Genomic DNA, 113215 nt, shown 5'->3' on the forward strand with positions numbered 1-113215 from the left:
ATATTGGCAGCTGTTCAGAAACGACTTCCTGCCGCGCTGGTATGCCACGTCCGGCGACGCCAAGCCGAAAATGCTGGCGAATACCGACACCGAAAACCTGGACCAGTTTGTGGCGCCGTTCACCGGCGACCAGTGGAAGCGCACCAAGGACGACAAAAACATTCTGATGACGCCGGCTTCGCGCTTTGTCAGCAATGCCGATCTGCAGACGCTGCCTGCCGGCGCGCTGCGCGGCCAGATCGTGCCGACGCCGATGCAGGTGAAGGTTCACGCGCAGGACGTCGATTTGCGCAAAGGGGTATCGCCGGATCTGAGCACGCTGGTCAAGCCGGCGGCGGACGTCGTCAATCAGCGCTTCGCGCTGCTGGGTGTGCCGGTTCAGGCCAACGGCTATCCGATCAAGACCGACATCCAGCCGGGCAAGTTTAAAGGCGCGATGGCGGTGCCGGGCGCCTATGAGCTGAAAATCGGCAAGAAAGAGGCGCGGGTGATCGGCTTCGATCAGGCCGGGGTGTTCTACGGGCTGCAGTCGATCCTGTCGTTAGTGCCGAGCGACGGCAGCGGCAAGATCGCCACGCTGGACGCCAGCGATGCGCCACGCTTCCAGTATCGCGGCATTTTCCTCGACGTAGCGCGCAACTTCCATAAGAAGGACGCGGTGCTGCGCCTGCTGGATCAGATGGCGGCCTACAAGCTCAACAAATTCCACTTCCACCTGAGCGATGACGAAGGCTGGCGCATCGAGATCCCCGGTTTGCCTGAGCTGACGGAGGTCGGCGGCCAGCGCTGCCACGATCTGAGCGAAACCACCTGTCTGCTGCCGCAGTACGGCCAGGGGCCGGACGTCTACGGCGGCTTCTTCAGCCGTCAGGACTATATCGACATCATCAAATACGCCCAGGCACGCCAGATTGAAGTGATCCCGGAGATCGACATGCCGGCACACGCCCGCGCCGCGGTGGTCTCGATGGAAGCGCGCTATAAAAAGCTGCATGCCGCCGGGAAAGAGCAAGAGGCCAACGAATTCCGCCTGGTGGATCCGACCGATACCTCCAACACCACCTCCGTGCAGTTCTTTAACCGCCAGAGCTACCTGAACCCGTGCCTGGATTCTTCCCAGCGTTTTGTCGACAAGGTGATCGGCGAGATCGCCCAGATGCATAAAGAGGCCGGCCAGCCGATCAAGACCTGGCACTTCGGCGGCGACGAAGCGAAAAACATTCGCCTGGGCGCCGGCTACACCGACAAGGCGAAACCGGAGCCGGGCAAAGGCATCATCGATCAGAGCAACGAAGACAAACCGTGGGCCAAGTCGCAGGTGTGCCAGACGATGATCAAAGAAGGCAAGGTGGCCGACATGGAGCACCTGCCGAGCTACTTCGGCCAAGAGGTCAGCAAGCTGGTGAAGGCGCACGGCATCGACAGAATGCAGGCCTGGCAGGATGGCCTGAAAGACGCCGAGAACGCGAAGGCGTTCGCCACCTCGCGCGTGGGCGTCAACTTCTGGGATACCCTGTACTGGGGCGGTTTCGATAGCGTCAACGACTGGGCCAACAAAGGGTATGAAGTGGTGGTTTCCAACCCGGACTACGTCTACATGGACTTCCCTTACGAGGTGAACCCGGACGAGCGCGGTTACTACTGGGGCACCCGCTTCAGCGACGAGCGCAAGGTGTTCAGCTTCGCGCCGGATAACATGCCGCAGAACGCGGAAACTTCAGTCGACCGCGACGGCAACCACTTCAACGCCAAGAGCGATAAGCCGTGGCCGGGCGCCTACGGGCTGTCCGCTCAGCTGTGGAGCGAAACCCAGCGCACCGATCCGCAGATGGAATACATGATTTTCCCACGCGCGCTGTCGGTGGCTGAACGCGCCTGGCACCGCGCCGGTTGGGAGCAGGACTACCGCGCCGGCCGCGAATACAAAGGCGGGGAAACCCACTTTGTCGATACCAAGACGCTGGAGAAAGACTGGCTGCGCTTCGCCAATATCCTGGGGCAGCGTGAACTGGCCAAGCTGGACAAAGGTGGCGTCGCTTACCGTCTGCCGGTGCCGGGCGCACGCGTAGCGGGCGGCAAGCTGGAGGCGAATATCGCGCTGCCGGGATTGGGCATCGAGTACTCCACCGACGGCGGCAAGCAGTGGCAGCGCTATGACGCCAAGGCCAAGCCTGCGGTGTCCGGTGAGGTGCAGGTGCGTTCGGTTAGCCCGGACGGCAAGCGCTACAGCCGCGCCGAGAAGGTCTAAGCCCGGTGCAACGGCCTGCTGCCCTGGCGGCGGCCGTATAACGAAGGGGGAATGCGTTCGCCCGCGCGTGTCGGCGTAGGGCGGACGTTGTAGTGAGAGTAGTACGTGGAGTAGCAGTGCCGCTGCAATTGTGATATTTCATGACATGATTTTCCCCCGGCTTGTCCGGGGATTTTTTTGCCCTTTGCACGGCAGGCATAAAAAAACCGCCTCGGTGTGAGGCGGTTTTTCATAGCCGGTCAGGCTTATTTCTTGTCGTGCAGCGTTTCGTCTTCGCGACAGTCACCGGTTTCACAGTGGCCGTACAGGTACAGGCTGTGGTTGGTGAGCTTGATGCCGTGCTGCTTGGCGATGTCACGCTGCCGCACTTCGATGGATTCGTCGCTGAATTCGATCACTTTGCCGCAGTCCAGGCAAATCAGGTGATCGTGGTGATGCTGTTGGGTCAGCTCGAACACGGACTTGCCGCCTTCGAAATTGTGACGTGTCACAATGCCCGCATCGTCAAACTGGTTCAGTACGCGATAAACCGTTGCCAGCCCGATCTCTTCGCCCATATCAATCAGTTTTTTGTACAAATCTTCCGCACTGACGTGATGGCATTCCGGATTTTGCAGTACTTCCAGGATTTTGAGTCGCGGAAGCGTGACTTTTAAGCCGGCCTTCTTCAATGCGATGTTGTTGTCGGTCATGCGAATTCAGTCCTGTTACTATGCTAATCAAGTTGAGGCGTACTCGCCTGTGGCATCGGTCGGCACAAAGAGTTAATGCGTCTCATTATAGAACCGGTTGTACTAAATGGAAACCGCCGGTTGTTAACAAAGATATAATTGCACTATTGCATGTTTTGCATGCAACGCCTTGATGGATGGGATAAACCGATATCTCAGTCTACCGTGACGGGGTGGGAAGTTACAAATCTGTAGCTTCTATCGCAGCAATCCCTGCTGCCGATGACGGCCCTGTGGGCACACTATGCACTTTACAGGGCCTTTGTTCAACCTTTCGCCAGTGCCGGGGCTTAGCCGACGATATCGGCCAGGCTCAGCTCTTCGACGATTTGTTTGACCCAGGCGTCCACGCGCTCGTTGGTCAGCTCAGGCTGACGGTCTTCGTCGATCGCCAGACCGATGAAGTGATCGTCGTCCGCCAGGCCTTTGGAGGCCTCGAAGTGGTAGCCTTTGGTCGGCCAGTGGCCCACGATGGCCGCGCCACGCGGTTCGATGATGTCGCGGATGGTGCCCATCGCGTCACAGAAGTATTCCGCGTAGTCTTCCTGGTCGCCGCAGCCGAACAGCGCCACCAGTTTGCCGTTGAAGTCGACTTCTTCCAGCGTCGGGAAGAAATCATCCCAGTCACACTGCGCTTCACCGTAGTACCAGGTCGGGATACCCAGCAGCAGGATATCGAACCCTTCCAGGTCTTCTTTGCTGCTTTTAGCGATGTCATGCACTTCAGAGACGTCGTCGCCAAACTGTTTCTGGAGAATTTTCTGGATCATTTTGGCAATGTTTTCGGTATTGCCAGTGTCGCTGCCAAAGAAAATGCCTACAGTAGCCATATCGCGTATAACCTTTAAATTCAAGTAATTGCATTACTCGACGCCGGCACTGCCGCCGCTGACGCCGATTAAAATGATGCCATGGCAAGAGCCTTTCGCCTCCGGGGCGGGCGCCGACAGGCGCAGTCTCTTACCGGTAAATGCGTATCATGCCAGAAAGTGGCGCCGGGGTTTTATCGCATTTATGCGATGCCGGAGAATGAAGAAAAGCGTGGTCGATCCGGCGTTGTCCTTAACGCCGCGCCGCGCGTGCGGCCGAAGAGATCAATGTTCCGGCTGTTCTTCCGCCAGTTGTGCCAACAGCATCTGCTCGATGAGTTCGCTGCGGCTGATGTTGCGCTGTTCCGCCAGTTTGTTCAGGGCGTCCACCGCATCCGCGTTGATTTTCAGCTCTACGCGCCGCAATCCACGCACTTTATCGCGCCGTAACTGATTGCGCTTATTGATTCTAAGCTGTTCATCGCGGGAAAGCGGGTTGGTTTTCGGGCGCCCCGGACGGCGTTCATCTGCGAACAGATCCAGCGTCGTGCGATCCGTTTGTTCTTTTGCCATAGGTAGCGGTACTGCAAGGGAGTTTGCATCAAAAAGCGCTCGCACGCTTCCGGAGGCATCGGTTAACACACTTCGGGCCAATAAACCCTAACCCAAATTCACCCCCGAACCGGCGTTCGCGAACGCGCTGGCGCGGTGGCAAAATTATAGCGCGCCATATTACCCCAGCAGATGGAGCGACGACAATGCCTAACTGCGGGCTAAACGCGCTAAGCCGTTATCTTTAGCGCGTTTTTTCGCCAGGTGAGTGCGTTTTTCAGGCTTCGTCGAGGAAACGGTGAATGGCGCGCAGCACCGCTTCCGGTTTTTCGGCGTGCACCCAATGGCCGGTGCCGGCGACGACGTGCGCGCGGGCCTGCGGGAACTGGCGGGCGATGTCCGCACGGTAGCTGTCCTGCACGTACGGCGACAGGCCGCCGCGAATGAACAGGGTCGGATGCGGCCAGGCCGGGACTTCCTGCCAGCCGGTGATGTCTTCGTAGCGTTCGATCAGCACCGGCAGGTTGAAGCGCCATTCGCCGTTGTGGAAGGACTTCAGCAGGAACTGGATCACGCCTTCTTCCTGCAGGTAGTCGCGCATCAGCTGGGCAGCCGCCTGGCGCTGGGTGATGCCGGCGGCGCTGACGGCCTTCAGTGCGGCGAAGATCTCGTCGTGGCGGCGGGTCTGGTAATTCACCGGCGCGACGTCGATGACGATCAGCCTGGCGACGCGCTCGGGCGCGATGGCGGTCAGCGCCATCGCCGCTTTGCCGCCCATCGAATGGCCGATGACGATCGCTTTTTCCAGCTGCAGTTCGTCGAGCAGCGCCAGCAGATCCTGCGCCATGGCGGGGTAGTTCATGTCGTCGGCGCGCGGGGAGAGGCCGTGGTTGCGCAGATCGACCTTGATCACCGTGTGCTGTTTATGCAGATCGCGCGCCAGCACGCCCAGGTTGTCCAGATTGCCGAACAGCCCGTGGATCAGCAGCACCGGCAGCGCGTCTGACTCGGCGGCCAGCAGTTGATAATGTAATTTCATGGCGAAGTTCATACTGAGAGAGATTCAGATTAGGGTATCATGATTGAATCGCACGATGAATCATGCGGAATTTTCGCGGCGCGGGCTTGGCAGTGCCGGCTATAGGTATTAGTCTGCATTTTCCGTCCGGAGGCACATTGTTGTGTTCGCCCCAGCGCTTTTAACCTTATAATCCCATGGCTTGAATGCAGGATCTGGCTTCAGGTTCTAAGTAGAAAAAACAGTATTGGATAAAGATGAAAACTATTGAAGTCGACGAAGAGCTTTACCGTTATATTGCCAGCCACACGCAACACATCGGTGAAAGCGCGTCCGATATTTTACGCCGCATGTTGAAATTCACCGCCGGGCAACCGGTGCGCGCGTTGCCTGCCGCCAGTGCGCCGCAGTCCGTCGAGCTGGAAAAAACGGCGCCGGCGCAGCGTCCGCGCGATCGCGTGCGCGCCATGCGCGAGCTGCTGTTGTCGGATGAATATGCCGAGCAGAACAAAGCGGTCAACCGTTTCATGCTGGTGCTGTCCACCCTGTATACCCTCGATGCCGCCGGTTTCGCCGCCGCCACCGAGGCGTTGACCGGCCGTACCCGCACCTATTTCGCCGGCGATCAGCAGACCTTGCTGGCCAACGGCACGCATACCAAGCCGAAGCATGTACCGGGCACCCCTTACTGGGTGATCACCAATACCAATACCGGCCGCAAACGCAGCATGATTGAACACATCATGCAGGCCATGCAGTTCCCGGCGGAACTGATCGAGAAAGTTTGCGGTACCGTCTAATTTAGCGAACAGCCCGTCATGATGGCCGTGCGCGACGTATTTGCCCGGTCACCGACAGGGATGAGGGAGATATGTCGATGGCGAATAATCCACGTGCCGGGCAGCCCGCCCGCCAAAGCGATCTGATCAACGTAGCCCAGCTGACGTCGCAGTACTATGTGCTGCAACCGGAAGCCGGCAATCCCGCACATGCGGTGAAGTTTGGCACCTCCGGCCACCGCGGCAGCGCGCAGCGCCACAGCTTCAACGAAGCGCACATCCTCGCCATCGCTCAGGCGATCGCCGAAGTTCGTCATCAGCAGGGCACCACCGGCCCGTGCTACGTGGGCAAAGACACCCATGCGCTGTCCGAGCCGGCCTTCATTTCCGTGCTGGAAGTGCTGACCGCCAACGGCGTCGATGTGATCGTGCAGGAAAATAACGGTTTCACGCCAACGCCGGCGGTATCGCACGCCATTCTGTGCCACAACCGCCGCGGCGGCGCGCAGGCCGACGGCATCGTCATTACGCCGTCCCATAACCCACCGGAAGACGGCGGCATCAAGTACAACCCGCCGAACGGCGGCCCGGCCGACACCAACCTGACGTCGGTGATTGAAAAGCGCGCCAACGAACTGCTGGCGCAACAGTTGAAAGGCGTTCAGCGCCAGTCGCTGGACAAGGCCTGGAACAGCGGCCACCTGCATGCCAAAGACCTGGTGCAGCCTTATGTCGAAGGCCTGGTTGAGGTGGTCGACATGCCGGCCATCCAACGCGCCGGCCTGAAACTGGGCGTGGATCCGCTTGGCGGTTCCGGCATCGCCTATTGGCAGCGCGTGGCGGAGCACTACAAGCTGGATCTGACGCTGGTGAACGATTCCATCGATCAGACCTTCCGCTTTATGCACCTGGACCACGACGGCATCATCCGCATGGACTGTTCGTCCGAGTCGGCGATGGCCGGCCTGCTGGCGCTGCGCGACAAATTCGATCTGGCGTTCGCCAACGATCCGGATTACGACCGCCACGGCATCGTCACGCCGAAGGGCCTGATGAACCCGAACCATTATCTGGCGGTAGCCATCAACTACCTGTTCCAGCATCGCCCGCAGTGGGGCGCTGATGTCGCAGTCGGTAAAACGCTGGTGTCCAGCGCGATGATCGACCGCGTGGTGGCCGACCTGGGCCGCAAGCTGGTGGAAGTGCCGGTCGGCTTCAAGTGGTTCGTGGACGGCCTGTTCGACGGCAGCCTGGGCTTCGGCGGCGAAGAGAGCGCCGGGGCCTCGTTCCTGCGCTTCAACGGCAAACCGTGGTCGACGGACAAAGACGGTATCATCATGTGTCTGCTGGCGGCTGAAATCACCGCGGTAACCGGTGAAAACCCGCAGCATCACTATGACGATCTGGCCAAACGCTTCGGTGCGCCAAGCTACAACCGCATCCAGGCGCCAGCGACTGCGGCGCAAAAAACGGCGCTGTCCAAGCTGTCGCCGGAAATGGTCAAGGCCAATACCCTGGCGGGCGACCCGATCACCGCCCGTCTGACTGCGGCACCGGGCAACGGCGCGTCGATTGGCGGCCTGAAAGTGATGACCGACAACGGCTGGTTCGCGGCCCGTCCTTCCGGTACCGAAGACGCATACAAGATCTACTGCGAGAGCTTCCTTGGGGCGGAACACCGCGAGAAAATCGAGCACGAAGCGGTCGAGATCGTTAGCGAAGTGCTGGCTTCCGCCAAGTAATCGCTTTTCTTGATTGATAAAAAGCGCTGTTTTTACAGCGCTTTTTTTATGCCTGCAATTTAGATATATCTTTTTATCGGCGCACGCTTGCGCATTTAGATATATCGATCTAGATTAGCGTTATCGACGCTGTTTAGATATATCTAAACAACCTCGTATTGATGTTCACTGTTAAAGCGAGGTATCACCCTATGTTTCATCGATTAGGTTTACACCGGCATCACCACCATCATGAATGCGAAGAGGGCCGCCGTCATCGCGGTGGGCGCCATCACTTCGGCGGCGAAGGCGAAGAGCACGGCCGGGGTGGGCGCGGCGGCCGGGGCGGGCGTCACCGTCTGTTCGAGCACGGCGATCTGCGTCTGGTACTGCTGGCGCTGGTGGCGCGCAAGCCCAGCCACGGCTATGAGCTGATCAAGGCGATTGAGGAGGCGTCATCCGGCCTGTACGTGCCGAGCCCGGGGGTGATTTACCCCACGCTGACGCTGCTGGAAGAGCAGGATTTCCTTGAGCCGCTCACCACCGGCAACGGCCGCAAAAGCTACCGCATCACCGCCGCGGGCGAGGGCGAGCTGCAAAAGCATCAACAGGTGGTTGACGTCATTCTGGCGCGTCTGGCGGGCGCCGGCCGCGAGCATCATCGGCACGGCAATCTGGCGGAAGGCATCTACGACGCCATGAACCGCCTGCGCAGCCTGCTGCGCGGCAACGTGATGCGCGCCGATCTCACGCCGCAGCAGGTGGAGCGCATCAACGCCGCGTTGCTGACCGCCGTGGCGGCGATCGAAAGCGAAATGCATATTCAACCCACGCAGCAGGAGAAGAACTGATGCCCGGCCACCGTTTTACTATTACCGTTGAAGCCCTGAGCGATCGCCAGGGCAATCCCGTCGAGAAAGCGCCGCTGAGTTTTGAAGTGACCAACCACGACGATATTCTCGATATCGTCGAACGCATCCGGGCGCGTGACGATCTGAACTTCGGCCCCGAGCAGAGCGCGGCCTTCGCCGTAGGCTTGAAGCTGTTCTCCGAAGTGATGATCGAAAACCGCAAACACCCGGTGTTTGCTCCGCTGCGCGATGCGTTTAAAGAATTTATGGTCGGATTGAAGAAGGGGCCGGCGGCGTAAAGGCGCGGCAAACCGCGCCCGCCGGGGTTAAGGCATGAAGCGATAGCCGACGCCGGTTTCGGTCAGCAGGTGTTTGGGCCGGGCCGGATCGGCTTCGAGCTTCTGCCGCAGGTGGCCCATGTAGATGCGCAGATAGTGGCTGTGCTCCACGTAGTTCGGCCCCCAGACGTGGCTCAACAGTTGGCGTTGGGTGATCACTTTGCCGGCGTTGGCCAGCAGCTCCGCCAACAGGCGAAACTCGATCGGCGTCAGATGCAGATCTTCGTCGTTGCGCAGTACCCGGCGATTCACCAGATCGACGGTGATTTCCGAAAAGCTTATCAGCGGGCTTTCCTGTTGGCTGGCGGAGTGGCGACGCAGTGCGACCCGTACCCGCGCCAGCAGCTCGCCGATGCCGAACGGTTTGCTGAGGTAGTCGTCGGCGCCGGCGTCCAGCGCGGCGATTTTGTCCTCTTCGGCGTTGCGCGCCGACAGCACGATCACCGGAATGGCGCTCCACTGCCGCAGATCGCGGATGTAGCTCAGCCCGTCGCCGTCCGGCAAGCCCAAATCAAGAATGATCAGATCCGGTTTGCGCGTGCCGGCTTCAATCAACCCACGCTGCAGCGTTTCACTTTCAAATACCCGCAGGCCTTCGCTCTCCAGTGCGGTGCGCACGAAGCGGCGGATCTCTTTTTCATCTTCAACAATCAGAATGTTGGTTGGCGTTATGCTCACGTTTCCCCTGCGTTGATTACAGATCGAAGGCGTCGCCGTCGATCTCGGGCGGTTTTTCCAGCGGCAGCACGAAGCGGAAGCTGGCGCCGCCGTTGGCGCCGTTTTCCGCCCAGATGCGGCCATCATGCACTTCAATAATGGCACGGCAAATCGCTAACCCCAAGCCGACGCCGGGGATTGCCGACTCTTTATTGCCGCGTGAAAACTTGTCGAAAATCAGCTGCAGCTGATCGGCGGGGATGCCGGGGCCGTTATCCCAGACCTCGACTTCCAGCCACTCGGGCAGCGTGCGGGCGCGAATGCCGATGGTGGCCTCGGCGCCGGCGTATTTATTGGCGTTTTCCAACAGGTTGGTGAACACCCGCTCCAGCAGGCTGCCGTCGCAGTTGACCAGGATCTGTTCCGGCGGCAGTTCGACCACGATAGGATGCTGGCTGAGCAGCGGCTCCAGCATGTGCAGCGAGGCGCCGACGATCTCTTCCAGCGACTGCCACTCTTTGCGCAGGCTGAAACCGCCGGACTGGATGCGCGCCATATCCAGCAGGTTGTTCACCAGCCGGGTGGTGCTCAGCACCTGCTGGCGGATCTGGCTGGCCTGGGTGGCGTGATTGGAGCCTTCGGCCGCCAGATCCAGCGTGAGAATTTCCGCCTGGCCGAACAGCACGGTCAGCGGCGTGCGCAGATCGTGCGACAGCGCCGCCAGCAACGAGTTGCGCAGCTGTTCGCGCTCGGCGTCCAGCTTGGCTTCTTCGGCGCTGCGCGCCAGGTGCAGCCGCTCCAGCGCGCTGGCGATCAGCACCGCGAAGGTCTGCAGCAGCCGCTGCTGTTCCGGCACCATCAGCTGGCGCAGGTTGTTGGGTTCGATCGCCAGCAGGCCGAAGGTCTGCTTGGGGGTATTGAGTGGCAGCAGCTGGTAAGGCACGCCGGGCAGGGTGTCGGTGCCGGCGCCGGCCGGCAGGCCTTTGTCGAAGCTCCAGCGTGCGATGGCCTCGTCTACCGACAGCAGCCCACCTTCCTCGCCGACCATCTGTTGCAGGCGGCCGTCTTCCTGCGGCAGCAGCAGCACGGTTTTCGCCTGGAAACTGCTGGAGAGGAAGTGGCGGCTGGTGTTGGCGATGTCGGCCACGGTCAGCGCGCGGCTCAGCCCGCGCGACATTTCGTACAGGTGGCGCGCCCGCTGCTCGCGGTAGCGCGCCACCCGGGCCTGATAACGCACCCCGGCGGTCAGGTTGCCGATGATGATGCCGACGGCGAGCATCACGCCGAAGGTCAGCAGATACTGCATGTCGCTGACGGCGAACGACCATTCGGGCTGGACGAAGAACAGATCGAAACTGGCGACGTTGATCACCGCCGCCAGCACCGACGGCCAGCGGCCGAAGAACAGCGCGACGATCGCCACGCCGAGCAGATAAACCATCACCAGGTTGGCCTGATCGAAGCCCGGCAGCAGCCACTGCGAGAGCAGGGTAATCAGCGCGCACAGCGCCACCGCGACCACGCAACCGCGCAGCTGCATGCGCCATTTATCATTGAAGCTGCGGCCGTCGTGCTCCTTGCCCGGCGGCGGTTGTGCGGTGTCGCTCTCCAGCGCCACGATCACCAGATCGAGATCCGGGCCCAGCCGGCCGAGGCGATCGGCGAAGCTGCCGCGCAGCTTCCAGCGCTGCTCGCTGCGGCGGCCGATGATGATTTTGCCGAGGTTATGCTCGCGGGCATAGCGCAGCACCGCGCGCTCTTCGGACGGATCGGCCAGCGTGGCGGTTTCTGCCCCCAGTTCCTGCGCTAGCCGCAGCGCGCGCAGAATGGCGCGGCGCTGGTTTTCCGGCAGCCGGTGCAGCTTGGGGGTTTCCACATAGACCGCATGCCAGTGGCAGCCGAGCCGCGCCGCCAGCCGGGCGGCGATGCGCACCAGCTTTTCGTTGCCGCTGTTGTGGCCGACGCACAGCAGAATGCTGTCGCGGGTGTGCCACACTTTCTCGCGCCCCTGGGTGTCACGAAACTCGCGCATCTGGTCATCGACCCGATCGGCGGTGCGGCGCAGCGCCAGCTCGCGCAGGGCGATCAGGTTGCCTTTGCGGAAGAAGTGCTCGATGGCGCGCTCGGCCTGGCCGGGAATATACACTTTGCCTTCGTGCAGCCGCCGGCGCAGATCGTCCGGCGGCAGATCGACCAGCACCACTTCGCTGGCCTCGTCAAACACGTGGTCGGGCACCGTTTCACGCACCCGCACGCCGGTCACGCCGCCCACTACGTCGTTCAGGCTTTCCAGATGCTGTACGTTGACGGTTGTCAGCACGTCGATGCCGGCATCCAGCAGCTCTTCCACATCCTGCCAGCGTTTGGGGTGGCGCGAACCGTGAGCGTTGCTGTGCGCCAGTTCATCCATCAACACCAGCGCCGGGTGGCGCGCCAGCGCGGCGTCGAGATCGAATTCATGCACCAGCCGGCCACGATGCTGGATGCGTTTTTGCGGCAGCAGCGTCAGGCCGTCGAGCAGGGCGGCGGTCTCGCTGCGGCCGTGGGTTTCCACCACGCCGACCAGCACGTCCAGCCCCTGAGCGCGCAAACGCTGGGCTTCCTGCAGCATGGCGTAGGTTTTGCCGACGCCGGCGCAGGCGCCGAAGAATACTTTCAATCGGCCGCGCGGTTTTTCATTGGCCATCGCCAGCAGGCTATCGGGATCGGGGCGCTGCTGCTCTTCTTCGACCATGACAATTCCTTGTGTTACCAAGCAAAAAGGGGTTCGGCATGCCGAACCCTATCACTATGCTGAATACGGCGCGTTACTTCAACGCATCCAGCGCCAGGTTCAGCTTCAGTACGTTCACCACCGATTCCCCCATGAAGTTGGGCGTGGCCCGATCGGTGTTGTCTTCGATCAGTTTGGCGATCTGTTCCGGCGGCAGATGCCGTGCCGCCGCGACCCGTGCCAGCTGATACTGTGCGGCGGCGATCGAGATTTGCGGATCCAACCCGCTGCCGGAGGCGGTCAGCAGATCGACCGGGATCGGGCCGCTCATCGCAGGGTTGGCCTGGCGCAGCTGCGCTGCGCGCTCGGCGATAGCCTTATCCAGTGCCGGGTTGGTGGCCGCCAGGTTGCTGCCGGCAGAGGCCAGTGGATTATAGGCCGAATCGCCGGTGGCCGATGGGCGGCCCCAGAAATAGTCGGCGCGCGTGAAGTTCTGGCCGATCAGCGCGGAGCCGACCGCCTTGTCGCCCCGGTACAGCAGCGAACCGTTGGCCGCACCCGGAAACAGCAGCTGCGCCAGCCCGGTGGTCAGCAGCGGATAGGCGATGCCGGTGATCAGCGTCAGCAGGATCAGCATCACCAGCGCAGGTCGTAAATAAGTCATGTTCATTTCCCTCAATGGTTAACCGGCGACGTGCAGCGCGACCAGGATCAGGTCGATCAGTTTGATGCCGACGAACGGCACCAGCAGGCCGCCGACCCCGTACAGCCACAGGTTGCGGCGCAGCAGGGCCGCGGCGCTCATTGGTTTGTAGCTCACCCCTTTCAGCGCCAGCGGGATCAGGAACACGATCACCAGGGCGTTGAAGATCACCGCCGACATGATGGCGGAGGCCGGGGAATGCAGATGCATCACGTTCAGTGCGTTCAGCTGTGGATAGGTGGCCGCGAAGGCCGCCGGAATGATGGCGAAGTATTTGGCCACGTCGTTGGCGATGCTGAAGGTGGTCAGCGAGCCGCGCGTCATCAACATCTGTTTGCCGATGTGCACCACTTCGATCAGCTTGGTCGGGTTGGAATCCAGATCGACCATGTTGCCCGCCTCTTTGGCGGCCTGGGTGCCGGAGTTCATCGCCACCGCCACATCGGCCTGCGCCAGCGCCGGGGCGTCGTTGGTGCCGTCGCCGGTCATCGCCACCAGGCGGCCTTCCGCCTGGTACTGGCGGATCAGCGCCAGCTTGGCTTCCGGCGTGGCTTCCGACAGGAAGTCGTCCACCCCGGCTTCGGCGGCGATCGCCGCCGCGGTCAGCGGGTTATCGCCGGTGATCATCACCGTTTTGATGCCCATCTTGCGCAGCTCATTGAAGCGTTCCTTGATGCCGCCCTTGACGATATCCTTCAGCGCCACCACGCCCAGCACTCGGGCGCCTTCCGCCACCACCAGCGGTGTACCGCCGGTGCGCGCCACGCTTTCCACCAGATCGTCCACCGCCCGCGGGAAGTGCCCCTGATTGGATTCGACGTGACGGCGAATGGCATCCACTGCGCCTTTGCGGATCATGCGCTCCTGCACGTTGACGCCGCTCATGCGGGTCTGGGCGGAGAAGGGCACGAAGGTGGCGTTCAGCGCCTGCAGATCGCGTTCGCGCAGGTTGAATCGCTGTTTGGCCAACACCACGATGCTGCGGCCTTCCGGCGTTTCGTCCGCCAGCGAGGCCAGCTGCGCGGCATCCGCCAGCTCTTGCTCTTTCACGCCCGGTGCCGGCAGGAACTCCGAAGCCTGGCGGTTGCCCAGCGTGATGGTGCCGGTTTTATCCAGCAGCAGCACGTCCACGTCGCCGGCGGCTTCCACCGCGCGGCCGCTGGTGGCGATCACGTTGGCGCCGAGCATGCGGCTCATCCCGGCCACGCCGATGGCGGACAGCAGGCCACCGATGGTGGTGGGGATCAGACAGACCAGCAGCGCGACCAGCACGGTGATGGTGACCACGCTGCCGCTGCCGGCCGCTTCCACGCTGTATTGCGAGAACGGGAACAGGGTGGCGGTGGCCAGGACGAACACGATGGTCAGCGCCACCAGCAGGATAGTCAGTGCGATCTCGTTCGGCGTTTTGCGGCGTTTGGCGCCTTCCACCATGGCGATCATGCGATCGAGGAAGGTTTCCCCCGGGTTGACGCTGCACTGCACCACCAGCCAGTCGGACAGCACGCGGGTGCCGCCGGTGACCGAGGAGAAGTCGCCGCCGGACTCGCGGATCACCGGCGCGGATTCACCGGTGATGGCGCTTTCATCTACCGAGGCGCCGCCTTCCAGCACTTCGCCGTCGCACGGGATGGTGTCGCCGGCTTCCACCAGCACGATATCGCCCTTGCGCAGGCTGTCGGCGGCCACTTTCTCCGTGGCGCCGTCGCGGCGCGGGCCGGCCAGTTTTTTCGCCCAGCTGGTTTTCTTGGTGCCCTTCAGGCTTTCCGCCTGGGCCTTGCTACGCCCTTCGGCCAGCGCTTCCGCGAAGTTGGCGAACAGCACGGTGAACCACAGCCACAGGGAGACGCTGCCGGTAAAGGCGGCGGCGCCGTCGGTTTGGCCGGTGAAGATCGCCAGCCAGATGGCGGTGGTCAGAATGCTGCCGATATACACCACGAACATCACCGGGTTGCGCCATTGAACGCGAGGGTCCAGTTTTTTCACCGCATCGATCAGCGCGGTGCGCACCAGGGCCGGTTCAAACAGCGCGCGTTGTTTGCGAGTCATCTCTTATTCTCTCTCTGTGACGTCTGTTAGTTTGCCAACCAAAGCTGCAAATGCTCGGCCACCGGGCCCAGCGCCAGCGCCGGCACGAAGGTCAGCGCGCCCACCAGCAGCACGGTGCCGATCAGCAGGCCGATAAACAGCGGCCCATAGGTCGGCAGGGTGCCGTTGCCCGCCGGCTGGCGTTGTTTGGCGCTCAGCGAACCGGCGATCGCCAGCACCGGCAGGATCACCCCGAAGCGGCCGACAAACATGGCGAAGGCCAACAGCAGGTTGTAGAACGGCGTATTGACGCTCAACCCGGCGAAGGCGCTGCCGTTGTTGTTGGCGGCGGAGGACAGGGCGTACAGCACTTCGCTGAAGCCGTGGGCGCCCGGGTTGAGGATGCCGGCGCGGCCCGCGTCGGTGCCGATGGCCAGCGCGCTGCCCAGCAACACCAGCGTCGGCGTGACCAGGATCGCCAGCGCGGTCATCTTCATGTCGTAAACGTCGATTTTCTTGCCCAGATATTCCGGGGTGCGGCCGATCATCAGACCGGCGATAAACACCGTCAGCAGCACGAACAGCAGCATGCCGTACAGGCCGGAGCCGACGCCGCCGAACACCACCTCACCGATCTGCATCAGCCACATCGGCACCATGCCACCCAGCGCGGTGAAGGAGTCGTGCATGGCGTTAACCGCCCCGCAGGACGCGGCGGTGGTCACCACCGAGAACAGGCTGGTGGCAAGAATGCCGAAGCGCGACTCTTTGCCTTCCATATTGATATTGCTGTCGGCGCCCAGCGCGCTCAGGTGCGGGTTGCCCGCCAGTTCGGCGTACATCACCACGACCACCGCCACCACGAAGATCAGCGCCATCGCCCAGATCAGCGCATGGCCCTGGCGGTTTTCACCGGCCAACTGGCCGAAGGAGAAGCACAGTGCGCAGGGGATCAGGAAGATGGCCAGCATCTGCACGAAGTTGGTCAGCACGGTCGGGTTCTCGAACGGGTGCGCCGAGTTGGCGCCGAAGAAGCCGCCGCCGTTGGTGCCGAGCATTTTGATCGCTTCCTGCGAGGCCACCGGCCCCATCGGCAGCGTCTGCTGCGCGCCTTCGAGCGTGGTGACGTGCAGGTAAGGCAGGAAGTTTTGCAGCGTGCCCTGGCTGACGAAGAACAGGGCGATCAGCAGCGCGATCGGCAGCAGCACATACAGCGTGATGCGGAACAGATCGGCCCAGGCGTTGCCGACGGTGTTGCCGGCGCGGCGGGTAAAGGCGCGGATCAGCGCAAAGGCCACGGCGATGCCGGTGGAGGCGGAGACGAAGTTCTGCACCGCCAGCCCGGCCATCTGGCTGAAATAGCTGAGGGCGCTTTCGCCGCTGTAGGCCTGCCAGTTGGTGTTGGTGACGAAGCTGACGGCGGTGTTGAGCGCCAGATCCCAGGAGAGGCCCGGGAAGCCTTGCGGGTTGAGCGGCAGCGAGCCCTGCGTCATCAGCAGGGCGAACAACAGCGCCAGGCCGAGCAGGTTGAACGCCAGGATCGCCAGCGCGTACTGCCACCAGTTCATCTCGGTGGCGCGGATGCCGCAGGCGCGCCAGACGCCGGCTTCTACCCCGCGCAGCGCAGGCAACGGCTCACCTTCGATCAGGCGCGCCATAAAGCCGCCCAGCGGCCGGGCCAGCAGCAGAAGCACCAGCAGGAAGCTGGCGATCAGTAAAAAGGCTGAAGCCGCCATCAGAAATCCTCCGCGTTAAACAGGGCGTAGACCAAATAGGCCAACAGCAGCAGAACCAACAGCGCACCACCAATAACGCTGAAACTCACGGGACACCTCCAGAGGTGTTGTTTTTGATAGAGGCAGTGTAGGGAGAGGGGTAGAAAGAAGATGAAAAAATCGCGCGGGCGGGTGTAAAAAAAGTATAAAAATGGCTGAAATTTCAGCGGAAATTCAGCGCTTCAACCATCAGGCCGGTGGAGAGATTGCCCCTGATGGGGCAGGGCGAACGGGCGTAAGCGGGAAATAACCACCCGAATAATAACCACAATGTAACCCATGGTAAGTTAAAAATTAACTTGACTGTAACAAAATTACGGATCGCTGCGGCGATTAGCGATTTTTTGTGCGATTTAGTGGTCGGATGAGTAGTAAACTTTCATCAAGTGCGCTAAAATTTTGCTCAGTTACCAAATTACCGATTGTTCATTTGATACGCCGACGCCGTTTTCCCTGACAAATCAACGGCAGGCGTTTTTAAGGAGGTTCGCATGTCTACTACCTATCACGCTTATTCATTGCATCGGATTCTCCTGCGCCGCAGCGCAGTGGTTATCGCGGGCATTTTGGCCCTGCCGGTGATGCTGTTCCGCAGCGATCGCGGGCGTTTTTACAGCTACCTGCACCGCGTCTGGTCAAAAACCAGCGATAAGCCGGTCTGGCTGCAGCAGGCGGAATTGGCGTCCTGCGATTTCTACTGAGCCACTGTCGATTCACGAAAAAACCCTCGCCCTGCGGCGGGGGTTTTTTTATGCCTCTGGCCGCCCCTATCAAGCGCAAGGTCGTATTCGGCAAGCCATTCTTCTACACTTTCCTCATCGGCCAACAACACGGGAGAGCGGTATGAGTGACAAGATCCCTATCGGCATCAGCGCCTGTTTACTGGGCGAGACGGTGCGTTTCGACGGCGGCCACAAGCGGCTGGCCTTTGCGGTGGAACAGTTGGCGCCCTATGTGCGCTTTGAGCCCGTTTGCCCGGAAATGGCGATCGGGCTGCCTACGCCGCGCCCGGCGCTGCGCCTGGTGAAACAGGCGCAGCCGTGGCCGGCGATGCGCTACAGCAACGACGCCGGCGTGGATCTGACCGAGGAGATGCGCGGCTTCTCCGCGCAGCGCGTGGCGGCCTTGCAACATCTTTGCGGGTACATCGTCTGCGCCAAGTCACCGAGCTGCGGCCTGGAGCGGGTGCGGGTCTACAGCGAAAACGGCAAGGACTCGCGTAAAAACGGCGTCGGTCTGTTTACCGCCGAACTGCTGCGCCAGATGCCGTGGCTGCCGGTCGAAGAGGATGGACGATTGCAGGACGCGGCACTGCGGGAAAACTTCATTGAACGGGTGTATGCGCTGTACGAGCTGAACATGCTGTGGCGTCAGGGGCTGACCCGCGGCGGGCTGATCGCGTTTCACAGCCGCTATAAGCTGTCGCTGCTGGCGCATTCGCAGCCGGCGTATCGGGAGCTGGGGCGCTTCGTCGCCGATATTCACCGCTGGGACTCGCTGGAGGCCTTCGCCGTGGAATACCGCAGCCGCCTGATGGCGCTGTTGGCGCACAAGGCAACGCGCCGCAACCACACCAATGTGTTGATGCACGTGCAGGGCTATTTCCGCCGTCAGCTCAGTACGGCGCAGCGCCAGGAGCTGGCACACCTGATCGACCGCTACCGGCAGGGCATGCAGCCGCTGTTGGCACCGATCGCGCTGCTCAAGCATTACATGGCGGAATACCCCGATCGCTATCTGGCGGAACAACGCTATTTCGAACCTTATCCGGAGGCGCTGCGTTTGCGTTACGGCCATTGATTGACAAGGAGTTTTATGACCACGCATCTGGTCTGGTTGCGTAACGATCTGCGTATCACCGACAACAACGCGCTGCAGGCGGCCTGTAGCGATCCCGAAGCCCGGGTGCTGGCGGTGTTTATCGCCACGCCGCAGCAGTGGCGGCAACATGAGATGGCGCCGCGGCAGGCGGCGCTGATCCACGCCAGCCTGCAGGCGGTGCAGCAGGCGCTGGCGCACAAGGGCATTGCGCTGCATTGCCATGCCTGTGCGGACTTTGCCGCGTCGATCGACTGGCTGGCGGACTATTGCGAGCGGGAGCAGGTGGATGCGCTGTTCTACAATCGCCAGTACGAACTGAACGAACGCCGGCGCGATGCGCGGCTGGAACAGCGGTTGAGCGGCCGGGTGAGGTGCCACGGTTTCGATGACAGCCTGCTGTTGCCGCCGGGCAGCGTACTCACCGGCGGCGGCGAGATGTACAAGGTCTATACGCCGTTTCGCAACGCCTTTCTTCAACGCCTGACCGAGTCCGACGTGAGTTGCCTGCCGGCGCCGAAGATCCGTGCCGGTGGCGCGTTGCCTGCGCCTGAGGCGCCGGCGGCGTTCGATTACCCTACGGCGGAGACTGGGGATGGTTATCCCGCCGGCGAGGAGGCTGCGTTGCAGCGGCTGCGCGCCTTTTGCCGCGAGCAGGTGCAGGATTACCTCCGGCAGCGCGATCTGCCGGCCCTCGCCGGCACCAGTAGCCTGTCGCCCTATCTGGCGATCGGCGTGCTGTCGCCGCGCCAGTGCTTCAATCGCCTGCGCGCCGAATGCCCGCAGCTGCTGGAAGATCGCGAAAGCGGTGCCTTCGCCTGGCTCAACGAGCTGATTTGGCGCGAGTTCTATCGCCATCTGCTGGTGGCCTATCCCGATCTGTGCCGCCATCGGCCGTTTATTGCCTGGACGGACAAGGTGCGCTGGTGCGATGACGCGGCGAAGCTGCACGCCTGGCAGCGGGGCGAGACCGGCTACCCGATCGTCGATGCCGCCATGCGCCAGCTGAACGCCACCGGCTGGATGCACAACCGGCTGCGCATGATCAGCGCCAGTTTTCTGGTGAAGGATCTATTGATCGACTGGCGCGCCGGGGAGCGCTATTTCATGTCGCAACTGCTGGATGGGGATCTGGCGGCCAACAACGGTGGCTGGCAGTGGGCGGCCTCCACCGGCACCGACGCCGCGCCGTATTTCCGCATCTTCAACCCGACGACTCAGGGTGAACGTTTTGATCCACAAGGCACTTTTATCCGTAAATGGTTGCCGGAACTGGCGGATGTGCCCGACAATGACATCCATCACCCCCATCGCTGGGCGGAAAAGCAGCGATGCACGCTGAACTACCCGCTGCCGATCGTCGACCATAAGCAAGCCCGGCTGGAGACGCTGGCGGCGTTCGAGGCGGCAAAACGGGGAGAGTCTTGAGGCAACTGCAAGGAGCGATGCAATGATGAAAAAGGTGCTGGCCCTGTGCCTGAGCGGCTATTCGGCGCTGGCGATCGCCGGCTTTGACGTGGTGGCGCTCGGCGTCGACGGCGGCGTCAGCGACGGCAATCTGACCTCCTACCTGATCCGCAGCGACAATCAGCCGCGGTATGTGGCGCTGGACGCCGGTTCGCTGCTGCCGGGCATCGCCAAAGGGCTGGAGAAGGGCAGCTTCCCGCAGGTGACGCCCGAGCTGGCCGCGCCTTACACGCCACAGGGCTATGTGTTCCGGCAGTTGATCGGCAGCTACTTTATCAGCCACGGCCACCTGGACCACGTGGCGGGGCTGATCGTCGGCTCACCCGAGGACAATAAAAAAACCGTTTACGCCCAGGCGGACACCGTACTGACCCTGCGTAATCACTACTTCAACTGGAAGGCGTGGCCGAACTTTACCGACGCCGGCAACGGCTCGCGGCTGGGCACCTACCGGCTGCAAACGGTGCGGCCGCAGCAGCGGTTTACCCTCGGCCTGACCGGATTGACCGGCGTGATGTACCCGCTCAGCCACGATCGCTATCCGTCGTCGATGCTGCTGATTTCCAACGGCAGCGAGTTCTTCGCCTACTTCGGCGATACCGGGCCGGATAAGGTCGAGCAGTCGCGCGATCTCGATACCGTCTGGCGCGCGCTGGGGCCGCTTGTCGAGCAGAAGAAGCTCAAGGGCATGATTATCGAAACCTCTTACCCTAACGGGGTGGAGGATAAACATCTGTACGGCCATTTGACGCCGGCCTGGCTGCTGAAGGAGCTGAAGAACCTGACACAGTACAGCGGCGGCGATGGCTCGCTGAACGGTTTGCCGGTGGTGATCAGCCACATCAAGCCCAGCCTGAAGCAGGGCGAAGACACGCGCGCCGCCATTGCGCAACAGCTGGCGCAGGGCAACGATCTGGGCGTGAAATTTATCCTGATGGCGCAGGGCGACCGGCAGACATTTTGACTATGAAGAGAGAAGAGAATGCGTAACCTCGATCTGGAACAACTGATCAACACGGAACTGAACGCCGCGGCGTTTCAGGACTACGCCCCCAACGGATTGCAGGTAGAAGGCCGCCCGCACGTGCAGCGCATCGTGACCGGTGTCACCGCCTGTCAGGCGCTGCTGGACGCCGCGGTGGCGCATCAGGCCGACGCGATTATCGTGCACCACGGCTATTTCTGGAAAAACGAGGCGCCGGCGGTGCGCGGCATGAAGCGCAACCGCCTGAAAACGCTGCTGACCCACGACATCAACCTGTACGGCTACCACCTGCCGCTGGACGCGCATCCGGTGCTGGGCAACAACGCGCAGCTGGCGCAGGCGCTGGGCATTCGGGTGATTGGCGACGTCGAGCCGCTGGTGCCGCACGGCGAATTTGAACAGCCGCTGACCGGCGAAGCGCTGCAGCAGCGTATCGAAAGCCGGCTGGGGCGCGCGGTGCTGCACTGCGGCGATAACGCGCCTGAGCACATTCGCCGGGTGGCCTGGTGCACCGGTGGCGGCCAGGGCTTTATCGACAGCGCGGCGCGCTTCGGCGTCGATGCGTTCATCAGCGGTGAAGTGTCTGAGCAGACCATTCACAGCGCGCGCGAAATGGGCGTGCATTTCTTCGCCGCCGGCCACCACGCCACCGAGCGCGGCGGCGTGAAGGCGCTGGGCGACTGGCTGGCGCAGCACCACGGCTTTGATGTGACCTTTATCGATATCCCGAATCCCGCCTGATTTTTTTCTTCCCCGGATCCAGCCCGGCCTGTGCGCCGGCTGAATCCTTTTACCGCGCTATTTCCTTATTTTCCTTATGGTTGCGTTCTATTGACAGCCGGGGCCGCGTCACGCATAACTGGTGTGTTTTTCATCGCGATAATAATAAGGAGAATAAGGGTGCAACAAGCACGTTATTACCTGTTGGGTGAAAGAGCGGTAGTGCTTGAACTGTCGCCGCCGGTGACCTTACCGAGCCAGCAGCGCATCTGGGCGCTGGCGGAAAAGCTGAATCACCACCCCGACGTGCGGGAAGTGGTGCCGGGGATGAATAACCTGACGCTGTTGCTGCATACGCCGCAGGCCGACGCCGAAGCGATACTCGCATTGCTGCAGCAAGGTTGGGAAAGCAAAGAGAGCCTGACGCCGGAATCGCGCCAGGTGGATATTCCGGTGGTCTACGGCGGGGAGCAAGGCCCCGATCTGGATGAAGTGGCGCGCCATACCGGCATGACGCCGCGGCAGGTGGTGGAATGCCACGCGGCGGCAGCCTACGTGGTCTATTTCCTCGGCTTTCAGCCGGGTTTCTCCTATTTGGGCGGTATGCCGGAACAGCTGGCGACGCCGCGCCGCGCTGAGCCGCGTCTGGCGGTGGCGGCCGGCTCCGTCGGCATCGGCGGCGGCCAGACCGGCATCTATCCGCTGGTGACGCCCGGCGGCTGGCAGCTGATTGGCCGCACGCCGCTGGCGCTGTTCAATCCGCATGAAATGCCGCCGACGCTGCTGCGCCCGGGCGATAACGTGCGCTTCGTGCCGCAGAAGGAGGGCGTATGCTGATTATTCTGCGTGCCGGCATCTATACCACGGTGCAGGATTTGGGCCGCGAGGGATTCCGCCGTCTGGGCATCAGCACCGGCGGGGCACTGGATCAACCGGCGTTGAAGATTGCCAACCTGCTGGTGGGCAATGCGCCTGAGGCCGCCGGGCTGGAGATCACCCTCGGCCAGTTCAGCGCCGAGTTTACCCGTCCTGGCTGGATCGCCCTGACCGGCGCCGGCTGCGACGCGCAGTTGGACGGCAAGCCGCTGTGGACCGGCTGGCGCTACCCGGTGAAAAAGGGGCAGCGGCTGGCGCTGGGCACGCCAAAACGCGGCATGCGCAGCTACCTGGCGATCTCGGGCGGCATCGCCGTGCCGGAAATGCTGGGCTCGTGCAGCACCGACATGAAAGCCGCCTTTGGCGGCCACGAAGGCCGTAACCTGAAGGACGGCGATCGGCTGCCGCTGGGTAAATCCACCGCGCTGCCGCAACACCGCTGCGGCGTGAAGCAGCTGCTGTTCACCAACCGCATCCGCGCGCTGTCGGGGCCGGAGTACGCCGAATTCAGCGAAGAGGCGCAGGACACGTTCTGGCGCACCGCCTGGCAGCTCAGCCCGCAGAGCAACCGCATGGGCTACCGCCTGCACGGCGGCACGCCGCTGGAGCGCACCACCGACCGCGAGATGCTTTCGCACGGCCTGCTGCCCGGTGTGGTGCAGGTGCCGCACAACGGCCAGCCGATCGTGCTGATGGCCGATGCGCAAACCACCGGCGGTTACCCGCGTATCGCCTGCGTGATCGAGGCCGATCTCTACCACTTGGCGCAGATCCGTCTCGGCGAACCGATCCACTTCGTTCTCTGCTCACTGACGGAGGCGCAGCGCGCCAAAGCCGAGCAGGATCTCTTCCTTCGACAGATTGCCTGGGGGTTACATGATCGTTGATTTGAACGCCGATCTCGGCGAAGGCTGCGCCAACGACCAGGCGCTGTTGCAATTGGTGAGTTCGGCCAACATCGCCTGCGGCTTTCACGCCGGCGATGCGCAGACCATGCGTCAGTCGGTGCGCTGGGCATTGCAGTACGGCGTGGCGATCGGCGCTCACCCGAGTTTTCCCGATCGGGATAACTTCGGCCGCACCCGCATGCAGCTGCCGCCGGAAACGGTGTACGCGCAGGTGGTATATCAGCTCGGGGCGCTGGCGGCCATCGCCCGCGCCGAGGGTGGGGTGATGGTGCACGTTAAGCCGCACGGCATGCTGTACAACCAGGCGGCGGTTGAGCCGGCGCTGGCGGAAGCGATCGCCCGGGCGGTGCAGGCGGTCGATCCGGCGCTGCGGCTGGTGGGGCTGGCCGGCAGCGAGCTGATCCGCGCCGGGGAACAACTCGGTCTGACCACCCGGCAGGAGGTATTCGCCGATCGCGGCTATCAGGCCGACGGCACGCTGGTGCCGCGCGGTTTGCCGGGGGCGCTGATCGACGATGACGAACAGGCGCTGGCGCAAACGCTGGAGATGGTGCGCCATCACCGGGTGCGCAGCGTGGATGGCGTCTGGACCGCCGTTCAGGCGGAAACCGTCTGCCTGCATGGGGACGGCGAGCATGCGCTGGCGTATGCGCGCAAGCTGCGGGACAGTTTTGTTCAGCAGGGCATCCGCGTCAGCGCGGAGCAGTAAAGCAATAAAGCAAGACACAACATCACAAGCAAAAAACTATTAGAAAATATCGAGGGAAGACTATGGAACAGGCCGTGAATCTCTGGCCACTGATTGGCATCGCCGCCATCGTGGTCGGGTTTGTATTGCGTTTCAACCCGGTGCTGGTGGTGATCGCCGCCGGCATCATCACCGGTTTGGCGGCGCTGATGCCGCTGGACGTCATTCTGGAAAAGCTCGGCGAGGGCTTTCTCAACACCCGTAACCTGCCGCTGATCCTGCTGCTGCCGCTGGCGGTGATCGGCCTGCTGGAGCGCCACGGGCTGAAAGAGCGTGCGCAGGCGTGGATCGCCAAGATCAAAAGCGCCACCGCCGGCCGTTTGCTGATCGTATACCTGTTCGTGCGCGAGATTACTGCAGCGATGGGGCTGACCAGCCTGGGCGGGCATCCGCAAATGGTGCGGCCACTGCTGGCGCCGATGGCGGAAGGGGCGACGGAAAACCGCTACGGCGAGCTGCCGGAGCGCACCCGCCACCGTCTGCGCGCCATGTCGGCCGCGACCGACAACGTCGGGCTGTTCTTCGGCGAAGATATCTTCGTCGCCTTCGGCGCGATCATCTTCATGCACAACTTTATGCTGGAGTCCGGCGGCATTCAGACCGAGCCGTTGCATATCGCGCTGTGGGGCATTCCGACCGCGATTTTCGCTTTCCTGATCCACGCGTTCCGGCTGTATCGGATGGATAAGCAGCTGAGCGCCGAGCTGGCGCAGCTGAATCAGGCGGCGCTGCAGGCGAAGGGGGAGGTACGATGAACTTCCAGCAACAATATCTCTACTGGCTGGCCGGCGCGGTGCTGCTGATTGTGGCGGTGATGTCCTTCCGCGATCGCGCCAACCCGCGCCGCATCACCACCGGGCTGTTTTGGGGGCTGTACGGCCTGGTGTTCCTGGTCGGCGACTGGACTTACCGCCTGCTGGGCGACGTGCTGGGCGAAGGCAGCAACGAGAAACGCATGCTGCACATCATCGTTGGCGGGGTGGTGGTGGTGATGGCCCTGATTGCCGGCTTCGGCGGCGTGCGCCTCGGCAGCTATCACCAGCGAACGCCGCAGGAGCGCGAGGCCAGCGCCAAGCGCCTGGGCAATAAGCTGTTTATCCCCGCTCTGGCGATCCCGGTGGTGACGGTGATCGGCGTGCTGCTGTTCAACAACGTGCCGGCGTTGCAAACCGCGGTGTTCGGCAGCGGCAACCATGCGACGCTGATCACCCTGTTCTCGATGACCGTCGGCTGCCTGATTGGCCTGGCGATCGCGGTGAAAATGACCCACGAGAAGGCGCTGCAGCCGGTGCAGGAAGCGCGGCGCCTGCTGGATTCGATCGGCTGGGCGTTCATTTTGCCGCAGATCCTCGCCACGCTGGGGCTGCTGTTTACCGTCGCCGGCGTCGGCACCGCGATCTCGCATTTGACCCAGGAGTATCTGGCGGTCGATAACCGCTTTATCGCCGTGGCAGTCTACGCTATCGGTATGGCGGTGCTGACCATGGTGATGGGCAACGCCTTCGCCGCTTTCCCGATCGTTACCGCCGGCATCGGCATTCCGATCCTGGTGTTGCAGCACGGCGGCAACCCGGCGGTGATGGCGGCGATCGGCATGTTCTCGGGGTATTGCGGCACCCTGATGACGCCGATGGCGGCGAACTTCAACATTGTGCCGGCGGCGCTGCTGGAGCTGCCGGACAAGAATGCGGTGATCAAGGCGCAGGTGCCGACCGGCGTGCTGCTGCTGTTGGTTAACGTGTTCCTGCTGTATTTCCTGATGTTCCTGTAGGAGTAAGGATGCAAAAAGTATTGATTACCGGCTTTGAGCCGTTTGGCGGCGAGCGCCTTAACCCCTCCTGGGAAGTGGTGAAGCAGCTCAATGATATGGAGCTGGTCGGCGCGCGCATCGTGGCGCGCCAGCTGCCGTGCGTGTTCGGCGCGGCGCTGGACGCGCTCAATGCGGCGATCGACGAGGTGCAGCCGGTGATGGTGCTGGCTATCGGCCAGGCCGGCGGCCGCACCGACATCACGATCGAACGGGTGGCGATCAACGTCGACGACGCGCGTATCCCCGACAATCAGGGGCAGCAACCGGTGGACGAGCCGATCGTCGCCGGCGGTCCGGCGGCCTATTTCAGCACCTTGCCGATTAAAGCGATGGTCAGTTCGATGCGCGAGGCCGGTATTCCGGCCTCCGTTTCGCAGACCGCCGGCACCTACGTGTGCAACCATGTCATGTATGGCCTGCTGCACCGTTTGAGCGGCCAGCGCGAGGTCAAGGGCGGGTTTATCCATATCCCGTACCTGCCGGAACAGGCGGCGGCGCACCCCGGTGCGCCGAGCATGGCGGCCTCGACGGTGCTGTTTGCATTGGAGCTGGCCGTTTCCATCGCTTTGCAGGTGGAGCACGATCTGAAAGTGGTGGGCGGCGCGACGCATTAATCATGTCATCCCCGGCGCATCGGGCTGCGCCGGGTCTACGCAAGGAGTGGTCTATGCCGGAAGGACCGGAGATTCGCCGGGCGGCGGACAAACTGGCGGCGGCGGTGATCGATCAGCCGCTGACCGCCGTCGATTTCGCTTTTCCCCAGCTGAAACACTATCGCCAGCGTCTGCTCGGCGAGCGCATCGTCGCCATCGAGCCGCGTGGCAAGGCGCTGCTGACCAATTTCTCCAATGGGCTGACGATGTACAGCCACAACCAGCTGTATGGCGTGTGGAAAGTGGCGGCGGCAGGGGAGACGCCGGAGACCAAGCGCGATCTGCGGGTGCGGCTGGAAACCGCTCACAGCGCGATATTGCTTTACAGCGCTTCCGACATTACCGTTGGGCCGCGCGAGGAAATAGAGCAACACCCGTTTTTGCAACGCATCGGCCCCGACGTGTTGGACATGTCGCTGACGGTAGACGATGTGGCGGAGCGGTTGCTGACGCCACGTTTTCGCCGCAGGCAGCTGGGGGGCATGCTGCTCGACCAGGCGTTTCTCGCCGGATTGGGCAATTATCTGCGCGCCGAAATCCTGTGGCAGGCCGAACTGGCGCCGCAGCACAAACCGCAGGATCTGACGCCAGAGGCGCTGCGCCACCTGGCGGAGGCACTGCTGGCAGTGCCGCGCCTTTCCTACCAGACGCGCGGGCAGGCGGATGACAACCGGCATCACGGCGCGCTGTTTCGCTTCAAGGTATTTCATCGCAGCGGCGAGCCCTGCGAACGCTGCGGTGGGATGATCGTGCGTACCGAACTGTCGTCGCGGCCGTTTTATTGGTGCCCGGGCTGCCAGAAATAACCAAAAAAAACGCCGCCCGAAGGGGCGGCGCTGTGCGGTTTCAGCCGGGAAAGCGGCTTACTTGTTTTTCAGCTGGGATTTGAAATCGCGTTCGGCATAGCCGGTGTACAGCTGACGCGGACGGGCAATTTTGATGCCTTCGTCGTGCATTTCGTTCCAGTGGGCGATCCAGCCGATGGTGCGCGCGATGGCGAAGATCACGGTGAACATGGAAGAAGGAATGCCCATCGCCTTCAGGATGATGCCGGAGTAGAAGTCGACGTTCGGGTACAGTTTCTTCTCGATGAAGTACGGGTCGTTCAGCGCGATGTGCTCCAGCTCCATCGCGACCTGCAGCAGGTTGTCGTCCTTCTTGTTCAGCTCTTTCAGCACTTCGTGACAGGTTTCGCGCATCACGGTAGCGCGCGGATCGTAGTTCTTGTACACGCGGTGGCCGAAGCCCATCAGGCGGAAGGAGTCGTTCTTGTCCTTGGCGCGCTTGATGAATTCCGGAATGTGCTCGACAGTCTTGATCTCTTCCAGCATTTTCAGCGCCGCTTCGTTGGCGCCGCCGTGCGCCGGTCCCCACAGGGAGGCGATACCGGCCGCGATGCAGGCGAACGGGTTGGCGCCGGAAGAGCCGGCGGTGCGCACGGTAGAGGTAGAGGCGTTCTGCTCATGGTCGGCGTGCAGGATCAGAATGCGGTCCATGGCGCGTTCCAGCACCGGGTTCACCACGTACTCTTCGCACGGGGTGGCGAACATCATGTGCAGGAAGTTGCCGGCATAGGACAGATCGTTGCGCGGGTAAACGAACGGCTGGCCCAGGGAATATTTGTAGCACATCGCGGCCACGGTCGGCATTTTGGACAGCAGACGGAACGCGGTGATTTCACGGTGACGCTCGTTGTTGACGTCCAGCGCATCGTGGTAGAACGCCGCCAGCGCGCCGGTCACGCCGCACAGCACCGCCATCGGGTGCGAGTCGCGACGGAAACCACGGAACAGATGGGTGATCTGGTCGTGGATCATGGTGTGGCGGGTGACGGTGGTCTTGAAGGTCTCGAACTCTTCCGGCGTTGGGGTCTCGCCGTACAGCAGGATGTAGCACACTTCCAGGTAGGAAGATTCTTTCGCCAGCTGCTCGATAGGGAAGCCGCGGTGCAGCAGCACGCCTTTGTCGCCGTCGATGAAGGTAATCTTGGATTCGCAAGAAGCGGTGGAGGTAAAGCCGGGATCAAATGTGAAATAACCTTTGGAACCCAGAGCGCGGACATCGAGGACATCAGGGCCCAGTGTCGGTGTCAATACGCCCAGTTCGATCGGAGCTTCGCTGTCGTTAATGGTTAGCGTCGCTTTCTTATCAGTCATTTACTGTCTCCTTAGCGCCTTATTTTAAAAACCACTAACAACTGAAATACCTTAAATCTCTGCAGGTTGCCCGCAAAAAAATGGTGCGGACGCTAACTCTGTGAGCGACTGCGCAACTGTGCGCGGGTAGGGTACAGAGTGCTGACCAGGCGAACGAGACGGGTGACCAGTTGTTAACGATTCATAGTAATTCGTTATAGTCTGTTAATCTTACCTATGAGCTGTTCGAAGAGATGTGAACCTATCCCAATAATCTGTTTTTATTTGCTTTATTTGCTTTTTGACGCCGGCAAAATCGAGCGGGAAACAACGGCTATTGGGATAGGTTCGTCAAATACACTGTTGCATAACTCGAACCCGGGGGGAAGTGTATCTGCTGACCCATAGCGCATCATAGGACCGTTTGTGCCCCTATATGTAATGGAAATGTTGATCTCTTGTCAAATCAGATAATTAATTTTGCACTAATTGTGAAATCCGTGATCTGAATCACTGTTCGGGGGAAATGTTATCAAAGCGGTTGTATGAGAATTGTAATCAGAATGTGATCCTCCTATACTGCCGCCAGGTCTCCGGATTACCCTGAAGTAGGAGCACCCAGCGTTATAAATGCGCGCCGTTTGAGCACAGAGGATGTTGATGTTTGAGCGCGTGACGTGTAAGGGTTTTAGGCTCTTAACGCTGTCTGATCCCCGCCCAGGCCCGGAGGAAGGAAAATAATAAGAGCTGTGTGGGCAAATACGTGAAAAAACAACGACCTGTCAACTTGGATCTGCAAACGATCCGGTTCCCCGTAACTGCGATAGCGTCTATCTTACACCGAGTCTCTGGCGTAATTACCTTCGTTGCCGTGGGTATCCTCCTCTGGCTGCTGGGCCTGTCACTCTCTTCCCAAGAGGGGTTCCTGCAGGCGGCCGCCATCATGAATAGCTTCATCGTCAAATTCATATTCTGGGGCATCCTCACGGCGCTGGCCTATCACATTTGCGGTGGCATCCGTCACTTGTTAATGGATTTTGGCTACATCGAAGAGAGTTTGGCCGCCGGTACCCGTTCCGCCCAGGTGGCGATCGGTCTGACCGTCGTGCTGTCAGTTCTGGCTGGAGTCCTCGTATGGTAAACAACGTTTCTGCATTAGGGCGCAACGGCGTGCACGATTGGCTGCTGCTGCGCGCTTCCGCTATCATCATCACCCTGTACGTCCTGTATATCCTGGGCTTCTTCGTCACGGCTCCGGAACTGACTTATGACATCTGGCGAGGTTTCTTCGCCACTTCCATTACGAAAGTGTTCACTCTGCTGACCTTGCTGTCGATTCTGGTGCACGCCTGGATCGGGCTGTGGCAGGTGCTGACGGACTACGTCAAGCCGCTGGCGGTTCGCCTGGTGTTGCAGCTGGCTGTCGTGGTCGCGTTGCTGGTCTATTTACTGTACGGAACAATCGTAGTGTGGGGTGCTTAAATGAAACTGCCAGTCAGAGAGTTTGATGCCGTCGTAATCGGCGCCGGCGGTGCGGGCATGCGTGCCGCGCTGCAAATTTCCCAAGCGGGCTCGACCTGTGCCCTGCTGTCCAAAGTTTTCCCGACCCGTTCCCATACCGTGTCCGCACAGGGCGGCATCACCGTCGCGCTGGGCAACAGCCACGAGGACAACTGGGAATGGCATATGTACGACACGGTGAAAGGTTCCGACTATATCGGTGACCAGGACGCCATCGAATATATGTGTAAAACCGGCCCGGAAGCGATTCTGGAACTGGAACACATGGGCCTGCCGTTCTCTCGTCTGGACGACGGCCGCATCTACCAGCGCCCGTTCGGCGGCCAGTCGCTGAACTTCGGCGGCGAGCAGGCGGCGCGTACCGCAGCCGCAGCCGACCGTACCGGCCACGCGCTGCTGCACACCCTGTACCAACAGAACCTGAAAAACCACACCACCATCTTCTCCGAGTGGTATGCGCTTGATCTGGTGAAAAACCAGGACGGCGCGGTGGTCGGCACCACGGCTATCTGCATCGAAACCGGTGAAGTGGTTTACTTCAAAGCCAAGGCCACCGTGCTGGCGACCGGCGGCGCAGGCCGTATTTATCAGTCCACCACCAACGCCCACATCAACACCGGCGACGGTGTCGGCATGGCGCTGCGCGCCGGCGTGCCGGTGCAGGACATGGAAATGTGGCAGTTCCACCCGACCGGCATCGCCGGCGCGGGCGTGCTGGTGACCGAAGGCTGCCGCGGCGAAGGCGGTTACCTGCTGAACAAACACGGCGAGCGCTTCATGGAGCGTTATGCGCCGAACGCCAAAGATCTGGCGGGCCGCGACGTGGTTGCTCGTTCGATCATGATCGAAATCCGCGAAGGTCGCGGCTGCGACGGTCCTTGGGGCCCGCACGCCAAGCTGAAGCTGGATCACCTGGGTAAAGAGGTGCTGGAATCCCGTCTGCCGGGCATTCTGGAACTGTCCCGCACCTTCGCGCACGTCGATCCGGTGAAAGAGCCGATCCCGGTTATCCCAACCTGTCACTATATGATGGGCGGGATTCCGACCAAAGTGACCGGCCAGGCGCTGACCGTGAATGAGAAAGGCGAAGACGTGGTGATCCCGGGGCTGTTCGCCGTGGGCGAAATCGCCTGCGTATCGGTGCACGGTGCCAACCGCTTGGGCGGCAACTCGCTGCTCGACCTGGTGGTGTTCGGCCGTTCCGCCGGCATGCACCTGCAGGAATCGCTGGAAGAGCAGGGCGTGAGCCGTGATGCCAGCGACTCCGACGTGGAAGCCTCGCTGGATCGTCTGAACCGTTGGAACAACACCCGCTCCGGCGAAGACCCGGTCGAAATTCGCAAAGCGCTGCAGTCTTGCATGCAGCACAACTTCTCGGTATTCCGCGAAGGCGATGCGATGGCCAAGGGTCTGGAAGAACTGAAAGTGATCCGTGAACGTCTGAAGAACGCACGCCTGGACGATACCTCCAGCGAGTTCAACACCCAGCGCATCGAGTGCCTGGAGTTGGATAACCTGATGGAGACCGCGTATTCCACCGCCGTGTCGGCCAACTTCCGTACTGAGAGCCGTGGCGCACACAGCCGCTTCGACTACCCGGAACGCGATGACGCCAACTGGCTGTGCCATTCGCTGTATCTGCCGCAATCGGAAAGCATGACGCGTCGTGAAGTGAACATGCAACCGAAGCTGCGCCCGGCATTCCCGCCGAAAGTGCGTTCTTACTAATTGCGGAGATCGACAGATGAAACTCGAATTTTCCATTTATCGCTACAACCCGGATGTCGATGACGCGCCGCACATGCAGGACTACACCCTGGAAGCGGAAGAAGGTCGCGACATGATGCTGCTGGATGCGTTGATCCAGCTGAAAGAAAAAGATCCGACCCTGTCGTTCCGTCGCTCATGCCGCGAAGGCGTGTGCGGTTCCGATGGCCTGAACATGAACGGTAAAAACGGCCTGGCGTGCATCACCCCGATTTCGTCGCTGCGCAAAGGCAACGGCAAGATCGTGATCCGTCCGCTGCCGGGCCTGCCGGTGGTGCGCGATCTGGTGGTGGATATGGGCCAGTTCTACACCCAGTATGAAAAGATCAAGCCATACCTGCTGAACGACGGCAAGAACCCGCCGGCGCGCGAGCACCTGCAGTCGCCGGAGCAGCGCGCCAAGCTGGACGGTCTGTACGAGTGCATTCTGTGCGCCTGCTGCTCGACCTCTTGCCCATCGTTCTGGTGGAACCCGGACAAGTTCATCGGGCCTGCCGGTCTGTTGGCGGCGTATCGCTTCCTGATCGACAGCCGTGACACGGAAACGCAAGAACGTTTAGATGATCTGGACGACGCTTTTAGTGTTTTCCGCTGCCATAGCATTATGAATTGTGTCAGTGTATGTCCTAAAGGCTTGAACCCGACGCGTGCTATCGGGCATATCAAGTCCATGCTGCTGCAACGCGGCGCATAAACGGAATGAGATGCTGCGCCGGGCTCTTTTCCGGCGCACATCCCATAGGGGAGGGAACCTCTAAAAACTGACCCGCGGCTGCGGCGCTATGCAGCCTGGTTCTTCCGCCGGTTTTTAGAGGTTCCTTGTAAGGGACCGCAAGGTCCATAACAGAACGTATCGGGCCGTCATGGCCGCAAGTACGTCGAGTGAACCGTTTTACGGCAAACCGTATTCATCACGGTAATTATGTTAACCACGGCGAAAACTAAAGCTTCAAAGCTTAAGGGATCATGATGCAGAACGGCGCAATGAAGGCCTGGCTGGATTCCTCCTATCTGGCGGGCGCGAACCAGTCTTACATAGAGCAGCTCTATGAAGACTTCTTAACCGATCCGGGTTCCGTTGAAGATAGCTGGCGTTCCATTTTTCAACAGCTACCAACCGCGGGTGTCAAACCCGATCAGCTTCACTCTCAAACGCGCGATTACTTCCGCCGCCTGGCGAAAGACTCCGCGCGCTATAACACCACCATCACCGATCCGGAAACCGACGCCAAACAGGTCAAGGTACTGCAGCTGATCAACGCCTTCCGCTTCCGCGGGCATCAGCATGCCAACCTCGATCCGCTCGGCCTGTGGCAGCGCGAGCAAGTTCCTGACCTTGATCCCGCTTACCACAACCTGACCGAAGCCGATTTCCAGGAAACCTTCAACGTGGGCTCTTTCGCCATCGGCAAAGAAACCATGAAGCTGGGCGATCTGTACGCCGCGCTGAAGCAGACCTATTGCGGGTCGATCGGTGCTGAGTACATGCACATCACCAACACCGAAGAGAAACGCTGGATCCAACAGCGCATCGAGTCGGTGGTGGGGCGCGCCAGCTTTACCGCCGACGAAAAACGCCGTTTCCTGAACGAGCTGACCGCGGCGGAAGGCCTGGAACGTTACCTGGGCGCCAAATTCCCGGGCGCTAAACGCTTCTCGCTGGAAGGCGGCGACGCGCTGGTGCCGATGCTGAAAGAGATGGTGCGCCACGCCGGTAAGAACGGCACGCGCGAAGTGGTATTGGGCATGGCTCACCGCGGCCGTCTGAACGTGCTGATCAACGTGCTGGGCAAAAAGCCGGCCGATCTGTTCGACGAATTCGCCGGCAAGCATAAAGAACACCTCGGTACCGGTGACGTGAAATATCACCAGGGCTTCTCCTCCGACGTGGAAACCGAAGGCGGCATGGTTCACCTGGCGCTGGCGTTCAACCCGTCGCACCTGGAGATCGTCAGCCCGGTGGTCATGGGCTCGGTTCGCGCCCGTCGCGATCGTCTGGATGAAGCGCGCAGCAACATGGTGCTGCCGATCACCATCCACGGCGATGCCGCCATCACCGGCCAGGGCGTGGTTCAGGAAACCCTGAACATGTCTCAGGCTCGCGGCTACGAAGTGGGCGGCACCGTGCGTATCGTCATCAACAACCAGGTTGGTTTCACCACCTCCAACCCGCTGGATGCGCGCTCTACCGAATACTGCACCGACATCGCCAAAATGGTTCAGTCGCCGATCTTCCACGTTAACGCGGACGATCCGGAGGCCGTGGCCTTTGTCACCCGCCTGGCGTTGGATTTCCGTAACACCTTTAAGCGTGACGTGATGATCGATCTGGTCTGCTACCGTCGCCATGGGCACAACGAGGCCGACGAGCCGAGCGCTACCCAGCCGGTGATGTATCAGAAGATCAAGAAACACCCTACGCCGCGCAAAATCTACGCTGACGTTCTGACCGAGCAGAAAGTGGCCAGCCTGGAAGATGCCACGGAAATGGTCAACCTGTACCGTGACGCGCTCGACCGCGGCGATTGCGTGGTTGAAGAATGGCGTCCGATGAACCTGCATTCCTTCACCTGGTCTCCGTACCTGAACCACGAGTGGGACGAAGAGTACCCGAGCAAGGTTGAGATGAAGCGCCTGCAGGAGCTGGGCCGCCGCATCAGCACCGTGCCGGAAGCGATCGAAATGCAGTCGCGCGTGGCGAAAATCTACGCGGACCGCGCCGAGATGGCGGCGGGCAACAAGCCGTTCGACTGGGGCGCCGCCGAAACGCTGGCCTACGCGACCATGGCGGATGAAGGCATTCCAATCCGTATCTCCGGCGAAGACGCCGGCCGCGGTACCTTCTTCCACCGCCACGCGGTGGTGCACAACCAGAAAAACGGTTCCGTCTACGTTCCGCTGGCGAACATCCACAGCGGCCAGGGCGAATTCAAGGTCTGGGACTCCGTGCTGTCCGAAGAAGCGGTGCTGGCGTTCGAATACGGCTACGCGACGGCGGAACCGCGCACGCTGACCATCTGGGAAGCGCAGTTCGGCGACTTCGCCAACGGCGCGCAGGTCGTTATCGACCAGTTCATCAGCTCCGGCGAGCAAAAATGGGGCCGTATGTGCGGCCTGGTGATGCTGCTGCCGCACGGCTATGAAGGCCAGGGCCCAGAGCACTCTTCCGCGCGTCTGGAACGCTATCTGCAGCTGTGCGCAGAGCAGAACATGCAGGTGTGCGTCCCGTCCACGCCGGCGCAGGTTTACCATATGCTGCGTCGTCAGGCGCTGCGCGGTATGCGCCGTCCGCTGGTGGTGATGTCGCCGAAGTCGCTGCTGCGTCACCCGCTGGCGATTTCTTCGCTGGACGAACTGGCCAACGGCACCTTCCTGCCGGCGATCGGCGAGATCGACGACTTGGATCCGAAAGCGGTCAAGCGCGTCGTGCTGTGCTCCGGTAAGGTCTACTACGACCTGCTGGAACAGCGTCGCAAGAACGAGCAGAAAGACGTGGCCATCGTGCGTATCGAGCAGCTGTATCCGTTCCCGCATCAGGCCGTGCAGGCCGTGCTGGAACAATACTCGCACGTGCATGATTTCGTCTGGTGTCAGGAAGAGCCGCTGAACCAAGGCGCCTGGTACTGCAGCCAACACAACTTCCGTGAAGTGGTACCGTTCGGGGCTTCTTTACGTTACGCAGGACGTCCGGCCTCCGCTTCTCCGGCGGTGGGCTATATGTCCGTACACCAGAAGCAGCAGCAGGCTCTGGTGAACGACGCGCTGAATATTGACTAATGTTCGCTCGCTTGCCGGCCGAGGGGCCGGCAAGCAGATGATAAAAAACTTAAGGGAAAGCTAAATGAGTAGCGTAGATATTCTGGTTCCTGACCTTCCTGAATCGGTTGCCGATGCGACCGTAGCCACCTGGCACAAAAAACCGGGCGACAGCGTGCAGCGTGATGAAGTCCTGGTTGAAATCGAAACCGACAAAGTCGTGTTGGAAGTGCCGGCCAGTGAAGCGGGCATTCTCGATGCTATCGTGGAAGAAGAGGGCGCGACCGTGCTGTCTCGCCAGCTGCTCGGCCGCATCCGTCCGGGCGACAGCTCCGGCAAGCCGACCGCTGAGAAGAGCCAAGAGAAAGAAGCCACGCCTGCCCAGCGCGCTACCGCGAGCCTGGAAGAAGAAAGCAATGACGCGCTCAGCCCGGCGATTCGTCGCCTGATCGCCGAACACGATCTCGATGCCGGCGCCATCAAGGGCACCGGCGTGGGTGGCCGCATCACGCGTGAAGACGTGGAAGCGCACCTGGCCAAAGGCGGCGCCGCTGCCAAACCGGCCGCCGCCGCTGAAGCCGCACCGCAGCCTGCTCTGGCCGGCCGCAGCGAAAAACGCGTGCCGATGACCCGCCTGCGCAAACGCGTCGCCGAGCGTCTGCTGGAAGCGAAGAACAGCACCGCGATGCTGACCACCTTCAACGAAATCAACATGCAGCCGATCATGGACCTGCGCAAGCAGTACGGCGAAGCCTTCGAGAAGCGCCACGGCGTGCGTCTGGGCTTCATGTCCTTCTACATCAAGGCGGTGGTTGAAGCGCTGAAGCGTTTCCCGGAAGTGAATGCGTCGATCGACGGTTCCGACGTGGTTTACCACAACTACTTCGACATCAGCATCGCGGTTTCGACCCCACGCGGCCTGGTGACGCCGGTACTGCGCGATGTAGACGCCATGAGCATGGCTGACATCGAGAAGAAAATCAAAGAGCTGGCCGTTAAGGGCCGCGACGGCAAACTGACCGTGGAAGAGTTGACCGGCGGTAACTTCACCATTACCAACGGCGGCGTATTCGGCTCCCTGATGTCCACCCCGATCATTAACCCGCCGCAGAGCGCCATCCTGGGCATGCACGCCATCAAAGATCGCCCAATGGCGGTCAATGGTCAGGTGGTGATCCAGCCGATGATGTATCTGGCGCTGTCTTATGACCACCGCCTGATCGACGGTAAAGAATCCGTCGGTTATCTGGTGACGGTCAAAGAGATGCTGGAAGATCCGGCTCGTCTGCTGCTGGACGTCTAGTAACCCTTGCCGGGCGCGGCATGCCGTGCCCGCACTCTGTGCTATGTGGCCGGAAAACCATGCGGTTTACCGCGTAATAATGGTCCGGCTAAAAACCTTCAGAACTGAATGGATAGAACATCATGAATTTACACGAATATCAGGCAAAACAGCTGTTTGCTCGGTATGGCATGCCGGCACCAACCGGTTACGCCTGTACCACTCCGCGTGAAGCAGAAGAAGCCGCATCCAAAATCGGCTCCGGCCCGTGGGTGGTGAAATGTCAGGTTCATGCTGGCGGCCGCGGTAAAGCGGGCGGCGTTAAAGTCGTCAACAGCAAAGAAGATATCCGTGCTTTCGCGGAAGCCTGGTTGGGCAAGCGTCTGGTGACTTACCAGACTGACGCGCTGGGCCAGCCGGTTCACCAGATCCTGGTAGAAGCGGCGACCGACATCGATAAAGAGCTGTACCTGGGCGCGGTAGTGGATCGTTCTACCCGTCGCGTGGTGTTCATGGCGTCTACCGAAGGCGGCGTGGAAATTGAGAAGGTGGCGGAAGAAACCCCTGAACTGATCCACAAAATGACCATCGATCCGCTGGCGGGTCCACAGCCTTATCAGGGCCGTGAGCTGGCTTTCAAACTGGGCCTGACCGGTAAGCAAGTCAGCCAGTTCGCCAAGATCTTCATGGGTCTGGCGACGCTGTTCCTGGAGCGCGACCTGGCGATGGTTGAGATCAACCCGCTGGTGATCACCAAGCAGGGCGATCTGGTGTGCCTGGACGGTAAACTGGGCGCCGACGGCAACGCCCTGTTCCGTCAGCCTGAACTGCGTGAAATGCGTGACCCTTCCCAGGAAGACGAGCGCGAATCCCGTGCGGCTCAGTGGGAACTGAACTACGTTGCCCTCGACGGCAACATCGGCTGCATGGTTAACGGCGCCGGTCTGGCGATGGGTACCATGGACATCGTTAAACTGCACGGCGGCGAACCGGCCAACTTCCTGGACGTAGGCGGCGGCGCGACCAAAGAGCGCGTGACCGAAGCGTTCAAAATCATCCTGTCCGACGACAAGGTGAAAGCGGTTCTGGTTAACATCTTCGGTGGTATCGTACGTTGCGATCTGATCGCCGACGGCATCATCGGCGCAGTGGCCGAAGTGGGCGTTAACGTCCCGGTCGTAGTGCGCTTGGAAGGGAACAACGCCGAACTGGGCGCCAAGAAACTGGCGGACAGCGGCCTGAATATCATTGCTGCGACCAGCCTGACTGATGCGGCTCAGCAAGTTGTTGCAGCAGTGGAGGGTAAATAATGTCCATTTTAATCGATAAGAACACCAAAGTAATTTGCCAGGGCTTCACCGGTAGCCAGGGGACTTTCCACTCCGAACAAGCTATCGCTTACGGCACCAAAATGGTTGGCGGCGTAACCCCGGGCAAAGGCGGCACTCAGCACCTGGGCCTGCCGGTGTTCAACACCGTGCGCGAAGCGGTTGAAGCGACCGGTGCGACGGCCTCGGTCATCTACGTTCCAGCGCCTTTCTGCAAAGACTCCATCCTGGAAGCGATCGATGCCGGCATCAAACTGATCATCACCATCACCGAAGGCATCCCGACCCTGGACATGCTGACCGTGAAAGTGAAGCTGGACGAAGCCGGCGTGCGCATGATCGGGCCGAACTGCCCTGGCGTGATCACCCCAGGCGAGTGCAAAATCGGCATTATGCCTGGCCACATCCACCTGCCGGGCAAAGTGGGCATCGTTTCCCGCTCCGGTACCCTGACCTATGAAGCGGTGAAACAAACCACCGATGCCGGTCTGGGCCAGTCTACCTGCGTGGGCATCGGCGGCGACCCGATCCCGGGCTCCAACTTCATCGATATCCTGAAGATGTTCCAGCAGGATCCGCAGACCGAAGCGATCGTGATGATCGGTGAGATCGGCGGCAGCGCTGAAGAAGAAGCGGCAGCTTACATCAAAGAACACGTCACCAAACCGGTTGTCGGCTACATCGCCGGCGTGACCGCGCCGAAAGGCAAGCGTATGGGCCACGCGGGCGCCATCATCGCAGGCGGCAAAGGCACGGCGGACGAGAAGTTTGCTGCGCTGGAAGCCGCGGGCGTGAAAACCGTTCGCAGCCTGGCAGACATCGGCGACGCGGTAAAAGCGGTGCTGAAGCGCTAAGAATTTAGTACGAAATAACAATATCTCGACATGTTTGGCCACCCATTGGGTGGCCTTTTTTATGGGTGAAGATCAGAAATCGTTGAGTGCCTTGATCAGCGCGATTCGATCCTGCAGGCGGCGCTGTTGCACCGGATCCGTAGCGGCTTGGCGCTGTTGCTCCAGCGAGGTGAGGGTGGCGCGGTAATCATCGGCGTTGCTGAACAGCGCGTCTTTGACGTTGATCGACGCGACGTTGGTGTAGCGGCCGTCGTCGGTGGTCGGTACCTGGATAACGCCTTCATTGAGCAGCTGTTTGACGATCGCCCGCTGCGGTTCGTACCCCTCCATGCCGATCAGCTTCCAGCGCTGCGGCGGCACGCCCTGATAGTGGCCGTGTTTCACCTCCGTCAGGTAGCGCAGAGTCAGGTGGCGAATAGTGCCTTCTTCTTCACCGTATTGCGCTTTGCTGTCGAACAGCACCGGGAAGGATTGCCCCTCCAGCGCACCACCCTTTTGCGTCAGGTGGCCCATACGGTAACTGTTCATGCCCAGGCGGATCGGCATATCGTCGGTGACCGGCGTGCCGTCCGCCAGGCGCAGGTCGACGATGCGCGAGCCGGCAGGTTGGCGCAGGTCGATGGTGTAAGTGACGCCGTCGAAGAAATCATTGGTGGAATATTTGGACGATCGCCGCGCCGGGTTAAAGCTGTAGGTGACATCGCCCGGCTGCAGCTGATTGAAATAGTCGGCGGACCACTCCATGTAGCGTTTAAGCGCTTTGCCGTTGAGCTGATACACGGTGATCTCGCCGCCGGCGTATTGGTAGTTAAAGGCGATGTCCTTGGCCTTGATGTCGCCGACGTCCAGCTTGGCGCGATCGTTGTCGATCTGCAGGGCGATCACCTGCGCCAGCGGCGCATAGTGGCGGGCGGCCTGCTGGAACAGCGCGCTGATGCCGGTATCCTGCACGTGCACCTGGGGAATGCCGCGGAATTCGTCGGTGGGCACCAGATCGCTGCCGCTCAGTTTCGCCACGACCCGGTTGGCGTTGGCGCGCAGAATGTCATGGTACGGCTGGTAGAGCGCTTGCATGGCGCTGTCCGGCGTCATCCCCTTGATGGAGTAGGTGTAGCTGTTTTTGTCGATCAGCGTGAACTTGCCGTCGCGGCGCTCAAACTGCAGATCGATGCGCGACAGCGCGCGGCCGTATTTATCCGGCTCGGTGATGATGACGCCGTTAACCACCGCTTTGTCGATCTTCACATGCATATGGCCGGCGACGATCGCCGCGAGCTCCGGGTTGGCGTTGGCGATGTCGGCTACGCCGGTGCCGGGACGCTGATTTTCGTTGTCGATGCCCATATGCGCCACCAGCACGATGGCGTCGACCTGGCCGTCGATTTGCCTGATGACCTGTTTCACCGCCTGCACCGGATCGGTGAAGTTCAGCCCTTTGATGCGATCGGTGCCCTTGGCGAATTCCGCGGTCATCGGCGTGTCCATGCCGATAATGCCGATCTTCACGCCCTGGCGTTCGACGATGGTGTAGGCGGGCAGATAGGGCTTGCCGTTGTCCCAGACGATATTGCCCGCCAGCGCCGCGCCCTTGAACTGCTTGAGCGGGGTGGCCAGCACCGGCAGGCCGAAGTCGAACTCGTGGTTGCCCATCACCCAGACATCGTAATTGAGCGCGTTGAGGCCCAGCATCATCGGGCTGACGGCCTCATGCTTGAAGGTTTCGACGAAGTTGCCCTGAATGGTGTCGCCGGCGTCCACCAGGATCAGGTTGGGCTGCTCGGCCCGCACTTTTTTGACCTGGGTGGCTATCTGGCTCAGGCTGCCCGCCAGATTTTCCGTGTCGCTGGCGTAGTCCCAGGGCACGAAGGTGCCGTGCAGATCGGAGGTGCCCAGCAGGGTGATATTTACCGTTTCGGCGGCCATGGCGTTTCCCGAGAGTCCCAAGACAGAGGCAAAGATGATTTTTTTCATAAGTTATTGTCACTTAATGCAATTTTAACATAAGTGGTCATTTTGCTACAAAATCGCAACCTTTACGATCCCATTGCGAGAAATAGACTAATATTGGAGAGAGATTTGTTGTTTTGTGACTGCTATCACTGTCACGGCTTATTGGAAATAAAAGGTTAATTATGTCGCATAATAAGCGCGTAATAATACAATGGCGGCCCTTTTAAATTACATTTATTTAACACAAAAATATCATTAAAAAACAATTAAACCATTGCGCAACATGACCCTAAGAAAATTATGCGAAATGTGCTGATGAATATGGAAATAAGATGCGGATAGGCTTAAATTGTCTCAGATCAAATTAGCCCGAAGTACCTCTTTCGGCTAAGATTTGACCTGTAACCAAAAGTCTAACCCACGTCACGTAAAAACCTATTTATTGTGTGGGATTGGGCGAGTATCATCCATGTTGTGATTATGGATGGTTGATCTTGTTGCATTTGTTACCCGTTGTCGGTTTTCAGTGGCGTGCTTGTCGGCGGCCCGAAGGGCTATTGGCCGAGTGTGCGGTTGAAAGCGGAGAAGCTGGATCAAATTTGTTGTGTTTAAGGGCATTCACTGCGGGGCGTTACTGGCGGCTTTGAAAGAAGCGTGCCGATAACCGCGTGTCGGAGTCTTCCTGCGAGGAGCAAGGAGTCAAGATGTTTGATATTGTCGAACTGTCGCGCTTACAGTTTGCTTTAACGGCGATGTACCATTTCTTATTTGTCCCATTAACGCTCGGTATGGCGTTCTTGCTGGCAATTATGGAAACGGTATATGTCCTGTCTGGCAAACAAATCTATAAAGACATGACCAAATTCTGGGGAAAGTTATTTGCGATTAACTTTGCTCTGGGTGTGGCCACCGGTTTGACCATGGAGTTCCAGTTCGGGACTAACTGGTCGTATTTCTCTCACTACGTCGGCGATATCTTCGGGGCCCCTCTGGCTATCGAAGGTCTGATGGCGTTCTTCCTTGAATCGACGCTGGTCGGCCTGTTCTTCTTCGGCTGGGATCGTCTGAGCAAGGTGCAGCACATGGCGGTAACCTGGTTCGTGGCCCTCGGCTCCAACCTGTCCGCGCTGTGGATCCTGGTCGCCAACGGCTGGATGCAGAACCCGATCGCTTCGGATTTCAACTTCGAAACCATGCGCATGGAGATGGTCAGCTTCTCCGAACTGGTGCTTAACCCGGTTGCGCAGGTGAAATTCGTTCACACCGTGGCTTCCGGCTACACCTGTGGCGCGATGTTCGTTCTGGGCATCAGCTCCTACTACCTGCTGAAAGGCCGCGACATCGCCTTCGCCAAGCGCTCCTTCGCCATCGCTGCCAGCTTCGGTATGGCTGCCATTCTGTCCGTTATCGTTCTGGGTGATGAATCCGGCTACGAAATGGGCGACGTGCAGAAAACCAAACTGGCTGCTATCGAAGCGGAATGGGACACCCAGCCGGCACCGGCGTCCTTCACCCTGTTCGGCATTCCCGATCAGGACAAGATGGAAAACTCCTTCTCTATTCAGATCCCGTATGCGCTTGGCCTGATCGCCACCCGCTCCACGGACACTCAGGTCACCGGCCTGAAAGATCTGATGGCGCAGCATGAAGTGCGTATCCGCAACGGGATGAAAGCCTACCAGCTGCTGGAAGAGCTGCGCGGCGGCAACACCGATCCTGCGGTGCGCGCCGAATTCAACAAAACCAAGCAAGACCTGGGCTACGGCATGCTGCTGAAGCGCTATACCCCGAACGTCACCGACGCGACGGAAGCGCAGATCCAGCTGGCGACCAAGGACTCCATTCCGCGCGTGGCGCCGCTGTACTTCGCCTTCCGCATCATGGTGGCCTGTGGCGTGATCATGCTGCTGATCATCGGCCTGTCGTTCTGGAACGTGATCCGCGGCCGCATCGGCCAGAAAAAATGGCTGCACCGCGCGGCGCTGTACGGTTTGCCGCTGCCTTGGATCGCGATCGAGTCCGGCTGGTTCGTGGCGGAATACGGCCGTCAACCGTGGGCGATTGGTGAGGTGCTGCCGACGGCGGTCGCCAACTCTTCGCTGACCGCGGGCGACATTCTGTTCTCGATGGGGCTGATTTGCGGCTTGTACACCCTGTTCCTGGTGGCTGAATTGTACCTGATGTTCAAGTTTGCGCGTCTGGGTCCAAGCAGCCTGAAAACCGGCCGCTATCACTTTGAACAACCGACTGCCGCCGTGCAGGAAGCGCGCTAAACAGGAGTCCACGTATGTTTGACTATGAAGTACTGCGATTTATTTGGTGGGTCCTGGTTGGCGTACTGCTGATCGGCTTCGCCGTCACCGACGGTTTCGACATGGGCGTCGGCATTCTGGTGCGCATCATCGGGAAAACCGATACCGAGCGCCGAGTGATGATCAACTCCATCGCCCCGCACTGGGACGGTAACCAGGTGTGGCTGATCACCGCCGGCGGCGCGCTGTTCGCCGCCTGGCCGATGGTCTACGCAGCGGCCTTCTCCGGCTTCTACGTTGCCATGATCCTGGTGCTGGCCGCCTTGTTCTTCCGCCCGGTCGGTTTCGACTACCGCTCCAAGCTGGAGAGCAGCCGCTGGCGCAACATGTGGGACTGGGGCATCTTCATCGGCTCCTTCGTGCCTGCCGTGGTATTCGGCGTGGCGTTCGGCAACCTGCTGCAGGGCGTGCCGTTCCACATGGACGAGTACATGCGCCTGTTCTATACCGGCAACTTCTTCCAACTGCTGAATCCGTTCGGTCTGTTGGCGGGCGTGGTCAGCCTGACCATGCTGGTTACCCAGGGGGCGACCTACCTGCAAATGCGCACCACCGGCGAGATCCACCTGCGTTCACGCGCTGCGGCGCAGATCGCGACGCTGATCATGGCGGTGTGCTTCCTGCTGGCGGGCGTATGGCTGGTGAAAGGCATCGACGGCTTCGTCGTGACGTCGGCGCTGGACACCCTGGCGGAATCCAACCCGATGCGTAAAGAAGTGGCGCATCAGGCCGGTGCCTGGTTGATCAACTTCAACAAGTATCCGCTGCTGTGGGCGTTGCCTGCGCTGGGCGTGGTGCTGCCGTTGTTCACCATCCTGTTCTCGCGTCTGGAGAAAGGCGCACTGGCGTTCGTCACCTCGTCGCTGACCATCGCCTGCGTCATCCTCACCGCCGGGGTCACCATGTTCCCGTTCGTGATGCCGTCCAGCACCGTGCCTAACGTCAGCCTGACCATGTGGGACGCGACGTCGAGCCTGTTGACGCTGAAAGTGATGACCGTCGTGGCGGCGATCTTCGTGCCTATCGTTTTGGCGTACACCAGCTGGTCGTACTACAAAATGTTCGGTCGCCTCGACAAGAACTACATCGAAAACAACAAGCATTCGCTGTACTAAGGATAAGGAGCTAAACCATGTGGTATTTTGCCTGGATTCTCGGAACGCTTCTTGCCTGCGCCTTCGGCATCATCACGGCGCTGGCGCTTGAGCAGAGCGAAGCGACCAAAGCTCAGCAAGACGGTAAGTGATGAGCTCGTCCGTGATTGACAAGCTGTACGCTGTCACCGACAAGGGCCCGATCCGGGCCCTTTCCCTGGTGCTGGCGTTGATTTTGGCGGGGTGCGTGTTCTGGGATCCGACGCGTTTCGCCGCCAAAACCAGCTCGCTGGAGATTTGGGAAGGGCTGTTGCTGATTTGGGCGGTGTGCGCCGGGGTGATCCACGGTTTCGGATTCCGCCCGCAGCGCAGCATCTGGCGCGCCTTTTTCGCGCCGCTTCCCGCAATTGTGATCCTGTGCGCAGGATTACTTTACGTTTCTTTATAATCTCCCTGATGTCCCCACGTTATGGGCCCTCACGGCCCATAATTATTTTCATTCCCATCTTGTAACCCATTCCCAACCCGATCCGTCTTGCGTATAGTAGCAGCGTTAAATTGCATTGCTGGGAAGTAGAGTGAGTAATACGTTGTTTCGATGGCCGGTTCGCGTTTACTACGAGGATACCGATGCCAGTGGTGTGGTCTATCACGCCCGCTACGTCGCCTTTTTTGAAAGAGCGCGCACAGAGATGCTGCGTCAGCACAACTTTCATCAACAGCAGCTGCTCAGTGAACAAGTCGCTTTTGTCGTCCGGCGCATGACGGTGGATTATCTGGCTCCGGCTCGTCTCGACGAGCAACTGGAGGTCCAGAGCGAAATCACCTGTCTGCGCGGGGCTTCTCTCACGTTTGCTCAACGCATTGTCAATTCTGACGGGGCCCTACTGAGCCAGGCAGATGTCCTGATTGCCTGTATTGATCCACACCAAATGAAGCCAAGAGCGCTTCCTAAGTCTATTGTCGCGGAGTTTAAGCAGTGACTGACATGAACATCCTAGATTTATTCTTGAAGGCGAGCCTGCTGGTTAAGCTTATCATGTTGATTTTGATATGCTTCTCGGTAGCCTCTTGGGCGATCATCATTCAGCGCACCCGCATCCTCAATGCGGCGACGCGTGACGCCGAAGCCTTTGAAGACAAATTCTGGTCCGGTATCGAGCTTTCCCGTCTGTACCAGGAAAGTCAGGCGCGTCGCGATAGCCTGACCGGTTCCGAGCAGATCTTCCATTCCGGGTTCAAAGAGTTCGCCCGCCTGCACCGCGCCAACAACCATGCGCCGGAGTCGGTGATCGAAGGGGCGTCGCGCGCGATGCGCATTTCGATGAACCGCGAGCTGGAAACGCTGGAAACCCATATTCCGTTCCTCGGCACCGTCGGTTCGATCAGCCCGTATATCGGCCTGTTCGGCACCGTGTGGGGGATCATGCACGCCTTTATCGCGCTGGGCGCGGTGAAGCAAGCCACGCTGCAGATGGTGGCGCCGGGTATCGCCGAAGCGCTGATCGCCACCGCGATCGGTCTGTTCGCCGCCATCCCGGCGGTAATGGCCTATAACCGTCTCAACCAGCGCGTCAACAAGCTTGAGCAGAATTACGACAACTTTATGGAAGAGTTCACCGCTATTCTGCATCGTCAGGCCTTCTCCAGCGACAGCAAATAAGTAGGAGGTAGCATGGCGAGAGTACGTGGACGTAGTCGGCGCGAGCTGAAGTCCGAAATTAACATCGTTCCGCTGCTCGACGTGTTGCTGGTGCTGCTGCTGATCTTTATGGCAACCGCGCCAATCATCACGCAGAGCGTGGAGGTTGACCTGCCGGACGCCACCGATTCCAAAACGGTGTCCAGCGATGACAATCCGCCGGTGATCCTCGAGGTTTCCGGCGTAGGTCAATACACCCTGGTGGTGGATCACAACCGTATGGAGCTGCTGCCGCCTGAGCAAGTCGCGGCCGAAGCCAAGTCGCGTTTGGCGGCTAACCCGAAAACGGTCTTTTTGATCGGCGGTGCGAAGGAAGTCCCTTACGATGAGATTATCAAGGCATTGAATATTCTCCATCAGGCGGGCGTGGCTTCCGTGGGGCTGATGACCCAGCCGATCTGACCGTAAGGCGAACGGCAACCCGGTTCCTGCGCTGCGGCCCAGGAACCCCGTATAAGCAACACCAGTTTTTGGGAATCTATTTTGGTAAAGGCAACTGAGCAAAACGATAAGCTGAACCGCGCCGTTATTGTTTCGGTCGTTCTGCACTTCATATTGATTGCCCTGCTGATTTGGGGATCGCTGCAGGAAAAGGTCGACATGGGCGCCGGCGGTGGCGGTGATGGCACCGTGGTGGGCGCAGTGATGGTCGATCCTGGCGCGGTGGTGGAGCAATACAACCGCCAGCAGCAGCAGAGCAACGATGCGCAGCGTGCCGAGAAGCAGCGCCAGAAAAAGGCGGAGCAACAGGCCGAAGAGCTTCAGCAGAAGCAGGCGGAGCAACAGCAGCGCCTGAAGGAGCTGGAGAAAGAGCGTTTGGCGGCGCAGGAGAAAGCTGCGCAGGACGCCAAGGCGCAGGCTGAGCAACAGCAGAAGGCAGCGGAGCAGCAGAAACAGGCCGCCGAGCAGCAAAAAGCGGCGGAAGCCGCCGCAGCCAAGGCCAAAGAGCAACAGAAGGTCGCCGAAGCCGCCGCCGCCAAGGCGAAGGCCGAAGCGGAAAAGGTCGCCAAGGCACAGGCGGACGCGCAGAAGAAAGCCGAAGCGGAAGCCAAGAAAGAAGCGGCCGCCGCTGCCGCCGCCAAGAAACAGGCGGAAGAGGCGAAGAAAGCCGCGGCGGCTGCCGCAGAGCAAAAAGCCGCAGAGGCCGCGGAGAAGAAAGCGGCCGCTGAAGCTGAGAAAAAAGCCGCAGCGGAAGCCGAGAAGAAGGCTGCCGCCGAGGCAGAGAAGAAAGCTGCGGCCGAGAAAGCGGCTGCCGCCAAAAAAGCCGCTGCGGATGCCAAGAAGAAGGCTGCCGCTGAGGCTGCGAAACAATCGGATGAAGTTAGCGATCTGTTTGGCGGCCTGGCGGACGGCAAGAACGCGCCGAAAGGCGGCGGTGCTAAATCGAAAGGCGACGGTAAACCGGCCGGGCAGGGCAATGCCAAAGCGGCTGGGGCCAGCGGGGCGGATATCAGCGGTTATATGGGGCAGATTCAAGGGGCGATTCAGAGCAAGTTCTATGACGCCAGTTCGTTCGCCGGCAAAACCTGCGACCTGCGTATCAAGCTGGCACCGGACGGCCTGCTGATAAGCGTACAAGCGGCGGGGGGAGATCCTGCTCTGTGTCAAGCAGCAGTGTCTGCCGCCAAGTTGGCGCATATACCGAAGCCGCCGAGCGATGCCGTTTATCAGCACTTTAAGAATTCTATACTTGAATTCAAGCCGCAATAACGGTTGATTGAGTGAGTGATATCACAGGGATGTACTAAGGTAACCAACAGGGATTATGTAGTTTTACGTAAGTTGGTTTGTTAAAATTCTGCTAATTTATCGCAGGCATCCCGCCTGGATAAGGGAGATGAGATGAAGCAGGCATTTCGAGTAGCGCTAGGTTTTTTAATTCTGTGGGCGTCCGTGCTGCACGCGGAAGTTCGCATTGAAATCACCCAAGGGGTCGACTCCGCTCGCCCGATTGGCGTGGTGCCGTTTAAGTGGGCGGGCCCAGGCACGCCGCCGGAAGATATCGGCAAGATTGTCGGCGCGGATCTGCGCAATAGCGGCAAATTCAACCCGATCGACGTGGCGCGCATGCCGCAGCAACCTACCTCCGCGTCTGAAGTGACGCCGGCGGCCTGGACTGCATTGGGCATCGACGCCGTGGTTGTCGGCCAGGTTCAACCTGGCGCCGACGGCAGCTACCTGATCTCCTACCAGCTGGTGGACACCTCGGGTTCGCCGGGCACCGTATTGGCGCAGAACCAGTATAAAGTGACCAAACAATGGTTGCGTTATTCTGCCCATACCGCCAGCGACGAAGTGTTCGAGAAGCTGACCGGCATCAAGGGCGCGTTCCGTACCCGTATCGCCTACGTCGTGCAGACCAACGGCGGGAAATTCCCGTATGAGCTGCGCGTAGCGGATTACGACGGTTACAACCAGTTCACGGTGCACCGTTCGCCTGAGCCGCTGATGTCGCCGGCCTGGTCGCCGGACGGCAGCAAACTGGCTTACGTGACCTTCGAGAGCGGCCGTTCCGCGCTGGTGGTACAGACCCTGGCTAACGGCGCTATCCGCCAGATCGCCTCGTTCCCGCGCCACAACGGTGCGCCGGCGTTCTCGCCGGACGGCAGCAAGCTGGCCTTCGCGCTGTCCAAGAGCGGCAGCCTGAACCTGTACGTGATGAACCTCGGCTCCGGCCAGATCACGCAGCTGACCGATGGGCGCAACAACAACACCGAACCGACCTGGTTCCCGGATGGCCAGTCGCTGGCGTTTACCTCCGACCAGGGCGGGCGTCCGCAGATTTATAAAATCAGCGCCAGCGGCGGTGCCGCACAGCGTCTGACGTGGGAAGGATCTCAGAACCAGGATTCTGAAGTCAGCTCCGACGGTAAATTCCTGGTGATGGTAAGCACCAACAGTGGTGCACAACACATCGCCAAACAAGATCTTGGATCGGGCGCCGTTCAGGTTTTGACCGGCACCTTCCTGGATGAAACGCCTAGTATTGCGCCAAACGGCACCATGGTGATCTATAGCTCCACGCAAGGTATGGGCTCCGTGTTGCAGTTGGTGTCAACTGATGGGCGTTTCAAAGCGCGTCTTCCGGCAACTGATGGACAGGTCAAATTCCCTGCCTGGTCGCCGTATCTGTGATGCATGTGTAAATATGTATGGCAAACTATAAAAGGATCAAAGAAATGCAACTGAACAAAGTGCTGAAAGGGCTTCTGCTGGCACTGCCAGTTCTGGCTGTAGCAGCTTGTAGTTCTAACAAAAGCGCAAACAACGACCAATCTGGTATGGGCGCTGGCACTGGTATGGAAAACGGCAGCAGCAACCTGTCTTCCGAAGAACAAGCTCGTCTGCAGATGCAAGAACTGCAGAAGAACAACATCGTTTACTTCGGTCTGGACAAGTATGACGTAAGCTCCGAATTCGCTCAGATGCTGGACGCGCACGCTGCATTCCTGCGTAACAACCCGTCTTACAAAGTGACCGTTGAAGGCCACGCTGACGAACGCGGCACGCCGGAATACAACATTGCTCTGGGTGAGCGCCGTGCTAACGCCGTTAAAATGTACCTGCAGGGTAAAGGCGTTTCCGCTGACCAGATCTCTATCGTTTCTTACGGTAAAGAAAAACCAGCAGTACTGGGCCACGACGAAGCGGCTTATGCTAAAAACCGTCGTGCCGTTCTGGTTTACTAAGAGAATCGCATGAACAGTAACTTCAGACGTCACCTGTTGAGTCTGTCGTTACTGGTTGGCGTAGCGGCCCCTTGGGCCGCTACTGCCCAAGCGCCAATCAGTAATGTCGGCTCCGGCTCGGTCGAAGACCGTGTCACCTCGCTTGAGCGCATCAGCAATGCTCAAGGCCAGCTTTTAAACCAACTCCAGCAACAACTCTCTGATAACCAACGCGACATTGATTCTCTCCGTGGGCAAATCCAGGAAAGTCAGTATCAGTTGAATCAGGTGGTTGAACGCCAGAAGCAAATCTATCAGCAGATGGATAGCCTCAGCCAGGGCGGCGCTCAGAGCGCCTCTGCGGCCGCGGGCGCTGCCGGTGGGGCAGCCGCAGGCGCATCTTCCGATGCGGGCGGCAGCGCGCCTGCAGCCGCGTCTGCAACGCCGAGCGGCGGTGATGAGAACAGCGACTACAACGCCGCTGTTTCTCTGGCGCTGGAAAAAAAACAGTATGACCAGGCGATTTCCGCCTTTCAGTCCTTCGTAAAACAGTACCCGAAGTCTACCTACCAGCCCAACGCCAACTATTGGCTGGGCCAGTTGTTCTACAACAAGGGTAAAAAAGACGACGCGGCCTACTATTTTGCGGTGGTGGTGAAGAATTACGCGAAATCACCGAAGGCGCCGGACGCCATGTACAAGGTGGGTATCATCATGCAGGAGAAAGGGCAGGCCGATAAAGCCAAAGCCGTGTTCCAGCAGGTGATTAAACAGTACCCAACCAGTGCGGCGGCCAAACAGGCGAAAAGCCGCGTAGGCGGTTAACAGTCAGAAAAATGAGCCCAGAAGTTAGTCGATTTGACCGATTTCTGGGCTCATTCGCGTGAAGAACAAGCAGTTGAACGCATCAGTAAAAAATTTAGGTTGCGCTGCCAAGATAAATTAGTAATATATGCCGCCGTTGCCAAGACATCTTGCAAGATGTTAAAGCGGCAGGGAAATTGGGTCGTTAGCTCAGTTGGTAGAGCAGTTGACTTTTAATCAATTGGTCGCAGGTTCGAATCCTGCACGACCCACCAATTTCTGAAGTAGCAGTAACCACAACAGTGGGTGATTAGCTCAGTTGGTAGAGCATCTCCTTTACACGGAGGGGGTCGGCGGTTCGAGCCCGTCATCACCCACCACTGTTATGGGTCGTTAGCTCAGTTGGTAGAGCAGTTGACTTTTAATCAATTGGTCGCAGGTTCGAATCCTGCACGACCCACCATTCTTTAAGAATGGCTGCGATAGAGAATCGTAAAGGATGAGAACCGTAAAGGTTCGAGTCTCGCGAAGCGAGACAACATCACTCCGGTGATGGCCCGCAAGGGCGAGGCCAAAGGCCGAGTTATCCTGCACGATCCACCATTCTTTAAGAATGGCAGCTTCAGAATCGGTTTGATGTGGCAAAGTAAAGGTCCGAGTCGAGTACCCGTCGAGTTGTCCTGAACATCCCCATCCTTGTTTTCCGCGAGTCGGTTCCAATAGAGCCTATTCGCCATCAGCAGTAAACCACATCAGTGGGTCGTTAGCTCAGTTGGTAGAGCAGTTGACTTTTAATCAATTGGTCGCAGGTTCGAATCCTGCACGACCCACCACTCTTTAATAGAGCAAGGTGTGAAAAATAGCAGTACCACAGCAGTGGGTGATTAGCTCAGTTGGTAGAGCATCTCCTTTACACGGAGGGGGTCGGCGGTTCGAGCCCGTCATCACCCACCACACTGCGGGTCGTTAGCTCAGTTGGTAGAGCAGTTGACTTTTAATCAATTGGTCGCAGGTTCGAATCCTGCACGACCCACCAATTCAGAAAAAAGCGCCTTTTGGCGCTTTTTTCGCATCTGCGCCACCAGACTCTGCTTTATCCTGTTGCTAACAGAGTTCACCGAGTCGTGCGGGTGAGATCCTGCGTTCAGGTTCGAGCATCGCGCAGCGATACGACAACGCGCAGCGTTGCCCGCAGGGTGAGGCCACAGGCCGAATCAATCCTGCACGACCCACCCATTCAGAGAAAAGCGCCTTTTGGCGCTTTTTTCGCATCTGCAGCACCGTCACCTACATTCGTGCTTTCTCGTTTCAACACCGCACCGATCATCACGCTGTTCTCTGAACGGCTATATGGTCTCGTCAGGTCATTTTCCGCTGTGAGCTGTGTAACCACTGTCTGTGTTTTTTAATCCATTAAACAATAGGTGCGCAAATATGAAAATATCAGCGGACTTTTCGCGCAGTTTTAGGTATTTTGTTTAGTATATAAAACGAAGGGCGTTGCGGCAGGCGATATTCACGCGGCAGGCGCCCAGCCTAGCATGAGATTGCAGCGATGAGTGAAATGTTTGATGTCAATGCGGCGGTGTATCCCTTCCCGCCTAAACCGGTTCCGCTGGACGTAGCCGAAAAAGCCTTTTATCGCGAAAAGATCAAAACCCTGCTCAAGCAGCACAATGCGGTGATGGTCGCCCACTATTATACCGATCCGGAAATCCAGGCGCTGGCGGAAGAAACCGGCGGCTGCGTGGCGGATTCGCTGGAAATGGCGCGCTTCGGCAGCGCCCACCCGGCTTCCACGCTGTTGGTGGCCGGCGTGCGCTTCATGGGGGAAACCGCCAAGATCCTCAGCCCGGAAAAGCAGGTGCTGATGCCGACGCTGTTTGCCGAATGTTCGCTGGATCTGGGCTGCCCGGAAGAGGAGTTTCATGCGTTTTGCGACAGCCACCCCGATCGTACCGTGGTGGTCTATGCGAACACCTCGGCGGCGGTCAAAGCGCGCGCCGACTGGGTGGTCACTTCCAGCATCGCCGTTGAGCTGATCGAGCACCTGGACAGCCTGGGCGAGAAGATCATCTGGGCGCCGGATCGCCATCTCGGCAGCTACGTGCAGAAGCAGACCGGCGCCGACGTGCTGTGCTGGCAAGGTGCCTGCATTGTCCATGACGAGTTCAAGACTCAGGCGCTGCGGCGCATGAAGGCGCTTTATCCGCAGGCGGCCATCCTGGTGCATCCCGAATCGCCACAGGCGGTGGTTGAGTTGGCGGATGCGGTGGGATCGACCAGCCAACTGATTCAGGCGGCGAAAACATTGCCGCATCAACAGCTGATCGTCGCCACGGATCGCGGTATCTTTTACAAGATGCAGCAGGCCTGCCCGGACAAGGAGCTGTTCGAAGCGCCGACCGCCGGAGAAGGGGCGACCTGTCGCAGCTGCGCGCATTGCCCGTGGATGGCGATGAATGGCCTGAAGGCGATTGCCGAAGGGCTGGAGCAGGGGGGCGCGCAGCATGAGATCCACGTGGACGCCGCGCTGCGTGAGAAGGCACTGGTGCCGCTGAATCGCATGCTGGATTTCGCCGCTCAGCTTAAGATGCAGGTTAAAGGCAACGCTTAACCGTTTAAAAGGATGATCTCATGAGCTTCTTCAGTACCAGCAATATTCTGGTGCACATTCCGCTTGGCGCAGGCGGTTACGATCTGTCGTGGATCGAAGCCATCGGCACGCTGTTCGGGTTGCTGTGCATCTGGTACGCCAGCAAGGAAAAAATCATCAATTACCTGTTCGGCCTGATCAACGTCACGCTGTTCGCGGTGATTTTCTTCCAGATCCAGCTGTACGCCAGCCTGCTGTTGCAGCTGTTCTTTTTCGGCGCCAACATTTACGGTTGGTATGCCTGGAGCCGCCAAACCCAGGATAATCAGGCTGAGCTGCAGATCCGCTGGCTGCCGTTGCCGAAAGCGTTGGCCTGGGCGGCGGTTTGCGTCATCGGCATTGGCCTGATGACCTTTAACATCGACCGCGTGTTTGCCTGGCTGACGCAGATCGCGGTAGCGGTGATGCAAGGGCTGGGGCTGAACGTGCAGATGCCTGAACTGCAGCCGGACGCGTTCCCGTTCTGGGATTCGGCGATGATGGTGCTCTCCATCGTGGCGATGATCCTGATGACGCGCAAGTACGTGGAAAACTGGCTGCTGTGGGTGGTTATCGACGTCATCAGCGTGGCGATCTTCGCTTACCAGGGGGTGTACGCGATGGCGCTGGAGTATGTCATTCTGACGCTGATCGCCCTGAACGGCTCCTGGCTGTGGATCAAGAGCGCCGGGCGTAACCGTTCCAACCCGCTCTCGTCCGCACCGTAGCAACAGCAGAGGGCGCCGTGGTGGCGCCCTCTTGGCTTAGTGACGATGTCCCAGATGGGAGTGCGCTTCGGCATGTGAGTGTTCACTCGGCTCCGGCGCCCGGTTGATACCGCAGTCCGGTGTCTCACAGTGCCGGTACTCCATCTGAATGGTCACATGGCCAATCTTGTAGTGTTCCAACAGATAAGCCTGAATGCGTTGCAACAGTCCATCGTGGTCATGCGGCGGGATCACCTGCGCATGCAGCGTCATCAGCTTTTGTTCGCCGATCTGCCAGACATGCACGTGATGGATGTTGCGCACTTCCGGGATATTCAGGCACAGGTCTTTTTGCAGCTTGGCGATATCGACCTCCTGCGGCGTGCCTTCCAACAGCTCGTGGAAACTCTCCTTCAGCAGCCGCCAGGCGCTGCGTAGCACCAGACAGGAGACCAGCACCGACAGGATCGGGTCAATCGGCGTCCAGCCGGTGGCAAGAATGACGATGGCGGCGACGATGGCGCCCACCGAACCGAGCAGGTCGCCCAACACATGCAGCGCGGCGGCGCGCACGTTGATATTTTTCTCTTCGCTGCCGCGATGCAGCAACCAGAAGGCGAACAGGTTCGCCAGCAGCCCCGCTACGGCGATGATCAGCATCGGGGTACCCATCACCGGCTGCGGTTCGAAGAAACGCCGTATCGCCTCCCACAGGATGAATACCACGATCACCAGCAGCGCTGCAGCGTTGAGGAAGGCCGCCAGGGTGGTGAGGCGCAGATAGCCGAAGGTGTGGCGCGCGTTGGGCTTGCGCTGGGAGAAGTGCACCGCCATCAGCGCCACCAGCAGCGCGGCGGCATCGGTCAACATATGGCCGGCGTCGGCCAACAGCGCCAGCGAGCCGGACAACAGGCCACCGACCACCTCGGCCACCATAAAGACGGCGGTGACTAAAAAAGCGGTCAGTAGGCGTTTACTATTACTGTCTTTCGGCAGGTGTACGTGTGGAGTGTCCGACATTATTCATCCTTATGCATAGCGAAAGAGGGGGCGGCGGTGAGCAGAGCGTCCAGCTCCGGTTCTATCTGCGCCACTAACGCCTTTAATTTAGTATAAGCGGCGGCGGCAAGCTCGCCCCGACGTGCGGTATCCACCAGCTTCTGGCACAGCTGCGCGGCTTCCGGCAGCTGCAGCATCAGCAGGCTGCCCTTGATGCGGTGCGCCGCCTGCTCCAGGCGAGGCCAGTCGCTCGCGGCGACGGCGTCCGCGAGCCGCTGCCGGTCTTGGCGCAGCGTATCGCCGAGCGTCTGCGCCAGCCGCTGCAGCATGGCGCGATCGCCACCTGCCATTTCGGCCAGCGTTTGTCGCAGGTCAGTAAGGACTGACTTTTCTTCCTGAGCCTGCGGTTGCTGAGCCAATATCTGGCCGATCGCCGCCAGTGAAATCGGTTTGGTCAGGAAGTGGTCGATCGCCACCAGCCCCGGCGGGATGCGGGTAAACTCCTGCACGTCTGCCGAGCAAAGCACGATGCGGCAAGGCGGGCGTTGCAGCCGCTGTTCGTCGCGGCGGATCAGTCTGGCCAGCGTCAGCCCGTCCGGGCGCGGCATGTTATAGTCGATAAACAGCAGATCGAACGGTTGCCGGCGCTGGGCCTTCAACAGCGCATAGCCTTGTTCAAAGCGGGCGGGTTGCAGCCCGAAGTGGCGCAGCTGGCGTTCCAGCAGCAACAAATTGGTGGGGTGATCGTCGATCAGCGCGGTACGCAAGGCGGAAGACGGCAGAGCATAGGTGTGCTCCTCCTGGGCGACAGCCGGCGCCGCGCCGCTCAGCTCGACCGGTATCGCGACCTCGACGCGGGTGCCGACGCCCGGCTGCGAGTGCAGCCCGATGCGGCCGCCCATCTGTTCGACGATCTCTTTGCAGATAGACAGTCCCAAACCGGTGCCCTGCACCGAAATGCGTTGCGCGCCGCGCGCGCGGTAAAACGGTTGGAACAGCTTGCCTATCTCATCGGCGGCGATGCCGCAGCCGCTGTCGTTCACCGTTAATCGCAATTCCCCCTGCCGCTCATCTTGCGCGAGCCAGCCGATCTCGACCTGAATAGTGCCGCGCGGTGTAAACTTTATCGCGTTGTTTATCAGGTTGTTAGCCACTTGAAGTAAACGCTCACCATCAATAATCACCGCCTCCGGCAGCGCCGGATCTGCCAGCACGCTCAGCGTCAACGGGCGTTCGCCGATCAGCGGCCGGTAAAGGGCGTCGATGCGCGCTACCCAGGGGCGCAGCGCCACCGGTTTCGGCGCCAGCGTCAGCGAACCGGTTTCCAGCCGGGCGTGATCCTGCAGGTCGTTGAGCAGGTTGAGCAGCGAAGAGGCCGAGCTGTATATCACCGGCAGGCCTTCCGGCGCGGGTTGGCGTTTGAGCTCCAGCTCCAGCAGGCCGAGGATGGCGTGCATCGGCGTGCGCAGCTCGTGGCTGACGGTGGCGAGGAATTTGCTCTTCATGCGGTTTTCCGCCTCGGCGCGGCGGCGCGCGTGCTCGAGTTCTTCGCGTTCGCGTTTTTCACGGCGCTGCAGCATGAAACGGCGCAGCGTTAGCGCCAGCAGCAGCACGGTGGCGGCGGCCAGCAGTGCCAGCAACCAGGTGGTCTGCGGCGGCATACGGTTGTCATTCACCGCGTCGATAAGATTGCTGCGGTCGACGATCCACTCGTCGCGCAGCGATTGCAGGGTGTCCGCCGGGATCTGCATCAGATTCTTATCGAGGATCGCCAACAGAAGAGGTTGATCGCGGCGCACGCCGAAGGCCACCGGGTAGGGGATGTTGTTGGCGGCAAAGGCCAGCTTGATGGCGCCGGAATAGCGCGACAGCGCCAAAAAGTTGGCGGAGATGACGTTATCCACCAGCGCATCCAACTGGCCGTTGGCCAGCGCGTCGTACATCGACTTGCTGTCGGCGAAGCTGATGGTCTGCTCCTGTTCCGGCACCAGCCCCTGCGCCAAATCGCCCTGCAGCACGCCGATGCGCTTGCCGGCTAAATCGTTCCAGGTGGAAATGCCGTCGGCGTGCTGGCCGACGTAAACGCCCCACAGCGAGCGGTGGATCGGCATGCTGGCGCCGTAGCGCGCCTTGACGCCGCGCGCCAGCGGCAGGGCGGCGCGGAAGCTGGCCTGGCCGGACTGCACCAGCTGATCGGCCTGCTCGGCGTTGCGCGCCCACAGCGGTGCGAAACGCAGCCCGGTGTTTTGCGCGATGATGTTGAGAATGTCGATGGCGTAGCCGCGCGGCTGGCCGTCAGAGCCGCGGTAGGCGAACGGGAAGTTGTTCTCGATGGCGGCGTAATAAACCACGCGGTGGCTCGCCACCCAATTCTTCTCCATCGTCGTCAGGTCGGCATTGCCGGTGTCGAGGTAGCTGGGGATCTTTTTGCTCCAGCGGCTCTGCAGGGCGTTCATCAGCTCCATCGGCGCGTCGGCGATGGCGGTGTCCAGCGTGTCTATCAGCCGTGAGTCGGCGGCGGCGAACACAAAGGACAGGTTGCCCAGGTTCTCGTTGCTTTCAATCTGATAGAGCTGGCCGAGCTGCAGCTGGTCGATGATAAAGCTGGCGCTGGCCTCGTCGGCGATAAAGTAGTCGCTGCTGCCGTTGAGCAACGAGTAGACCGCCTGCAGATTGTTGTCGTAGCGCTGGATCTGCGACGCCACGGCCTGCAGAGCGCCGCCGGACTGCATGTCGGTCAGCGCGCCGATCGCGACGCGGGCGTTGGCGGAGTTGAGCATCACCGGTCGATCGTTGCTGCGATCGCGCAATACGCGCAGGTTGCTGACGTAATAGGGCTGAGAGATCGCCAGGCCGTGCAGCGCCTCACTCTGCGGGATGCCGTACAGCAGGTCGACCTTGCCGTCGTGCAGCGCCTGCTCCAGCTGGGTCAGATCGGCAAAGCCGTAAATGGCGAAGCGAATGCCGGTTACCTGTTGGATATAGCCGAGGTAGTCGGCGTTCAGCCCGTACAGATCGTCATCCACGATGATGTTGTACGGGCTGGTGTTCTCACTGATGATGCCGATGCGCAGCGTTCGGTCGCGCCAGGGATTTTTCTCGCCGACGATCAGCATGTTCTCGGGGGTATTCAGATTGCTGACCAGCTGATAGCGCACCGGCTCTGCCGCCTGCGCCAGACCGCACCACAGGATCAGCAGCAGCAGAGCGCGGCGCATCATGGCGCCAACTCTTTAAACACCGCCACCAGCTCCAGCAGGTTGCCGGCGCCGGTTTTGCGCTGGATGTTCTTCTTGTGCGTGCTGACGGTCTTGTTGCTGATGTGCAGCCGATCGGCGATCTGCAGGTTGGACAGCCCCTGGCTCAGCAAGCCCAGCACTTCGAGCTCTTTGGGAGTGAGCAGCCCACCGTCCGCCGTCGGCGCTTCTTCGGCCAGCGCGGCGGCGGGGAAGTGGGTTTCACCGTCCAGCACCTGCTCGATCGCCTGTACCAGCTCTGCCAACGAGCTGCCTTTATTGACGAAACCGTTGGCCCCGGCGGCATGGGCCATGCGCGCATAGACCTCGGCCTCCTGCGCGGTATAGATCAGGATCGGCTGCTGCGGGTAGCGGCGGCGGATTTTTTTCAACAGCTGCAGCCCGTCGACCTGCGGCAGGCCGATATCCAGGATCACCAGGCCGAAAGCGGCCTCGGCCAGCAGGGCCAGCGCCTGGACGTCGTCCTGCGCCGCCTGCAGGCGGTAGGGGCGGGATGATTTCATTAGCGCCGCTTCCAGTGCGACATGAACCACCGGGTGGTCATCAACTAATAACAGAGAGGGCATGTTCAACTCGGGTCGCTTTATATTCCGATCGCTAGCATAGCGAAAAAGGAGGCTCTGCGCTCCCCTGATGAAACAGCACAATCTGCTGTTAATTTGGCGGTTCCAGCGGAGGGGGGCAAAGGTGATTTACAGCGCCATTCCCACAGGCTAGATTGTTGGGATCTACACCGTTACGCACTGCGAAATACCCCTCGATACCGAATGGAAAAGCTATGAATTACCAAAACGACGATTTACGCATTAATGATATTAAGGAACTCCTGCCGCCGGTGGCTTTGCTGGAGAAATTCCCGGCCACTGAACGCGCAGCAAAGACGGTGTCCCAGGCCCGCAGCGCAATTCACAATATCCTCCGCGGCAGCGACGATCGCCTGCTGGTGGTGATTGGCCCTTGCTCTATCCACGATACCCAAGCCGCCAAAGAGTACGCGGGGCGCCTGCTGGCGCTGCGTGAAGAACTGAAGGGCGAGCTGGAAGTGGTCATGCGCGTATACTTCGAAAAACCGCGCACCACCGTGGGCTGGAAAGGCCTGATCAACGATCCGCAGATGGACAACAGCTTCAACATCAACGACGGTCTGCGCCTGGCGCGCAAGCTGCTGGTGGAGATCAACGACAGCGGCCTGCCGGCCGCGGGCGAATTCCTCGACATGATCACGCCGCAGTACCTGGCGGATCTGATGAGCTGGGGCGCCATCGGCGCGCGCACCACGGAATCGCAGGTGCACCGCGAGCTGGCCTCCGGCCTCTCATGCCCGGTCGGCTTCAAGAACGGCACCGACGGCACCATCAAGGTGGCGATCGACGCCATCAACGCCGCCGGCGCGCCGCACTGTTTCCTGTCGGTAACCAAGTGGGGCCACTCGGCTATCGTTAACACCAGCGGCAACGGCGACTGTCACATTATTCTGCGCGGCGGCAAAGAGCCGAACTACAGCGCGGCGCACGTGAAGGACGTCAAAGCCGGCCTGAGCAAAGCCGGGCTGCCGGCGCAGGTGATGATCGATTTCAGCCATGCCAACAGCAGCAAACAGTTCAAAAAGCAGATGGACGTGAGCGCTGACGTTTGCGGGCAGATTAGCGGCGGTGAAAAAGCGATCATCGGCGTGATGATCGAAAGCCACCTGGTGGAAGGCAACCAGAACCTTGAAAGCGGCGAACCGCTGGTTTACGGCAAGAGCGTGACCGACGGCTGCATCGGCTGGCAGGACACCGAAACCGTGCTGCGCGATCTGGCGGCGGCGGTGAAAGCGCGCCGCGGATAATCGCTAAAATGACAAGGGCCTGGCAGCCGGGCCCTTGTTTTATCCTTGTCATTGCACCTCTATATATCCCACTCATTTAAGGCTTACAATTAATAGGCCAATGAAATCATTAAGCGACCTCCTTCGCATTATTCCTATTTAATAAAAGAATAATTGTCACTGCTCATGGCATTGTGCTTATATAAGACGCTTTTTTATTCCACAAACCCCGCATGACAAATAAGCGGGGAGTGGTATGACCTATTCCTTTCAGGACGAAAGAATTATGACAAGCAATACCTCGCAGCCGCTGGGGCTGCACCGGATTAAATTCCATGGGAAAGGCGGCGAGTACTTCGCTATTTGGTTAGTCAATGCATTATTGACCATCGTGACCCTGGGCATCTATTCCGCCTGGGCGACGGTGCGTCGTCGCCGCTATTTTTACGGCAACACGGAATTGGACGGCGATCGTTTCGATTACCATGCGCAGCCGCTGCAAATTCTGAAAGGGCGGCTGTTGGTGATCGGCGGTATCATCGTGTTTTATATCCTGCTGGCGGTAGCGCCGCTGCTGGGGCTGCTGGCCTTATTGGCGTTGCTTGCCCTGCTGCCATGGGTGGTGATTCGCAGCTGGCGCTACAATGCGATTATGTCGAGCTATCGCGGCGTGCGTTTTAATTATGTTTGCCGCACCGGGCGCGCTTATTGGGCGCTACTGTTCTGCCCGCTATTACTGATTATCGGGCTTTATGTCGGCTTAATCATTTTGCTCAGTATTGGCAGCAGCTTTGACAGCATTAACGCCATCGGCCTGATGCTGGTGTTGACGCTGCTGTTGGCCGTGCCGGCATTCGCCGCCGTCAATGGTATTATTAGCGCGCTGCAGCACGATCTGTACGTTAATAATCTGTTCTTCGGCCGCACGCCGTTTATTGCCGAGCTGAAAAAGTCGGCCTTCATCAAATTTGCCTTGATCGGCCTGCTCATTTTCCTGCCGTTCATGTTGGCTGCACTGGTGTGTATGGGGTCGTTTATCCTGTCACTGTACCAAATGGTATTGATGGGTATGTTGACGGATGAAACCGCCGATTTGCTGGTGTTGGAGAATATTGGCAGCCTGCTGCTGATGATGGTGGTGTTGCTGATTGGCGCCTTGATTGCCGGCAGCTACCAGATTGTCGCCCAACGCAACTATCTGTATAACCAGGCGACGCTGAACGGCAACGTTAAACTGCGCTCTTCCATGCAGACCCTGCCGTATATGGGGCTGTTGATCACCAATACCCTGATCACGCTGTTCTCGCTCGGCTTTGCTGCGCCGGTGGCGGAAGTGCGTCACGCCCGTTATCTGGCGGAGTGCACGGCGGTTGAAGGCGATCTGGCATTGCTGGACATCGCGGCGCATCAGGAAACCGCCAACAGCGCGGTGGCCGAAGAAGCGGTGCAGGCGCTGGATCTGGGCGGCAGCTTCTGAGGCGCCAATGATCCTCGAGGGCGCCTACCAGTTGCCGGGGCGGGCCGCACGTGAGGCGGCCCGCCTGCTGGTGAACGAAAGCGGCGAGGGCGTGACGCTGCAGCGGCAGGATGAGCAACGTTACATCCCCTTGGCGGACATCACCGTCTCTGCGGCGCTGGGCAATATTCCGCTGACGCTGACCTTTAAGGACGGCGCGCGCTTTGTGCCGGACGACGACGCGGCGTTTCGCCGCTGGTTCTATCAGCGCCGTTCGCCGGGCTGGGTGCATCGTCTGGAACGCCACAAACGCGGCGTCGCTCTGGCGCTGCTGATGACGCTGTTCACGGTCGTGGCTTACGTGTATGTGGTATTGCCGTGGGCGAGCAGCGAGATCGCCATGCGTATCCCCACGTCGGTGGAACAGACGCTGGGCGAACACACGCAGACGTTTTTAAGCCAGAGCGGTTTCGAGCCCTCGGCATTGTCGGCCGAGCGGCAGCGGGCGTTGCAGCGGTTGTTCCGGCAGGTGATGCCGGCCGAGATGCGTGAGGAACGCACGCCGCTGTCGTTGAAGCTGATGGCGGTGCCCGGTGCGCCGAACGCATTTATGTTGCCGGACGGCACGCTGGTGCTCAGCGATAGTCTGGTCGCCCTGGCGAAAAACGACGATGGGCTGGCGGCAGTCATGTTGCATGAGATGGGGCACCACGCTCATCGCCACCCAATGCGCATGCTGGTGCGTTCGTCGCTGGTGGCGTTGACGCTGATGTGGATGACCGGTGACGTCAGCGGCATCGGCGATACGCTGCTGCAGTCTGCGTCCTTCGTGAATGAGATGCAGTTTTCCCGCGGGATGGAGCGCGAGGCGGATGCGTTCGCCATTGCGCAAATGCAGCGCCAGGGGCGTTCGCTGGCGGAGATGGCGGCGATCTACCGTGCGCTGGCGCAGGCGCCTGAACGTGAAACGGCTGATGGCTGGACGCTGCCGGCCTGGCTCAGCACCCACCCGGCGATGCAGGAACGGCTGGACGCGGTGAACGAGGCGATGGCGCAGCAGCCGCCACAGTAATCAGTAATAAAAAAGCCCCCGGTTTTCACCGGGGGCTTTTTCGTTAACGGGCGAAATTACTTCGCTTTACCCTGGTTTGCCACGGCGGCCGCTTTTGCAGCGATCTCGTCGGCGTTACCCAGGTAGTAACGTTTGGTTGGCTTGAAGTTCTCGTCAAATTCATACACCAACGGCACGCCGGTTGGGATGTTCAGCTCGAGGATTTCGTCTTCGCTCAGGTTATCCAGGTATTTCACCAGCGCGCGCAGCGAGTTGCCGTGCGCCGCAACGATCACGCGCTCGCCGCTCTTGATGCGTGGCAGGATCTCTTCGTCCCAGTAAGGAATCACGCGATCGATGGTCAGCGCCAGGCTTTCGGTCAGCGGCAGCTCTTGCTCGGTCAGCGAGGCGTAGCGCGGATCGTGGCCAGGGTAGCGTTCGTCTTCTTTGGTCAGCTCAGGTGGGGTCACCGCGAAGCCGCGACGCCATTGTTTCACCTGCTCGTCGCCGTATTTTTCAGCGGTTTCCGCTTTGTTCAGACCCTGCAGCGCGCCGTAATGACGTTCGTTCAGCTTCCAGGATTTTTCGGTCGGCAACCAGGCCTGATCCAGCTCGTCGAGGATGTTCCACAGGGTGTGGATCGCGCGCTTCAGTACGGAGGTGTAAGCGAAGTCGAAAGTGAACCCTTCTTCTTTCAACAGCTTGCCTGCTGCTTTCGCTTCGGTACGGCCCTTGTCGGACAGATCGACATCATACCAACCGGTGAAGCGGTTTTCTTGGTTCCACTGGCTTTCGCCGTGACGCACCAGAACCAGCTTAGTTACAGCCATAGCTTAACTCCTTAATAATCTGACATTTCAATGATAACGAAAATCATTATATTGCCGCGGGCCGGGGCTCGGCAATCGATAGTGTCTAACCATAGCCAATTTCTTGCCGCAAAGTAAGGGCTGGCGAAAGGAAAAAGCTGAATCGTTCAGGCTGGCGCTGCGAGGGGGAAACGGCGCGCCGAAATCGCTTCGGGCGCGCCGTGGCGTGGGGCAAATCAGGCCGATTTTTTCAGGCAGCTGCTCATGAAGGTTTTACGCGCGTCGCCCTTCAGATTCTTGGTCTTGGCGTCGGCGTTGCAGGTTTTCATTTTCTGCTGCTGCGGCGTCAGGGTTTTGCCCGTCGCGGCGGCGCCTTCAGATTTCAGGCAGGTGCTCATAAAGGTGGAGCGATCCGCGCCTTTCAGCGACTTGGTGGATGCCTGTTGGTTGCAATCGGTCATGCGTTTCTGTTGGGCCGCCTGCGCCGGCGAAGGCGTTTTTGTCGCCGTCGTCGCGTCGGCCGCCATCAGATTGGTGCTCAGCATTAAGCCCGCCAGCAATGGAAGTGCAGTAATCAGACGCATAGGTGTTCCTTCAGCTATTGATTGGCCGCCATCGGCCGAAAATTGTGACGTTGCACAAGGCGTTGTGCTTATCACGGTAGCCTGAGTGTAGTGCGCGCTTTGGAATAAGGAAAGGTGGGCGCCGGCGGGGGAATAGCGCTAAAAGGTAAGCATTTATAACAAATCGCCCCCGGCCGCGCGGCGAGGGGCGTGGCGGGTCAGATAGGATAAAACTGATAATGCGTGGTGCTGCGGTAGCGGCTCCCCGGCTGCAGCCAACAGTCCGGCTGTGGCCATTCGGGATGGTGCGGGCTGTCCGGCAAAAACTCGCTTTCCAGCGCCACGCCGGCGTGGTTGGCATAGCTGCCGCCGTCGCGCGCCGGCGTGCCGGCCAGATAATTGCCGCTGTAGAGTTGCAGTGCGGGCGCGTCGGTGAACACGCTCATCTGCACTTGCCCGTCGGCGGACCATAAATGGGCCGCCGGGCACTCCAGCGCGCCGCAGGTGCGGTGCAGCAGAAAAGCATGATCGTAGCCTTTTACCCGCTGCTGGTCGCGGTCGCGCAGAAAATCCTGCAGCAGCGTTTTCGGCTGGCGGAAATCCATGCCGCTGCCGTCCACCGGCGTCAGCCCGGCACAGGGAATGCCCTCGGCGTCGACGGGCAGATAGCGATCGGCGAACAGCTGCAGCCGCTGGGCGCGGGCGTCGGTGCCGGCACCGTCCAGATTGAAATAGGCGTGGTTGGTCAGGTTGACCGGGCAGGGGCGATCGACCTGCGCCAGATAGCTGATTTCCACGCGATTGTCGGCGGTCAGGCGGTAGCAGACCTGCACGTCGAGATTGCCCGGGAAACCCTGATCGCCCTCCGCCGAGTGCAGCGCATAGCAGACCTGCTGCGCATCGTGCTGTACCCGGCGCCAGCGGCGGGCATGGAAGCCGTCGGGGCCGCCGTGCAGCTGGTGGGCGCCCTGATTGGCGGCCAGCGCATGGGGTTTCCCGTCGATGGGCAGACTGGCGTTGGCGATGCGGTTGGCGTAACGGCCGACGGTGGCGCCCAGATAGGCGCCCTGACGTTGGTAGTCCGCCGGGCTGCGGCAGCCGAGCAGCAACTCGCGCCTTTCACCGGATTTGAGCGGCAAGACGGCGGACAGCCAGGTGGCGCCCCAGTCCATCAGCGTGACCGTCATGCCGCCGGCGTTTTGCAGCTGCGTCAGCTGATAAAGTTGCCCATCGGGGGCGAGTGCCGCCGTTGCCGTCAGCATAGGCCGGCGCCTTGCGAAGCCTGGCAGACATAGAAGGTTTCCCGCAATCCGCCGGTTTGCCGCGGATACTCGTGCGCCACGGCGGCACGCACCGTCTCCACGAGATCCTGCGGTATCAGCGCGACGATGCAGCCGCCAAAGCCGCCGCCGGTCATGCGCACGCCGCCGCGTGGGCCGATCGTCGCTTTGACGATCTCGACCAGCTTATCGATCGGCGGCACGGTGATTTCAAAGTCGTCGCGCATCGAGGCGTGCGACTCCGCCATCAGCCGGCCCATGCGCTGCAGATCGCCGGCCGCCAGCGCCTCGGCCGCTGCCAGCGTGCGGGCGTTCTCGCTGATCACATGGCGCGCGCGTTTGGCTACTAACGGATCGAGCTGGTGTTGACGCGCCTCAAACTGTTCGGGGCTGACGTCGCGCAGCGCCTTGACGCCGAAGAACCGCGCCGCTTCCTCGCACTGTTTGCGGCGGGTGTTGTATTCGCTGTCCACCAGCCCGCGTTGCACATTGGAGTTGACGATCACCACCGCGACGTTGTCCGGCATCGGTACCGCACGGGTTTCCAGCGAGCGGCAGTCGATCAGCAGAGCGCTGTCGCGCCGGCCGAGCGCGGAGATCAGCTGGTCCATGATACCGCAGTTGCAGCCGACGAATTGGTTCTCCGCCTCCTGGCCGTTCAGCGCCAGCGCTACGCCGTCCAGCGGCAGCTGATAGAGCGCCTGCAGCGCCTGGCCCACCGCCACTTCCAGTGCGGCGGAGGAGCTGAGCCCCGCGCCTTGCGGCACATTCCCGGCGATCACCAGATCCGCGCCGCCGAAGTCGGCGCTGCGGCGCTGAAGGTGCTTCACCACGCCGCGCACATAGTCGGACCAGCGCTGATCGGGGTGGCTGACGATCGGATCGTCGAGCGAGAATTGATCCTGCTGATTCTGATAATCGGCGGCGAGGACGCGGATCTGGCGGTCGTCGCGCTTGGCGCAGGCGATGACGGTTTGATAATCGATGGCGCAGGGCAGCACGAAGCCGTCGTTGTAATCGGTATGCTCGCCGATCAGGTTCACCCGCCCCGGCGCCTGGATGGTCAACGCCGGCGCGTAGCCGAAGTGTTCGGTAAACAGGGAATGGGTAAGCGGTTTCAGGCTCATGCTTGGGCTCCGGCTTCACGGTAATGAATATCGCTGACGGCGCGCAGACGCGCTGCGGCCTGTTCGGCGGTCAGGTCGCGCTGGGTTTCCGCCAGCATCTCGTAACCGACCATAAATTTGCGCACGCTGGCTGAACGCAGCAGCGGCGGGTAGAAATGGGCGTGCAGCTGCCAGTGTCGGTTGTCGGCACCGTTGAACGGCGCACCGTGCCATCCCATCGAATAGGGGAAGGAGCACTGGAACAGGTTGTCGTAGCGGCTGGTCAGCTTCTTCAGCGCCAGCGCCAGATCTTGGCTTTGTGCCGCGCTGAGATCGGTAATGCGCTGCACCGCCGCTTTCGGCAGCAGCAGCGTTTCAAACGGCCAGGCGGCCCAGTAGGGCACCACCGCCAGCCAGTGTTCGGTGTTCACCACGATGCGTTCGCCGGCGGCCAGCTCGCGCTGTGCGTAGTCCAGCAGCAGCGGGGAGGCATGTTCCCGAAAATACTCGTGTTGCAGGCGATCTTCGCGCTCGGCCTCGTTCGGCAGAAAACTGTTGGCCCAGACCTGCCCGTGCGGGTGCGGGTTGGAGCAGCCCATCGCCGCGCCTTTGTTTTCGAACAGCTGTACCCAGGGGTACTGCCTGCCCAGCTCATCGGTTTGCGCCTGCCAGGCGGCGACCACCTGCTCCAGCGCCGGCAGCGTCAATTCGGGCAGGGTCTTGCTGTGATCGGGAGAGAAGCAGATCACCCGGCTGACGCCGCGCGCGCTCTGGCTGCGCATCAAAGGATCCTGGCTGTCGGGCGCCGGCGGCGTATCGCTCATCAGCGCGGCGAAATCGTTGGTGAAGACGTAGGTGCCGCGATAATCCGGATTGCGATCGCCGGTGACGCGCGCGTTGCCCGGGCACAGGAAACAGTCGGGATCGTGCGCCGGCAGCGTTTCCGTGGGGACGGCCTCTTGTTGGCCCTGCCAGGGGCGCTTGGCGCGGTGCGGTGAGACCAGCACCCATTGGCCGCTCAGCGGGTTATAGCGGCGGTGTGGATGATCGATAGGGTTAAATGCCGTCATACGGTTCCTTTCTTGGCGTCGACGAGGTGTAATCGCTTTCAGCCGCCGTCTTGATACGCCCGTTGCTGAAAAGGGAGAGTACATTGCGCAAAAAGATAGCATGCTCGCGGCGATAAAAAGGTGATCTAACGCGAAAAATGGAATCGTTTACACTTCATTGAAAAGCGCCGGATGCGCGGAGATGAGCCGGTGGCTACGTGCTTGAGGGGATTGCGGTGAGCTGCCGGTGATAGCGTTTTCACCTGGTCAACCGGCAGAGAGAGGCTCTCTGCCGGCGTCAGCCGTCAGGGGTGCTGATACAGCGGGTAGGTGAAGAACAGCAGATGGGTGAGGTTAAGCCCGAAATGGAACAGAATCGGCACCCACAGGCGGCCGCTCCACATCCATGCCAGGCCGTAGATCACGCCGGCCAGCGTCGCGAAGATCACCATCAGCATGCCGCCGGCCAAATGCGCGGCGCCGAACACCAGGGCGGCGACGATCAGCGCCGGCCAGGCCCCCAGCCATTGGCTGAGGCGCTGTTGCAGGTAGCCGCGAAACAGCGCTTCTTCGGCCATGCAGACGAAGAACAGGTTCGCCATCACGAACGGCAGGATCCAGGCGGGCGCATGCAGTTCGATTTTTAAACCGCCCAGCGCCACGGCCAGCAGCAACAGCGCCGGTACGCTGATGATCAATGCAATCCAGGAACCCGAGGCGACGCTTTTTTCCGCTTTATCGGTTCTGAACAGCGTGGGCAAGCAGGCGAACAGCAGGAAGGGCACCATCGCCTTGTCGAAGTTGTAATACATGGTGAACGGCGCGCTGAGCGGGCCGGCTTTGTCGCCGTCGATCATCAGCTGGTTGTGGATGCCCGGCACCAGATGCAAGAACAGCGCGATGCAGCCGGCGACCACCAAGCCTTCGAACGCGATCGCCAGATTACGCTGCTCGCGAAAATGGTGACGCAGCCCCGCCAACGCTACGATCGCCAGCAGATAACTCAGGCTGAGTGGCGTCAGTACCCCATGATAAAGCCCCATGCCCGCCGAGGCGGCCAGGATCACCCAGGCTATCAGCCGGTTAAACGGCAAGAAAAATAACGAAGCAGCCAGTACGCCCCACATAATATGTCCCTTTAAAATATGTACACGGCGCTCAGCGCCTTTGCGGCGTGCGATGATGGCGAAATTGAGCGCTAAAGCGGATAGTAGCACACCCAAATGACGCTAAAGGTCGGGGCAGTGACGGATTTGTGCATGATGCCGGCCCATACGACCGGCGACAACGCGGGTCAGCCTTTCATCCAGGCCTGCGAGCGGGTGATTTCGGCCAGGTTTTGCAGGGTGTCCAGGCTCTGCTGGTGGATCTCCTGCGTGGGGGCCGCGCACAGGTCGTGCAGCACGGTCACCTGAAAGCCGGCGTCGTGCGCCTGACGCGCGGTGCTCTCGATGGCGAGCGGCGTGCTGACGCCCGCCAGCAGCAGATGATGGCACCGATGCTGCCGTAGCCAGGCTAATAAATTGTTACCGGAGAAGGCGCTTACCGCCGTTTTTTCAAACAGCAGATCGGTCTCTTCCTGATGCAGTTCGGGCATCCAGCGGCAGCCCGGGCTGTTAAGCCGCAGCGCGCCTATCTGTTTCAAATGGTTGAACAGCGGCGAGTGGGGGGGAATATCATGATAATCGTCGGCGAATCCCACCCGCACCCAAATCACCGGGATTTTTCGCACCCGGGCGTAGGCCGCGGCGGCATTGACGTTGGCGAGCAGGTGGGTCGCCACCACCTGTTCGCGGCAGTGGTTGGCGCGCCCTTTGGGCCCGATCAGATCCTCGATCAGGTCGATAATAATCAACGCAGCGGACATGGCGTCTCCAGAAAATGGCCTTCTTTCTTTCTATGATAAAAGGCCAAATGTGATGTGCTGCGGTGAAGTGTTGCCGGATATGTTTACGCCGCGCTTCAGGCGGAGGCCGCCTCCAGCCGTTGCTGTTGGTAGCCGTAGCCGCCCTCGCCGTCGGGCATGAAGCTGAGGCGGTGAGTGATGCACTGCGGCGCGTCTTCGGCATGGTGCGAGACGAATAGCAGCTGGGTGGCGCCCTGGCCGATCAGCACGTCGATGAAGCGACGCACCAACTGGCGATTGAGCGGATCCAGCCCTTGCAGCGGCTCGTCGAGGATCAGCAGCGCCGGATGTTTCACCAGCGCGCGGGCGATCAGCGCCAGCCGCTGTTGGCCCCAGGAAAGGCTGTGGAACGGGGCATCGCCGCGCGCGCCGTCGAGCCCGAGCAGCGCCAGCCATTGTTCGGTCAGCTGCCGCTGACGATCCGAGACCGCCTGATAAATGCCGATCGAATCGAAGAACCCCGACAGCACCACGTTGCGCACGCTGGTGTTGACGCGATAGTCCAGATGCAGGCTGCTGCTGACGTAGCCGATATGGCGCTTGATCTCCCAGATGGTTTCCCCGCTACCGCGGCGGCGGCCGAACAGCGTCAGATCGTTGCTGTAGCCCTGCGGATGATCGCCGGTGATCAAACTGAGCAGCGTGGATTTGCCGGCGCCGTTCGGGCCGACGATCTGCCAATGTTCGCCGGGGTTAACCTGCCAGTCGAGATGATTGAGGATCGGCCGATCGTTATAGCTGACCACGCCGTCGCGCAGGACGATCAGCGGCCGATCCGCCGGCAGCGTCACCTTTTGCGTCGGATCCTCGGTCTCCGGCAGCGCCAGCCCGCTGAGGTTTTCGCTGTGCGCCAGCTGCGCCACCAGCGCGTCCGCCATCACCTGGCGGCGCGGCCCGCGGCTGGTCAGGGTGCAGTCCGCCAGCACGCCCACCTGCCGGACAAAATCCGGTATTTCGTCGAACCGGTTGAGCACCAGCACCACGGTTTGGCCCTGGGCGGAAAGCTCGCTCAGCAATGCGGCGAGCTGCGCGCGCGAGTGAACGTCCAGCCCGTCGAAGGGCTCGTCGAGGATCAGCAGGTCAGGCTCGGGCATCAGCGCCCGGCACAGCAGGGTTTTACGCGTTTCGCCGGTGGAGAGGTATTTGAAGCGGCGCGTCAGCAGGGCGGTGATGCCGAACTGCGCGGCCAGCCGCTCACAGCGCGCGGCGTCTTTCACCTCTTCCTGAATGATTTCCGCCGCGGTGCGGCCGGTGTCGTCCTCGTCCGCGCTGAGCAGATCGGTGTTGTTGCGTTGCCACTCGTCGCTGACCATTTTTTGCAGCTGTTCGAAGGAGATGCGCACCGCGTGCTGAAAATCGCTGCGGCGTTCACCGCTCAGCAGAACCAGTTCGTCCGCCAGCGCGCGCGCCAGGGCGGATTTGCCGCTGCCGTTGGCGCCGACGAAGGCCCAGCTGTCGCCGGCCTGGATTTCCAGCGCGTCCAGCGTCAGGGTGCGGGTATCGCTTAAGCGGAATGAACCTTGCGAAATGTGCAACGACGACATCACCTGTTCCTTTTTTTGCAATTATTTGCCTTAGAAATAGGCGCATTGCAGGGGGATGTCAATCAACAAAAACGCAACGTCACGTTGCGCTTAACACAACGTGGCGACAATCACGCGATCGGCGTTGAACAGGGCGTGTACGGCGGCACCGACGCTCAGCTGCAGACGCTGCAGCTCCGCCGTCGTCAGGGTGGCGCACAGGGTTTCGCCGCCCGCCAGCGTCACCAGCACCTCGCTGTGTTCAGCGCCTGGCTGAATGCCGGCCACCACGCCAGCCAGCGCGTTATCTGCGCCGGTATGCTCCGCCGTATCGACGCTTAACCGCACCCAGGGCGCCTTGATCAGCGTCAGTACCTCTTTACCCGGCGTCAGCTGCAGCCGGTCGGCGCTTTGTTGGGTGACGGCCGCCATCAGGCGAGTGGTGCCGTCGTTCAACAAAATCGCCAGGTGCTGCTGCACCTGCTGATGATCGCGTTCGATGACGGTGCCGAAGAACTGATTGCGCGCGCTGGTTTGCAGCGAGAAGCGCGAGATGGCCGCCAGCAGGCTGTCGAGCGGCAGATCGTCCTGCTGCAACACGTCGAAAGCTTTTTGCTGCACCTGGCCCAGCAGGTCATACAGCTGGATCAACCGCTGGCCATAGTGCGTCAGCTGCGCGCCGCCGCCGCCTTTACCGCCGGTGGCGCGTTCCACCACCGTTTGTTCCGCCAGCTGGTTCATTTCATTGATGGCGTCCCAGGCGCTTTTATAGCTGATGCCCGCCAGTTTGGCGCCCTGGCTGATGGAGCCGGTGTGCTGCACCTGTTTCAGCAGCGCGATGCGGCGCGGATCGGCGAACAGCTTTTGCTGGAGTTTGAGAGTCAGAAGAATTTCGGCCTGCATAGCGCATCCTGTCGGCGGCAAAAATCTTATTGTCGCCGATTTGGCGGCAAAGCGCCAAACGCAGTGCGGTGGAGCGCGGGGCAATAAAGACTGGCATTGCCTTGTTGTTATAATATAACATAACAGAAAAACGATAAGGCTTTACGCCGGCTTACGGCCGGTTTTTATTTCACCACAGGGATGCTCCACATGAGTACGACACGCCGGCGTCTTGTCACGCCCAGAAAATCTTTATGCCTTGCCGCTTGGGTCGGCGGCGCACTGACGGCGCCGCTGGCTTTCGCTGCCGACTGCGATAAAGCCCGCAATGCCACGGGGTGCGAAGAACAGCTCACCGTGGAGGCGGCGGCCCCCGCCGGGCGCTACGATGCGTTGAGCGCCGTGAGCCGCAGCGCTTCGCAGCTCGGGCTGACCGCTCGGGAAACGCCGCGCAGCGTCGATATCATCAGCGCAAGAGCGATCCAACAGCGGGGCGACCGCTCGCTGGCCGCCGCCGTCGAGCACGCCACCGGTCTGTCCGGCGTCGCTTCGCCAACGTTGTCCAATAACTTTTCCGCGCGCGGTTTCCGGCCTATCGCCTGGTTGTATAACGGCGTGGAGATGCCCGGCAGCACGCTGCAGCTGGGCGATCCGGCGCATTACGACAGCATCGAGGTACTGCGCGGGCCGGGATCGGCCTTGAACGGCCTGAGCGCCGCGGGCGGCAGCGTCAACCTGATCTCGCGGCGGCCGACCTTCAGCCGCCAGCCGCTCGAGCTCGATTATGGCTTCGGCAGTTACCGCAGCCAGCGTCTGCATCTGGGGGCCGGCGGCGCGCTGGTGGACGATGCGGTGGCGTACCGGTTGGACGTCAGCGGCAACGACAGCGGCAGCAACGTGCAGTATGAACGCGATCGGCAGAAGCGGGTTTCCGGCTCGCTGCTGTTTAAGCTGACGGACGATGCGCTGTTGACGCTTAGCCTGGACCGCATGCTCAACCGCACCAACAACCCTTACTACGGCACGCCGCTGCTGGACGGGCGCATTGCCGGCGAGCTGCGCGACATCAATTACAACAACCTGACCGACAGCCGCATCCAGAGCAACGCCACCGCATTTCAGGCCAGCCTGGACTGGTTTATGACGCCCGAAGTGGAATGGCATAACCAATTCTATTACTACAGCGGCTTTCGCGAATGGCGCAACGTCGAGCGCTTCCGCGTCGCGGCGGCGGCCCGGCCCGGCGACGTCAACCGCGACTCCTTCGGCGCCCTGGCGCACGACGACGATCTGATCGGCAACCGCAGTTCGCTGGTATTCGACCGCGCCATCGCCGGTTTTGATAACCGGTTGCTGGTCGGCCTCGATCTGAGCAACCGGCATTTTCAGTATTATTCCAACGGTTTCCCCGGCTCGGAAGACGTACCGCTTGGCGCGCCGCCCAGAGAGCCGTTCGCCCAGGGTACCGACCGCCAACGCGCGCCGGTGCGCCACGTTACCCAGAACCAGTACGCCGCCTTTCTCGAGGATCGCTTCAGCCTGACCGAGCGTTTAGCGTTGCTGGGCCAGCTGCGCTACAACCATATGAACATGGACTGGCGCTTCCAGGGGCCGCAGGAAGAGAGCCGCGCGCACACCTACGTTTTCAGCACCTGGAGCCTGGGCCCCAGCTATGCATTGACCGACAACCTCACGCTCTACGCCAACTACACCACCGGCCAGGAGCCGGGCAACGATCTGTTCTTCCTCAGCCCAACGCAGACCGATCTGCCGCTGACGCGAGCGCGCCAGTGGGAGGCCGGCGCCAAAGGGCAGTTCTGGGGGAACAAGGGCGAGGCGACGCTGGCGCTGTACGAACTGCGCAAGGACAACCTGTTTGTGCCCGACGCGCAGCGGCCGGATGCGTTGAACGCGGTAGGCAGGCAGACGTCGCGCGGCATTGAGCTTGGCGTGGTGCTGCGTCCCGACGAACGCTGGGAGCTGGCCGGCAACGCCGCCTACACGCATGCCCGCTACGACGACTATCGCGGCGGTAGCCCGCTGCGCAGCTACAACGGCAATCGCCCGGCCTATATCCCGGACTGGACCGCCAACCTCAGCGTGCATTATCAGGCGACGGAGCGCCTGGGGCTGGCTTCTTCGCTGCGCTACGTCGGCAGCAGCTACAACGACGACGCCAACCGGCGCAAGATGCGCGCGTACACCACGCTCGATCTGGCGGCAGACTATCAACTGACGCCGATCGTCGATGTCGGTTTTCGCATTCGCAACGCCACCAACCAGCTGTACGCCTATCAGCGTACTTACCCGGACCAGGCGCTGATCGCGCCGCCGCGCAGCTATGAAACCTTCGTGTCGGTCAGGTTCTGACGGCGTGAAAGGCTGGCTTGCCCTGCTGTTGTGCGCCCTGGGATTGGGCGGCAGCGCGCCGCTGCGTGCCGATGCCGTCAGCCTGCAAAATTGCGGGGTAACGCGCGATTACCCGCAGCCGCCGCAGCGGGTGCTGGTTTACGCCAACCCGGCGCTGGAAAACCTGCTGGCGCTGGGGCTGGCTGGCCGCGCGATCGGCGTGGTCGGGTATGACCGCACGCGCGATCCCGCGCCGACGGCGTCGGCCGAGACATTGCAGGCGCCCACCAGCCCGGCGCCGCCCACGGCGGAAGCGTTGCTGCTGATGCGGCCGGATTTTGTCTATTCGGCTAGCTATTACTGGCTGCACAGCCCGGAAACGCCCGATCGGGCGCGGCTGGCAGAATGGGGCATCGGCACTTATCTCTCTCCAGGCGCCTGCAGCGGCCAGCAAAGCGCGATCGCCGCCGCGCTGACGTTCGAAGACATTTTCACCGAGCTGCGGGAGCTGGCGCGCATTTTCAACGTCAGCCGCGCCGGTGAAGCGCTGGTCGCGCGGCTGCGCGGGCAGCTGAGGGCGTTTGAGGCGCAGCGCGCGCCGCTGCCGCATTTACGTCTGCTGTGGTGGTATGCCGGCGCGCAAACGCCCTACGTGGCGGGCTGCTGCGGCGCGCCAGGTTTGCTGAGCCGCAGCGTCGGTAGCGAGAACCTGTTCGGCGATCGGCCCGAGCTGTGGCCGACGGTGTCCTGGGAGGTTATCGCCGCCCGCGATCCGGATGCGATCGTGCTTGGCGATCTGCCGCGCGGCGGCCTCGGCGACAGCGCGGCCGATAAGATCGCCTTTCTGGAACATCACCCGCTGACCGCGACGCTGCGCGCCGTGCGTCAGCGGCGCTACGTGATCCTCCCCGGTTACGACATGGACCCTTCCGCCCGCACCGTGGCGGCGCTGGGCCGTTTGATTCGGGGCCTGGCGGCCTTGCCGCCGCAGGCGCCGACTTTTTCCAACAAGGAACCTTGATATGACTGCCGTTTCATTCTCTTCGCTGCTGGACTCCTGGGATCGCCAGCAGGCGGCCTACATCGCCGAACGGGAAGCGCGTTTTAACGCCCAGCTGGAGGTGCTGGCGCTGGCCGCCGGCCAGGATTTTCACGTGGTGGATCTGGCCTGCGGCCCGGGATCGCTGAGCCTGCGCATTTTGCAGCGCTTTCCGCAGGCCAGGGTGACCGCCATCGATCTCGATCCGCTGTTGCTGGGGGTGGCGCGCGGTGCGCTGGCGGAGTACGGCGATCGGATCCGCATTCTGCAGGCCGATCTGGCGGATCCGGCCTGTTTTGCCGCGCTGTCCGGCCCCGCGCCACAGGCGGCGGTATCCAGCACGGCGCTGCACTGGCTGATGCCCGAGCAGCAGCTGGCGCTGTACCGCAACGTTGCCGGGCTGCTGGCCGACGGCGGCGTGTTCCTGAACGCCGATCATCAGCGCTATGACCAGCGTCAGCCGCGGCTGAAAGCGTTGGCGGAGCGGCACGACGAGCAGACCCAACAGCGCGCCTGGGACAACGGCGTCGAGGATTGGGATCGCTGGTTTGCGGGCGCGCTGCAATCGCCGACGCTGGCCGCTTATCAGGCCGAGCGTGAAGCGCTGTTCGCCGGCCGCCCGGTGCCGCCGCCGACGCCGGTGGATTTCCAGCTCGCGGCGCTTAGACAAGCCGGTTTCAGCGAGGCGGGGACGGTGTGGCAGCTGTTGGACGACTATGTGATCGCAGGCTGGAAATAGCATGATCCGGCGGTTACTGCCCGGCCGTGAGGCCGGCTGGCTGCTGTTGCTGGCGGCGGCGTTGCCGCTGGTCCTGCTGGGCGCCACCCTGTCGGGGCCTGCGCCGATCGCGTGGCACGATGCCTGGCGCATCGTATTCGGCGTCAGCGGCAGCGCGGCGACCGACGCCGAGGTGTATCAGCACATCATCTGGTCGCTGCGGATGCCGCGCGCGCTGTTGGCGGCGCTGGCCGGCGCCGGGCTGGCGTTGGCGGGCACCGTGCTGCAGTCGCTGACCCGCAACCCGCTGGCCGATCCCTGGGTGCTGGGCATCTCCTCCGGCGCCGGCGTGGGGGCGGTAACGGTATTGGTATTGGGGCTGGGGGGCGGCCTGCTGTCAGTGTCCGGCGGCGCGTTTATCGGCGCGCTGGGAGCATTTGCGTTGGTGATGCTGCTGGCCGGGCGTTCGCTGCAGGGGGAGTCCACGCTGTTTATTCTGGCCGGGGTGGCGGTGACGCAGCTGCTTTCTGCGTTGACTTCGCTGATCACCCTCTGGCAGGCGGACGCCAACGCCACGCGCGGCGTGATGTTCTGGCTGCTGGGATCGTTCAGCGACGCGCGCTGGCCGCAGGTCGGGCTGTGCGGGCTGGCGCTGGCGGCGGCGCTGCTGCTTTGTTGGCTGCGGGCGGGTGAGCTGGACGCGCTGGCGTTCGGCGGCGTGACCGCCGCTTCGTTGGGGGTGGCGGTGGCTCCGCTGAAGCTGCTGCTGTATGTGGTGACCACCGCGCTGACGGCGGCGATCGTCGCGTTCAGCGGCGCGGTGGGATTTATCGGGCTGACGGTGCCGCATGTCGCCCGGCGGCTGGTCGGCTCGCGGCATCGGCTGCTGTTGCCGGCCAGCGCGCTGTGCGGCGCGCTGTTCGCCGTGGCGGCGGACACGCTGGCCAGAACGCTGTTTGCCCCGCGCGAGCTGCCGGTCGGCGTGCTGACGGCGCTGTTGGGGGTGCCGGTATTCCTGCTGTTGCTGTATCGGAAGGTCAATGCATGACGATTGAAAAAGCGCGATCCGGCCTGCGCGCCGAAGCGGTGAGCTGGCGAGCGGGCGAACGCACGGTGCTGGAAAATCTGGATTTCTGCGCCTTGCCCGGTGAGGTCACCGGCGTGCTCGGCGTCAACGGCAGCGGTAAATCCACGTTGCTCAAGCTGCTGGCCGGGTTGCAGCCTGCCGCCGGGGGCCACGTTTGGCTGGAAGGGCGCGAAATTACTGCGTTTTCCGGGCGGGAGCGCGCCAGGCGCATCGCCTTTCTCGAGCAATCCGCCCCCGGCGCCTTCGCGCTGCCGGTGAAGGAGGCGGTGCTGCTGGGGCGCTTGGCCCATATCGGCCGCTGGCGCGGTTTCGGCCCCGAAGATCGCCGTCTCGCCGGGCAGGCGATGGAGCAAGTGGGCATCAGCCACCTGGCCGATCGCGATTGGCAGCGGCTGTCCGGCGGCGAACGGCAGCGGGTGCACCTGGCGCGCGCGTTGGCGCAGCAAACGCCGTGGCTGCTGCTGGATGAGCCCGCCAACCATCTGGATATCGCCCATCAGCAGCAGTTTATGGCCTTGCTGCGGCAGCTGAAGCTCAGCGTGGTGGTAACGCTGCACGATCTGAATCTGGCCGCCTGCTATTGCGATCGGGTGGCGCTGCTGCAGCGGGGCAGGGTCTGTGCGGCAGGTGCGCCGCGGCAGGCGCTGACGCCGGAGAACATTCGCGCGGTGTACGGGGTGGAGGCCCGGCTGGCGGCGCCCGCCGGCTATGCGCCGCCGCTGATCTATTACCCCGCCCCGGCATGAGCCCGGTGGAAAGGGCACGTTTAGCCGATCACAATTTCGCCCCGCTGGCTAAAATAACTCCGGTTTTACCGATTTTTTGGGTTAGAATAACCCGATATGCGGTGAAAGGCATTTGCCGCTCAATGGGCAGTTAAGCGAGGCTATCATGTTGGAATTATTGAAAAGTCTGTTGTTTGCCGTGGTCATGGTGCCGGTGGTCATGGCGCTGATCCTCGGCCTGATCTACGGTTTTGGCGAAGTGTTCAACGTCTTCTCCAAAGTGGGCCGTTCGAAAGAAAATCGCACCCAGCACTGACCGTTCCCCATCCTGATACCCGCCGGCATCGCCCGGCGGGCATTCCTCAAGTTATCTCACGCTTTGCCGATAAACCGCATGACAAGCTTTCGCGCAACGTTATATTATTTTTTATATAACGAAGAGTGATAATGCACGTTAACTTGCGGAGAAAAACAATGAAACAGCAATGGACCAAATGGGTTGGCGGGATCGTGTTGGCATCGGGCCTGGTGGCACAGGCTTCGGCGGCGGAAAAGATCACCGTGTTCGCCGCCGCGTCGCTGACCAACGCGCTGCAGGACATCGCCACCCAGTATCAAAAAGGCAAGGATGTGCAGGTGGTTTCCTCCTTTGCGTCTTCTTCGACGCTGGCGCGCCAAATTGAGCAGGGCGCCCCGGCCGATCTGTTCATCTCCGCCGATCAACAGTGGATGGATTACGCCATCGACAAGCAGCAGATGGTGAAAGACACCCGCTATACGCTGCTGGGCAACGAACTGGTGCTGATCGCCGCCAAGAGCGATAAGCAAGATAAGATCGCCATCGACAAGCAGACCGACTGGACCAAGCTGCTCAACGGCGGCCGTCTGGCGGTGGGCGATCCGGATCACGTGCCGGCCGGCATCTACGCCAAAGAGGCGCTGGAACACCTGGGCGCCTGGAGCGCGCTGGAGCCGAAACTGGCGCGCGCCAACAACGTGCGCAGCGCGATGGCGCTGGTGGAGCGCGGTGAAGCGCCGCTCGGCATCGTCTACGGCTCCGACGCGGTCGCCAGCGACAAGGTGAAAGTGGTGGGCGTATTCCCGGAAGACAGCCACAAACCGGTTGAATATCCGATGGCGATTGTGAAAGATCGTCAAAATCCGACGGTCAGCGCTTTCTATACCTATCTGAAGGGCCCGGAAGCGGCCGCTATTTTTGAACATTATGGATTCACCCCGCGTAAATGATTCTGAGTGAGTACGAGTGGCAGGCGGTTGAGCTGAGCCTGAAAGTCTCCGGTTTGGCGGTGGTCTGCAGCCTGCCGTTCGGCATTCTGATGGCCTGGGTGCTGGTGCGTTGCCGCTTTCCCGGCAAGGCGCTGCTGGATGGCGTCATTCACCTGCCCCTGGTGCTGCCCCCGGTGGTGGTCGGCTATTTGCTGCTGATCGCCATGGGGCGGCGCGGCGTCATCGGCGAGTGGCTGTACGACTGGTTCGGCTTCAGCTTCAGCTTTAGCTGGCGCGGCGCCGCGCTGGCATCGGCGGTGGTGGCGTTTCCGCTGATGGTGCGCGCCATCCGGCTGGCGCTGGAGGCGGTGGATACCCGGCTGGAGCAGGCGGCGCGCACGCTGGGCGCCAACCCGTGGCGGGTGTTTTTCACCATCACGCTGCCGCTGTCGCTGCCCGGCGTCATTGTCGGCGTGGTGCTGGCCTTCGCCCGCTCGCTGGGGGAGTTTGGCGCCACCATCACCTTCGTCTCCAACATTCCCGGTGAAACCCGCACCATTCCGCTGGCGATGTATACGCTGATCGAAACGCCGGGGGCGGAAGCCGCCGCCGCGCGGCTGTGCGTGATCGCCATCGTGCTGTCGCTGGCTTCGCTGATGGTGTCCGAATGGCTGGCCCGCTGGGGCCGCAAACGGATGGGGGTGTAAATGCTGGAGCTGGATTTCTCGCAGCAGCTGGGCGACCTTAATCTCAACGTCCGCGCCGATTTGCCGGCGCAGGGCATCACCGCGATTTTCGGCCTGTCCGGTGCGGGCAAAACTTCCCTGATCAACGCCATCGGCGGCCTGACCCGTTTGCAGCAGGGGCGCATCGCGCTCAATGGCCGCACGCTGGTGGATACCGCCGCGGGCCTTTGCCTGCCGCCGGAAAAGCGCCGTATCGGCTACGTGTTTCAGGATGCACGGCTGTTCCCGCACTATCGGGTGCGCGGCAACCTGCAGTACGGCATGGCGGCTGGCATGCGCGCACAGTTCAACACTATCGTCGAGCTGCTGGGCATCGGGCCGTTGCTCAATCGGCTGCCGCTGACGCTCTCCGGCGGTGAAAAACAGCGGGTGGCGATCGGCCGCGCGCTGCTGACCGCGCCGGAACTGCTGCTGATGGACGAGCCGCTGGCCTCGCTCGATCTGCCGCGCAAACGCGAGCTGCTGCCGTATCTGGAGCGGTTGGCACAGGACGTCAACATCCCCATCCTCTACGTCAGCCATAGCCTGGACGAGATCCTGCGCCTGGCCGAGCAGGTGATGGTGCTGGATCGCGGCGAGGTGCGTGCGTTCGGCGGGCTGGAAGCCGTCTGGGCCAGCAGCGCGCTGCGGCCGTGGCTGCAGCGTGAAGATCAGAGCAGCGTGCTGCGCGTCAGCGTGATTGAGCATCATCAGCGCTATGCCATGACCGCGCTGGCGCTCGGCGATCAAAGGCTGTGGGTCAGCGGTATCGACGCCGAACTGGGCACCCAGCTGCGCATTCGCATCAACGCCGCCGACGTCTCGCTGGTGCTGCAGCCGCCGGTCAACAGCAGCATTCGCAACGTGTTGCCGGCCAAGGTAAGCGAGTGTCTGGACGTGGACGGGCAGGTGGAAGTGAAGCTGGCGGTCGGGGAACACGTGCTGTGGGCGCGGATCACGCCGTGGGCGCGAGACGAACTGGCGATCCGCCCCGGGCAGTGGCTGTACGCGCAGGTGAAGAGCGTGTCGATCAGCCGCGAGAGCCGCTAAGACAGGCCCTCCCTGCGGGAGGGCGAAAAGATTACAGCACGCGGGTGCGGATCACCTCGGCGATGCCCGGCTGCAGGTTATCGGCGATCACCAGATCGGCGCGTTCCTTGATCGCGTCATCGGCGTTGCCCATCGCCACGCCCAACCCGACCGCTTCCAGCATGCTGATGTCGTTGTAGTTGTCGCCGAATGCCACCACCTGATCCATGCTCAGCCCCTGCGACTCCACCCATTGGCGCAGGCGCTTGCCTTTGCTGTTGCCGCCTTTGGCGATATCCACCTGATCGTGCCAGGACCATTCGCATGCCAGCCCCAGCTCTTTCTCCACCGTGTCGGCAAACTCGCGCAGCGCCAGGGTATCGGCGTGCGAGGTGGCGAATTTCCAGATCGCCTGCGCGTCGTCGGCCGCCTGTGCCAGGCTGCCGACCTGCAGCAGCGTTGGGCGCTGCGCTACCGGCAGGGTTTCGGCCCAGGCCAGCGAGCGGGTCACGTGGCCGCTCGGCTCCTGGTAGAGCATGGCGTCGTCAACATACATCAGCCCGTGAATGTCGGTCTGTTTGAGCATCTGCAGCACCTGCTTGGCCTGATCTTTCGCCAGAGGATCGGCCGCCAGCACCTTCTTCTGCTGAAAATCATACAGGTAGGTGCCGTTGCAGCAGATGGCCGGGGTGTCTATCTGCAGCGCCTGGTAGAACGGATGGATGGCGACGTGGTGGCGGCCGGTGACCACCACCACCTGGATGCCGGCGGCGCGCGCCTGCGCCAGCGCTTCCAGCGACTGCGGTAAGATGCGTTTTTGGTTGTCCAGCAGGGTGCCGTCAAGATCGAGGGCGATGACGCGGTAGCTCATAGGGTTCTCGTTATCGTTAGCCATAAAATTAATCCGATGGTACACCGGATAGCCAACGGAGAAAACCGCGTGAGCTTCCGGTGCTAAGCGGGGTTGCCATGCGACGGATGTGCGGTAAGCTAGGGGCAATCGAACGGCCTGAAACCGGTTCCTCTTTTACCCTTTGCAAGGAGAACACATGAAGCAAATCGTTTATGTCGCCAGCCCGGAGAGCCAGCAGATCCACGTTTGGCAGTTGGACGATGCCGGCGCGCTGGCGCTGCTGCAAACCGTTGACGTGCCGGGCCAGGTGCAGCCGATGACCCTTCATCCGGACAAGACCCACCTGTACGTCGGCGTACGTCCGGCGTTCGGCATCGTCAGCTACCGCATCGAGGCGGACGGCACGCTGCAGCAGGCCGGCATGGCGCCGCTGCCGGGCAGCCCGACCCATATCTCCACCGATTTGCAGGGGCGTTACCTGTTCTCCGCCTCCTACAGCGGCAACTGCGCCAGCATCAGCCCGATCGGCCACGACGGCGTGGTGACGGCGCCTATTCAGCAGATCGACGGCCTGACCGCGCCGCACTCGGCGAACATCGATCCGACCAACCAGCTGGTGCTGGTGCCTTGCCTGAAAGAAGACCGCATCCGCCTGTTCAACCTGAGCCTGGCGGGCCAGCTGACGCCACACGCGCAGGAAGCGGTGGCGACCGCCGCCGGCGCCGGGCCGCGTCATATGGCGTTCCACCACAACGACAAGTTCGCTTACTGCGTCAATGAGTTGGACGGTACGGTGGACGTGCTGGCCATCTCGGAAAACGGCGGTCACTACACCGTGACGCAGACGCTGGACATCATGCCGGCCGACTTCGACGGCACCCGCTGGGCGGCGGACATTCATATCACGCCGAACGGCCGCTTCCTGTACACCAGCGATCGCACCGCCAGCATTCTGACCATCTTCAGCGTTTCCGAAGACGGCGGCACGCTGAGCGTGGTCGGCTATCACCCGACCGAAGCGCAGCCGCGCGGTTTCAATATCGATCACAGCGGCCGCTTCGTGATTTCGTCCGGCCAGAAGTCCGATCACATCGCGGTGCATGAGATTGATCAGCGCAGCGGTGAGCTGACCACGCTGGCGCGTTATCCGGTGGGCAAAGGCCCGATGTGGGTGAGCGTGCTGGCGAAGTAATTCGGCGGTCAGATGAGTATGGAAAAAGCGCGGTTCGGTTGAATCGCGCTTTTTTATTGGCGGGGGATCAGTTGAACGTCACCGTCAGCGTGGCGCTGCCGAGGCTGTGGAAATGGACGTTAAAGCCCACCAGCGCGCCGCTGGATCCCTCATCCACTTCGATACGCTCCACGTCCAGCGCATGCACGGTGAACTGGTAGCGGTGGCTCTCGCCCTCTGGCGGCGCCGCGCCGCCGTAGCCAGCCGAGCCGAAGTCGGTGCGGGTCTGCAGTGCGCCGGCGGGCAGCGGCGCTTTGCCGGAGCCCGCGCCCTGGGGCAGCTCGCGCACGTCGGCGGGAATGTTGGCCACGATCCAGTGCCACCAGCCGGAGCCGGTCGGGGCATCGGGATCGTAAACGGCGATTACGAAGCTCTTGGTGCCGGCCGGCACGCCGTCCCAGGCCAGGTGGGGCGACAGGTTATCGCCGTGGTAGCCCATGCCGTTGAAGACCTGCGCCTGCGGCAGCTTGCCGCCGTCCTGCAGATCGTTGCTGTACAAACGAAAAGCCATAGTGACTCCCAGTTGTCGGTAAACGCGGACCCTTAAGCTAGATCGTTTCGCCGTGACAATACAAGTGGGATTGCCATTCGCCAACGGCGGCGCGGATCGGTTACCATGGCCGCATCTTCCTTCCTACAGACCGCCGGATAGCCAAACAACGCCACCATGATCTCACTGAAAAAACGCACGCCGTGGTTCGGCTGGCTGCGCCGTTGGGCCAAAAGCATCAAGCGCGATATTTACGCGCTGTGGCTGGCCGCCCGTGATAAGCGCACCCCGTGGTACGCCAAACTGATCGCGCTGCTGGTGGCCGGCTATGCGATCTCGCCGATCGATCTGATCCCGGACTTCATTCCGGTGTTGGGCTATCTGGATGACGTCATCATCGTGCCGTTGGGCATCATGCTGGCGGTGCGCCTGATCCCCAAGCCGCTGATGGCCGAGCTGCGCGAGAAGGCGCAAAAGCGCGTCGATAACCCCACCGGCCGCATGGCGGCAGCGATGATAATTTTACTTTGGCTGCTGTGTCTGGGATTGCTGGCCCGCTATCTGGACCAGCATTGGTAAGGCATTAACGCGCGGCGGCGGCGACGGCGGCGGTCAGGCGGCTGAGCTGTTCCGCTTCGATGATGTAAGGCGGCATCAGGTAAATCAGCTTGCCGAACGGCCGGATCCACACCCCGCGTTCGACGAATCCGCGCTGCAGCTCGGCGACGTCCACCGGTTCACGCATCTCCACCACCCCAATCGCGCCCAGCACCCGCACGTCCGCCACCTTCGGCAGCGCCGCGAGCGGCAGCAGTTCCTGTTTCAGCTGGGCTTCGATGGCGCTCACCTGCACCTGCCAGCGATTTTCCGCCAGCAGCGCCAGGCTGGCGTCCGCCACCGCGCAGGCCAGCGGGTTGCCCATAAAGGTTGGGCCGTGCATAAAGCAGCCGGCCGCGCCGTTGCTGATGGTCTCCGCCACGTGGCGGGTGGTCAGGGTGGCGGACAGCGTCATGTAGCCGCCGGTCAGCGCCTTGCCCAGGCAGAGAATGTCCGGCACCACCTGTGCGTGCTCGCAGGCGAACAGCTTGCCGGTGCGGCCGAAGCCGGTGGCGATCTCGTCGGCGATCAGCAGCACCTGATGGCGATCGCACAGCTCGCGCACCCGCTTAAGGTAGGTCGGATGGTAGATACGCATGCCGCCGGCACCTTGCACCACCGGTTCCAGGATCACCGCCGCCACTTCACCGGCGTGCTGCTCCAGCAGCGCGGCGAACGGTGCAATATCTTCTTCACGCCATTCTTCGTCGAAGCGGCACTGCGGCGCGGTGGCGAACAGGTGCGACGCCAGGTAGCCCTGATAGAGGCTGTGCATCGAGTTGTCCGGATCGCAGACCGACATCGCGCCGAAGGTATCGCCGTGATAGCCGTGGCGCAGCGTCAGGATGCGCTGCCGCCGTTCACCGCGCGCCTGCCAGTACTGCAGCGCCATCTTCAGCGACACTTCCACCGCCACCGAACCGGAATCCGCCAGGAACACGCACTGCAGCGCTTCCGGCGTCATCGCCACTAACCGACGGCACAGCGAGATGGCGGCCGGATGGGTAATACCGCCGAACATCACGTGCGACATCTTCTCCAGCTGCCGGCTGGCGGCCTGATTCAGGTGCGGATGGTTGTAACCGTGGATCGCCGCCCACCAGGAGGACATACCGTCCACCAGACGCCGGCCGTCCGCCAGCTGCAGCTCGACGCCGCTGGCCGACTCGATCGGGTAACAGGGTAACGGGCGGCTCATGGAGGTGTAGGGGTGCCAGATATGACGTTGGTCAAACGCCAGGTCGGAAGCGGTGACAGACATACTTGTAAACCAAATTGAATTAAGATTGGTTGACAGTATATCCACAATATTTAAACTGGCGACACTTTTTCGTTTTGGAGACGCCATGATGGCCGATCGCATTCACTGGACAGTAGGGCAAGCCCAGGCCCTGTTTGATAAACCTCTGCTTGAACTGCTGTTCGAAGCGCAAACCGTACACCGCCAGCACTTTGACCCGCGTCAGGTGCAGGTCAGCACGCTGCTGTCGATCAAGACCGGCGCTTGCCCGGAAGACTGCAAATACTGCCCGCAAAGCTCGCGCTACAAGACCGGCCTGGAGTCGGAGCGGTTGATGCAGGTCGAACAGGTACTGGAATCGGCGCGCAAGGCCAAGGCGAACGGCTCGACCCGTTTTTGCATGGGCGCGGCGTGGAAGAACCCGCACGAGCGCGATATGCCTTATCTGCAGCAGATGGTGCAGGGCGTGAAAGCGATGGGCATGGAAACCTGCATGACGCTGGGCACGCTTGACGGCACTCAGGCCGAGCGGCTGGCGGAAGCCGGGTTGGATTATTACAACCATAACCTCGACACCTCGCCGGAGTTTTACGGCAGCATCATCACCACCCGCAGCTACCAGGAACGCCTGGATACGCTCGACAAAGTGCGCGACGCCGGCATCAAAGTATGCTCCGGCGGCATCGTCGGGCTGGGTGAAACGGTACGCGACCGCGCCGGGCTGCTGGTGCAGCTGGCCAACCTGCCGAAGCCGCCGGAGAGCGTGCCGATCAACATGTTGGTGAAGGTAAAAGGCACGCCGCTGGCGGATAATGATGACGTCGATCCGTTCGACTTTATCCGCACCATCGCGGTGGCGCGCATCATGATGCCGTCTTCTTATGTCCGCCTCTCCGCCGGCCGTGAACAGATGAACGAACAGACGCAGGCGATGTGCTTTATGGCCGGCGCCAACTCGATCTTCTATGGCTGCAAGCTGCTGACCACGCCGAACCCGGAAGAAGACAAGGATCTGCAGCTGTTCCGCAAGCTGGGGCTGAACCCGCAGCAGACCGCCACCGAACACGGCGACAACCAGCAACAGCAGGTGCTGGCTAAGCAGCTGCTGAACGCCGATACCGCCGAGTTTTACAACGCGGCGCCGTGATGAGCTGGCCACAACGCATCGAGCAGGCGCTGGCAGAGCGGCGCCTGAACGCCGCCTACCGTCGGCGACAGACCACCGAGGGCGGCAACGGCCGCCAGATCCGACTCGGCGATCGTCTCTACCTGAACTTCTCCGGCAACGACTACCTGGGGCTGAGCCAGGATGCGCGGGTGATCGCTGCCTGGCAGCAGGGCGCGCAGCGTTACGGCGTCGGCAGCGGCGGGTCGGGCCATGTCACCGGCTTTTGCGCAGCGCATCAGGCGCTGGAGGAGCAACTGGCGGCGTGGCTCGGCTATCCGCGCGCGCTGCTGTTCATCTCCGGTTACGCCGCCAACCAGGCGGTGCTGGCGGCGTTGATGCAGAAAGGCGATCGCATTTTAGCCGATCGCCTCAGCCACGCCTCGCTGCTGGAGGCGGCGGCGCAGTCGCCGGCCGAGCTGCGCCGCTTCCAGCACAATCAGCCGCAGGCGCTGGCGGATCTGCTGGCCAAACCCTGTGAAGGGCAGCGGTTGGCGGTGACCGAAGGGGTGTTCAGCATGGACGGCGACGGCGCACCGTTGGCGGAACTGCATCGCTTAACCCGCGCGGCGGGCGCCTGGCTGATGGTGGACGATGCCCACGGCGTCGGCGTGCGCGGCGAGCAAGGCCGCGGCAGCTGCTGGCAACAGGGCGTGCGCCCTGAACTGCTGGTGGCGACCTTCGGCAAGGCGTTCGGCGTCAGCGGCGCGGCGGTGCTGTGCGATGAGGCGACCGCCGAGTATCTGCTGCAGTTCGCCCGCCATCTGATTTACAGCACCGCGATGCCGCCGGCGCAGGCCTGTGCGCTGCAGGCGGCGCTGGCCTGCATTCGAGAGGGCGATGAACTGCGCGCCCGGCTGCAGGACAACATTCGGCGTTTCCGCCAGGGCGCGGCGCCGCTGGCGCTAACCCTGACGGATTCCGATACCGCCATCCAGCCGCTGCTGGTGGGGGACAATCAACGCGTGCTCGATCTGGCGACCCGCCTGCGTGAGCGCGGGCTGTGGGTGAGCGCCATCCGCCCACCGACGGTGCCGCCGGGCGGCGCGCGACTGCGCATCACCCTGACGGCGGCGCATCAGCCGCAGGACATCGATCGCCTGCTGGAGGTATTGCATGACGTCAGCCAATGACGCGGTGAACAAACAGGCGGTCGCTTCGGCCTTCAGCCGCGCCGCCGGCAGCTACGACGCCGCCGCCGCGCTGCAGCGAGACGTTGGCGAGCGCTTACTGGGGATGGGGAGTGCCCATCCGGGCGAACGGCTGCTGGATGCCGGCTGCGGCACCGGCTATTTCAGCCGCCTGTGGCGCGAGCGCGGCAAGCAGGTGACCGCGCTCGATCTGGCGCCGGGCATGCTGGACGTTGCCCGTCAACGGCAGGCGGCGCACCATTATCTGCTGGGCGATATCGAACAGGTGCCGCTGCCCGATGCGGCGATGGACATCTGTTTCAGCAGCCTGGTGGTGCAATGGTGCAGCGATCTGCCCGCCGCGCTGGCGGAGCTGTATCGCGTGACCCGCCCCGGCGGCGTAATTCTGTTTTCCACGCTGGCGGCGGGATCGCTGCAGGAACTGGGGGACGCCTGGCAACAGGTGGATGGCGAGCGCCACGTGAACGCTTTCCTGCCGCTGGCGCAGATCCGCGCCGCCTGTGCTGACTATCGGCACGAGCTGGTCACGGAGCTGCGCACCCTGAACTACCCGGACGTGATGACGCTGATGCGTTCGCTCAAGGGCATCGGGGCCACGCACCTGCATCAGGGGCGCGAGGGCGGCCTGATGTCGCGTGGCCGTCTCGCCGCGCTGCAGGCGGCTTACCCGTGCCGGCAGGGGCAGTTCCCACTCAGCTATCATCTGGTTTATGGAGTGATTTATCGTGATTAAACGTTGGTTCGTGACCGGCACCGACACCGAAGTCGGTAAAACCGTCGCCAGCAGCGCCTTGCTGCAGGCCGCCAACCGGGCGGGCTACCGCAGCGCCGGTTATAAGCCGGTGGCTTCCGGCAGCGAAATGACCGCCGAGGGGCTGCGCAACGGCGATGCGCTGGCGCTGCAGGCCAACAGCGGCGTGGCGCTCCGCTACGACGAAGTGAACCCTTACGTTTTTGCCGAACCGACCTCGCCGCATATCGTCAGCGCCGATGAAGGCCGGCCGATCGAGGCGGCGCAGCTGTCCGACGGCCTGCGCCGGTTGGAGCAGCGCGCCGACTGGGTGCTGGTCGAGGGCGCGGGCGGGTGGTTTACCCCGCTGTCGGCGCAGTACACCTTCGCCGATTGGGTGCAGCAGGAGCAACTGCCGGTGATCCTGGTGGTGGGCATTAAACTGGGCTGCATCAACCACGCGGTGCTGACGGCGCAGGCGGTGCAACAGGCGGGGCTGACGCTGGCCGGTTGGATCGCCAACGACGTGACGCCGCCGGGGCGGCGGCATCAGGAATACCTGGCCACGCTGCGCCGTATGCTGCCGGCGCCGCTGCTGGGTGAAATCCCGCACCTGCCGCAGGCCGAGCGGGCGCCGCTGGGGCAGTATCTGGATATCAGCCTGCTATAAACCCTCCATGAGGGAGGCTTGCTCCCTCATTCTCCTTCCTGGCGCGCCAGCCCGGCGCCGATCAACGCCTCATCCAGCTGCGCCAGTGCGCCGTGCGCCACCGTGCGCCCGCTGTCCAACAGGCAGAAGCGGTCCGCCACCCGGCGCACGAACGGCAGCTGATGCTCCACCAGTAAAATGGTCATGCCCAATTCGCGGTTGAGTCGGCGGATCACGTTGCCGATGTCGGCGGCGATCGAGGGGGGGACGCCCGCCGTCGGTTCGTCGAGGATCAGCAGAGCCGGCTCCTGGGCCAGCGCCCGACCAATCGCCAGCTGGCGTTGGGCGCCCACGCAAAGATCGCCGGCGCGGCGTGCGCGCATCTGGCGCAAATGGGGAAACAGGCTGTAGATCAGCGGTGGAATGCGGCGAGGGGCGCCGCGCCCGGCCATTTGCGCCACCTGCAGATTCTCCTCCACGCTCAGTTGCGAGAAGAGCTGCCGCCCCTGGGGCACGTGGCTGATGCCCAGTGCAGCGCGGCGCTCCATCGGCTGCAGCAACAGGTTTTGCGGCGGCTGATCCGCCGGCTGCCAGGTCATGCTGCCGCTCACCACCGGCACATGCCCCATAATGCAGTTGACCAGCGTGGTCTTGCCCACGCCGTTGCGGCCGAGCAGCACGGTGCACTGGCCGCGCGGCAGCTCCAGGTTGATGTCCCACAGGGTGTGGTTCTGCCCGTAAAATTGATTGACCGATCTCAGGCTCAGCATTTGGCATTCTCCTCATAGACGCCCGTTTCACTCGTTGGCGGGGACTGCACAGGCCGCATGCGCGGCGAATTTCCCGAGTGTGGCAATGTCTGGAACAAAATGCCGTCCGTCTAATGAGCCAGAGCAAGGTCTGCGGTAGACGGAATGACAGTCAATATGTCGTTAAAAACGACGCTTGTGACGACTTGGTGTCGTTCTTGCGCTTTTACGGGCGATAGCGCCGCGGAGATTACGCGTCGCGGAAGGCAGCGCATCATGCTGCCGCACCGCGTTTATACGCAGGAAGATAAAGCAACTCTCAGGCCAGTTTTGCCGCCGGGTGAAAACGGGGATTGTTATCGCCTTGTTAACCACGCGTCAGGCCTGACAGGCGCTGCCGTGGCGGCCCGAAAATACGCGGGGAAGTTAACCCGGACGTTTTTTGCACTCTTATGGTGCTCTTTGGTCAGGGCATGGTGCAAGGCGTTGCCCTGCAGTCAAGAGCGATCCGCGTGAAAGGGGCCAATGCGATTTTGGCAATGGGGATTTTTAGTATTAATCGGCATAAACAAAGCGATATTTTTATGAAAAAATAACTAAAAAAGGCATTTTGGCGAGTGTAAAGGGCGAAAAGCTTTCTTTCTGTAACTCCCGCCCCGGGCGGGGCGGTGAGAGTTATCCACTATTCCTGTGGATAACCTTGTGTATTAGATTTAGAAAAACGCTGTAAAGCGAGAGCCGACGCGGGTTCTGTTCGCTTTGTCCGCATTCTCGTCTTTTTATTAATGTTATTAAATATCAATAATTTAATTAAAATCAAGACGCAGGGGTATTGATCAGGCCTCTATGTATGATTTTTCGACGCCGTGCTATCAATAAGTTAATTCGCGGCAAGTTCTGGGGATAAATCTGTTATTGACAATAAAAATGTCACCGGGCTGTAACGCCACGGTGCAGCGACGTTGCAGCGGCGTCGATCCCGGCGACGAATCCGCTTGAAGCTGGTTTTATATCCAGTATCATGGGCACTGGCGCAAATCGCCGACACTTTCCATAATTAGGGGCCATGCCCGGCGCAGAGCCGGCTGGCCGCCTGAGCGCGCGCATCTCCACAGGGTAGCCGAGCAATGAGTAAACTTTTCAAACTGCATTCAGAGTTCAAACCGGCCGGCGATCAGCCGGAAGCCATCCGCAAGCTGGAAGAGGGGCTGGAAGACGGCCTGGCGCACCAGACGCTGCTGGGGGTCACCGGTTCGGGCAAGACATTCACCATCGCCAACGTGATAGCCGATCTGAATCGGCCGACCATGGTGCTGGCGCCGAACAAGACGCTGGCGGCGCAGCTGTACGGCGAGATGAAAGAGTTTTTCCCGGAGAATGCGGTGGAATACTTCGTCTCCTACTACGACTACTACCAGCCGGAAGCCTATGTGCCCAGCTCCGACACCTTCATTGAAAAAGACGCTTCGGTGAACGAGCACATCGAGCAGATGCGTCTTTCCGCCACCAAGGCGCTGCTGGAGCGGCGCGACGTGGTGGTGGTGGCGTCGGTGTCGGCGATCTACGGCCTGGGCGATCCGGATCTTTACCTGAAGATGATGCTGCACCTGACCCAGGGTATGATCATCGATCAACGCTCCATTTTGCGCCGGCTGGCGGAGCTGCAGTACTCCCGCAACGATCAGGCCTTCCAGCGCGCTACCTTCCGCGTGCGCGGCGAGGTGATCGACATTTACCCGGCGGAGTCGGACGAGCTGGCGCTGCGCGTCGAGCTGTTCGACGATGAAGTGGAACGGCTGTCGCTGTTCGATCCGCTGACCGGGCAGATCGAGCAGGTGGTGCCGCGTTTTACCATCTACCCGAAATCGCACTACGTGACGCCGCGTGAGCGGATCATGCAGGCGATGGAAGAGATCAAGGTCGATCTGGCGGACCGCCGCAAGGTGCTGCTGGCCAACAACAAGCTGCTGGAAGAGCAGCGCCTGACGCAGCGCACCCAGTTCGATCTGGAGATGATGAACGAGCTGGGTTACTGCTCGGGCATCGAAAACTACTCGCGCTACCTGTCCGGGCGCGCCGAGGGCGAGCCGCCGCCGACGCTGTTCGACTACCTGCCGGCGGACGGCCTGTTGGTGGTCGACGAATCCCACGTCACCATTCCGCAGATCGGCGCGATGTTCAAGGGCGACCGCGCGCGTAAAGAAACGCTGGTGGAGTACGGTTTCCGCCTGCCGTCGGCGCTGGACAACCGCCCCTTGCGCTTCGAGGAGTTCGAGGCGCTGGCGCCGCAGACCATCTATGTCTCCGCGACGCCGGGCAAATATGAGCTGGAGAAATCCGGCGGCGATCTGATCGATCAGGTGGTGCGGCCGACCGGGCTGCTGGATCCGATCGTGGAGGTGCGACCGGTCGCCACCCAGGTGGACGATCTGCTCTCCGAGATCCGCAAGCGCGCGGCGATCAACGAGCGCGTGCTGGTGACCACCCTGACCAAACGCATGGCGGAAGACCTGACCGAATACCTGGAAGAGCATGGCGAGCGCGTGCGCTACCTGCACTCGGACATCGATACCGTGGAACGGGTCGAAATCATCCGTGACCTGCGTCTGGGCGAGTTCGACGTGCTGGTGGGCATCAACCTGTTGCGTGAGGGGCTCGACATGCCTGAGGTGTCGCTGGTGGCGATTCTGGACGCCGACAAGGAAGGCTTCCTGCGTTCCGAGCGTTCGCTGATCCAGACCATCGGCCGCGCGGCGCGTAACCTGAACGGCAAGGCGATCCTGTATGGCGATCGCATCACCGATTCGATGGCCAAGGCGATCGGTGAAACCGAGCGGCGCCGCGCCAAGCAGCAGGCCTACAACGAAGCCAACGGCATCGTGCCGCAGGGGCTGAACAAGAAGATCGGCGATATTCTGCAGATCGGCCAGCCGGTCAACCGCGCCAAGAACAAAGGCAAGGGCAAGGCGCTGGACGGCGGTGCTTCGCTTCAGAACCTCACGCCGAAAGCGCTGGATCAGAAAATCCGCGATCTGGAGGCGCAGATGTACACCCACGCGCAAAACCTGGAGTTCGAACAGGCCGCTGCGCTGCGCGACGAGATCCACCAGCTGCGCGAGCAGTTCATCGCGATTTCCTGACCGTTGGATGGCGCCCGCGCCGCGGGCGTCAAAATTCCTTGTCGGCCGCGCCAAAGCTGTTATGGTGTGCGGCCCGATTTGACCACGAAGAGTACCGAACATGAGCCAACACCAGTCCAAAGACCCGCTGCACGGCGTGACGCTGGAGCAACTGCTGACTAAACTGGTGGATCACTACGGTTGGTCCGAGCTGGGCGCGCGCATTCGCATCAACTGCTTCCGCAGCGATCCGAGCATCAAGTCCAGCCTGAAGTTTTTGCGTCGCACGCCCTGGGCGCGCAAAGAGGTGGAAGATCTGTATATCGATATGGTCAGCCATCCCGCCCCAGCCAGCGATAATCCCTGGCTGCGCGGGCGAGACGGTTAAATTCGGTCAGCGGCGGGCGGCAAGCGCCACCAGCGCCCGATCCAACGCCTGGCGCAGCAGCTGGCGATCGTGGCGGTAGGGGATGTCGCTCGCTTCCAGTGGCTGTTGAATCACCACCCGATCCTGCACTTCACTGGCGTCCACCGCCGGGCCGACGATCAGCGCATCGATCATCCGGCGGCCAATCTTCTCTTCCATCAGCGTCAGCTTATCCTGTAGCGACAGCGCCGCGGCGGCCACGCTCAACTCGCGGCCGAGGTTGCCGATATAGATCATGCTGGCGCTGCTGCGACGCAGTGCCTGGGTGAGATCGTCCAGCAGCAGCAGCGGCATCAGGCTGGTGAGGAAACTGCCCGGCCCGATCAGGATCACGTCGGCCTGCGCGATGGCGTCCAGCGCTTCGCGCGTGGCGTTGACCGGTGGTGACAGCATCAGCTCCTGCGGCATATGGGTCAGCTGGTCGACATTCACTTCACCGTAAACATGGTTGCCTTCGTGATCGTGCGCCATCAAATCCACCGGCTGCTCCGACATCGGGATCAGCGCCGCGTCCACCTTCAGCAGGCTGCGTACCAGGTTGATCGCTTCCAGCGGGCGCACGCTCAGGTGATCCAACGCTTTCAGCATCAGGTTGCCGAGGTTGTGGCCGGCCAGCTCACCGTTGCCGCTGAAGCGGTACTCGAACATCGCCGAGGCGACGCTCGGTTCGGTGATCAGCTGGTTGAGACAGTTACGGGTATCGCCCCAGGCAATGCCGCCTTCCGAACGGCGGATACGGCCGGTGGAACCGCCGTTGTCGGTGGTGGTGACGATGCCGGTCAGGCGGGAGCCTAAGGACGACAGGGCCGACATCACACGGCCCAGACCGTGTCCGCCGCCTAACGCCACCACGCGGTCGAGATCGGCCAGGGTACGATTACGCATAAATTTCCTTACAAAGGGGCTGAACTGCCCGCATAAGGTAGCGGATCCGGCATAAAAACGCGATAAGAGTGTCATTTGCGTGATTCCGGTCAATTCGTCCGCGCAAGTGATGTTTATCATGGTTTACCAGAATACGCGGCGTCTAAAAACGCTGTATAGACAATTATATAGCGAATTTACGCGTTGGCTATCGTTGCCGATTAGCGCTAGAATTCTGCTGAAAACCACGGTTTCGTTCCGGCTACTCAAGGTAGCGGGAAGAGAAATCAAACTCCTAGCCCCTGCGCCTACGTTGTTCATCCGGAACGATATGGCGCCTGGGCCGTGGCGAAGTCAGCCACCAGGGTGCAGAGGGGAAACGCTCGCATCTCCCGACTTTGGAAAGGTGTTATGGTGCCGCAACTCATTGATGCTTATGAGCGCAAGTTCTATTACCTGCGCTTGTCGATCACCGACGTGTGCAACTTTCGTTGCACCTATTGTCTGCCCGACGGCTACAAGCCGAGCGGCAGCCCGAAAAGCTTCCTGTCGCTGGATGAAATCCGCCGCGTCAGCCGCGCGTTCGCCGAACTGGGCACCGAAAAGGTGCGCCTGACCGGCGGCGAGCCTTCGCTGCGCCGCGATTTTACCGAGATCATCGCCGCCGTGCGGGAAAACCCGGCCATCCGTACCCTGGCTGTCACCACCAACGGCTACCGTCTGGCGCGCGACGTCGCCGCCTGGCGTGACGCCGGTCTGACGGCGATTAACGTCAGCGTCGACAGCCTGGATCCCCGTCAGTTTCACGCCATCACCGGTCAGGACAAGTTCCGCCAGGTGATGGACGGCATCGACGCCGCCTTCAGCGCCGGTTTCAGCAAGGTTAAGGTCAACGCGGTGCTGATGCGCGACGTTAACCACCAGCAGCTCGGCGCCTTTCTCGCCTGGATCAAAGACCGGCCGATCCAGCTGCGTTTTATCGAACTGATGGAAACCGGCGAGGGCGGCGAGTTGTTTCGCAAACACCACGTTTCCGGCGAAGTGATTCGCCGGCAGCTGGAGCAGCAGGGCTGGCAGCGCCAGGCGCGCGGCCGCAGCGACGGCCCGGCGCAGGTGTTCAGCCACCCGGACTACCAGGGGGAGGTGGGTCTTATCATGCCTTATGAGAAAGACTTCTGCGCCAGCTGCAACCGGCTGCGCGTTTCTTCCATCGGCAATCTGCACCTGTGCCTGTTCGGCGAGCAGGGGGTGCCCCTGCGCGATCTGCTGGCGGACGACGGCCAGCTCGACGCGCTGAAGGCGCGCATCCAGAGCGGGCTGCTGAGCAAGAAGCAGACCCATTTCCTGCATCAGGGCAACAGCGGGATCACCCAGAACCTGTCGTTTATCGGCGGCTGACAGCCAATAGGAGCCTATTGAACCATGAGCCATGCGAGCAGCGAGTTTATTCCGGCGCATATCGCCATCCTGACCGTGTCTGACAGCCGCGGCGCGGCGGAAGACACCTCCGGCCAATATCTGCAGGAAGCGGCGCAGGAAGCCGGTCATCAGGTGGTGGATCGCGCCATCGTCAAAGATGACATTTACCAGATCCGCGCGCGGGTTTCCGCCTGGATCGCCGATGACAACGTGCAGGCGGTGCTGATCACCGGCGGCACCGGTTTTACCGCCCGCGACAACACGCCGGAAGCGCTGCTGCCGCTGTTCGACAGAGAGGTGGAAGGGTTCGGTGAACTGTTCCGCATGGTGTCGTACGAAGAGATCGGCACCGCGACGATCCAGTCGCGCGCGCTGGCCGGCCTGGCCAACCGCACGGTGATCTTCGCCATGCCGGGCTCTACCCGCGCCTGCCGCACCGCCTGGGAGCGGATTATCGAAGAGCAGTTGGACGCGCGCCATCGCCCGTGCAACTTCCAGCCCCATTTGAAGAAGCCCTGAGTCATGACACAGCTAACCCACATTAACGCCGCCGGCGAAGCCCATATGGTTGACGTTTCCGCCAAGGCCGAAACGGTGCGCGAGGCGCGCGCCGAAGCCTTCGTCGAGATGCTGCCCGCCACGCTGGCGATGATCGTCGACGGCAGCCATCACAAGGGCGACGTGTTCGCCACGGCGCGCATCGCCGGCATTCAGGCGGCCAAACGCACCTGGGAGCTGATCCCGCTGTGCCACCCGCTGATGCTGAGCAAGGTCGAAGTACAGCTGGAGGCGCAAACGCAGCACAGCCGGGTGCGCATCGAAACCTGCTGCCGGCTGACCGGCAAAACCGGCGTCGAGATGGAGGCGCTGACCGCCGCCTCGGTGGCGGCATTGACCATCTATGACATGTGCAAAGCGGTACAGAAAGACATGGTGATCGGCCCGGTGCGCCTGCTGGCGAAAAGCGGTGGCAAATCCGGCGATTTTAAGGTGAACGTATGATCGATATTCTTTTCTTCGCGCAGGTGCGCGAACTGGTGGGCACCGGTGGCCTGTCGATGCCGGCGGATTACCCGACCGTCGAGGCGCTGCGCCAGGCGCTGTGCGCGCGCGGCGATCGCTGGGCGCTGGCGCTGGAGTCCGGCAAGCTGTTGGCGGCGGTCAATCAGTCGCTGGTGGCGGCGGACCATCCGCTGCGCCCTGGCGATGAAGTGGCCTTCTTCCCGCCGGTCACCGGGGGGTAAGCATGGAAAATACCCGCATTCGCGTGGGCGAGGCGCCGTTCAACGTCGGCGACGAGTACCAGTGGCTGGCGCAGTGCGACGCCGATGGCGCGGTGGTGACCTTCACCGGCAAGGTGCGCAACCATAATCTGGGTGACGACGTCAGCGCGCTGACGCTGGAACACTACCCCGGCATGACCGAGAAGGCGCTGGCGGAGATCGTGGCCGAGGCGCGCAGCCGTTGGCCGCTGCAGCGGGTGACGGTGATCCACCGCGTCGGCGCGCTGTATCCCGGCGACGAGATCGTGTTCGTCGGCGTGACCGGCGCGCACCGCAGCATGGCGTTCGCCGCCAGCGAGTTCATCATGGACTACCTGAAGACCCGCGCGCCGTTCTGGAAGCGCGAAGCCACCGGCCAGGGCGATCGTTGGGTAGACGCCCGCGACAGCGATCGCGAGGCCGCGCAGCGCTGGCACGACGCGGCTAAATAACGCGTCAACAGCGGAAACAAATCAAGACCTTTGCCGCTTTCGCCCGGCATATTCTGTGGTACGCTTATAGCAGGCGAAGCCCCGTTCGCGGGGCTTCGGAATCTTGTTTACTACGCAAAAGGTAACCGTCATGGACCGATATCCACGCTCTAATGGTTCAATCGTCGAACGTGCCAACAGCGGCATTCAGGCCTACATGGCGCAGGTTTACGGCTGGATGACCTGCGGTCTGCTGCTGACGGCGTTCGTTTCCTGGTATGCGGCCAACACGCCCGCGATCCTCAACTTCATCTTCTCCAGCCAGATCACCTTCTTCGGTCTGATCATCGCCCAACTGGCGCTGGTGTTCGTGATCTCCGGCATGGTCAACCGCCTGAGCGGCGCGGTGGCCACTTCGCTGTTCATGCTGTACTCGGCGCTGACCGGGCTGACGCTGTCGAGCATCTTCATCGCCTACACCTACAGCTCGATCGCCAGCACCTTCGTGGTCACCGCCGGCATGTTCGGCGCCATGAGCCTGTACGGTTACACCACCAAGCGCGATCTGAGCGGCTTCGGCAGCATGCTGTTCATGGCGCTGATCGGCATCGTGCTGGCCTCGCTGGTAAACATCTGGCTGAAAAGCACCGCGCTGATGTGGGCGATTACCTACATCGGGGTGGTGGTGTTCGTCGGCCTGACCGCGTACGACACGCAAAAACTCAAGGCGATGGGCGAGCAGCTGAACGCCGATGATAAAGACAGCTTCCGCAAGTACGCCATCGTCGGCGCGCTGACGCTGTATCTCGACTTCATCAACCTGTTCCTGATGTTGCTGCGTATCTTCGGCAACCGTCGCTAAATCCGTGGCCTTTCAAGCAGTAGCTTGAAATCCACAGGACTTACCGGGCTCTGCATGTGACATGCAGAGCTTTTTTTATGCGATTTTGCGGCGGAACAGCGCGTAGGCGGCGCTGCCGGTGGTGGCGGTGATCACCAGCAGCGGCCACAGGCTGTGCCAGATGATGTCGAAGCTGGCGTCCTTCAGGTAGATCTGCTTGGTGATGTCGGTGAAGTGGCGTATCGGGTTGACCCAGGTCAGATCCTGCAGCCACACCGGCATATTCTCCACCGGCGAGACGTAACCCGAGAGCAGGATCGCCGGCATCATGAACACGAACACGCCAATGAACGCCTGCTGCTGAGTGGCGCACAGCGACGAGATCAGCAGGCCGAAACCGACCAGCGACAGCCCGTAGATCAGCATGGTGGCATAGAACAGCAGCAGCGATCCGGCAAACGGGATCTGGTACAGGAAGATGCCGATCAGCAGCACGATGCTGGCCTGGAAGCTGGCGACGATCAGCGCCGGCACCGCCTTGCCGATAAAGATCTGCCAGGTGGTGAGCGGCGAGACCAGCAGCTGTTCCAGTGTGCCCTGTTCGCGTTCGCGCGCCACCGACAGCGAGGTGACGATCAGCACGCCAATGGTGGTGATCATGGCGATCAGCGACGGCACCACGAACCATTTATAGTCCAGATTCGGGTTATACCAATTGCGCACCACCAGCTCGCTGTTGTTGGGTTTGGCGCGGTTGCCGAGCAGCTCGTTCTGATATTCCTGCACGATCTGCTGCACGTAGTTGGCGGCGATCTGCGCGCTGTTGGAGTTGCGCCCGTCGAGCAGCAGTTGCAGCGGCGCGGTGTTGCCGGTGGCGATATCGCGCGAGAACTGCGCCGGGAAGCGGATCAGCAGCAGCGCTCGCTGGTTGTCGATGGTGGTCTTTATTTCCTGCGGGCTACGCAGCAGCAGCACGTGTTGAAAGGCCTTGGCCTTGGCGAAGCGCTGGGTCAGCTCTACCGAGGCTTGGCCGCTGTCCTCGCTGTAGACCGCGATGGTGGCGTTGGTGACTTCCAGCGTCGCGGCGAACGGGAACAGCAGCACCTGCAGGATCACCGGCATGATTAAAATGGCGCGGGTTTGCGGATCGCGCAGCAGCGCCTGCATTTCCTTGATGATGAGCGTCAACAGACGATGAAACATCGCTCTTTCTCCTCAATCCAGCCGGCGTTGGGTTTTCCAGGCCGTCAGGCCGATGAACACCACGGCGGAAGCGATCAGGAACAGCAGATTGATCAGCAGCACGGTGCCGACGTTGCCCGCCAGGAACAGCGTTTGCAGCGTGCTGACGAAGTAGCGCGCCGGAATGATATAGGTCACCGCGCGCACGATGGCCGGCATGCTGTCGATCTGGAAGATAAAGCCGGACAGCATGATCGACGGCAGGAAGGCGGCGTTCAGCGCCACCATCGCCGCATTGAACTGATTGCGGGTGAGGGTGGAGATCAGCAGGCCCATGCCGAGGGTGCTGGCGAGGAACAGGCTGCTGATCAGCAGCAGGATCGGCAGGGAGCCGCGATAGGGCACGCCGAGCACCCATACCGCCACCGCCATGCACAGCGCCATCGCGGCCATGCCGAGGAAGTAATAAGGGATCAGCTTGGAGAGCAACAGCTCGCTGCGCGTCACCTGGGTGGACAGCAGGGCCTCCATGGTGCCGCGCTCCCATTCGCGGGCGATCACCAGCGAGGTGAGGATGGCGCCGATCACCGTCATGATGATGGTGATGGCGCCGGGAATGATGTAGTGCCGGCTGATGGCCGCCGGGTTGAACCAGTAGCGCATCTGCACGTCAATCAGCGGTTTGTCGCTGTTCCCCCGATCGGTGGCGCGCTGCTGCTGCCAAATTTGCCATACGCCCTGGGCATAGCCCTGCACGAAGTTGGCGGTGTTCGGCTCGCTGCCGTCGGTGATGATCTGGATAGGGGCACTGTCGTGCGGGCGCGCCATGCGCTGGTCGAAATCCACCGGGATCACCACCAGGCCGCGGATCGTGCCGGCCTGCATCTGCTGGATCAGCTGTTGGCGGTTGTCGCTGATGGTCGGTTCGATATAGGGCGAACCGGCGAAAGCCTGGGCCAGATCGCGCGCGTCTTCGCTCTGCTGCTCCATCAGAATGCCCAGATGCAGCTTGCTGGAGTCCAGGTTGATGCCGTAGCCGAAGATAAACAGCAGCATCAGCGGGATGACGAAGGCGATCAGGCCGCTGCTGGGATCGCGCAGTATCTGCCGCGTTTCCTTCAGACACAGCGCGCGCAGCCGGCGCCAGGAGAAGCCGCCGTCGTCGATTGGGGTGCGGTTATCGCTCACCGTGATTCCTCCTCATCGTAACCCTGCACCAGCTCGATAAATGCCTGCTCCATCGAGGGGTTGGGATTGTCGTCGCGCGCCACCTGCTGTTTGAGATCGTCCGGCGTGCCGGCGGCGATGATTTTGCCGCGGTACACCAGGCCGATGCGGTCGCAGTACTCCGCTTCGTCCATAAAGTGGGTGGTCACCATCACCGTGACGCCCTTGTCGACCATGCCGTTGATGTGCAACCAGAACTCGCGCCGCGTCAGCGGATCGACGCCGGAAGTCGGTTCGTCGAGGAATAGGATATCCGGTTCGTGCATCAGCGCGCAGGCCAGCGCCAGGCGCTGTTTGAAGCCGAGCGGCAGCGCGTCCGGCGTCTGATCGAGGATCGGCGCGAAGTTGAAGGCGCGGGACATCTCGTCGATTTTGTCGCGCTGCGCCTTGCCGCTCAGGCCGTAGACGCCGGAGAAGAACTTCAGGTTCTGCGCCACCGTCAGGTTGCCGTACAGCGAGAATTTTTGCGCCATGTAGCCGAGGCGCTGGCGCGCCTGGCCGGAGCTGGTCTTGAGATCCATCCCCAGCACCAGCGCCTTACCGCTGGAGGGGATCAGCAGGCCGCACATCATTTTAAAGGTGGTGGACTTGCCGGCGCCGTTCGGCCCGAGCAGGCCGAAAATTTCGCCGCGCCGCACCTGGAAATCAACGTGATCGGTAGCGGCGAAGTCGCCGAATTTTTTGGTCAGCTGCACCGCTTCGATCACCGTTTCACCGCTTGCGCCGTTGACCGTCGGCATGATCTCCGCCAGCGCCGAGCGGTGGTTGGGGCCGCCGCCGAGCAGATCGATAAACGCATCCTCGAAGCGCGGATCCGCTTCGTCCAGTTCGGCCTCCGGCAGATCCAGCGCCTGCAACAGCTGCCGGTGATCTTCGCCTTCCTTCAGAATCAGGCGCAGATACTTGCCCTGGATCACCCCATCGGTGACCGCCGGCAGGCAGATCGCCCGCTGCAGCAGCGATCGATGGCTGCCGGGGGGCGCGGCGATCAACACCGTGCGCCCGGCCATACGGCGGGTCAGCGCCTGCGGCGCGCCGCTGAACAGCAGCTCGCCCTCGTTGAGCAGCAGCACTTCGCGGCACTGTTCGGCCTCATCGAGATAAGAGGTGCTCCACAGGATCAGCATGCCGTCGTTGGCCAGTTCATGCACCATGCGCCACAGCTCGCGGCGCGAGATCGGGTCGACGCCGACGCCAGGCTCATCCAGCAACAGCACCTGAGGTTCGCCCACCAGCGTGCAGGCCAGGCCGAGTTTCTGCTTCATACCGCCGGACAGCTTGCCCGCCAGGCGCTCGGTGAAGCGGGTCAGATCGGTGAATTTCAACAGCCGCTCGAAGGTCTGGCGGCGAAGATCGCCGGTGACGCCGCGCAGATCGGCGTACAGCGTCAGGTTCTCCATCACCGTCAGATCCTCATACAGCCCGAACTTCTGCGGCATGTAGCCGAGGATCGCGTGCAGTTGACGATCCTGCGCGATCGGATCCAACCCGGCGACCCGCAGTTTGCCGCTGCTGGGCTGCAGCAGCCCGGCCAGCATGCGCAGCAGGGTGGTTTTGCCGGCGCCGTCCGGGCCGACCAGCCCGATCACCGCGCCGCTGCGCAGGGTGGTGGTCAGGCTGGCGACCGCCGGTTTCTCAAGCGACGGGAAGCGCTTCTCCAGCCCTTCCAGCTCAATGGTGTGCGCCTGTTCCATGGCCGGCCTCAGGGTTTGGCGAAGCGCAGGGTGACCGGCATGCCCTGACGCAGCGCGTCGTCGGCGTCGGTGACGATCACCCGCAGGCGGTACACCAGATCGGTGCGCAGATCCGGCGTTTCAACGCTTTTCGGCGTGAATTCCGCGGTCGGCGAGACGAAACCGATCTTGCCGTGGTAAGGCTTGTCGGGGCGGCCGTCGGTGTAGATCTCCAGTTCGGTGCCGGGCACCGCCTGGTTCAGGCGGGTTTCGTTGACGTAGGCGCGCACCCACACCGGCCGGGTCAGCGACAGGGTGAAGACCGTGCCGCCGGCGCCGAGCATGGTGCCCGGCTCCACTGCACGGGTCAGTACCGTACCGGCGGAAGGGGAGACCAGCGTGGCGTCTTGCAGGTTCAACTGCGCCTGTGCCAGCGCCGCCTCGCTCTGCGCCACGTCGGCCTTGGCCTGTTCGATTTCTTGCGGGCGGTTGCCGCTGAGGTATTGCGACAGCTTGTCTTTCGCCGCCTGCAGGTTGGCCTGCGCCTGATTGCGGGCGGTGCGCGCATCCTCCAGCGCGTCGGCGGAGGTGGCGTTTTTCGCCCACAGCCCCTGCTGGCGTTTCAGGAAGCTGTCGGCGTAGGCGAAGGCGGACTGGCGCTGCGCCATTTCCGACCGTACCTGGGCGATCTCTTCGCTGCGGTAGCCGGCCTGCAGCAGCGACAGCTTGGCGCGCGCGCTGCCGACGTTGGCTTCGGCCTGCTGCAGCGCGTTGCGGTAGGGCGCGTCGTCCAGTTTGCCGAGCAGCTGGCCCGGCTGAACGGCATCGCCTTCATCCACCGTCAGCGACGCCAGGCGGCCATCGACGCGAAAGCCGAGGTTCACCGTGCGGATGTCGACGTTGCCGTACAGCGTCAGCGGCTTATCCTGCTGTTGTTGGTAATGCCATACCCCGTAAGCGGCGGCCGCGATCAGCAGAATTAACAACACGATCAAGGCACTGCGTTTTTTGTTCATAACACTCCCTGCCTGAATTTACGCGCCGTGACGTTGGCGCAGCCCGGTAACCAGAATCTCAATATGTTCGCTCAGCACGGCGCCGATCTGCGCCGCTTCGTCCTCGCCAATGGCTTGCCAGCTGGCCTGGCGGCGGATGGTTTCGCGCGCCACGCGAAACGACAGCACCTCGCCGATCAGCGCATGGGTATGCAGCACGAGGCGGGTCACCTGTTCGTCGATGCCGGTCGCGGCCGCCAGCAGGCGGCATAGCCGCGCGTGCATCGGCGCGATCACCTGGCTGTGGATCAGCGGGTAGGCCTCGGTCGGGGCGAGCTGTTCGCGCGACATGATTTTGCTCAGGTTCAGCGTGTGCGGCTGGGTCATCAGTTCGCTGAAGGCCAGCAGGCCACGCTGCAGCAAACGCAGCGCCGCGTCGGGTGAGCGCTGCGCGGCGGACTGTTGCCAGAAGCGATCGACCTCCTCGGCCAGCGGGGCGAACGCCTGCTGGATGAAATCGGCGAGCGACTGCGCCACGGCCAGGTACAGCCCCTCTTTGGAGCTGAAGTAATAGGTGATGGCGGCGATATTCTGGCCGGCCCGTTGGGCGATGTCGCGGGTGGTGGCGCCTTCCAGGCCGCATTCGCCGAACAGTTCGGTCGCCGCGGCGAGCAGCTGCCGGCGCGTTTGCTCGCCGCGCGCTCGGCCGGCGGCCTGATGAGGGACGGAAGCTGGCATGGGGCACGCTCAAAGTTAATCAATCATATGATTAACTTTATGCCAGATTGTTTAAAACGCAACCGCTAATCACAATGAGTTATGTGATCGGCTTCAGACAATGCTGAATTTACGGCAGATTGTGCTCTGGGTGCGTAAAAGTGCTTTTTATTGCGCGACTTCTGTTACAATCGCCGCCTGGTGCACTGCAGTTTGTGCCAATCCCTCGTGGTCATGCTTAATGCCCCGTCTGATCATCCTCCCAGGAAACTGCACCGAACACCGTTAGGTTAGGGGGGATCTGGAGTTTTTCTCTTTATGTCATTTGAAACCCTCGGCTTAAGTGCTGAAATTGTGCGCGCTGTTGAAGAACAGGGCTATCGCGAACCGACGCCAATTCAGCGTCAGGCTATCCCTGTCGTGCTGGAAGGTCGTGACCTGATGGCCAGCGCCCAGACCGGCACCGGTAAAACCGCCGGTTTTACCCTGCCGCTGTTGCAGCTGCTGAGCAAGCATGACCATCCGGTCAAGGGCCGTCGCCCGGTGCGCGCGCTGATCCTGACGCCAACCCGTGAGCTGGCGGCGCAGATCGGCGAAAACGTCGATGCCTACAGCAAACACCTGCGCCTGCGTTCGCTGGTGGTGTTTGGCGGCGTGAGCATCAATCCGCAGATGATGAAGCTGCGCGGCGGCGTCGATATCCTGGTGGCAACGCCGGGCCGTCTGCTGGATTTGGAACATCAGAACGCGGTTGACCTGTCCAAAATCGAAATTCTGGTGCTGGACGAAGCGGACCGCATGCTGGACATGGGCTTTATCCACGACATCCGCCGCGTGCTGGCCAAGCTGCCGGCCAAGCGTCAGAACCTGCTGTTCTCCGCAACCTTCTCCGACGACATCAAGGCGCTGGCCAACAAGCTGCTGCACAACCCGGCTTCGGTAGAAGTGGCGCGCCGCAACACCGCGTCTGAGCAGATCGAGCAGAGCGTGCACTTCGTCGACAAGAAGCGTAAGCGGGAACTGCTGTCGCAGATGATCGGCGAAGGCGACTGGAAACAGGTGCTGGTGTTTACCCGCACCAAGCACGGCGCCAACCACCTGGCGGAGCAGCTGAACAAAGACGGTATCACCGCAGCGGCGATCCACGGCAACAAGAGCCAGGGCGCCCGTACCCGTGCTCTGGCCGACTTCAAAGACGGCCGCATCCGCGTGCTGGTGGCGACCGACATCGCGGCGCGCGGCCTGGATATCGACCAGCTGCCGCACGTGGTGAACTACGAGCTGCCTAACGTGCCGGAAGACTACGTGCACCGCATCGGCCGTACCGGCCGCGCGGAGCGCACCGGCGAAGCTATCTCGCTGGTGTGCGTGGATGAGCACAAGCTGCTGCGCGACATCGAGCGTCTGCTGAAGCGTGAAATTCCACGCATCGCGCTGCCGGGCTACGAGCCGGATCCGACCATCAAGGCCGAGCCGATCATCAACGGCCGTCAGGGTGGCGGGCGCGGCGCCCCGCGCGGCAACGGCGGTGGCCAGCGTTCCGGTAACGGCGGCGGTCAGCGCAGCGGCAACGCGAACGGCGGCCAGCGTGAAAACCGCGGCAATGGCAACGGTAACGCCCGCCCGCAGGGTGATGGCCAGCGCCGTTCCGGCGCACCGGCTTCGCGTCGCCCACGCAACCGCAAACCGGCTGAATAAGCCTGATTGCTCAAAGAGTAAGCCGCCGATACGGGCGGCTTTTTTTTTGCCTGGCGGAACGGCATTTTCGTACTAGGCTGGACGGTGGCTAACCCTACATTCCAGGAGACGGAGATGAAATTGAAGTGCGCAATTCTCGATGATTACCAGCAGGTGGCGCTCAAGATGGCGGACTGGTCGGCGCTGGCCGATCGGGTGGAGGTGTCCGCCATCAGCGCGCACTTTACCGATGAGACGGAGCTGGCGGTGCATCTGCAGGAGTGCGACATTCTGGTCATCATGCGCGAGCGCACGCCGATGACCGCCTCGCTGTTGGCGCGGCTGCCGAAGCTGAAGCTGCTGATCACCTCCGGCATGCGCAACGCTTCTATCGATTTGGCTGCCGCCGCCGAGCGCGGCGTAGTGGTATGCGGCACCCGCAGCGGGGCGGCGGCGCCGATGGAGCTGACCTGGGCGCTGCTGCTCGGGTTGGCGAAGCATATCGTGCCGGAAAGCGTCGGGCTGAAAAACAACGGCCCGTGGCAGCGGGATCTCGGCGTCACCCTGCAGGGGAAAACGCTGGGGCTGCTGGGGCTGGGCAAGATCGGCGGCCAGATGGCCCGGGTGGCGCAGGCGTTCGGCATGCGGGTGTTGGCCTGGAGCCAGAACCTGACGGCGGAACGGGCGGCGCAGGAGGGGGCCCTACTGGCGCCGTCCAAACGGGCGCTGTTCGAGCAGAGCGATTTTGTCTCTATCCACCTGGTGCTGAGCGATCGCAGCCGCGGGCTGGTGGGGCGCGACGAATTGACGGCGATGAAGCCCACTGCTTATCTGATCAACACCTCGCGTGCGGCGATCGTCGATCGGGCGGCGTTGGTGGACGTGCTGCAACAGCGGAAGATCGCCGGCGCCGGGCTGGACGTGTTCGAGACGGAGCCGCTGCCGGCCGACGATGCGTTTCGTCAGCTGCCCAACGTGCTGGCCACGCCGCATGTGGGCTACGTGGCGGACGACAACTACCGCGCCTACTTCACCGAGGCGGTCGAGGACATTGCGGCGTTCCTCGCCGGCCAACCGATCCGCCGGCTGGGCTGACGGCGCTTTTAATGCCCGCAGAGGCTTGTCTGGCGCGGGCATTCACCCGTATCATTGCGGGTCTTTTTTTAGCTGGGATTGGTCATGCGCGTATTATTGGCTCCGATGGAGGGCGTTCTCGATTCTTTGGTGCGTGAGTTGCTCACCGACGTGAACGACTACGATCTGTGCATCACCGAATTTCTGCGCGTGGTCGATCAGCTGCTGCCGGCCAAATCGTTCTACCGGCTGTGCCCGGAGCTGCGCCACGCCAGCCGCACGCCGTCAGGCACGCTGGTGCGCGTACAGCTGCTGGGGCAGTACCCGCAGTGGCTGGCGGAGAACGCCGCGCGCGCGGTGGAATTGGGCTCTTACGGCGTCGATCTCAACTGCGGCTGCCCGTCCAAGCTGGTGAACGGCAGCGGCGGCGGGGCGACGCTGCTCAAAGATCCGGAATTGATCTACCAGGGCGCCAAAGCGATGCGCGCGGCGGTGCCGGCCCATCTGCCGGTCACGGTGAAGGTGCGCCTGGGCTGGGACTCCTCCAGCCGCAGCTTTGAAATCGCCGATGCGGTGCAGCAGGCGGGCGCCAGCGAGCTGACGGTGCACGGCCGCACCAAAGAGGACGGCTACAAGGCGGATCGCATCAACTGGGCGGCGATCGGCGAGATCCGTCAACGGCTGAGCATCCCGGTGATCGCCAACGGCGAGATCTGGGATTACCAGAGCGCGCAGGATTGCCTGCAGGCGACCGGCTGCGACGCCATCATGCTGGGGCGCGGCGCGCTCAACGTGCCAAACCTGAGCCGGGTGGTGAAGTACAACGAACCGCGCATGCCCTGGCCTCAGGTGGTTGAGCTGCTGCAAAAATACGTCCATCTGGAAAAGCAGGGCGACACCGGCCTGTATCACGTGGCGCGCATCAAACAGTGGCTGGGCTATTTGCGCAAAGAATATGACGAAGCCACCGAACTGTTCAGCGAAATACGCGCGCTGACGACATCGGGGGATATTGCGCGCGTCATCTGCCGTAGCTAAAAATAAACCCGCACGCGGCGGGTTTATTTAAATCGGTATTATCAGGCGGCTTTGTCGAGACGGTTCAATTCTATCTCGATATCCTGAATGGTTTTTTCCAGCCCTTCCAGGCAGGCACCCTGTTTATTCAACAGGTCGTTAATGGCTTCGGCGAATGCCTTATTTTTGCATTCCCCCTGATCGAAGGCCAGCCAGTGTGCGGAGAGCGTTTCGGTGTTCGACTGCGCATAGTGGCGCATTTCCTTCAGCTGGGAAGCGACGTTGCGTAAATTATCCAGCTGCGCCTGTGCGTTTGCATTGTTGCTCATGAATTTCTCCTTGAGTTGGCCGTTAAATAATTTCGACTGCGGGATTAAGCTTACCCCATCTAAATAAAAATATCATCCTTGGTGGCCCAGGTGGTTATTTTTTAATGAATACGGATATATTTATTTCTCGGCTGAACAAGGACTTGGAAGGAATTGTAAAAATAGATAAATACGGTTTTTTGGGTGGTTATTTACGGTCATTCCATGAGGAATGACCGTTATTCTAACGCTTAAGAGTGATGCTTATTATGCCGCGTCCGCCAGCATAAACATGCCGTAGGGGTGAATTTCCAGATAATACTGTTCGCCGACGTTGGGCTGCAGGCGGGTGGCGTTGACCTGCAGCAAAATCTGCTGCCCATGCCACGCCACCGTGACTTCATACTGCGGCCCCATATAGGCGACATGCTGGATCACGCAGCGCTGGCTTTCCTCGCCGTGCTCGCTCAGCGTGATCGCTTCCGGCCGCACGCCCACCGTACCGGCGCCTTCGGTGGCAAAGTGCGCGGGGCGCGGCAGGCGATAGCCGCTGATATCGACATAGTCCGCGCTGAAGCCGGCCGGGAACAGGTTGGCGTCCCCCATAAAGCTCGCCATAAAGCGCGACGCCGGCTGCCGATAGAGATCCTGCGGCGAGCCTATCTGCATGATATGCCCCTTGTTCATCACCAGCACGGTGTCTGAGACCGCGAAAGCCTCGCTCTGATCGTGAGTGACGTACAGCGACGTGATATCAAACTGCTTTTGCAGCTCGCGGATCTTTTCGCGCATGCTGCGGCGCAGGTTGGCGTCGAGGTTGCTCAACGGCTCGTCGAACAGCAGCACTTTCGGCTTGAGGATCAGCGCGCGCGCCAGCGCCACGCGCTGCTGTTGGCCGCCGGAGATCTGATCGACATAGCGATCGTCGAACCCCGCCAGATCCACCATCGCCAGCGCTTCCTGCACGCGCGCTTTCACTTCGGCGCGCGGAATGCCGAGCATCTTCAGCCCATAGCCGACGTTTTCTCCCAGCGACATGTGCGGGAACAGGGCATAAGACTGAAACACCATGCAGATGTCACGCTGCTGGATGGAACGATGGGTAACGTCTTCACCATCAATGAATATCTGCCCGTCGCTCGGTTTCTCCAGCCCGGCGACCAGGCGCAAAATGGTGGTCTTGCCGCAGCCGGAAGGGCCGAGCAGCGTCACCATCTGCCCCCGAGGGATGGTGAGCGTGATGTTATCGATCACCGTGTTGCTGCCGAACCGTTTGGAGACGTTGCGCAGTTCAACGAAATTTTTCTGGCTCATCATGGGCTCCATTACGCCTGGTTTTTGGCTTTTGAACGGGAGATGCGTGCCTCGCCGATCAGCCAGTCAAAGAGGAAAATAATCGCCAGCATCACCACGATCAGAATTGAACCGTAGGCGATCGCCACGCCGTATTCGCCGTCTTCCACGCGGTTGAGGATGTAGGCGGTGGCCACGCGGGTATCGGGCGTCACCAGGAAAACGATGGCGCTGACGGTGGTGATGGCGCGCACGAAGCTGTAGATCAGCGCCGACAGGATCGCCGGGCGCAGCAGCGGCAGCAGGATGTGCGTAATGGTGCGCAGCGAGCCGGCGCGCAGGCTGAGCGAGGCTTCGTCCAGCGATTTGTCTATCTGGCCCAGCCCGGCGATCCCGGCGCGAATGCCCACCGGCACGTTGCGCATCACCATCGAGATAATCACGATGGCGGCCGTCCCGGTGAGGTACACCGGCGCGCTGTTGAAGGCGAGAATGTAAGAGACGCCCGCCACGGTGCCCGGCACCGCAAAGCACAGCATGGTGGTGAACTCGATGGTCTTTTTGCCCCTGAACTGCTGGCGCACCACGATCCAGGCGATCAGCAGGCCGAAGGCGGCGGTGATCGGCGCGGCGATCCCGGCGTACAGCAGCGTGTCGAGCAGCGAAGGCCACGCGCCGTCGCTCATGCCCTGGCCGAACAGCTTGATGAAGTTATCCAGCGTCAGCGTGTAATCCACTCCCCAGTTGACGGTGAAGCTGCCGTAGAAAATGCTGCCGTAGAGCAGGGCGTTAAAGGCTACCCACACCGCCAGCAACGCAATCACGCCCCACACCAGCGTGACCGGCAGCGGCTGTACGTCGCCGCGATAGGATTTGCCGGACACGGTGACGTAGGAACGCTTGCCGATCCACAGGTACTGGATGCAGAACACCAGCAGCGAGAACAGCAGCAGGAAGGCGCCGAGGGTGCTGGCGGCCTGATAGTCGAGCTGCGAGCCGGTGATGTAGAAATAGATTTGCGTCGCCAGCACGTCGAAGTTGCCGCCGAGCACCAGCGGGTTGCTGAAGTCGGCCAGCGATTGCACCACCACGATCAGAAACGCGTTGGCCAGCGCCGGTTTCAGCAGCGGCACGAACACGCCGTTAAAGGTTTGCCAACGGCTGGCGCGCAGGGTGTAGGAGGCTTCTTCCAGCGAAGGATGAATGGTCTTGATCGCGCCGTCGAGGATCATGAACGCCATCGGCGTGAACGCCAGCACCTGCGCCAGCCAGATGCCGGTAAAGCCGTACAGCCAGTTGGTGTTGGTCAGGCCGAACCAGGCCACCATCCACTCGGTGACGTAGCCGGAGCGCCCCATCATCAACGTGACGCCCAGGCCGACGACGAACGGCGGCGTGACGATGGGCAGGATGGAGAAGATGCGGCCGATAATGGCGCTGCGCTTGGCGATGCGGGTGGTGTAAATCGCCAGCACCAGGCCGAAGAAGGTGCAGCCGGCGCCGACCGCGATCGACAGGGCGATGGAGTTGAGGATCACCTGAACGATATGCGCCTGCAACAGCACGTTCATAAACGCCAGCGGCGCGAATGCCCCCGCCTGGTCGGTGAACATCGGAATGAAAATCGCGATGCTCGGCCAGACGATGAAGACGCCGATCAGCGCCACGATGGTGACCAGCGCACCGATAACGAAACGGTCGCCGCCCAGCCATTCGAAGCGGGTCAGCGCCAGCGTCATGATGGCGCCCAGCGCGGTCAATTGCACCAGAGTGGCGTAGCCTAGACCGCGCCCCGCCACCGTGGCGCTGACGACGATAAAGGCCATGCACAGCAGCGCCCAGCCGGCATCGAACGCGTGGCGCCGCCGCCGTTCACCGCCCGCCGGGGCGTAAGGGCGAAGCAGCAGCAGGCTCGGCAACAGGCACCATAGCCAGCTGACATTGCGGTGTGACCAGCCGTAGGCCGCGAGGATTTCATCGCCGGTGGACTCCAGCAGGCCGTAATCCAGGCTCCAGCTCGGCAGCAGGGCGAACGCCAGCCAGCCAAGCAAGACCCAAAGGAATATCGCATCTCGTTTTTTCACGAGATGGAGTGCATGTGTATGTGACATAAGTTTCCCGGATGTTCAGGCCGGGTAAGGCGTGAGGCTTACCCGGCAACAGGCGCAGAATGTGGGCTTATTTACCCATCTTGACTTCGCTGACCCATTTATTGATCAGCGCCTTGCGGACCTCGGTCGAGCCGTACTTGTCCATGTCGTAGTTGATCAGCTTCAGGTCGTCGAGCTTCAGCGAGTTCGGCGAGGTAGCGGCGGTGGTGTTGGTCAGGATCTGATAGGACTTGCCTTTCTGCCATGCCAGTTCCTGCGCCTCTTTCGACAGCACCCAATCCACAAACAGCTTGGCGTTGTCGAGGTTACGTGCGCCTTTGAGGATGCTGACGCCGCCGATTTCGTAGCCGGTGCCTTCACAAGGCGAGATCAGCTCAAGCGGCGCGCCCTGTTCTTTTTCGAGTGAGTAGTCATGCAGGAAACCGATGCCGATCGCCGTTTCACCGCGGGCGGCGTTGCGCGCCGGGGCAATGCCGGACTTGGTGTACTGCGAGACGTTGGCGTTCAGCTGCTTGAGGTAATCGAAGGCCTGATCGTCTCCCCACAGCTGGGCAAAGGTCGCCAGCGCGGTATAGGCGGTGCCGGAGCTCTGCGGATCGGCGATTTGAATCTCGCCTTTGTATTCCGGCTTGGTCAGGTCTTTCCAGCACTTGGGCACCGGCAGGTTTTTCTCTTTGAGGCGCTGGGTATTGACGCCGAAGCCGAGGATGCCGACGTAGACCGCCGAGGAGTAGTTGCCTTTCAGCTTCGCCGGGTCGCGGAATTGTTGCATCACCTGTTCGAGGTTCGGCGATTTGTAGGGCTGTAGCAGCCCCATTTCACCGGCCTGGGATTGCGGATCGAGCGTGCCGCCGTACCAGACGTCCGCCTGCGGGTTTTTCTTCTCGGCGTCCACTTTCGCCAGCGTGCTGCCGGAGCCGTTGCGGATGAACGAGGTTTTCACGTCATATTTCTCGCCGAAGGCTTTGGTCTCCGCTTCACACATTTCATTGGTGGCGCTGCAGTAAACCACCAGGCGGCCCTTGGCGTGCGTGGCGCCGCTCAGCGTGGCCAGCGCGATGCCGGAAGCTATCAGGGTAGTGACCCACATTTTTTTCATTGTTTTATCCTTCTCTCGGTAGAGGTGGCGACGCTCGCCATCAGCAGCGGCATCAGCAATAAACCCATAAGAACGGCGGCGATCGACAGCAAACTGAACATGCCTGACCAGCCGTAGCCTTCGATGACCTGCGACAGCGGCCAGCCCGCCAGCGCTGCCCCCAGGTAGGCGAACAGGCCGAGAAAACCGGTGATGGAGCCCGCTGCGCCTTTGTGCCCGCATTCCACGGCGGCGAGGCCAATCAGCATCTGCGGGCCGAAGACAAAAAAGCCCACCGTAAAGAAACAGCCCGCCAGCAGCGCGTAGTGATGCACCGGCGCCAGCCACAGCGCGGCGACGGAAACCATCAGCCCGAGCGTGAACAGCAAAATCATCGGCGCGCGCTGCCCGCCGAACAGCACATCCGAACCCCAGCCGGCGAACAGCGCGCCGAGCAGGCCGCCTATCTCGAACAGCATCACCGTGGCGTTGGCGCTGAGCAGGTTGACGCCGTGGCTTTCGGTCAGCCAGAGATTGCCCCAGTCGTTCAACGCGATGCGGATCAGGTAGACCAGCACGTAAGAGACGCCGAGCAGCCAGATCATCGGGTTCTTCAGCATCGTGGTGCGCAA

The 113215-nt window shown here is 61.4% G+C and carries 106 protein-coding genes, 6 tRNA genes, 2 other RNA genes and 1 riboswitch (1 of these 115 cut by a window edge); of the genes, 75 read left to right on the plus strand and 39 right to left on the minus strand.

The window, feature by feature from the left end; genetic code table 11:
- A partial coding sequence (locus tag EKL15_RS08855) for a family 20 glycosylhydrolase (RefSeq protein ID WP_203089274.1) occupies positions 1 to 2248 on the plus strand: 2248 nt, incomplete at its 5' end.
- Between the two features lie 245 nt (positions 2249 to 2493).
- Here the strand turns inward: EKL15_RS08855 and fur are convergent.
- The 4 genes from fur to ybfF all read right to left on the minus strand — a co-directional run bounded on the left by fur (position 2494) and on the right by ybfF (position 5391).
- Positions 2494 to 2940: a ferric iron uptake transcriptional regulator gene (gene fur, locus EKL15_RS08860; RefSeq protein ID WP_019454058.1), complete on the minus strand. Its 447-nt coding sequence runs from the start codon at positions 2938 to 2940 to the stop codon at positions 2494 to 2496.
- 329 nt (positions 2941 to 3269) lie between these two features.
- The gene (fldA, locus tag EKL15_RS08865; protein WP_025301862.1) at positions 3270 to 3809 is read right to left on the minus strand and encodes a flavodoxin FldA; all 540 of its coding nucleotides are present in this window, start codon (positions 3807 to 3809) and stop codon (positions 3270 to 3272) included.
- A 264-nt stretch (positions 3810 to 4073) separates the two neighbouring features.
- Entirely contained in the window at positions 4074 to 4361 is a 288-nt protein-coding gene (ybfE, locus tag EKL15_RS08870) for a LexA regulated protein (protein WP_004939936.1), read from the minus strand.
- Positions 4362 to 4617: 256 nt separating this feature from the next.
- Positions 4618 to 5391: an esterase gene (gene ybfF, locus EKL15_RS08875; RefSeq protein WP_080432951.1), complete on the minus strand. Its 774-nt coding sequence runs from the start codon at positions 5389 to 5391 to the stop codon at positions 4618 to 4620.
- A gap of 224 nt (positions 5392 to 5615) precedes the next feature.
- Between ybfF and seqA the strand changes: the two genes are divergently transcribed.
- The 4 genes from seqA (at position 5616) to EKL15_RS08895 (ending at position 9008) form a co-directional block, all read left to right on the plus strand.
- Positions 5616 to 6158, plus strand: a complete 543-nt coding sequence (seqA, locus tag EKL15_RS08880) for a replication initiation negative regulator SeqA (protein WP_049201976.1) — start codon at positions 5616 to 5618, stop codon at positions 6156 to 6158.
- 77 nt (positions 6159 to 6235) lie between these two features.
- A complete protein-coding gene (pgm, locus tag EKL15_RS08885; protein WP_187322101.1) occupies positions 6236 to 7879 on the plus strand; it encodes a phosphoglucomutase (alpha-D-glucose-1,6-bisphosphate-dependent) in 1644 nt (547 codons plus the stop codon).
- 191 nt (positions 7880 to 8070) lie between these two features.
- The gene (locus tag EKL15_RS08890) at positions 8071 to 8709 is read left to right on the plus strand and encodes a PadR family transcriptional regulator (RefSeq protein WP_060423604.1); all 639 of its coding nucleotides are present in this window, start codon (positions 8071 to 8073) and stop codon (positions 8707 to 8709) included.
- A complete protein-coding gene (locus EKL15_RS08895; RefSeq protein WP_038877504.1) occupies positions 8709 to 9008 on the plus strand; it encodes a DUF3861 domain-containing protein in 300 nt (99 codons plus the stop codon). The genes EKL15_RS08890 and EKL15_RS08895 overlap by 1 nt, the downstream gene beginning before the upstream one ends.
- Before the next feature lie 27 nt (positions 9009 to 9035).
- On the opposite strand, the gene kdpE is transcribed toward EKL15_RS08895, so the two are convergent.
- The 6 genes from kdpE to EKL15_RS24820 all read right to left on the minus strand — a co-directional run bounded on the left by kdpE (position 9036) and on the right by EKL15_RS24820 (position 16973).
- Positions 9036 to 9725 carry a two-component system response regulator KdpE gene (gene kdpE / locus EKL15_RS08900; protein ID WP_038877506.1) on the minus strand — a complete coding sequence of 230 codons (690 nt, stop codon included), beginning with the start codon at positions 9723 to 9725 and terminating at the stop codon, positions 9036 to 9038.
- Positions 9726 to 9741: 16 nt separating this feature from the next.
- Positions 9742 to 12438 carry a two-component system sensor histidine kinase KdpD gene (kdpD, locus tag EKL15_RS08905; RefSeq protein WP_087763325.1) on the minus strand — a complete coding sequence of 899 codons (2697 nt, stop codon included), beginning with the start codon at positions 12436 to 12438 and terminating at the stop codon, positions 9742 to 9744.
- Positions 12439 to 12511: 73 nt separating this feature from the next.
- The gene (gene kdpC / locus EKL15_RS08910) at positions 12512 to 13081 is read right to left on the minus strand and encodes a potassium-transporting ATPase subunit KdpC (protein WP_055311935.1); all 570 of its coding nucleotides are present in this window, start codon (positions 13079 to 13081) and stop codon (positions 12512 to 12514) included.
- An 18-nt stretch (positions 13082 to 13099) separates the two neighbouring features.
- Complete coding sequence (kdpB, locus tag EKL15_RS08915) at positions 13100 to 15169, minus strand: potassium-transporting ATPase subunit KdpB (RefSeq protein ID WP_203089276.1); 2070 nt, start codon at positions 15167 to 15169, stop codon at positions 13100 to 13102.
- Positions 15170 to 15195: 26 nt separating this feature from the next.
- Positions 15196 to 16884, minus strand: coding sequence for a potassium-transporting ATPase subunit KdpA (gene kdpA / locus EKL15_RS08920; protein ID WP_038877511.1), 1689 nt, complete (start codon positions 16882 to 16884; stop codon positions 15196 to 15198).
- Positions 16884 to 16973, minus strand: a complete 90-nt coding sequence (locus tag EKL15_RS24820; RefSeq protein ID WP_016928742.1) for a K(+)-transporting ATPase subunit F — start codon at positions 16971 to 16973, stop codon at positions 16884 to 16886. Before EKL15_RS24820 ends, kdpA begins: the two co-directional genes overlap by 1 nt.
- Positions 16974 to 17414: 441 nt before the next feature.
- Here EKL15_RS24820 and EKL15_RS08930 point away from each other — a divergent pair, with 441 nt between their 5' ends.
- The 12 genes from EKL15_RS08930 (at position 17415) to nei (ending at position 27714) form a co-directional block, all read left to right on the plus strand.
- On the plus strand, positions 17415 to 17624 hold the full coding sequence (locus EKL15_RS08930) for a YbfA family protein (RefSeq protein ID WP_004939916.1): 210 nt from the start codon (positions 17415 to 17417) through the stop codon (positions 17622 to 17624).
- Positions 17625 to 17766: 142 nt separating this feature from the next.
- Complete coding sequence (locus tag EKL15_RS08935; RefSeq protein WP_100396174.1) at positions 17767 to 18723, plus strand: DUF523 and DUF1722 domain-containing protein; 957 nt, start codon at positions 17767 to 17769, stop codon at positions 18721 to 18723.
- 15 nt (positions 18724 to 18738) lie between these two features.
- The gene (gene phrB / locus EKL15_RS08940) at positions 18739 to 20169 is read left to right on the plus strand and encodes a deoxyribodipyrimidine photo-lyase (protein WP_100396173.1); all 1431 of its coding nucleotides are present in this window, start codon (positions 18739 to 18741) and stop codon (positions 20167 to 20169) included.
- A gap of 22 nt (positions 20170 to 20191) precedes the next feature.
- Positions 20192 to 21172 (plus strand): MBL fold metallo-hydrolase, encoded by a 981-nt coding sequence (locus tag EKL15_RS08945; RefSeq protein ID WP_048232933.1) that lies wholly within the window; start codon positions 20192 to 20194, stop codon positions 21170 to 21172.
- A gap of 18 nt (positions 21173 to 21190) precedes the next feature.
- The gene (locus EKL15_RS08950; protein ID WP_025301873.1) at positions 21191 to 21934 is read left to right on the plus strand and encodes a type 2 GTP cyclohydrolase I; all 744 of its coding nucleotides are present in this window, start codon (positions 21191 to 21193) and stop codon (positions 21932 to 21934) included.
- A 159-nt stretch (positions 21935 to 22093) separates the two neighbouring features.
- Positions 22094 to 22750: a 5-oxoprolinase subunit PxpB gene (gene pxpB, locus EKL15_RS08955; RefSeq protein WP_087763328.1), complete on the plus strand. Its 657-nt coding sequence runs from the start codon at positions 22094 to 22096 to the stop codon at positions 22748 to 22750.
- Positions 22744 to 23676 (plus strand): 5-oxoprolinase subunit PxpC, encoded by a 933-nt coding sequence (gene pxpC / locus EKL15_RS08960; protein WP_100396171.1) that lies wholly within the window; start codon positions 22744 to 22746, stop codon positions 23674 to 23676. The genes pxpB and pxpC overlap by 7 nt, the downstream gene beginning before the upstream one ends.
- Positions 23666 to 24406, plus strand: a complete 741-nt coding sequence (gene pxpA / locus EKL15_RS08965) for a 5-oxoprolinase subunit PxpA (protein ID WP_100396170.1) — start codon at positions 23666 to 23668, stop codon at positions 24404 to 24406. Before pxpC ends, pxpA begins: the two co-directional genes overlap by 11 nt.
- 62 nt (positions 24407 to 24468) lie before the next feature.
- The gene (locus tag EKL15_RS08970; protein WP_048322403.1) at positions 24469 to 25200 is read left to right on the plus strand and encodes a DUF969 domain-containing protein; all 732 of its coding nucleotides are present in this window, start codon (positions 24469 to 24471) and stop codon (positions 25198 to 25200) included.
- Positions 25197 to 26216, plus strand: a complete 1020-nt coding sequence (locus tag EKL15_RS08975) for a DUF979 domain-containing protein (protein ID WP_038877526.1) — start codon at positions 25197 to 25199, stop codon at positions 26214 to 26216. Before EKL15_RS08970 ends, EKL15_RS08975 begins: the two co-directional genes overlap by 4 nt.
- A gap of 8 nt (positions 26217 to 26224) precedes the next feature.
- Entirely contained in the window at positions 26225 to 26869 is a 645-nt protein-coding gene (pcp, locus tag EKL15_RS08980) for a pyroglutamyl-peptidase I (protein WP_060423632.1), read from the plus strand.
- Between the two features lie 53 nt (positions 26870 to 26922).
- Positions 26923 to 27714 (plus strand): endonuclease VIII, encoded by a 792-nt coding sequence (nei, locus tag EKL15_RS08985; RefSeq protein WP_203089278.1) that lies wholly within the window; start codon positions 26923 to 26925, stop codon positions 27712 to 27714.
- Between the two features lie 57 nt (positions 27715 to 27771).
- On the opposite strand, the gene EKL15_RS08990 is transcribed toward nei, so the two are convergent.
- Entirely contained in the window at positions 27772 to 29064 is a 1293-nt protein-coding gene (locus EKL15_RS08990) for a citrate synthase (RefSeq protein ID WP_016928730.1), read from the minus strand.
- Positions 29065 to 29794: 730 nt separating this feature from the next.
- On the opposite strand from EKL15_RS08990, the gene sdhC reads away from it, so the two are divergent.
- From sdhC to sucD, 8 genes are all read left to right on the plus strand, one after another.
- Positions 29795 to 30184, plus strand: a complete 390-nt coding sequence (sdhC, locus tag EKL15_RS08995) for a succinate dehydrogenase cytochrome b556 subunit (protein ID WP_004939893.1) — start codon at positions 29795 to 29797, stop codon at positions 30182 to 30184.
- Entirely contained in the window at positions 30178 to 30525 is a 348-nt protein-coding gene (gene sdhD, locus EKL15_RS09000) for a succinate dehydrogenase membrane anchor subunit (RefSeq protein ID WP_004939891.1), read from the plus strand. Before sdhC ends, sdhD begins: the two co-directional genes overlap by 7 nt.
- Entirely contained in the window at positions 30526 to 32292 is a 1767-nt protein-coding gene (gene sdhA, locus EKL15_RS09005) for a succinate dehydrogenase flavoprotein subunit (protein ID WP_015376974.1), read from the plus strand. It abuts the gene before it with no gap.
- A 16-nt stretch (positions 32293 to 32308) separates the two neighbouring features.
- The gene (locus EKL15_RS09010) at positions 32309 to 33025 is read left to right on the plus strand and encodes a succinate dehydrogenase iron-sulfur subunit (protein WP_004939885.1); all 717 of its coding nucleotides are present in this window, start codon (positions 32309 to 32311) and stop codon (positions 33023 to 33025) included.
- 275 nt (positions 33026 to 33300) lie between these two features.
- Complete coding sequence (sucA, locus tag EKL15_RS09015) at positions 33301 to 36108, plus strand: 2-oxoglutarate dehydrogenase E1 component (RefSeq protein ID WP_004939884.1); 2808 nt, start codon at positions 33301 to 33303, stop codon at positions 36106 to 36108.
- A gap of 64 nt (positions 36109 to 36172) precedes the next feature.
- Positions 36173 to 37390 (plus strand): 2-oxoglutarate dehydrogenase complex dihydrolipoyllysine-residue succinyltransferase, encoded by a 1218-nt coding sequence (odhB, locus tag EKL15_RS09020; protein ID WP_033637469.1) that lies wholly within the window; start codon positions 36173 to 36175, stop codon positions 37388 to 37390.
- 122 nt (positions 37391 to 37512) lie between these two features.
- Positions 37513 to 38679, plus strand: a complete 1167-nt coding sequence (gene sucC, locus EKL15_RS09025; RefSeq protein ID WP_025301883.1) for an ADP-forming succinate--CoA ligase subunit beta — start codon at positions 37513 to 37515, stop codon at positions 38677 to 38679.
- Positions 38679 to 39551 (plus strand): succinate--CoA ligase subunit alpha, encoded by an 873-nt coding sequence (gene sucD, locus EKL15_RS09030; protein WP_004939878.1) that lies wholly within the window; start codon positions 38679 to 38681, stop codon positions 39549 to 39551. The genes sucC and sucD overlap by 1 nt, the downstream gene beginning before the upstream one ends.
- A gap of 72 nt (positions 39552 to 39623) precedes the next feature.
- Here sucD and EKL15_RS09035 read toward each other — a convergent pair whose 3' ends face one another.
- The gene (locus EKL15_RS09035) at positions 39624 to 41522 is read right to left on the minus strand and encodes a bifunctional UDP-sugar hydrolase/5'-nucleotidase (RefSeq protein ID WP_100396168.1); all 1899 of its coding nucleotides are present in this window, start codon (positions 41520 to 41522) and stop codon (positions 39624 to 39626) included.
- 683 nt (positions 41523 to 42205) lie between these two features.
- On the opposite strand from EKL15_RS09035, the gene cydA reads away from it, so the two are divergent.
- From cydA to pnuC, 21 genes are all read left to right on the plus strand, one after another.
- A complete protein-coding gene (gene cydA, locus EKL15_RS09040; RefSeq protein WP_019454034.1) occupies positions 42206 to 43774 on the plus strand; it encodes a cytochrome ubiquinol oxidase subunit I in 1569 nt (522 codons plus the stop codon).
- A gap of 14 nt (positions 43775 to 43788) precedes the next feature.
- The gene (cydB, locus tag EKL15_RS09045; protein WP_019454033.1) at positions 43789 to 44928 is read left to right on the plus strand and encodes a cytochrome d ubiquinol oxidase subunit II; all 1140 of its coding nucleotides are present in this window, start codon (positions 43789 to 43791) and stop codon (positions 44926 to 44928) included.
- Positions 44929 to 44945: 17 nt separating this feature from the next.
- Entirely contained in the window at positions 44946 to 45059 is a 114-nt protein-coding gene (gene cydX / locus EKL15_RS09050; RefSeq protein WP_004939868.1) for a cytochrome bd-I oxidase subunit CydX, read from the plus strand.
- Entirely contained in the window at positions 45059 to 45355 is a 297-nt protein-coding gene (ybgE, locus tag EKL15_RS09055; protein WP_038877538.1) for a cyd operon protein YbgE, read from the plus strand. The genes cydX and ybgE overlap by 1 nt, the downstream gene beginning before the upstream one ends.
- Before the next feature lie 130 nt (positions 45356 to 45485).
- Complete coding sequence (ybgC, locus tag EKL15_RS09060) at positions 45486 to 45890, plus strand: tol-pal system-associated acyl-CoA thioesterase (RefSeq protein ID WP_025160034.1); 405 nt, start codon at positions 45486 to 45488, stop codon at positions 45888 to 45890.
- Positions 45887 to 46570 carry a Tol-Pal system protein TolQ gene (gene tolQ / locus EKL15_RS09065; RefSeq protein WP_004939862.1) on the plus strand — a complete coding sequence of 228 codons (684 nt, stop codon included), beginning with the start codon at positions 45887 to 45889 and terminating at the stop codon, positions 46568 to 46570. The genes ybgC and tolQ overlap by 4 nt, the downstream gene beginning before the upstream one ends.
- 12 nt (positions 46571 to 46582) lie before the next feature.
- On the plus strand, positions 46583 to 47011 hold the full coding sequence (gene tolR, locus EKL15_RS09070; protein WP_004939859.1) for a colicin uptake protein TolR: 429 nt from the start codon (positions 46583 to 46585) through the stop codon (positions 47009 to 47011).
- Positions 47012 to 47092: 81 nt separating this feature from the next.
- Complete coding sequence (tolA, locus tag EKL15_RS09075) at positions 47093 to 48319, plus strand: cell envelope integrity protein TolA (protein WP_060440506.1); 1227 nt, start codon at positions 47093 to 47095, stop codon at positions 48317 to 48319.
- A gap of 132 nt (positions 48320 to 48451) precedes the next feature.
- Positions 48452 to 49744, plus strand: a complete 1293-nt coding sequence (tolB, locus tag EKL15_RS09080; RefSeq protein ID WP_004939856.1) for a Tol-Pal system beta propeller repeat protein TolB — start codon at positions 48452 to 48454, stop codon at positions 49742 to 49744.
- Positions 49745 to 49788: 44 nt separating this feature from the next.
- Positions 49789 to 50298: a peptidoglycan-associated lipoprotein Pal gene (gene pal / locus EKL15_RS09085; RefSeq protein ID WP_025160033.1), complete on the plus strand. Its 510-nt coding sequence runs from the start codon at positions 49789 to 49791 to the stop codon at positions 50296 to 50298.
- Between the two features lie 9 nt (positions 50299 to 50307).
- On the plus strand, positions 50308 to 51102 hold the full coding sequence (cpoB, locus tag EKL15_RS09090; protein WP_033647153.1) for a cell division protein CpoB: 795 nt from the start codon (positions 50308 to 50310) through the stop codon (positions 51100 to 51102).
- Between the two features lie 178 nt (positions 51103 to 51280).
- Positions 51281 to 51356 (plus strand) — tRNA-Lys (locus tag EKL15_RS09095).
- A gap of 29 nt (positions 51357 to 51385) precedes the next feature.
- Positions 51386 to 51461 (plus strand) — tRNA-Val (locus EKL15_RS09100).
- 7 nt (positions 51462 to 51468) lie between these two features.
- A tRNA-Lys gene (locus EKL15_RS09105) sits at positions 51469 to 51544 on the plus strand.
- A gap of 15 nt (positions 51545 to 51559) precedes the next feature.
- A non-coding RNA gene (locus tag EKL15_RS09110) (RtT sRNA) lies at positions 51560 to 51684 on the plus strand.
- A 154-nt stretch (positions 51685 to 51838) separates the two neighbouring features.
- Positions 51839 to 51914, plus strand: a tRNA-Lys gene (locus EKL15_RS09115).
- A gap of 45 nt (positions 51915 to 51959) precedes the next feature.
- A tRNA-Val gene (locus EKL15_RS09120) sits at positions 51960 to 52035 on the plus strand.
- 6 nt (positions 52036 to 52041) lie between these two features.
- Positions 52042 to 52117: transfer RNA gene (locus tag EKL15_RS09125), tRNA-Lys, on the plus strand.
- 74 nt (positions 52118 to 52191) lie between these two features.
- Positions 52192 to 52316: non-coding RNA, RtT sRNA (locus tag EKL15_RS09130), on the plus strand.
- Between the two features lie 320 nt (positions 52317 to 52636).
- Positions 52637 to 53698, plus strand: coding sequence for a quinolinate synthase NadA (gene nadA / locus EKL15_RS09135; RefSeq protein WP_070914100.1), 1062 nt, complete (start codon positions 52637 to 52639; stop codon positions 53696 to 53698).
- Positions 53699 to 53718: 20 nt separating this feature from the next.
- Complete coding sequence (pnuC, locus tag EKL15_RS09140) at positions 53719 to 54444, plus strand: nicotinamide riboside transporter PnuC (RefSeq protein ID WP_048232945.1); 726 nt, start codon at positions 53719 to 53721, stop codon at positions 54442 to 54444.
- Between the two features lie 36 nt (positions 54445 to 54480).
- Here pnuC and zitB read toward each other — a convergent pair whose 3' ends face one another.
- From zitB to EKL15_RS09155, 3 genes are read right to left on the minus strand one after another with little or no spacing between them, the layout of a single operon-like run.
- Positions 54481 to 55443, minus strand: a complete 963-nt coding sequence (zitB, locus tag EKL15_RS09145) for a CDF family zinc transporter ZitB (RefSeq protein ID WP_033637476.1) — start codon at positions 55441 to 55443, stop codon at positions 54481 to 54483.
- Entirely contained in the window at positions 55443 to 58643 is a 3201-nt protein-coding gene (locus EKL15_RS09150) for a transporter substrate-binding domain-containing protein (RefSeq protein ID WP_203089280.1), read from the minus strand. The genes zitB and EKL15_RS09150 overlap by 1 nt, the downstream gene beginning before the upstream one ends.
- Entirely contained in the window at positions 58640 to 59245 is a 606-nt protein-coding gene (locus EKL15_RS09155) for a response regulator transcription factor (RefSeq protein WP_038877570.1), read from the minus strand. The genes EKL15_RS09150 and EKL15_RS09155 overlap by 4 nt, the downstream gene beginning before the upstream one ends.
- Before the next feature lie 212 nt (positions 59246 to 59457).
- Between EKL15_RS09155 and aroG the strand changes: the two genes are divergently transcribed.
- The 3 genes from aroG to EKL15_RS09170 all read left to right on the plus strand — a co-directional run bounded on the left by aroG (position 59458) and on the right by EKL15_RS09170 (position 63017).
- Positions 59458 to 60510, plus strand: coding sequence for a 3-deoxy-7-phosphoheptulonate synthase AroG (gene aroG / locus EKL15_RS09160; protein ID WP_047568857.1), 1053 nt, complete (start codon positions 59458 to 59460; stop codon positions 60508 to 60510).
- Between the two features lie 265 nt (positions 60511 to 60775).
- A complete protein-coding gene (locus tag EKL15_RS09165) occupies positions 60776 to 61966 on the plus strand; it encodes a YjgN family protein (RefSeq protein ID WP_203089282.1) in 1191 nt (396 codons plus the stop codon).
- A 7-nt stretch (positions 61967 to 61973) separates the two neighbouring features.
- Complete coding sequence (locus EKL15_RS09170) at positions 61974 to 63017, plus strand: M48 family metallopeptidase (protein ID WP_197847779.1); 1044 nt, start codon at positions 61974 to 61976, stop codon at positions 63015 to 63017.
- Between the two features lie 56 nt (positions 63018 to 63073).
- Here the strand turns inward: EKL15_RS09170 and gpmA are convergent, their stop codons facing one another.
- From gpmA to modE, 9 genes are all read right to left on the minus strand, one after another.
- Entirely contained in the window at positions 63074 to 63826 is a 753-nt protein-coding gene (gpmA, locus tag EKL15_RS09175) for a 2,3-diphosphoglycerate-dependent phosphoglycerate mutase (RefSeq protein ID WP_004939834.1), read from the minus strand.
- A 215-nt stretch (positions 63827 to 64041) separates the two neighbouring features.
- A complete protein-coding gene (locus EKL15_RS09180) occupies positions 64042 to 64389 on the minus strand; it encodes a PsiF family protein (protein WP_048232954.1) in 348 nt (115 codons plus the stop codon).
- 197 nt (positions 64390 to 64586) lie between these two features.
- Positions 64587 to 65630 (minus strand): galactose-1-epimerase, encoded by a 1044-nt coding sequence (gene galM, locus EKL15_RS09185; protein WP_203089284.1) that lies wholly within the window; start codon positions 65628 to 65630, stop codon positions 64587 to 64589.
- The gene (galK, locus tag EKL15_RS09190) at positions 65624 to 66775 is read right to left on the minus strand and encodes a galactokinase (protein ID WP_147839624.1); all 1152 of its coding nucleotides are present in this window, start codon (positions 66773 to 66775) and stop codon (positions 65624 to 65626) included. The genes galM and galK overlap by 7 nt, the downstream gene beginning before the upstream one ends.
- Complete coding sequence (gene galT / locus EKL15_RS09195) at positions 66772 to 67824, minus strand: galactose-1-phosphate uridylyltransferase (protein ID WP_070914095.1); 1053 nt, start codon at positions 67822 to 67824, stop codon at positions 66772 to 66774. The genes galK and galT overlap by 4 nt, the downstream gene beginning before the upstream one ends.
- Positions 67825 to 68108: 284 nt before the next feature.
- Entirely contained in the window at positions 68109 to 68930 is an 822-nt protein-coding gene (locus EKL15_RS09200; protein ID WP_060440498.1) for a CPBP family intramembrane glutamic endopeptidase, read from the minus strand.
- Positions 68931 to 69097: 167 nt separating this feature from the next.
- Entirely contained in the window at positions 69098 to 69670 is a 573-nt protein-coding gene (locus EKL15_RS09205) for a cysteine hydrolase family protein (RefSeq protein ID WP_060423670.1), read from the minus strand.
- A 95-nt stretch (positions 69671 to 69765) separates the two neighbouring features.
- Entirely contained in the window at positions 69766 to 71253 is a 1488-nt protein-coding gene (modF, locus tag EKL15_RS09210; RefSeq protein ID WP_147839622.1) for a molybdate ABC transporter ATP-binding protein ModF, read from the minus strand.
- Between the two features lie 90 nt (positions 71254 to 71343).
- Positions 71344 to 72135, minus strand: a complete 792-nt coding sequence (gene modE, locus EKL15_RS09215) for a molybdenum-dependent transcriptional regulator (protein ID WP_203089287.1) — start codon at positions 72133 to 72135, stop codon at positions 71344 to 71346.
- A 189-nt stretch (positions 72136 to 72324) separates the two neighbouring features.
- On the opposite strand from modE, the gene EKL15_RS09220 reads away from it, so the two are divergent.
- The 9 genes from EKL15_RS09220 to modC all read left to right on the plus strand — a co-directional run bounded on the left by EKL15_RS09220 (position 72325) and on the right by modC (position 81034).
- Entirely contained in the window at positions 72325 to 74484 is a 2160-nt protein-coding gene (locus EKL15_RS09220) for a TonB-dependent siderophore receptor (protein WP_203089288.1), read from the plus strand.
- Positions 74485 to 74488: 4 nt separating this feature from the next.
- On the plus strand, positions 74489 to 75484 hold the full coding sequence (locus EKL15_RS09225) for an ABC transporter substrate-binding protein (protein ID WP_343179235.1): 996 nt from the start codon (positions 74489 to 74491) through the stop codon (positions 75482 to 75484).
- A 1-nt stretch (position 75485) separates the two neighbouring features.
- Positions 75486 to 76241: a trans-aconitate 2-methyltransferase gene (locus EKL15_RS09230; protein ID WP_197847783.1), complete on the plus strand. Its 756-nt coding sequence runs from the start codon at positions 75486 to 75488 to the stop codon at positions 76239 to 76241.
- Position 76242: 1 nt separating this feature from the next.
- Complete coding sequence (locus tag EKL15_RS09235) at positions 76243 to 77268, plus strand: iron ABC transporter permease (RefSeq protein ID WP_197847784.1); 1026 nt, start codon at positions 76243 to 76245, stop codon at positions 77266 to 77268.
- Entirely contained in the window at positions 77265 to 78053 is a 789-nt protein-coding gene (locus EKL15_RS09240; RefSeq protein ID WP_084826660.1) for an ABC transporter ATP-binding protein, read from the plus strand. The genes EKL15_RS09235 and EKL15_RS09240 overlap by 4 nt, the downstream gene beginning before the upstream one ends.
- Positions 78054 to 78198: 145 nt before the next feature.
- Positions 78199 to 78348: an AcrZ family multidrug efflux pump-associated protein gene (locus EKL15_RS09245; RefSeq protein WP_004939813.1), complete on the plus strand. Its 150-nt coding sequence runs from the start codon at positions 78199 to 78201 to the stop codon at positions 78346 to 78348.
- Between the two features lie 158 nt (positions 78349 to 78506).
- Positions 78507 to 79280 (plus strand): molybdate ABC transporter substrate-binding protein, encoded by a 774-nt coding sequence (modA, locus tag EKL15_RS09250; protein ID WP_038870956.1) that lies wholly within the window; start codon positions 78507 to 78509, stop codon positions 79278 to 79280.
- Positions 79277 to 79966: a molybdate ABC transporter permease subunit gene (modB, locus tag EKL15_RS09255; protein WP_015377003.1), complete on the plus strand. Its 690-nt coding sequence runs from the start codon at positions 79277 to 79279 to the stop codon at positions 79964 to 79966. Before modA ends, modB begins: the two co-directional genes overlap by 4 nt.
- A complete protein-coding gene (gene modC, locus EKL15_RS09260; protein ID WP_016928697.1) occupies positions 79967 to 81034 on the plus strand; it encodes a molybdenum ABC transporter ATP-binding protein ModC in 1068 nt (355 codons plus the stop codon).
- Between the two features lie 31 nt (positions 81035 to 81065).
- On the opposite strand, the gene EKL15_RS09265 is transcribed toward modC, so the two are convergent.
- Positions 81066 to 81884, minus strand: coding sequence for a pyridoxal phosphatase (locus EKL15_RS09265; RefSeq protein ID WP_047728435.1), 819 nt, complete (start codon positions 81882 to 81884; stop codon positions 81066 to 81068).
- Positions 81885 to 82062: 178 nt separating this feature from the next.
- Here EKL15_RS09265 and pgl point away from each other — a divergent pair, with 178 nt between their 5' ends.
- The gene (pgl, locus tag EKL15_RS09270; RefSeq protein ID WP_060423698.1) at positions 82063 to 83058 is read left to right on the plus strand and encodes a 6-phosphogluconolactonase; all 996 of its coding nucleotides are present in this window, start codon (positions 82063 to 82065) and stop codon (positions 83056 to 83058) included.
- 67 nt (positions 83059 to 83125) lie between these two features.
- Here the strand turns inward: pgl and EKL15_RS09275 are convergent, their stop codons facing one another.
- The gene (locus EKL15_RS09275; protein WP_060420913.1) at positions 83126 to 83608 is read right to left on the minus strand and encodes a kinase inhibitor; all 483 of its coding nucleotides are present in this window, start codon (positions 83606 to 83608) and stop codon (positions 83126 to 83128) included.
- A gap of 156 nt (positions 83609 to 83764) precedes the next feature.
- On the opposite strand from EKL15_RS09275, the gene EKL15_RS09280 reads away from it, so the two are divergent.
- A complete protein-coding gene (locus tag EKL15_RS09280; protein WP_038870940.1) occupies positions 83765 to 84166 on the plus strand; it encodes a YkvA family protein in 402 nt (133 codons plus the stop codon).
- Between the two features lie 4 nt (positions 84167 to 84170).
- Here EKL15_RS09280 and bioA read toward each other — a convergent pair whose 3' ends face one another.
- Positions 84171 to 85445: an adenosylmethionine--8-amino-7-oxononanoate transaminase gene (gene bioA / locus EKL15_RS09285; protein ID WP_100396153.1), complete on the minus strand. Its 1275-nt coding sequence runs from the start codon at positions 85443 to 85445 to the stop codon at positions 84171 to 84173.
- 88 nt (positions 85446 to 85533) lie between these two features.
- On the opposite strand from bioA, the gene bioB reads away from it, so the two are divergent.
- The 4 genes from bioB to bioD are packed head-to-tail and all read left to right on the plus strand — an operon-like array spanning position 85534 to position 89140.
- Positions 85534 to 86571: a biotin synthase BioB gene (gene bioB / locus EKL15_RS09290; RefSeq protein WP_031299723.1), complete on the plus strand. Its 1038-nt coding sequence runs from the start codon at positions 85534 to 85536 to the stop codon at positions 86569 to 86571.
- The gene (gene bioF / locus EKL15_RS09295) at positions 86571 to 87722 is read left to right on the plus strand and encodes an 8-amino-7-oxononanoate synthase (RefSeq protein WP_203089292.1); all 1152 of its coding nucleotides are present in this window, start codon (positions 86571 to 86573) and stop codon (positions 87720 to 87722) included. Before bioB ends, bioF begins: the two co-directional genes overlap by 1 nt.
- Positions 87706 to 88473 (plus strand): malonyl-ACP O-methyltransferase BioC, encoded by a 768-nt coding sequence (bioC, locus tag EKL15_RS09300; RefSeq protein WP_060420921.1) that lies wholly within the window; start codon positions 87706 to 87708, stop codon positions 88471 to 88473. The genes bioF and bioC overlap by 17 nt, the downstream gene beginning before the upstream one ends.
- A complete protein-coding gene (gene bioD / locus EKL15_RS09305; protein ID WP_049201157.1) occupies positions 88466 to 89140 on the plus strand; it encodes a dethiobiotin synthase in 675 nt (224 codons plus the stop codon). Before bioC ends, bioD begins: the two co-directional genes overlap by 8 nt.
- Before the next feature lie 26 nt (positions 89141 to 89166).
- Here the strand turns inward: bioD and EKL15_RS09310 are convergent, their stop codons facing one another.
- Positions 89167 to 89889: an ATP-binding cassette domain-containing protein gene (locus EKL15_RS09310; RefSeq protein ID WP_049195911.1), complete on the minus strand. Its 723-nt coding sequence runs from the start codon at positions 89887 to 89889 to the stop codon at positions 89167 to 89169.
- 1106 nt (positions 89890 to 90995) lie between these two features.
- Between EKL15_RS09310 and uvrB the strand changes: the two genes are divergently transcribed.
- Positions 90996 to 93008, plus strand: a complete 2013-nt coding sequence (gene uvrB / locus EKL15_RS09315; protein WP_049201153.1) for an excinuclease ABC subunit UvrB — start codon at positions 90996 to 90998, stop codon at positions 93006 to 93008.
- A gap of 100 nt (positions 93009 to 93108) precedes the next feature.
- Positions 93109 to 93375, plus strand: a complete 267-nt coding sequence (locus EKL15_RS09320) for a VF530 family DNA-binding protein (RefSeq protein WP_049201151.1) — start codon at positions 93109 to 93111, stop codon at positions 93373 to 93375.
- A 6-nt stretch (positions 93376 to 93381) separates the two neighbouring features.
- Here EKL15_RS09320 and yvcK read toward each other — a convergent pair whose 3' ends face one another.
- A complete protein-coding gene (gene yvcK, locus EKL15_RS09325; RefSeq protein ID WP_049201149.1) occupies positions 93382 to 94299 on the minus strand; it encodes a uridine diphosphate-N-acetylglucosamine-binding protein YvcK in 918 nt (305 codons plus the stop codon).
- Positions 94300 to 94558: 259 nt separating this feature from the next.
- Positions 94559 to 94703, plus strand: a riboswitch (molybdenum cofactor riboswitch).
- Between yvcK and moaA the strand changes: the two genes are divergently transcribed.
- The 6 genes from moaA (at position 94690) to EKL15_RS09355 (ending at position 98252) form a co-directional block, all read left to right on the plus strand.
- Positions 94690 to 95676: a GTP 3',8-cyclase MoaA gene (moaA, locus tag EKL15_RS09330; RefSeq protein WP_004939778.1), complete on the plus strand. Its 987-nt coding sequence runs from the start codon at positions 94690 to 94692 to the stop codon at positions 95674 to 95676. Its footprint overlaps the riboswitch before it by 14 nt.
- Positions 95677 to 95700: 24 nt before the next feature.
- Positions 95701 to 96216 carry a molybdenum cofactor biosynthesis protein B gene (moaB, locus tag EKL15_RS09335; protein ID WP_033642238.1) on the plus strand — a complete coding sequence of 172 codons (516 nt, stop codon included), beginning with the start codon at positions 95701 to 95703 and terminating at the stop codon, positions 96214 to 96216.
- A gap of 3 nt (positions 96217 to 96219) precedes the next feature.
- Positions 96220 to 96699, plus strand: a complete 480-nt coding sequence (gene moaC, locus EKL15_RS09340) for a cyclic pyranopterin monophosphate synthase MoaC (RefSeq protein ID WP_033637506.1) — start codon at positions 96220 to 96222, stop codon at positions 96697 to 96699.
- On the plus strand, positions 96696 to 96941 hold the full coding sequence (gene moaD / locus EKL15_RS09345) for a molybdopterin synthase sulfur carrier subunit (RefSeq protein WP_141958379.1): 246 nt from the start codon (positions 96696 to 96698) through the stop codon (positions 96939 to 96941). The genes moaC and moaD overlap by 4 nt, the downstream gene beginning before the upstream one ends.
- 2 nt (positions 96942 to 96943) lie before the next feature.
- Positions 96944 to 97411, plus strand: a complete 468-nt coding sequence (gene moaE, locus EKL15_RS09350) for a molybdopterin synthase catalytic subunit MoaE (protein WP_004939764.1) — start codon at positions 96944 to 96946, stop codon at positions 97409 to 97411.
- Positions 97412 to 97541: 130 nt separating this feature from the next.
- A complete protein-coding gene (locus EKL15_RS09355; RefSeq protein ID WP_033637508.1) occupies positions 97542 to 98252 on the plus strand; it encodes a Bax inhibitor-1/YccA family protein in 711 nt (236 codons plus the stop codon).
- Positions 98253 to 98327: 75 nt separating this feature from the next.
- On the opposite strand, the gene EKL15_RS09360 is transcribed toward EKL15_RS09355, so the two are convergent.
- From EKL15_RS09360 to cecR, 5 genes are read right to left on the minus strand one after another with little or no spacing between them, the layout of a single operon-like run.
- Positions 98328 to 99434 (minus strand): ABC transporter permease, encoded by a 1107-nt coding sequence (locus EKL15_RS09360; protein WP_033637509.1) that lies wholly within the window; start codon positions 99432 to 99434, stop codon positions 98328 to 98330.
- 12 nt (positions 99435 to 99446) lie between these two features.
- Positions 99447 to 100601, minus strand: coding sequence for an ABC transporter permease (locus tag EKL15_RS09365; protein WP_038870906.1), 1155 nt, complete (start codon positions 100599 to 100601; stop codon positions 99447 to 99449).
- The gene (locus EKL15_RS09370) at positions 100598 to 102334 is read right to left on the minus strand and encodes an ATP-binding cassette domain-containing protein (RefSeq protein ID WP_100396151.1); all 1737 of its coding nucleotides are present in this window, start codon (positions 102332 to 102334) and stop codon (positions 100598 to 100600) included. Before EKL15_RS09370 ends, EKL15_RS09365 begins: the two co-directional genes overlap by 4 nt.
- Before the next feature lie 8 nt (positions 102335 to 102342).
- Positions 102343 to 103329: a secretion protein HlyD gene (gene hlyD, locus EKL15_RS09375; protein WP_060436916.1), complete on the minus strand. Its 987-nt coding sequence runs from the start codon at positions 103327 to 103329 to the stop codon at positions 102343 to 102345.
- Between the two features lie 18 nt (positions 103330 to 103347).
- Positions 103348 to 104046, minus strand: a complete 699-nt coding sequence (gene cecR / locus EKL15_RS09380) for a transcriptional regulator CecR (RefSeq protein ID WP_203089294.1) — start codon at positions 104044 to 104046, stop codon at positions 103348 to 103350.
- 297 nt (positions 104047 to 104343) lie between these two features.
- Between cecR and rhlE the strand changes: the two genes are divergently transcribed.
- The 3 genes from rhlE (at position 104344) to dusC (ending at position 107814) form a co-directional block, all read left to right on the plus strand.
- Positions 104344 to 105723 carry an ATP-dependent RNA helicase RhlE gene (rhlE, locus tag EKL15_RS09385; protein WP_042783890.1) on the plus strand — a complete coding sequence of 460 codons (1380 nt, stop codon included), beginning with the start codon at positions 104344 to 104346 and terminating at the stop codon, positions 105721 to 105723.
- 114 nt (positions 105724 to 105837) lie between these two features.
- Positions 105838 to 106797 carry a D-2-hydroxyacid dehydrogenase family protein gene (locus EKL15_RS09390; RefSeq protein WP_149572051.1) on the plus strand — a complete coding sequence of 320 codons (960 nt, stop codon included), beginning with the start codon at positions 105838 to 105840 and terminating at the stop codon, positions 106795 to 106797.
- An 84-nt stretch (positions 106798 to 106881) separates the two neighbouring features.
- Positions 106882 to 107814 carry a tRNA dihydrouridine(16) synthase DusC gene (dusC, locus tag EKL15_RS09395; protein ID WP_038879839.1) on the plus strand — a complete coding sequence of 311 codons (933 nt, stop codon included), beginning with the start codon at positions 106882 to 106884 and terminating at the stop codon, positions 107812 to 107814.
- A gap of 41 nt (positions 107815 to 107855) precedes the next feature.
- Here the strand turns inward: dusC and EKL15_RS09400 are convergent, their stop codons facing one another.
- The 5 genes from EKL15_RS09400 to uhpC all read right to left on the minus strand — a co-directional run.
- Positions 107856 to 108122 (minus strand): hypothetical protein, encoded by a 267-nt coding sequence (locus EKL15_RS09400; RefSeq protein WP_049201133.1) that lies wholly within the window; start codon positions 108120 to 108122, stop codon positions 107856 to 107858.
- A 246-nt stretch (positions 108123 to 108368) separates the two neighbouring features.
- Positions 108369 to 109415 (minus strand): ferric ABC transporter ATP-binding protein, encoded by a 1047-nt coding sequence (fbpC, locus tag EKL15_RS09405; RefSeq protein WP_060438023.1) that lies wholly within the window; start codon positions 109413 to 109415, stop codon positions 108369 to 108371.
- 11 nt (positions 109416 to 109426) lie between these two features.
- The gene (locus EKL15_RS09410) at positions 109427 to 111505 is read right to left on the minus strand and encodes an iron ABC transporter permease (RefSeq protein ID WP_203089296.1); all 2079 of its coding nucleotides are present in this window, start codon (positions 111503 to 111505) and stop codon (positions 109427 to 109429) included.
- 67 nt (positions 111506 to 111572) lie between these two features.
- A complete protein-coding gene (locus tag EKL15_RS09415; RefSeq protein ID WP_203089298.1) occupies positions 111573 to 112604 on the minus strand; it encodes an ABC transporter substrate-binding protein in 1032 nt (343 codons plus the stop codon).
- Positions 112601 to 113215, minus strand: partial view of an MFS transporter family glucose-6-phosphate receptor UhpC gene (gene uhpC, locus EKL15_RS09420; protein WP_225529591.1) — the final stretch only. The gene runs 714 nt beyond the window's last position; only the last 615 of its 1329 coding nucleotides appear in the window; its start codon lies beyond the right edge, outside the window; its stop codon occupies positions 112601 to 112603. The genes EKL15_RS09415 and uhpC overlap by 4 nt, the downstream gene beginning before the upstream one ends.

It is taken from the genome of Serratia sp. 4542 (genome assembly GCF_016805595.1).
Lineage (GTDB): Bacteria > Pseudomonadota > Gammaproteobacteria > Enterobacterales > Enterobacteriaceae > Serratia > Serratia nevei.

Bases quoted from the DNA above. Each gene is read 5' to 3' on its own strand.
- EKL15_RS08895 (WP_038877504.1), top strand. From the start codon at position 8,709: ATGCCCGGCCACCGTTTTACTATTACCGTTGAAGCCCTGAGCGATCGC.
- EKL15_RS09230 (WP_197847783.1), top strand. From the start codon at position 75,486: ATGACTGCCGTTTCATTCTCTTCGCTGCTGGACTCCTGGGATCGCCAG.
- pgl (WP_060423698.1), top strand. From the start codon at position 82,063: ATGAAGCAAATCGTTTATGTCGCCAGCCCGGAGAGCCAGCAGATCCAC.
- cpoB (WP_033647153.1), top strand. From the start codon at position 50,308: ATGAACAGTAACTTCAGACGTCACCTGTTGAGTCTGTCGTTACTGGTT.
- modC (WP_016928697.1), top strand. From the start codon at position 79,967: ATGCTGGAGCTGGATTTCTCGCAGCAGCTGGGCGACCTTAATCTCAAC.
- moaA (WP_004939778.1), top strand. From the start codon at position 94,690: ATGGTGCCGCAACTCATTGATGCTTATGAGCGCAAGTTCTATTACCTG.
- aroG (WP_047568857.1), top strand. From the start codon at position 59,458: ATGAATTACCAAAACGACGATTTACGCATTAATGATATTAAGGAACTC.
- EKL15_RS09200 (WP_060440498.1), bottom strand. From the start codon at position 68,930: ATGTGGGGCGTACTGGCTGCTTCGTTATTTTTCTTGCCGTTTAACCGG.
- sucD (WP_004939878.1), top strand. From the start codon at position 38,679: ATGTCCATTTTAATCGATAAGAACACCAAAGTAATTTGCCAGGGCTTC.
- EKL15_RS09010 (WP_004939885.1), top strand. From the start codon at position 32,309: ATGAAACTCGAATTTTCCATTTATCGCTACAACCCGGATGTCGATGAC.
- EKL15_RS09275 (WP_060420913.1), bottom strand. From the start codon at position 83,608: ATGGCTTTTCGTTTGTACAGCAACGATCTGCAGGACGGCGGCAAGCTG.
- galK (WP_147839624.1), bottom strand. From the start codon at position 66,775: ATGAGCCTGAAACCGCTTACCCATTCCCTGTTTACCGAACACTTCGGC.
- pcp (WP_060423632.1), top strand. From the start codon at position 26,225: ATGCAAAAAGTATTGATTACCGGCTTTGAGCCGTTTGGCGGCGAGCGC.
- galM (WP_203089284.1), bottom strand. From the start codon at position 65,630: ATGCTGACGGCAACGGCGGCACTCGCCCCCGATGGGCAACTTTATCAG.
- cydA (WP_019454034.1), top strand. From the start codon at position 42,206: ATGTTTGATATTGTCGAACTGTCGCGCTTACAGTTTGCTTTAACGGCG.
- pgm (WP_187322101.1), top strand. From the start codon at position 6,236: ATGGCGAATAATCCACGTGCCGGGCAGCCCGCCCGCCAAAGCGATCTG.
- kdpB (WP_203089276.1), bottom strand. From the start codon at position 15,169: ATGACTCGCAAACAACGCGCGCTGTTTGAACCGGCCCTGGTGCGCACC.
- bioC (WP_060420921.1), top strand. From the start codon at position 87,706: ATGACGTCAGCCAATGACGCGGTGAACAAACAGGCGGTCGCTTCGGCC.
- EKL15_RS08930 (WP_004939916.1), top strand. From the start codon at position 17,415: ATGTCTACTACCTATCACGCTTATTCATTGCATCGGATTCTCCTGCGC.
- EKL15_RS09155 (WP_038877570.1), bottom strand. From the start codon at position 59,245: ATGCCCTCTCTGTTATTAGTTGATGACCACCCGGTGGTTCATGTCGCA.
- EKL15_RS09320 (WP_049201151.1), top strand. From the start codon at position 93,109: ATGAGCCAACACCAGTCCAAAGACCCGCTGCACGGCGTGACGCTGGAG.
- ybgE (WP_038877538.1), top strand. From the start codon at position 45,059: ATGAGCTCGTCCGTGATTGACAAGCTGTACGCTGTCACCGACAAGGGC.
- zitB (WP_033637476.1), bottom strand. From the start codon at position 55,443: ATGTCGGACACTCCACACGTACACCTGCCGAAAGACAGTAATAGTAAA.
- pxpC (WP_100396171.1), top strand. From the start codon at position 22,744: ATGCTGATTATTCTGCGTGCCGGCATCTATACCACGGTGCAGGATTTG.
- galT (WP_070914095.1), bottom strand. From the start codon at position 67,824: ATGACGGCATTTAACCCTATCGATCATCCACACCGCCGCTATAACCCG.
- moaD (WP_141958379.1), top strand. From the start codon at position 96,696: ATGATCGATATTCTTTTCTTCGCGCAGGTGCGCGAACTGGTGGGCACC.
- modF (WP_147839622.1), bottom strand. From the start codon at position 71,253: ATGTCGTCGTTGCACATTTCGCAAGGTTCATTCCGCTTAAGCGATACC.
- fbpC (WP_060438023.1), bottom strand. From the start codon at position 109,415: ATGAGCCAGAAAAATTTCGTTGAACTGCGCAACGTCTCCAAACGGTTC.
- EKL15_RS08990 (WP_016928730.1), bottom strand. From the start codon at position 29,064: ATGACTGATAAGAAAGCGACGCTAACCATTAACGACAGCGAAGCTCCG.
- nadA (WP_070914100.1), top strand. From the start codon at position 52,637: ATGAGTGAAATGTTTGATGTCAATGCGGCGGTGTATCCCTTCCCGCCT.
- sdhD (WP_004939891.1), top strand. From the start codon at position 30,178: ATGGTAAACAACGTTTCTGCATTAGGGCGCAACGGCGTGCACGATTGG.
- pal (WP_025160033.1), top strand. From the start codon at position 49,789: ATGCAACTGAACAAAGTGCTGAAAGGGCTTCTGCTGGCACTGCCAGTT.
- tolR (WP_004939859.1), top strand. From the start codon at position 46,583: ATGGCGAGAGTACGTGGACGTAGTCGGCGCGAGCTGAAGTCCGAAATT.
- modA (WP_038870956.1), top strand. From the start codon at position 78,507: ATGAAACAGCAATGGACCAAATGGGTTGGCGGGATCGTGTTGGCATCG.
- EKL15_RS08890 (WP_060423604.1), top strand. From the start codon at position 8,071: ATGTTTCATCGATTAGGTTTACACCGGCATCACCACCATCATGAATGC.
- EKL15_RS09220 (WP_203089288.1), top strand. From the start codon at position 72,325: ATGAGTACGACACGCCGGCGTCTTGTCACGCCCAGAAAATCTTTATGC.
- rhlE (WP_042783890.1), top strand. From the start codon at position 104,344: ATGTCATTTGAAACCCTCGGCTTAAGTGCTGAAATTGTGCGCGCTGTT.
- EKL15_RS09180 (WP_048232954.1), bottom strand. From the start codon at position 64,389: ATGCGTCTGATTACTGCACTTCCATTGCTGGCGGGCTTAATGCTGAGC.
- cydX (WP_004939868.1), top strand. From the start codon at position 44,946: ATGTGGTATTTTGCCTGGATTCTCGGAACGCTTCTTGCCTGCGCCTTC.
- tolB (WP_004939856.1), top strand. From the start codon at position 48,452: ATGAAGCAGGCATTTCGAGTAGCGCTAGGTTTTTTAATTCTGTGGGCG.
- modE (WP_203089287.1), bottom strand. From the start codon at position 72,135: ATGCAGGCCGAAATTCTTCTGACTCTCAAACTCCAGCAAAAGCTGTTC.
- EKL15_RS09265 (WP_047728435.1), bottom strand. From the start codon at position 81,884: ATGAGCTACCGCGTCATCGCCCTCGATCTTGACGGCACCCTGCTGGAC.
- EKL15_RS09240 (WP_084826660.1), top strand. From the start codon at position 77,265: ATGACGATTGAAAAAGCGCGATCCGGCCTGCGCGCCGAAGCGGTGAGC.
- EKL15_RS09310 (WP_049195911.1), bottom strand. From the start codon at position 89,889: ATGCTGAGCCTGAGATCGGTCAATCAATTTTACGGGCAGAACCACACC.
- moaB (WP_033642238.1), top strand. From the start codon at position 95,701: ATGAGCCATGCGAGCAGCGAGTTTATTCCGGCGCATATCGCCATCCTG.
- EKL15_RS09370 (WP_100396151.1), bottom strand. From the start codon at position 102,334: ATGGAACAGGCGCACACCATTGAGCTGGAAGGGCTGGAGAAGCGCTTC.
- fur (WP_019454058.1), bottom strand. From the start codon at position 2,940: ATGACCGACAACAACATCGCATTGAAGAAGGCCGGCTTAAAAGTCACG.
- bioA (WP_100396153.1), bottom strand. From the start codon at position 85,445: ATGTCTGTCACCGCTTCCGACCTGGCGTTTGACCAACGTCATATCTGG.
- nei (WP_203089278.1), top strand. From the start codon at position 26,923: ATGCCGGAAGGACCGGAGATTCGCCGGGCGGCGGACAAACTGGCGGCG.
- EKL15_RS08945 (WP_048232933.1), top strand. From the start codon at position 20,192: ATGATGAAAAAGGTGCTGGCCCTGTGCCTGAGCGGCTATTCGGCGCTG.
- moaE (WP_004939764.1), top strand. From the start codon at position 96,944: ATGGAAAATACCCGCATTCGCGTGGGCGAGGCGCCGTTCAACGTCGGC.
- EKL15_RS08950 (WP_025301873.1), top strand. From the start codon at position 21,191: ATGCGTAACCTCGATCTGGAACAACTGATCAACACGGAACTGAACGCC.
- EKL15_RS09415 (WP_203089298.1), bottom strand. From the start codon at position 112,604: ATGAAAAAAATGTGGGTCACTACCCTGATAGCTTCCGGCATCGCGCTG.
- EKL15_RS08975 (WP_038877526.1), top strand. From the start codon at position 25,197: ATGAACTTCCAGCAACAATATCTCTACTGGCTGGCCGGCGCGGTGCTG.
- cydB (WP_019454033.1), top strand. From the start codon at position 43,789: ATGTTTGACTATGAAGTACTGCGATTTATTTGGTGGGTCCTGGTTGGC.
- seqA (WP_049201976.1), top strand. From the start codon at position 5,616: ATGAAAACTATTGAAGTCGACGAAGAGCTTTACCGTTATATTGCCAGC.
- EKL15_RS09235 (WP_197847784.1), top strand. From the start codon at position 76,243: ATGATCCGGCGGTTACTGCCCGGCCGTGAGGCCGGCTGGCTGCTGTTG.
- EKL15_RS08970 (WP_048322403.1), top strand. From the start codon at position 24,469: ATGGAACAGGCCGTGAATCTCTGGCCACTGATTGGCATCGCCGCCATC.
- moaC (WP_033637506.1), top strand. From the start codon at position 96,220: ATGACACAGCTAACCCACATTAACGCCGCCGGCGAAGCCCATATGGTT.
- gpmA (WP_004939834.1), bottom strand. From the start codon at position 63,826: ATGGCTGTAACTAAGCTGGTTCTGGTGCGTCACGGCGAAAGCCAGTGG.
- EKL15_RS09410 (WP_203089296.1), bottom strand. From the start codon at position 111,505: ATGTCACATACACATGCACTCCATCTCGTGAAAAAACGAGATGCGATA.
- sucA (WP_004939884.1), top strand. From the start codon at position 33,301: ATGCAGAACGGCGCAATGAAGGCCTGGCTGGATTCCTCCTATCTGGCG.
- kdpD (WP_087763325.1), bottom strand. From the start codon at position 12,438: ATGGTCGAAGAAGAGCAGCAGCGCCCCGATCCCGATAGCCTGCTGGCG.
- kdpA (WP_038877511.1), bottom strand. From the start codon at position 16,884: ATGGCGGCTTCAGCCTTTTTACTGATCGCCAGCTTCCTGCTGGTGCTT.
- bioB (WP_031299723.1), top strand. From the start codon at position 85,534: ATGGCCGATCGCATTCACTGGACAGTAGGGCAAGCCCAGGCCCTGTTT.
- EKL15_RS09165 (WP_203089282.1), top strand. From the start codon at position 60,776: ATGACAAGCAATACCTCGCAGCCGCTGGGGCTGCACCGGATTAAATTC.
- cecR (WP_203089294.1), bottom strand. From the start codon at position 104,046: ATGCCAGCTTCCGTCCCTCATCAGGCCGCCGGCCGAGCGCGCGGCGAG.
- EKL15_RS09035 (WP_100396168.1), bottom strand. From the start codon at position 41,522: ATGAAAAAAATCATCTTTGCCTCTGTCTTGGGACTCTCGGGAAACGCC.
- EKL15_RS09150 (WP_203089280.1), bottom strand. From the start codon at position 58,643: ATGATGCGCCGCGCTCTGCTGCTGCTGATCCTGTGGTGCGGTCTGGCG.
- sucC (WP_025301883.1), top strand. From the start codon at position 37,513: ATGAATTTACACGAATATCAGGCAAAACAGCTGTTTGCTCGGTATGGC.
- pxpA (WP_100396170.1), top strand. From the start codon at position 23,666: ATGATCGTTGATTTGAACGCCGATCTCGGCGAAGGCTGCGCCAACGAC.
- fldA (WP_025301862.1), bottom strand. From the start codon at position 3,809: ATGGCTACTGTAGGCATTTTCTTTGGCAGCGACACTGGCAATACCGAA.
- ybfE (WP_004939936.1), bottom strand. From the start codon at position 4,361: ATGGCAAAAGAACAAACGGATCGCACGACGCTGGATCTGTTCGCAGAT.
- EKL15_RS09170 (WP_197847779.1), top strand. From the start codon at position 61,974: ATGATCCTCGAGGGCGCCTACCAGTTGCCGGGGCGGGCCGCACGTGAG.
- EKL15_RS09390 (WP_149572051.1), top strand. From the start codon at position 105,838: ATGAAATTGAAGTGCGCAATTCTCGATGATTACCAGCAGGTGGCGCTC.
- yvcK (WP_049201149.1), bottom strand. From the start codon at position 94,299: ATGCGTAATCGTACCCTGGCCGATCTCGACCGCGTGGTGGCGTTAGGC.
- sdhA (WP_015376974.1), top strand. From the start codon at position 30,526: ATGAAACTGCCAGTCAGAGAGTTTGATGCCGTCGTAATCGGCGCCGGC.
- modB (WP_015377003.1), top strand. From the start codon at position 79,277: ATGATTCTGAGTGAGTACGAGTGGCAGGCGGTTGAGCTGAGCCTGAAA.
- hlyD (WP_060436916.1), bottom strand. From the start codon at position 103,329: ATGAACAAAAAACGCAGTGCCTTGATCGTGTTGTTAATTCTGCTGATC.
- pnuC (WP_048232945.1), top strand. From the start codon at position 53,719: ATGAGCTTCTTCAGTACCAGCAATATTCTGGTGCACATTCCGCTTGGC.
- kdpC (WP_055311935.1), bottom strand. From the start codon at position 13,081: ATGACTTATTTACGACCTGCGCTGGTGATGCTGATCCTGCTGACGCTG.
- EKL15_RS09355 (WP_033637508.1), top strand. From the start codon at position 97,542: ATGGACCGATATCCACGCTCTAATGGTTCAATCGTCGAACGTGCCAAC.
- EKL15_RS09280 (WP_038870940.1), top strand. From the start codon at position 83,765: ATGATCTCACTGAAAAAACGCACGCCGTGGTTCGGCTGGCTGCGCCGT.
- phrB (WP_100396173.1), top strand. From the start codon at position 18,739: ATGACCACGCATCTGGTCTGGTTGCGTAACGATCTGCGTATCACCGAC.
- uvrB (WP_049201153.1), top strand. From the start codon at position 90,996: ATGAGTAAACTTTTCAAACTGCATTCAGAGTTCAAACCGGCCGGCGAT.
- odhB (WP_033637469.1), top strand. From the start codon at position 36,173: ATGAGTAGCGTAGATATTCTGGTTCCTGACCTTCCTGAATCGGTTGCC.
- ybfF (WP_080432951.1), bottom strand. From the start codon at position 5,391: ATGAACTTCGCCATGAAATTACATTATCAACTGCTGGCCGCCGAGTCA.
- EKL15_RS08935 (WP_100396174.1), top strand. From the start codon at position 17,767: ATGAGTGACAAGATCCCTATCGGCATCAGCGCCTGTTTACTGGGCGAG.
- bioF (WP_203089292.1), top strand. From the start codon at position 86,571: ATGAGCTGGCCACAACGCATCGAGCAGGCGCTGGCAGAGCGGCGCCTG.
- dusC (WP_038879839.1), top strand. From the start codon at position 106,882: ATGCGCGTATTATTGGCTCCGATGGAGGGCGTTCTCGATTCTTTGGTG.
- EKL15_RS09205 (WP_060423670.1), bottom strand. From the start codon at position 69,670: ATGTCCGCTGCGTTGATTATTATCGACCTGATCGAGGATCTGATCGGG.
- EKL15_RS09360 (WP_033637509.1), bottom strand. From the start codon at position 99,434: ATGTTTCATCGTCTGTTGACGCTCATCATCAAGGAAATGCAGGCGCTG.
- EKL15_RS09245 (WP_004939813.1), top strand. From the start codon at position 78,199: ATGTTGGAATTATTGAAAAGTCTGTTGTTTGCCGTGGTCATGGTGCCG.
- EKL15_RS09400 (WP_049201133.1), bottom strand. From the start codon at position 108,122: ATGAGCAACAATGCAAACGCACAGGCGCAGCTGGATAATTTACGCAAC.